The sequence below is a fragment of the Allobosea sp. 2RAB26 genome, assembly GCF_052115465.1.
Lineage (GTDB): Bacteria > Pseudomonadota > Alphaproteobacteria > Rhizobiales > Beijerinckiaceae > Allobosea.
The window spans coordinates 1-91,518 of the sequence record NZ_JBFRGS010000020.1 but is presented as its reverse complement, the minus strand read 5'-3'; the positions used below and the strand labels follow the sequence as shown (position 1 = coordinate 91,518).

Sequence of the window (91,518 nt, the reverse complement as noted above, 5' to 3'; positions counted from 1 at the left end):
CACTATCTCAAGCGCGTGAAGATCCCCGAGCAGGCGCTGAAATACCCGGGCCAGCTCTCGGGCGGCCAGCAGCAGCGCGTCGCGATCGCGCGCTCGCTCTGCATGAGCCCGAAGATCATGCTGTTCGACGAGCCGACCTCGGCGCTCGATCCCGAGATGGTCAAGGAGGTGCTCGACACCATGGTGAGCCTGGCCGAGGAGGGCATGACCATGCTCTGCGTCACCCACGAAATGGGCTTTGCCCGCCAGGTCGCCGACCGCGTCATCTTCATGGATGCCGGCCAGGTCGTCGAGATGAACGAGCCCAACGCGTTCTTCAAGAACCCGCAGCACGAACGCACCAAGCTCTTCCTGTCGCAGATTCTCCATTGAGGGCGCGCAGCCTTGCATCCACCGGAGGCCCGGCGCGTTCGAACGCGCCTCGCCATGGGGCGCGGCCGGTGTAATCTGCCGGCCCCCTGCCGAGGTGCCATGACTTGAATCACCGCCAGCTTGAGACGTTTGCCGCCGTGATGAAGTCCGGCACCGTCTCGCGCGCAGCCGAGTTGCTCGGCATCACGCAGCCGGCGGTCAGCCGCACCATCGCCGAACTGGAGCGCTCGGTCGGCTTCCTGCTGTTCGACCGGGTGCGCAACCGCATCATCCCGACGCCCGAGGCCAAGCTGTTCTATGCGCAGGTCGAGGCCTCGTTTCGCGGCATGGACACGCTGAGGGCCACGGCAGCCCGCATCCGCGACCATGGCTCGGGACAATTGCGGATCGGCTCGCTCTCGGCGCTCGGCTCGTCGCTGGTGCCCCGCGCCGTCCGGCGCTTCCGCGAGGGCCATCCCGATATCGGCGTCACCCTGATGGTGCTGCCCTCGCGCGACGTGCGCGACGGCGTCGTCTCCGGCCAGTTCGATATCGGGCTCGCCGCCGACGAGATCGATGTCAGCGGCGTGCTGCACCAGCCCTTCGTCTCGCCGCGCGTGCTCTGCGCGATCCCGCGCGAGCATCCGCTGGCCGAGCGCGACCTGATCACGCCGCATGACCTGCACCGCCAGCCCTTCGTCGCCTATGTGCCGGAGGACCGGACCCGCCAGCGGCTCGACCTGGTCTTTCACCAGGCCGAAGTCAGCCCGCATGTCGTGGTCGAGACGATCTATGCCGCGACCGTCTGTGCGCTCGTCGCCGAAGGGGTCGGCATCGGCCTGGTCAGCCCCTATGCGGTCGCCGGCGCCGATATGAGCCGGATCGTGCTGAAGCCGTTCGAGCCGGCAGTGCACAGCAAGAGCCTGCTGATCCTGCCGCTCGACCGGCCGAAATCGCAGCTGGTGCGCGATTTCATCGACTGCCTGCTCGCCTCGCGCTAGTTCGCCGTGCGTCCGTTCGGACGCAAGATGGGCGATCTAGCCCATTGTTTAAGCGTCGGATTTTCCGAAAACCGGATTCCACTTTTCGGTCCGATGCTCTGGGTCGCATCGAGCATGCTCTGAACGACGTGACCTGAGCCTGGGAGACATGAGGCCGGGATTGCGGCATCAAGCCGGTCAATCGCCTGCCTGAACCCGATAGGGATGAGAGATCACCGGATGCCTGCGATACCATTGCCCTTCGTGGTGGCGCTGTTGCTGACGATCCTGCTCATCCGGGTCTTCCTTCAGGACAGGACCCTCCTCAAACCGGTCACTCTCTTCATCGGCACCTGCATTCTGCTGGTGGTCACGGTCGGCTTGCGCTGGACGATCGATGCCCCCTGGGTCCGGTTCCTGCAGCCCGTCATGGCGGCATTGCTGCCGCCCATCGCCTGGCTCTGCTTTGCAAGGCTGCGGCAGCCTCCCGCACTGCGATCCTGGCCGCATGTTCTGGCTCCGGTCGCGATCCTCATTCTGTCCTGCCTGTGGCAGCGCTGGCAGGCGCCGATCGACCTCATTCTCGCCCTGCTCTTTTTCGGCTATGGCGCGGCCCTGGTTCGCCACGGCCATGCCGGGCCCGATCAGTTCGAGAGCGTGCGTCTCTCCGATGCCCAGGGCGCGCGCAGGGCGGTTTCCGTCATAGGCCTGCTCCTGATCTGCTCAGGGATCATCGATCTTCTGATCGCCGCGGATTTCGGGTCCCATCAGGGCAGCCACGCGGCCGTGATCGTGGCAGTCGGCAACCTCCTCCTCCTTCCCGTCATCGCCTATGCGATCGCGGTGATCGGCCGCAGCGTCCCGGACGACGAGCCCCTCGATCGATCCGGCCGGGCCCGCACCGTGGAGCCCGAGCATCAGCCGAACGAGGCGGCGTCGGCCTCCCCGACGGAGGAGGACGTCGGGATCATGGCGATGGTCGAGACCGCGATGCGCCAGAAGACGATCTATCGCGATCCGGACCTGACCCTGAACCGCCTCGCGCGCCGCCTCGGGCTGCCTTCAAGGTCCGTGTCGAACGCGATCAACCGCACGCTTGGCCGCAATGTGCCGCAACTCGTCAATGAATATCGGGTTCGCGAAGCCATGCGCTTGCTCGGAGAAACCGACCTGCCAGTCACGGGGGTGATGTTCGAGTGCGGTTTCCAGACGAAATCGAATTTCAATCGGGAATTCGCGCGCGTGACCGGCACGACCCCGAGCGAGTATCGCCGCGCGGGCGGTGCGCCTGCCGGCGAGACCAGCGGTTCTACGGCCTGACCGGAATGGACCTGGCGAGAAAGCCGATCACGAGAAAGGCGATCTCGCGGTGGATCTCGTCGCGGCCGCGCGGTCCGTCATCCCTGCAGATCATGCCGCTGCCGGGCTCGACCTTTTCGATGAGGGCGACGGCATCCGGCTTGCAGAGCCCGACAAAAGCGAAATGCGTCGCGTCCGGAATGGTGACCGAGGTCGCGGACGGCTTCGGCAGATGCTCCGCGAGATAGCCGGATTCAAACTTCGCGGGTAACCCGTCGATATCGATCCCTGCGCCGATCACAAGCGCCGGCATGTCGAGGCTCGCCAGGCTTTCGGGCGTAAAGCCTCTTGCAAGGCCGAGGTCGAGGGACACGAACGCCTTGAGGCGCGGGTCGGCCAGGTTGCCTTCGAGTTCGCGCTTGTCCAGGCCGAGCTCACCCCTGAGGACACAGACACGCGGGCTGGTATTGGCCTTGCAATCGGTCTCGAACCGTTTCGTGTCGAAGCGTGCCCCGGCCAGCTCCGCAACCGTCCAGCCTCCCAGGGAGTGGCCGATCGCGGCGACCCGGCTGATATCGACCTTGCCCGCGAGCGTTGAATCGCGCTCCACGGCGTCGATGACCCGGCTCAGATCACGCGGGCGCTCCCACAGCATCGCCGCCTGCGCGGGCGGCATGTCGAATGTCGTCGTGCCCGGATGGTCCGGAGCCGCGACGATGCTGCCGCGTGCGGCCAGCTCCGCAGCAAGCCAGGCGAGATTGCGCCAGCTCCCGCCATAGCCATGCGACAGGACGACAAGCGGCAGATGACCCGAGAGCGGCGCGGCACCGCGAATGACGGGAACCCCATGGAAGGCGGGATTGTCTCCGACGATCTCGGTCCTGGCCTCCTGTTTCGTCGGATACCAGAGGCTGACCTGAAGCGGCCGCTTTCCCGCCATGTCGAGCGTCGTCTGCCGGAACCCAATGGCGTCGGCGGAATGGGCAAGGACCGTGGTCAGCAGCCATGCCCCGGCCATCAGGAGTGAGCGTTGAAGGAGTGAGCGTTGAGACATGGCAGCCCTCGTTGGAATGAGTGGCCTTCATGATTCACAATCGGCTCCCCGGAGACCTCGAACGCGATCGAGAACGCCGCTTTCCGCCAGGTTCCGGCTTCGCCCCGCCTCTCGCCTGCGCGCGGAGCAACGAGGACAGCGGGCGCGCTCGCGGATACGGCCCGGCTGGAATGGACCAGCAGGTATAAGATTTAGGCATCAAGCTATTTCCCCAGCCTGATTGTCGCGAACCGACCCGCCGCTATCGTGCCTCGCAGCAGGCTTGGCCTGCAGGGATGACCGGGGCCGCGCTGCAAACGGCCGCAGAGCGTGGCGCAGCCTCAGCCAATGACAGGGGATTTACCGATGAGCTTTCTTTCCCGGCGCCTGGCGCTCGGTGTCGCCGCCCTCGGACTGGCTGCGTTGAGCGGCTGGACCGCTCAGGCCCAGCAGCCGGATCTCAAGACCCTCTCGGGCAAGACCATCACCATCGGCATCCATAACCGCTCACCCTGGGGCTATCGTGACAAGGACGGCAATGTCGTCGGCTATCACCCCGACCTCGTGCGCGCCGCGCTTGCCCCGCTCGGCGTCAAGGCGATCGAGTTCACCGTTGCCGATTTCGGCGCGCTGATCCCCGGCCTGCTCGCCAGCCGCTTCGACATCATCGCGTCGGGCGTCGCGATCACCCCGGCGCGCTGCCAGCAGGTGCTGTTCAGCGAGCCCGACCTCTCGGCCGGCGACGGCCTGCTCGTGCTCAAGGGCAACCCGCTCAAGCTGCACAGCTACGAGGACATCGTGAAGAACCCGAACGTCAAGCTCGGCGGCGGGCGCGGCACGGAGAATGCGAAGAACGCGTTGGCCGCCGGCGTCCCCGAAGACCGGCTGCTGCTCTTTCCGAACAACGAGGCCGTGGTCAGCGCCATGCTGGCCGGGCGCGTCGATGCCGCCACCCTGTCGGCGCCGAGCGTCGCCGGGCTGATGGAGGCCGGTGGCATGAACGCCATCGAGCGCGCCCTGCCCTTCAAGGGCTACGTCAAGCCGGGCGGGCAGGAATACACGATGGCGACCGCCGTCGTCTTCGCGCCGAAGGACAAGGACCTGCAGGCCCTCTACAACGCCCGGCTCGCCACGCTGAAGACCGACGGGACGCTGAAGGCGATCATGGCGAAATACGGCTTCACCGATGCCGAGATGCCGCCGGAGGCCTCGACCGCCGATCTCTGCGCGGCAAAGCCGTGAGCGCCGGCACGAAAGCGTTGGCCCGATCATGAGCTTCGCCGACGTCCTTGCCGGGATCTACCAGGGCTTTGGCGTCACCGCCTCGGTGACGCTGCTCGGCATGGCCTATGCCGTGCCCTTCGCCTTCATCGCCGGCGTGCTGCAGTTCAGCACGCGCGGCTGGCCCCATGCCGCCGTCACCGCGGTGATCGAGTTCTGGCGCTCGTCGCCGGTGATCATTCTGCTCTACGCGTTCTACTACACGCTGCCGGGCTTCGGCATCCGGCTTTCCGGCCTCGCGGTCGGGGGGCTGGTGCTCGGCCTCAATATCGGCGGCTATGGCAGTCAGGCGGTGCGCGCCGCCCTGCAGTCGCTCGACCGCGGCCAGGCCGAGGCCGGACGCTCGCTCGGCTTCCGGCGCTGGCAGATCCTGCTCTTGATCGAGCTGCCGCAGGCGCTGCTGGCGATGATGCCGACCTTCGTCAACCAGTTCATCCAGCTGGTGAAGAGCACGGCGCTGGTCTCGCTGATCACGCTCAGCGACATGACCTTCCGGGCCAAGGAAATCTCGCAGCTCCATTACGACCCGGTGAAGGTCTATACCGGCCTTCTCGTCGCCTATTTCGTGCTCTGCTATCCCGCGACGATCGTCGGGCGCTGGCTCGAGCGCAAGGTCGGCGCCGGGCGGAAATTCGCCCATGACGTTTGATCCCGCCTTCGCCCTCTCGATCGTGCCGCCGATCGCGCGTGCGCTGATCACGACGCTCGCGGTCACGGTGCTGAGCTGCGTGTTTGCCGCCCTGCTCGGCTTCGGGCTGGAAATCACCCGCCGCTCCAGCAAACCGATGCGCTACGCGATGCGCTTCGTCATCGACTTCATCCGCTCCACGCCGGTGCTGGTGCAGCTCTACTTCCTCTACTATGTGCTGCCGGTCTACGGCATCAAGCTGCCGGCGCTGGTCGTCGGCGTCGCCGCGCTCAGCCTGTATTACTGCGGCTATCTCGCCGAGGTGTTCAAGGCCGGGATCGACGGGATTCCCAAGGGGCAGTTCGAGGCCGCCAAGGCGCTCGGGCTCAACCGGCTGAAGACCGTGCTGCTGGTGATCGCGCCCCAGATGCTGCGCAACATCGCCGCGCCGATGGGCAATTACTTCATCTCGATCTTTAAATCGACGCCCTATCTCGCGGTCATCGCCGTGCCGGAATCCTTCGGTTCGGCCCTCGACATCGCGTCCGACACCTTCCGCTACGGCGAACCGATGGCTGTCGTCGGCGCGCTCTTCCTCGCTATCGCCGTCACGCTCTCCTTCCTCATCCGCAAATTCGAGGCGCGTCTCGCGCTCTCGGCCCAGCGCTGAGTTCCGTCCAGGCCAAGAATCCTGCCCGAGCATTGAATCCTGGCCGGGCGCTGAATCCTGCCCGGGCATCGCCGCAACCCGCATCATCCGAGACCGATCATGGACCAGGCCTTTCTCGACCAGCTCACGCAATGGCGCCGCCAGCTGCATGCGCAGCCCGAACTGTCCGAGCACGAGCATGCCACGTCCCGCTTCGTGCTGGAGAAACTCACCGAACTGGGCATTCCCTTCGTCGCGGGCGTCGGCGGCACCGGTGTCGTCGCGACATTGTCCCGGCCGGGCTCGAACCGGACCGTCGGCTTACGCGCCGATATGGATGCGCTGCCGATCCAGGAGCTGAGCACGGCGCCCTACGCCTCGCAGGTTCCGGGCGCGATGCATGCCTGCGGCCATGACGGCCATACGGTCGCCCTGCTCGGCACGGCCGCTATGCTTGCCGCCGACGAAAGCTGGAAGGGCCAGGTCCAGTTCATCTTCCAGCCGGCCGAGGAAAACGGCGTCGGCGCCAAGGCGATGATCCAGGACGGGCTGTTCGAACGCTTTCCGATGGAGCGCGTCTTCTCCTTCCATAACTGGCCGGGGCTCGAGGCCGGCACCATTGCGGTGCATGACGGGCCGGTCATGGCGGCAGGCGGGCGCTGGAGCGTCACCCTGCACGGGCTTGCCGGCCATGCCGCGATCCCGCACCAGACCCGCGACCCGATCGTCGCCGCCGGGCACCTGATCGTCGCGCTCCAGACCATCGTCGCGCGCAATGTCGATCCGGTCGACGCGGTCGTGCTCTCGATCGGCCAGATCAGCGGCGGCGTCGTCAGCAACCAGATCCCGGAAAGCGTGACGCTGCTCGGCACCTTGCGGACCTACCGGCCCGAGGTGCGCGAGGCGGTGATCAAGCGGATGGAGAGCATCATCGCCGGCATCTGCGAGGCCTATGGCATGCAGGCCGATGTCGAGATCCTGTCGACCGGCAGGCCGATCATCAACACTCCGGCGGAAGCCGCGCTCTCGGTGCAGGCGGGACAGGCGATCGGGGCGCCGGTCCGGCGCGACGTGCGGCCGAGCACCACCGGCGACGATTTCTCCTTCCTGATCAAGGAGCGGCCGGGCGCCTATGTCTGGATCGGCAACGGCCCGGCCGGTCCGGAGGGCGAGCTCCACAATGCCCGCTACGATTTCAACGACGCGATCCTGCCGGTCTGCGTCGGCTGGATGAGCGAGGTCGCCAGGCGCGCGCTCGCGGATGCCGCGTGAGCCAGAAGGGTTACCGAGCGCCTTGTCCCTCACCGGCGGCACCGAGGCCGTGTCGCCGGGGGATTTGCGCGCCGTGGGCACAGCGTCGACCGCGCGCAAGAGCCTTCGTCAGAAGCTGACCCTGAGCTGAGCGGAGCCTCCCAGCCGACGGCTGTTTCCCGAGAGTTCGCCATCGAGATTGAGGCCGAGCGAGACGCGCTCGCTGATCCTGGCGGTGATGCCGGCCGCGACGAGGGCGCTGTTGCGCTCGGCCTGCGCGCCTGTGGCGGCGAAGCTCGCGCCCGGCAAGCCCAGCAGGCTCGCGGTCAGATCGGCATCGCGCTGAAAATAATGCGCCCAGGCCGCGCGGATATAGCCCGTCACCGGAACCCCGCCAAGGACCGTGTCGGCATCGAGCTGCACGCCAGCTTCGCTGCGGCTCGTGACATCGTTGCGCTTGCCTAGTGCCAGCGCGCCGGCATTGGCGCCGGCCCAGTTCCCCTCGATGACGGCCGGGCTGTGTGCCCGTGTCGCCTGGAGGGCCGCCAGCGGCGACAGTGAGAATCCGTTCCAGCTCAGCACGCTGGCACTCGCCTGCAGGCGCCCGCTCCAGGCGGTGGTCGCGTAGGAGGAGGACAGGGCACTGCCGAGCGCGGGGATGCTGCGGCTGACGTCATTGTCGAGCCGGGCATAGCTTGCGGCAGCGCCGAGCTTGACCAGGCCGAGCTGAGTCACGCCGTAGAGACCGGCCTGGAAGACATCCGCATCGATATTACCGAGCAGGCCCGGTAGCGAGGCGCGCGACCTGCCGCCGGAGACCGCAAGACCGGCGACGGTGCCCGGCATCGGCCGGATATCGATACCTGTCGCCAGATGGGCGTCGTCGACCTGCCGGCGCGCCGAGCCGGCGGCGGCGCTGCCGTCCGTGCGGCCATAGGAGCCGAAGCCTGCGCCCCAGACGGAATAGAGCGGCATGTCCAGCCGCGACGGGGCCGCCGAAACGTCGGCGCCCTTGCGGTTGAGCCCGGAGAACATGGCGGTACCGGGCCCGGCTGCGCCTGCGTTGGCGAGCCGCCCGGCAGCCGTGGGGTCGAGCATGGCACGCAGGAACTGGTCGGAGGCGACATTCGCCATGGCCGAAGGCGCCGTATGGATTTCGCCGGACAGGCTGTTGACCGCGGCGGGGATGGCGGCGGCGGTCTGGTTGTATACCCCGAACAGCGAGGACGGGTTGGCGCCATTGGCGACCGCGCCATCGATGGCGGACGCGATCGCGAAGGCGTTAGTCGGGGCCGCGATGCCGAGCCGCGAGGGCCCTGCCGGAGGCGCGACGATCGGAGCCAGCGGATTGGGGGTCAGGGTGAACCGGACGTCGTTGGCGGTGTAGCTCACGGCCGTGGTGACGCCGTCGCCGAAGCTGCCGGTGGTATCGACCGGGCTGAAGCTGCCGGTCCGGCCGCCCGCCGCCGAGAGCAGCGTGTAGGGGCTGTCGAAGCTATAGGCGCCGCCGAGCGGCACGATCCTGAGCGTGCCGGCGAGCGCAGCCGTGCCGGTGACGCTGATGCGGTCGGCGACCGCACCCTGCACCTCGGCGATATAGGTCGAGCCGGGATTGAACGTCAGATCGCCGTTGACCGTCAGCGTCCCCGGCGAGTTGCCGGGAGACAGCGTGCCGCTGACCTGCGTCGTCGGCAGCTGGCCCGAGCCGCCGAGCAACGCGCCGGCTGCAATGGTCACGCTGGAGGATGCCGCGATCGAGCCGTTCACGATGAGCGAGCCGCCGGTCACGGTCGTCGCGCCGGTATAGCCGTTGCTGCCGGTGACAGTCGTTCTGCCCGACAGCACGGTCACTGAGGCGGTGCCCCCGAGAGCGCTGATGGAGCCGCCCGAAGATGAGACCGCCCCGGTCAGGGCGCCATTGGTCAAGGTGCCGCCGGCGAGCGTGACGCTGTTGATCATCTGGGCGAAGCCGCCGAGATCGAGCGTGCCGCCGGCGTTGATCGTCGTGGCGCTCGTGGCGCTGAAGGCGCCCGCCCTGCCAGCCAGCAAGGTGCCGCCGTTCACGGTTGTCGTACCGCCGATGCTGATCGTGCCGACCACGTTCAGCACGCCGCCGCCATCCTTGGTGAGCCCGTTGACGCCCGTGACGAGGCCGAACAAGGTGAGCGTCGTGCCGGCTTCCGGCGAGAGGGTGCCTCCGCCGGTTCCGAGGAAGATGAGCCGCGCCGTCGAGACATCGGCGGTGGTCGCCAGCGTCCCCCCTGCGAGGCTCAGCGGGCTTGCAGGAGTCCCCAAAGCCCCGTCGGACGCAATCGAGAGGGTTCCACCGGAGACAGTCCAGGGTGTCGCCTCGGTCGTCGTGCCCGTCAGCGTCCAGGTGCCGGGGCCCGTCTTGGAGAAGGATTCGAAGCTCCGGAACTGAGCGCTCGCTCCGACCGTCGACATGTCGAATGTCGTGGCGGTGCTGGTGCCCCCCAGGATCAGAGTGTCGTTTCCGCTGCCGCCCTGGACAGTACCGCTGATCGCGGAGGCGGGCCCCTGAAGCTCCAGGCTGTTGGTGCCACCGGACAAGGTGATGGCGTTGGCCTGTACGCCGCTGCCGCCCGTGCCGCCGGTGACCGAGCCAGCAGACGTAATAATGAGCCGCGCGTTGGAGCCTGTGATGCCGATCCCGCCGGCACCACCGGTTGCGGCGGGGGTACCAGTGCCCAATGTCCCACCGTTCCCGCCGATCACCGAACCGCTAACGGTCAATTCATTGCCCGAACCGAGGACGACGCCAATTCCGCCGTCCCCCGCGACGCCGCCGGCACCGCTCGCCAGGCTGCCGCCCTTCCCTCCTCTGGCCGTTCCACTGAGCGTGACCTGGCTCGCGGCGCCAGTGAACTGGATTCCGATGCCTCCGCTGCCACCGCTTCCTTTGCCAGAACTGCCGGTGCCGCCGTCGCCGCCATTGCCACCTGCACTGTTGCCAAGGACGCCTGTCAGTCCGTTGCCTGTGACGACGGCACCGAAGCCACCTGCTCCACCGCCACCGCCGCCGCCGGTCGAGTCACCGCCTCTTCCCCCTTTGCCGCCAGTCGTGTCGGCCGCAGGAAGCACGCCGCCGACATAGCCATGAGCACCGCCCCCGCCACCGCCTGCGCCAAACGTCCCCCCATTTGAGCCATTTCCGCCATCCGCTCCCGGCGCCGCTCCTCCAGCGCCGCCAGCTCCGGTGAGATTCGAGGCGCCCTTGCCTCCTGCCCCACCTGTCGTGCCGGCACCGCCGCCTGCGCCGCCACCACCGCTCACGGTTCCCGTGCCGGCGACGCTGCTGCCGCCACCTGCAGTTCCGGCCCCCGTCGGATTATCCGTGCCGCCCGCGCCGCCGGTTCCGGCGGTCCCGTTGCCGCCCGCGCCGCCCCCCGCCAGAGCCGGGCTGGCCGCCAGCAGGGTCAAAAGCGCCGCTCCGGAGAGGAGGACGGAGACCCGCTGTGGCCAATTATGGTAGGCGCACTCCTTCCGCTTGCCTGCGGCGGAAAGGTGCGGGGTCGGCATAGGCATCGGCATATCCTCAGTCTCCGCGTCCCGTACGGGCGCCCAAACGGCAGCGTCGATCAGAAATCGCGGGAACCGCCTGTCCCGGCGGTAGCAATGATGAAGTGGACACGCGCGCCCCGGCCATCTTTGCCACGCACGCGAATCTCCATCCCTCGACGGGTAGGAAACTTACCCAACGTCATCAAGCCGGGATGGTCGCATCGCTGAACGCCCGGCTCGGCTGTGGCATCGGCGCAACCTGCCACCGGCCGAACGCGGAGACGACAACGCGAATGCGGGAAGAGGGCGGGGACTTGGGCAGAGGCGGCGCTGACCCAGACTGGACGAACCATAAGCGGCCGGCATGATCTCATGCCTCCAGGCTGATTGTCGCGCCTTGCCGAGCGCCTACAGCTTGTCCCTCGAAAGGGATCAAGCCATGCACGACCTCACCCGCTGCGTTCACCACCCGGCCGTCAACGAGGAGGGCTATGCCAGCCTCGCCGTGCCGACGCATCGCGCCTCGACCATCGTCTACAAGGATGCCGCGAGCTTCGCCGCCCGCAAATATCGCGGCTTCGACGGCTATACCTACGGGCTGCACGGCACGCCGACGACGCGCACGCTGGAAGCGCAGCTCACCGCGCTGCATGGCGGGGTGCGCACCGTGCTGGTGCCTTCGGGTCAGGCTGCGGTCACCATCGTCATGCTCTCGGTGCTCATGCCCGGCGACAAGGTGCTGATCCCCGACCATGTCTACCCGCCGGTGCGCAGCTTCTGCGAGGAATACCTGAAGCCGCGCGGCATCGACTACGGCGTCTACGACCCGCTGATCGGCGCCGGCATCGCCGCCCTGATCGACGACGCCACCAGGCTGGTCTGGGTCGAGTCGCCCGGCTCCGGCACGATGGAGGTCCAGGACGTTCCCGCCATCGTCAAGGCGGCCAAGGCCAAGGGCGTGCTCGTCGGCTGCGACAACACCTGGGCGACGCCGCTGCTCTTCAAGCCGCTGGCCCATGGCGCCGATTTCGCCTGCGAGGCGCTGACCAAATATGTCGGCGGCCATTCCGACCTGCTGCTCGGCTCCGTCACCGTCTCCGACATGGCGCTGCGCGAGAAGATGAAGGAGACGCTGCGCGCCTTCGGCGTCGGCGTCTCGCCGGATGAATGCCAGCTCGCGCTGCGCGGCATCGAGACCATGGGCCTGCGGCTCGCCCATATCGGCAAGATCTCGGAGGATTTCGCCCGGCGGCTGACGCATTCGCCGGCGGTCGAGACGGTGCTGCACCCGGCCCTGCCCTCCTGCCCCGGCCATGCCTTCTGGAAGCGCGACATGGGCCGTTCATCGGGCGTCTTCAGCGTCGTCCTCAAACCCGTTGCCGAGGCGGATCTCGAAGCGGCGCTGACCGCGCTCAAGATTTTCGCGATCGGCGCCTCCTGGGGCGGCACGCGCAGCCTGATCGCGCCGATGGCGGTCAAGGGTGACCGTACCGTCAGCCCCTGGACGGCGGAGGGCACCGTGCTGCGCATCAGCATCGGCATCGAGGATCCCGACGACCTCTGGAACGACCTCGACGCGCTGCTCGTCGCGCTCGAACGCGGGCCGGCCGCCAGGGTCGCCTGAGACAAAAGTTCCGGACCGAAGACCGACGCGGCGGGAGCAGGCTTCCGCCGCCAGGGAGAACTTTGCCCAGAACCAGCCAGCACAAAGAACAGCAAGAAGAACAGCAAGAACAAACAAACAGAGAGGGAAGCTTCAATGACACGCCCATTCATCCGGCTTGCGGCCGCCGCCCTGGTCGCGACCTGTGCTGCGGCCTCCGCCCAGGCGGCGGACACGCTCAAGACCATTCGCGATCGCGGCAGGATCATCTGCGGCACGAGCAACGGCGTTCCCGGCTTCTCGACGCAGGATGCAGCCGGGCGCTGGCAGGGTTTCGATATCGACATCTGTCGCGCGCTCGCCGTGGCGGTCTTCGACGATTCCGAGAAGGCCGGCTTCGTGCCGTTGAGTTCGAAGGACCGCCTGATCGCGCTCCAGGCCGGCGAGATCGACGTCCTGCCGCGCACCACGACCTGGACGCTCGCGCGCAATTCCGGCCAGGGCGTCACCTTCACGGCTGTGAATTATTATGACGGCCAGGGCTTCCTGGTCCACAAGAGCCTGGGCGTGACCAGCGCGACCAAGCTCGACGGCGCCTCGATCTGCGTGGCGCAGGGCACGACCAGCGAGCTCAACCTCGCCGACTTCTTCCGGCGCACCGGGATGAAATACGAGGTCGCCGCCTTCGGCACCCCCGAAGAGGCGCTGAAGGCCTATGAATCCGGACGCTGCGACGCCTACACCACCGATGTCTCGGCGCTCTCGGCCAATCTCCTCAAGTTCCGCAATCCCGACGAGCATGCCGTGCTGCCGGAAATCATCTCGAAGGAGCCGCTCGGTCCCTGGGTGCGCAGCGGCGACGATGCCTGGTTCAACCTGGTGCGCTGGACGCTGTTTGCCCTGATCAACGCCGAAGAGCTCGGCGTCACCAAGGCCAATGCCAGGGAGCTCGCCGCGAACGCGACCAATCCCGAGATCCGGCGCTTCCTCGGCCGCGACGGCAAATATGGCGAGGCGCTCGGCGTCAGCAACGACTGGGTGGTGCGCGTCGTCTCGGCCGTCGGCAATTACGGCGAGAGTTTCGAGCGCCATCTCGGCCTGAACTCGCCGATGAAGCTGCAGCGCGGGCCCAATGCGCTCTGGACCAAGGGCGGCCTGCAATACAGCCCGCCCTTCCGCTGAGCGCAGGCGTCACGCCGCCCGCAGCGGCGTGATGATAAGCCAATCACACGGCGCAAAGAGCGAGCCGCCTCGGACCTGCGCCGGCAGACGAGGCGGTCCTGCCGCTTGCGCGCCTGACCCTCTGCGACAGCGCGCGGAATGGGGTTCAGCGCGGCAACTGCTCGGCCAGCTCTTCGAGATTTGTGACCCTGCGGCCAAACCAATGCCGAATGGTCTCCCTGCTGGTCGACAGTTCGATCCCGTCCGGATCGAGGCCGCTGACGCGCCACTGGCCGGGGCCGTTTCCCGCAAGCGCAACGAGAGCGGCGAGGTCGGCGGCCGAGCCGTTCAGGCGATCGATCTCGTCTGCGGCGCGCGACATCAATGCTTCCGCCCCGGAAAGCTCCGTCTTCAAGGCGGCTGCCGTCACTTCATTGGCGTTCTGGGCCGGGCCGCCATTGATCTGCAGGGCCTCGACCTCGACGCGGTAGAGGCAGGCATCGGGCAAATCGAGATAGAGCTTCGATTTGGGGTAGCTGGCGCATAGGCCTGGACGAACGCCCCGATCGCGCCGCATGTGACGACCGGCCGACCGGGAGAGATCGACATTCAGCTGGCGGGCCATGAAGCTGCCATGCTGGCCGCCGGTGCCGGCAACCGGTATTCCCGGCGCTTCGGATATCCGCCGCCGCACAAGCCAAGGGAAACAGGCAATGGTCAGCATTCTCGGGGTTTCAGGGAGCCTGCGACGCGGCTCGTACAACAGCGCCTTGCTGCGGGCGGCCCGGGCGTCGATGCCTGACGGGGCGGAGCTGGTCGAGGGCACCATTGCCGGTATCCCGCTCTACAACGCCGATGACGAGGCCGAGACCGGCATTCCGCCCGCCGTTCAGGTCCTGAAGCGGCAACTCGCCCAGGCTGACGGGCTGATCCTGTTCACGCCGGAATACAACAACTCGATCCCCGGCGTGCTGAAGAACGCGATCGACTGGCTATCGCGCCCGGCGAGCGATATCGGCCCGCTCTTTGGTGGCCGCCCCGTCGCGTTTCTGGGAGCCTCGATGGGTGGTTTCGGCACCGTGCTCGCGCAGGAGGCCTGGCTGCCGGTGCTGCGGACGCTCGGCACCCGTCCCTGGTTCGAGGGGCGCATGCTGGTCTCGCGCGCGCAGAATCTGTTCGATGAAGCGGGTGAACTGAGCGACCCCGCCACCCGGGATCGCTTGCGCGGATTTCTGGCCGGCTTTTCTACCTTCGTGGCGTCACAGGCTGGCTGAACGCCCCCGGCGGCGGCCCCCGCGCGGGACCGTCACGCATCCCGAGCCTACAGGCAATCCAGCCGGGTGATAATCACCCCTGTCCTGGCGATCTCGAAACTGCGCCCGTCGACATAGTTCACCAGGGCGCCGGTATCGAGCGTATAGGAGGTGCTGCTCAGGCCCGGGTAAAGACGCCAGACAATCACCGTGTAGCGGTTGCCGTCACCGTCCTCGCAGGGCTCGCGATAGAGTTCGGTCGGCATGGCCGCGATCGAGCGCGGGCGTGCCGGCAGGATCGCCTTGCGACCGAAAGACCAGCTGGGCCGCCATCTCGGATGATACGCTTTCGGCAGAACACCCATCTTCGACACCGCAACGCAACGATCTGGATCAACGGAACAACCTGGATTCAACGATTGGGCGGCGCGCATGTTCCCTGCCCTTTCGGCCCTCTCGCTGCCACGGCACCGGCCTTCCCGGGAGCCAATCCAGGTGGTTGCCTGGGAAGCCCCCTTGCAGCATCCCCAGCGAAGCCGGAATGGCGCCCCGCGCTCTCGGACGAGCCGCGCCCCGTGCTGTTCCGGCAGGCAATTTCGAAGGGTTGCCAGGAAGGGATCGATGGCTGCACACTGCCCTCGTTTTGGGGATGCAGCCACGCCGGAGGCCTCGCCTATGCCCGAGATTCCTGTCTTGCTCGCCATCCGGACCGATCGCGAGTTCCGCTTGATCTGCGAGCGGATCGGACAGCTTGAAAGCAAGCCACCAAGCCCGATCAGAACGATAGAATTGCGCAGGCTCAAGGCAGCCGTGCTGCGCTATGGGCCGCCTGCCTCGCAGCAGCACTGACGGGCTGGCGCGTCCGGGGAACGCGCTGGTGCGATCCAGTTTCGCAGTGGCGCTTCAGACCCGCCTGGCTGCGGCCTTGGGCTTGATGAAGACCGAGGTCACGGCGGGTTCGGTCGCCCGGATTTGTCTTTCGATCCGTTCGACGCTCGCCTCGATCCCGCTCGTGGTCAGATCATCCTCGAACTCGAGGCTCAGCGCGACAACGATCTCGTTGGGACCGAGATGGACCGTCGTCATGCCATTGACCGTCCTGACCTCTTCGTCGGCACGGACGATCTCCAGGATGGCGCGCTGAACCTCCGGAATGGCGGCCTCGCCGAGCAGCAGCGCCTTGCTTTCACGGGCGAGAAAGATGGCGGTGGTTCCCAGAACGGCGGCGATGCCGAGCGAGGCGACGCCATCCAGGATCGGCTGATCGAACCATGCGGCCGCCGTGATGCCGACGAATGCGATGGCAAGGCCGATCAAGGCCGCGGAATCCTCGAAGAGAACGGAGAAGACGGTCGGATCCTTGCTCTGACGGACAGCGTCGAGGTAGCCGAGCCTGCCTTTGGTCTTGCGGAATTCCTTGAGTGCGACGCGCCAGGTATAGCCCTCGAAGACGAGCGACAGCCCGAGCACGACGTAGTTCACCAGGAGATTTGTCGCGTGGTGGGGCTCGAGGATGTGAAGAACACCCTCGTAGAAGGACACGCCGGCCCCGACGGCAAAGACCATCAGGGCGACGATGAAGCTCCAGAAATAAAGTTCGCGACCGTGGCCGAGCTGATGCAAGGCGTCAGGCGGGCGCGCCGCGCGCCTCAGGCCATAGAGCAGGAGCAGGCCATTGCCGGTGTCGACCAGGGAATGAATGCCCTCGGACAGCATCGCCGAGCTGCCGGTATAGGCGGCCGCCCCGAACTTCGTCACGGCGATCAGCAGATTTCCAGCGAGGGCGGCGTAGATCACCCTGTGCGAGCCGGTATGCGCTGCCATGCCGGTGATTCCCGCCTGGTTCGGTCAGCGCCGCGAAGGGCTCGCCCGGCGCCGCCCTAATGGGTCAATGTACTCACTTCTTCCTGGGTCAGCGGCTGGCCATCGGCGGTGATCTGTTCCACCCGTCCTTCGAACAGGTCCTCTGCGACGGCCTCCAGGGCGTGTTCGATCGATGGATAATCCATCCAGTAGACAGTCTCGGCTTCGCCGGCATGTTTGTCACGCGCACGGAGCAGCACGCCGATCTCGACGCCGGCGTATTTTGCGATCACGTCGACGGGTCTCATGGGGCTCACTCCTCCGTTGCGTGTCGAAACGGAACTGCCGGGGTGAGGCGCTGGTTCCGTATCGCCCGGGAGCGGGGCGCAAGCGCGCAGCGTCGAAGGCCAGCCAGGGGACGGGAGCGGACGCCAGGCCGGTCCATGAGCGACGCCGCACTGGGACCTGCTCGCAGGGGCGGAGTCCCGGTGCCGCCGCCCACCCTTCCCCTTCCATACTCCCGCCATGTTTTGGGGGCGCAGTCCGTCCTGCGATGACGCCCGATCGGCGAATATCATGCTCCGTCCCGTGCCTCTGATCAGCCAACGATTTGCCAACGCGCTGGGGAGACCGCCATGCGTGCCGATGGCTCCAGCGGTGGTTCCGGCCGCGGACTTCCGAGCCCCCGAAATTGGCATTCCCGGCGGTGTGGTGCCGGATAGACAGCTTCATCAGCACGACCAGGGCAGGCCGAGGAGGATGCGCGATGCATGATCTCACCATAAACGGCCACTCCCTCGCGGTTGATGCCCCCGACGACATGCCGCTGCTCTGGGTGATCCGGGATATTCTCGGCATGACCGGAACCAAATTCGGGTGCGGCATCGCCCAATGTGGCGCCTGTACCGTTCATATCGACGGCGAGCCGACCCGCTCCTGCATCACGGCGATCAGCGATGCCGCGGGAAAGTCCGTTACGACGATCGAAGCGATCGGTGAGACGCCAGCCGGCAAGGCGATCCAGGCAGCCTGGTTGAACCTGGAAGTCGTGCAATGCGGCTACTGCCAATCCGGGCAGATCATGTCGGCGAGCGCGCTGCTTGCCGGCAATCCAAAGCCCACGGACGCCGATATCGACGCCGCCATGTCCGGCAATATCTGTCGCTGCGGCACCTATTTGCGCATTCGCGAAGCCATCAAACAGGCCGCGGCCATCGCCGGCGCGCGGTGAGGGCCAGAGCCATGGCACATGCAGAAAATCTCGGGGATCACGTCGTTTCGCGTCGGGCATTTCTCCATGCCAGCGCTGCCGTCGGCGGCGGATTGATGATCGGTTGGCCCTTGCAGCTGGGGGCCCAGCCAGCCGATCCCGCGCAAGCGAAACCCTTTGCGCCCGGGGCCTTCATCCGCATCGACCGCATGGGAAAGGTGACCGTCATCTCCCCGATGATCGAGATGGGTCAGGGCACCTACACCTCGCTGCCGATGCTGGTCGCCGAGGAGCTCGACGTCGACATGAGCAATGTCGCGGTCGAGCCCGCCCCAGCGAATGCAAAGCTCTACGGCAATCCCCTGATCTCCGGCGTGCAGATGACGGGCGGCTCGACCTCGATCCGCGCATTCTATCTGCCGCTGCGCCAGGCTGGTGCCGCCGCCCGTTCCATGCTGATTGCCGCAGCCGCCGCGAGGCTGAAGGCGGAAGCGAGCAGTCTGACGACGCAGCCGGGCTATGTCGTCCACGCCGCGAGCAGCCGCCGGATCGGCTATGGCGAGCTCGTGGACGCCGCGGCCAAGCTTACTGTCCCGAGCGATGTCACGCTCAAAGATCCCGGCAGCTTCCGGATCATCGGTACGCCGGCCAAGCGGCTCGATGCTTCGGCCAAGGTCAACGGCACGGCGATCTACGGCATCGATGTCAGGCTGCCGGACATGAAAATCGCCACGGTCGCCGCGTCACCCGTGTTCGGCGGCACGGTCGCATCCTTCGATGAGGCGGCGGCGCTGAAGGTTCCGGGCGTCCATCAGGTCGCGAAACTCGACAACGCCATCGCCGTCATCGCCGATCACTATTGGGCGGCGAAGCAGGGCCTGGAGGCCTGCGCCGTCAGGTTCGACGATGGACCCCATGCGGCCACCTCGATGGCCGACATCGTGGCCGCCCTGGCAACGGCTTCGGAAAGACCCGGCGCCGTTGCCACGAGCGAAGGAGACGCGAGCGGCGCCCTCGCCAAGGCTGGGACCAGGGTCGCGGCGATCTACGAAGCACCGTTCCTGGCCCACGCCACGATGGAGCCGATCAACTGTACCGCCCAGGTCACGAGCGACGGCTGCGATATCTGGGTCGGTTCGCAGGTTCCCGATATCGCCCAGCTCGTCGTTTCGAAACATCTCGGACTGAAGCCGGAGCAGGTGCGGATTCACAACCACCTGCTCGGCGGCGGCTTCGGGCGCCGGCTCGAAGTCGATTTCATCGCCCAGGCGGCGCTCATCGCCAAGCAATCCAAGGGCCCGGTCAAGGTTGTCTGGAGCCGGGAAGAGGACATCCAGCACGACATGTACCGGCCCTATTACTACGACCGGATCAGTGCCGGGCTCGATGGTCAGGGCATGCCGGTCGCCTGGAGCCACCGCATCGCCGGCTCGTCGATCATGGCCCGCTACTTCCCGTCGGCCGTCAAGGACGGCGTCGATCCCGACGCGGTGGAAGGGGCAGCCGAAATCCCCTACGCCATTGCAAACATGCATGTCGATTATGTCCGGGTCGAACCGCCGGGAATTCCGACCGCATTCTGGCGCGGCGTCGGTCCGACCCATAATGTCTATGTGGTCGAGAGCTTCATCGACGAACTCGCCGCGGCCGCGAAGAAGGACCCGCTCGACTATCGACGCGCCCTTCTGGCTGGGAATCCGCGTGCGCTCCATGTGCTGGAACGTGCCGCGCAGAAGGCAGGATGGGCCACACAGCTGGGGCCACGCCAGGGGCGCGGCATCGCCTTGTCGCAATCCTTCGGCAGCTATCTCGCCGAGGTCGCCGAGGTGACGGTCTCGAAGAGCGGCGATGTCCATGTCGACCGTGTCGTCGCGGTCGTCGATTGCGGGGTCGCAGTCAATCCCAACACCATCGCGGCGCAGATCGAGAGCGGCGTCGTATTCGGCATCACCGCGGCCCTGTACGGCGAGATCACCCTCAAGGACGGCAGGGTGGAGCAGACCAATTTCGACACCTACCAGATGCTCCGCATCGATGCGGCCCCGACGATCGAGGTCGAGATCGTGGCGAGCAGCGAGGCGCCCGGCGGGCTTGGCGAGCCCGGCACGTCGGCGCTCGCGCCCGCCGTGCTGAATGCGGTCCATGCGGCAACCGGCATCCGGCTCCGCAAGCTGCCGATCAAGCCCGAGATGCTGACGGCTGGGTGATCACCAGCAGGTCCCGGCCCGACGCGCCACTGGTCGGCCGGGCCGTCGCCACGACAGCAGGGGCTGGCTGCCAACAGTCTCTCGAAAGCCACATCCCGCACGGCCTGAAGGTGCGGCGCACAAGATTAACGGTCGTGTAACGCCGGATTAACGCCCGTAAATACGCCGCCTCGATTAGAGTTTCTCCCAAAGCGCCTCGTTCCCAGCGATGGGCCAATGGGGAACCGCGGGGGGACATATGAATATCTCAAATCGACCCAGCGCAGCGCAGATCGTCCCGTCCCCATTCTCACAGGCTTCGGCACATGGCGGCGTGATCGGCCGCCCTGTCGCGGGACGCCCCTGGCCGGCGCCGCTGCCCAGGCCCGAGACCCATTCGCAGACATGCGCCTCGCGCAGCATTGCCTGGCCGTTCCCCCCGGGCATGGAGTGTTTCGCCGCCTGGAAGACGGCGCTGTCGCGCCTGGTCGACTGTGCCATACCGGCTGATGCAGACCCGGCCCAGTTCGATTTTCACGGCCGCTCCTGGCAGCTCCCCGAGGCCTTCGTGCAGATCAATGGCGGATCGGCGATGTCCATGTCCCGGAGCCAGCGCGTCATCGACGACCGGCCGATTTCCCAGATGTCGCTCTATGTGCTGACACGCGGAAGCGCAGTCGCCGATTATGACGGTCGCAAGCGCAGCCATGGTCCAGGCGATGTCGTCGCCGTCGACTATTCGCTGCCCTATGAATCCCGTACGCCCGGCTATGAGGGGATCACGCTCACCTTCGACAGGGCCAGCGCGCCGGCCGGACTTCAAGGCGATGTGCATGGCATGGTGCTGTCGGCCCATAGCAGTGCAGGCAAGCTTCTCGGCACCCTGATCCGGGCGCTGGTGGAGCATATCGACGGGCTCAGCGTCGACCAGGCGCAGTCGGCCGTCGACGGCATCCTGCGCTTTGCCGCAGCCGCCCTTCCCTCCGGCGGGCCGAGAAAGGAACGCGAGGATGTCCCCCTCTTCGATCGCGCCCATCGGCTGGCCCGAGGCAGGCTGTCCGACCCGGATTTCGGCCCCGACGACCTGATGGCCGCGCTGGGCGTCTCGCGCTCGAAACTGTTCCGGTCGTTCGAGGCCCATGGCGGCGTGCGGCGCTGGCTGGTGGGGATCCGGCTGAGTGCCAGCCTGCAGGTCATGATCAGATCTGCGGGAAGGCTGAAAATCTCGGCCGTCGCGCATCAGCACGGATTTCGCAGCGAGGCCCATTTCAGCCGCGCGTTCCGGAAGCGCTATGGCATGAGCCCAAGCGCGGCTCAGGCCTCGACCCTGCACGCCCATGGCAATCTGGCATATCTGACCTGGGCGGAGCAGGATATCGCAACCGGGGGGTCGACGGCCGAGGCCTGGCTCGCCTCCGCTCGCACCGGAGAGTGGGCAGGAGCAGGACGAGAGCTTCGCTTGCGCGCCTGATCCGGTTTCCGCCCGCAAGCGCTTCACCGTCACTGACGGGCGCTGCTTGCCATCGGTCGGCCCCGGCCCGAATTACCGCAATCCCTGCATGCTCAGGATTTCGGCCCGCAGCCTGCCGACGACGGAATCGATGAAAGCCGAAACGGCCAATGGCAGGTGGGCCCGGTTGGGGTAGACGACGCTCATCCCGAGATTGCGGCGCATATATTGGGGCAACACCGGCACCAGTCGGCCAGCCGCGAAATCGGCCGTTCCCAGGATCGGCGTCAACGCGATGCCGAGGCCTGCCATCGCCGCCCTTCGGATCGCTTGCGCGGTATTCGCCATCACGCGGCCAGTGACGGTCACCTCCTCCTCGACGCCATCGGGACCTTGAAGACGCCAGGTCGCATAGTCCCGGGCCTGCGGCACGAACAGGCAGTCATGACGGGTCAGGCCCTGCAAAGAGGCCGGCGTCCCGCGTGCAGCGAGGTAGGAGGGGCTGGCGACGAGTCCGATCGAGCGAGTCTGGATCTTGCGTACGACATAGTTCGGACCACGCGTTGCATCCCCTCGGAAGGCGACATCGATGCCCTCCTCGATCAGATCGACCGTAGCATCGCTTAACGCGAACTCGATGCGCACCTCCGGATACGCGGCCAGGAATTCGGCCACCCATTCCATCTTGTAGAAGTCGAAGAAATCGGCGGGCATCGCCACACGTATCAGCCCCCTGGGCACCCGCGCGCCGGCCATCAGGTCCTCTCCGGCCTGTTGCAGTCCGTCCACGGCCGCGGCGCTATTGCCGTAGAGTTCATGTCCGGCATCGGTGAGCTTCAGTTTCCGGGTCGATCGATGCATGAGCCGAGCGCCGAGTTGCTCCTCCAGTTCCTGGATACGCCGGCTGACCGTATTGGCGGGAATCCCCAGACGACGTCCGGCCTCCGCGAAACTGCCGAAGCGAACAACCTGCACGAACAGGCCGATGTCGTTCAGGTCGAGCATCGCCGGCATTCCTTCGAAAGACGGGGGAGTCAAACCCGATATCCCCAACTAGTCAACTAAACATGCGGCGCTCATTTTCGAAGGCGAGCGGGACCTGCACGCGGTCCCGATTGTTCGGATCAACCTGAAAGAGAGCAGCCCCCAATGACCAGGAACCCGCATATCGGCATCGTCATCGGCTCGACGCGAGAGGGCCGCTTCAGCGAGCGGGCGGCCGCGTGGTTTTACGCGATTGCGGCACGGCGCACCGATCTCAGCGTCGAAATCATCGACCTGCGCGACTATCCCCTGCCATTCTTCGATGAGCCGGCATCGCCAGCCTGGGTGCCGCCAAAGAACCCCGTTGCAGAGCGCTGGACTACGAAGCTGGCCGAGCTTGACGGGATCGTCTTCGTCACCCCCGAATATAATCACGGGTACAGCGCCGTGCTGAAGAACGCGCTGGACTATGCCTTCCAGCCCTTCAACCGCAAGCCGGCCGCCTTTGTCGGCTATGGCGGCGTTGGCGCCGCACGCGCGATTGAGCAACTGCGCATGGTTGCCGTCGAACTTCAGATGGCGCCGGTCCCCAAATCCGTGAATGTCGGTATGGCCGAGTTCCTTGGCATCTGGCAGCAGGGCAAGGATTTCGTGGATTTTCCGCATCTCGAACAGGCGGCGGTCGCTCTGCTGGATGATCTGTCCTGGTGGAGCCTCACATTGAAAACCGGGCGTCAGGCCGCGTCGGCACAGGCGTCAGCCGCCTGAACGCGTCAAGTCAGCGCTCGGTTCACCCCGGCAGGCGAGGAGCATCTGCCGGGACGGTCCAGAGCAAGGAGATTGGTCATGGATCAGAAGCTTGTCGTCGTCGTCACGGGAGCCACCGGCCAACAAGGTGGCGCGGTGGTGAAGACCCTGCTCGAACGCGGTCACGCGGTTCGCGCCGTCACGCGTAATACCGATTCCGCCAAGGCTAAAGCGCTCGCCGGCGCAGGCGTCACGCTCGTCCGGGCGTCACTCGAAGACACAGCTGCGCTGACGAAGGCGCTCGAAGGAGCGACCTCCCTTTTCGCGATGACGACGCCCTTCGAAGGAGGCCCGCAAGCCGAGACGCGACAAGGCATCTCCGCCGCCGACGCGGCCAGAGCGGCAGGCGTACATCTCGTTTTCACCTCGGTCGGCTCCGCCAATCGACAGACGGGCGTCCCGCATTTCGACAGCAAATACGAGGTCGAAAAGCACATCGCCGGGATCGGCGTGCGCGCCACGGTGCTGGCGCCCGTCTATTTCATGGAGAACCTCGCTTTCGGCAAGGAGCAGCTCGCGAAGGGCATCTACGCGACGCCGCTCCCGCCGACGAGAAAGCTCGCGCAAGTCGCCGTCGCGGATATCGGGGCCGTCGCCGTTCGCCTGCTCGAGAATCCAGGCCGGTTTGCAGGTCAGCGCTTCGATCTCGGGGGCGACGAACTGACGGGCAACGAGGTTCTCGCCATCCTCTCGCGTGTCACCGGTCGTCCGTTCACCTATGTCCAGATCCCGCTGGACGTCATCCGCGAGCGCATGGGTGAAGACTGGGCCAAGATGTACGCGTGGTTCGACCATGTCGGCTACGCCCTCGATCGCGCGGCGCTCCGCCGTGAGTTCCCCGACGTCGCCTTTCACGACTTCGCGTCGTGGGCAAAGGCACAGGATTGGAACACGCTTCTCCAGGGCAGCCAGGGCGACCGCGCCTAGAACGACCGCGCCCGGGACGACCGCGCGTCCGACGCCTTCAGCACCCCATGAACGAGGTGATACCGATGAGCCGGATCCCAACCCACATGGTCGAGGACGCCCCCGCCGCATCGCGGCTGCTCCTGCACAAGATCGTCCAGGCCAGCCCGATGGGACGCCCTGCGAACCTGCATGCCCAGATGGCGCATTCCCCGGCGGTCCTGACGGCGTACACGTCGCTACGGGCCGTGCTTGCCGAGCAGACCAGCTTCGACCCGAAGGTGGGTGCGGCCCTGACCCTCGCGGCCGCGTCCGGGGTCGGCAACGGCTATATGACCCGCATCGCCAGTCGGCTTGCCCAGATGAATGGCTGGAGCGAAGAGCAGGTCACCGCCTTGACGATGGGCACCTCGACAAACGACGCCAAAATCGATGTGCTGGCCGGCCTGGTCAGGGAAGCCGCGGCCAATGCGGGAGAGGTGACCGACGCCACCTGGACAGCAGCTCGGAAGAGCGGCTGGAGCGATCTGCAGCTCACCGACGCGTTTGCGTTCGTGGGGGCGACGGTCTTCACGGGATACTTCCTGAATTACGCGCAAACCGACCTGGACGTCTGACGTCCAGTGTCCTCCACGGAGGGCCGCTTCATCCCGCGGTAAGGGCGGCCTTGCCCGCCGATCTCATCTTGATGACTGGACGTCCCAATGCACGGCTCCTCCCGGTTCGGGGCCGTGACAGCGCGATCGATATCGCGGATCGAGCGTTGCGGATGAGATCTGAAACCTTCCGGCTGGCCCTGGAAATCGCGACGATCTGCCCGAAGACAATCAAAGCCGGCCTTCGGCAAGAAGGCCCAAGCAACAAGCACCGGGTGGGGCGCGACGATTTCATGCAAAGACCGCAAGACGGCGGAGCGCCGGGGGCGCATTCCGCGCCGACGCAGCCTTCCGCTCTGGGCCGGGTCCTACGCAAGGCCTGGGCGCTCGTGACGCTGGCGAAACGCCGCGCGCAGGAGGACGAAGCGTGGGATGGGCTGGAGGTCTTCGACATGCTCGGCGGCTGGCAGGGCACAGGCGCGAGGCGCCGCAATAGCGAGCGACGTGCGAACAGGAAACAGCCGCAGCGCCAGACGTCATGAGCCCAGGTCGGGCTCGGGATTCTAGGTTTCCATCGCGGTGGCGAACCGAATGCGGATGCGGCCGCTGAACCGGCAGTTGGACAGAAACATGTGAGGATGCCGCGACGATCGGCTCGTCACGGCGCTACGGGAATGACTAAGGCTTACTCTGTCACTTCAGGAGATTCGCCTTGTCTGCCCCTGCCCCTTCCTTCGCCTGGTCCCATCTCGCCGGGCGCGAAGTCTCGACCTCATCGGAAGAGTGGCGGCACGAATGCGAGATCGCCTATCTGCTGGCGATGCCGACCGCGAAGCGCAACACCTTCCTCGATGGCGTTCCCGGCTCGACCGATCGCGAAGAGCGCGGCATCAAGGGCGTCCGCGGCGAGGCGGCGGTGGCCAAGCTTCGCGCCGAAATCATCCGCCTGCACGGTCTCAAGAACAAGACCTGAAGCATCGGCCCGAAACGTGGATTGCGGTTTTCGGAAAAGCCGATGCAATCACAGATCGTTAGATCACGCCGCATTTGGACGAAACCGTCAAAATGCAGAAAACATGATCGACGCCAATGGTTCGGAGCATGCTCGATGCGAAAGACCGTTGCCGCTTTTTCGCAGCGTGCTCGAGCGGCGCTGCCCGTCGCCGCTCGTCTCAGCCGTCATTCGACGAGTTGAGATCCTCGGGCTTCAGTACGTCATCCCCAACGAGGCCCGCCGCCTGGCGCAGCGCGTCGTTGACGCGGTCCTGCCAGCCTGGTCCGCCGCTCTGGAAATGATCGAGGACATCGCGGTCGATCCGCAGCGTCACCATCTCCTTGGCGCCGGGAAGCGCGGGCCGCTTCTCGATCACCGGCGGCGCCTTCGGTGCAGCCGGCTTGAACAGGGCTTCCGCCTGGTCGCGGGCGCTGGTCGGCCGGCGCGGTCTGTCGTGGTTCATGATGCGTCCCTGCTCTTGCTGCGGGCTTTCCTGACGACGTCAGGCTCGTTGGTCAATCGCTCGCGGCGTTCCGTCTTCTCTGCCGTGCTTGCGTCCATCTCGCTCATGGCGTGGTCCACCGCGCGTGCGGCGCGGGCCCGCACCGTGCTGGCGCTGACCTTGAGCGAGGCATGTGACGCTGTCGGGACAGTTGTGGGCACAAAGCCCTTCCGCAGCCGCACGCCGGCCCCCTCGCCATTCTCGGCGATGAAGATGACGCCGGCTTCGGACAAGGCGGCCTGCATCTTCTCGACGCTGCTCATCCTTGCATCCTGGCCCGCCTCGAAACGGTTGACGGTATTGACGCCGACACCGGCCTTCTGCGCCAGCTCGGGCATGCTCCAGTTCAGGGCCGCACGGGCCATTCGGCATTGATATGATTTCATATGGTGATATTATCACCATATACGATTATTATCAAGTTTGTTTGAGGAGTACACTCACAACCGGTCTCTGGTTGGAAGGGACACCGTCGAAAACCAGGGAGCGCCCCGCAGGGCGCTCCCTTCTGTGTCAGTCGGGCTGTGTCCGAACCTGCCAGGCCATCGGACTTGCCGTGCCGGCATCGGCTGTCCCGAAAACCCGAAACCACTTTTCGGGCCGATGAACCTTTGCTGCCGGCATCGGCTGTCCCGAAAACCGCGAACCACTTTTCGGGCCGATGAACCTTTGTTGCCGGCATCGGCTGTCCCGAAAACCGCGAACCACTTTTCGGGCCGATGAACCTTTGCTGCCGGCATCGGCTGTCCCGAAAACCGGAAACCACTTTTCGGGCCGATGCCTTAGATAAACAGCGGATCGGTCGAGAACGGCGCGGGCGCCGGGCCGAACAGAAAATCATCCTGGTCGAGAAAAACCTCCTGCCCAAAGCTCTCGAAGAGCGTGATCTGCCCGCGCTCCGAGGTGATCGTCGTCTGGAAATCCTCGTTGACGATCGAGAGGTCGGCGAATTGCAGGCCGCTGCCGCGCAGGTCGAACAGGTCCGAGCCGTCCTGGAAGCCGGAGACCGTGTCGCCGAAGAAACTGCCCCCCGTGCTCCAGCGCCCGGTTCCGCTGTAGACGAAGAGGTCCTGCGCATTGTCGAGATCGAAGCCGAACTCGTCGCGGCCGGCCTCCATCTGGTCGTCGGCCGCACCGCTAACCAGCCGGTCGGAGCCACCTCCCCCGTTCATGCCCGAGCCGACGGCGCCGGCATGCAGTTCGTCATTGCCGGCATCGCCCTGCAGGCTGTTGTCGAAATTGCTGAAGGAGCTGTCGCTGCCGAAGAGGACGTCGTCGCCCTCGCCGCCCGAGGCGACGCCGCCGCCGTCACTGGTCGCGAGCGTCAACCGGTCGTTGCCCGCCTCGCCGAACAGATTGTCGAAGCCACCCGGGCCGCCATCGAGGATATCGTCGCCGGCGCCACCATGGATCTCGTCGCTGCCGCCAAGCCCGGTGACCTGGTCATTGCCGCCCGCGGCGAAGATCCGGTCATCGTCCGGCGTGCCAGTGATGACATCGTCGCCATTCGTGCCGGCGATGACGAAATCGGTGTTGGTGAAATCGCCGGTCGTGAAGCTCTGCAGGCCGGCAAACTCGACCGTGAAATCATCGGCATCGAGCAGGCCGTCATCATTGGTGTCGGCCACCAGGAACGTATTGCCGGCGCGCTGGATATAGCCCAGCTGCGTCAGTTCATCTCCGCCACCCGGCAGGGCCGCTCCGATCCGTGGATTGGCGTCGATCTGGCCGACCCAGGCGAATTCGCTGCCGGAGAGCTGGAGCACATCACCGTCGGCCACGCCGGCACGCTGGAAATCGGCCACGAAATCGCGCACCGAGAAGCTCGAATCCGGCTGGAAGGCACCGGCGTTGAAATTGAACTGGTCGTTGCCGCCGCCGCCCTCGATCCGGTCGGCGCCTTCTTCGCCTTCCAGCTCGTCGGCGCCCGCTCCGCCGCTCAACTGATCATTGCCCCGGCCGCCGAACAGCTCGTCGGCGCCTGCGTCGCCGAACATCGCATCGGCGCCGTCGCCGCCGAACATGTCGTCGTCGCCGATGCCGCCCGAAAGCGTGTCGGCCCCATCATCGCCGTCGACATTGTCATCGCCGGCACCGCCAGACACCGTATCGTTGCCGTCGCCACCGGCCAGCCCGCCGTCATCGCCGCCGCCGCCGTCGATCGTGTCATTGCCGGCATCGCCTGTCAGGAAGTCGCGGCCTTCGCCGCCATTGATCGTGTCGGCGCCATTTCCGCCCTGGATGAAATCATTGCCGTCCCCGCCAGTCAGCGTGTCAGCGCCGTTGCCGCCTTCGATGTTATCATCGCCGGCGCGGCCATTGATCGTGTCGTTGCCGCCGAGCCCCAGGATGGTGTCGTTCCCCTGAGTGCCGTTCAGCGTGTCCGCCCCGTTCGTGCCGGCAATGACGAAACGCGTGCTGCCGAAATCCGACTGGACGAGATTGAGCTGGCCGTTGAGGCGGATCGTGAGATCGCCCGCATCATAGCTGCCATTGTCGTTGCTGTCGGCCAGCACGAAGGTGTTGCCGCCGTTGAACGCATAGGAGACCGCCGCGAGCCCATCGCCGCTGGTCCCGATCGCGCTGCCGAGCGTGGGCATGGCGTTGAGCTGCCCGCCGAAACTGAAGCGCGCCGCGGGACTGAAGGCGTCGAATTCCAGCGTGTCGCCGACGGCGTTTCCGGCACCCTGGAAATCGGTGACGATATCGGTCAGCGCCGCGGTCGAGGTTCCGCCGAACGGATCCCATTCGAACCTGTCATTGCCGCCGCCGCCGGTCAGCATGTCGGCGCCTGCGATCTCGAAATTGGAGTCACCCGTCAGCGTGTCATTGCCGGCGCCGCCCTTCAGCACGTCGGCGCCGCCTCCGCCGGCCAGTTGATCGTCACCGCCGCCGCCGTCGAGCGTATCATTGCCGCCGAAGCCGAGAATGAAATCGGCGCCCGCCAAACCGCGAATGAGGTCGGCGTCTTCCGTTCCGAAGAGCGTGTCGTCTCCCGTTGTGCCGTCGATATTGGCCATGATCCTGCTCCGAATTGGTGGAAATGCCCCAGGAGCCCACGGACTTTTCTTGGCGGGCGGACGCTAATGCTCGGATCTCGCCGAGTCCGTCCTCCCCCGTCTCGTCTCGATCAAGCGGGCGAGGTTCGGCCCCGCTTGGGAGTGGCGCTGTCTATCAGCAGCCCTCGCGCGCGAAGCTGACAGGTCCTGTCAGCGAAATGTCAGTTTGGCGGATGTAGGATGGACCATTGACCGCGAAGAACGGCGGGTATGGCCGAATTGCGACCAGGGTACAGGTGACGCGATGATTGCGGGTGACGAAACGGCCATAAGGCCCTGGCGACATCAGGTCCTGGTCGTTACCGAGGGCGACGATTTCCTCTGCAGACTTGAGGAGATGGACGCCTGGCTCGAGCGCTGGAAGATCATGTACCGCGCCGTCTCGGTGAAGCGAGACAAGGGCGCCATACGGATCTGTTTTCGCGAGGCGAGCCTCGCCCACGCCTTCCACGAGACGCTTGGCGGCGAGCTCGTGCCGCCTGACGCGCTCGCCGTCGCCCTGGCGGCCGATCCCTTCGCCGAGACGCGAAAGCCACTGGCGCTGAGAGCACCCGAAGCCTGATCGAGCCCGCCTCCTTCACGCAGCATCTGCGCGGCGCGGAAGGCCGGCGTAGCCCGCGCAAGCCTGGCGCCTCATGCCGCGTCGCGCCGCTCAATAGCCCAGCGCGCGGAGCAGGACGATCCGGAACGGATGCGTGAACGCGTAAATCGCGAGAATGATCGCGATCATGGCCCCGATCCAGATATGCCTGCCGGATCGGGGCATCTTATCCAGCACCGCGCCGGCGCTTTCCCGTCACCGGGTCAGCGGCGCCAACACGGCTGCTGCGAGGATCACGACGATCGCTGTCCGGAACAGAACCCAGTGACAACGGGTCATCGTCAGGTCAGATCTTGATTGCGCATTCATGGGCAAACTCCCTCACGCACTCAACGACGGGGCGGAGGCTCGCGCCGTTGCCGGCAAAGGACAAGCAGAAACGCATGAATTCGGCCTGTTGAGGCGCAAGTATTCGGCAGCAGTTGCTTAAGCGCCACACCCGAAACGCGGCACCGAAATGCAATCGTAGGTCGATTTCTTGACGCTCCCTACCCCGAATGCCAGCGCGCGCCGCGAATACTGGAATGACAGCCAGACGGCTGGCGGCGGGCTTCAGGGAAGCCGGGTCAGAACCGGTGTCACGACCCAACGGTCCCTGGGCAGCCTCGGGGCGACCTCCCCTGGGCCCTTCCAACGCAAACTGGCCCCGCCCGCCAAGGGCCACCAGTAGCCGCAACGATCAGGAGACGACCTTATCCGCCAGATGCGATCCCACCCCCGCGCTCACACCCATAAAGGTCGAAAACTGTAAAGTATCACCCCAAGATTCGACATCGAACATAATGAGATACGGCAAGGCCAAAGCCATCATAAATGCGGAACCAAACAGCACCCTGAAACTCTTCTCATGAGCTATGGCAAGTTCTCTAAACCTGCTCCCATAAGCCAGGACAAGCGCTCGTAACTTAGCAAAATTCACGATGCCCCCATTTCCTGTCCGCAGAACGCTCCGCTCCATTGGTGATATCGAGGGGTTGCATCTGATCTGTCGCATCGCGCGACTTGGCGGGCCCGGCTGATCAGCCGGACGATTTCGCCGGGCATTACGGAGATGGCCTTGGCGGCATCCGCGGATCGGCTCACCCCGCATGACCCGGCGCAGTCTTCTGCGCTCCGGCCGCTTGCCCCGCCATGACCCGAGCCTCCTGCCCGCACGATGCTTCGGCCTGGACGCTGAATCGCAAGCTGCAGCTCATTCCTGCAGAATGCGCCCATGGGCTGCAATATCGACCAAAGGCGAGCCGGGGGCTTTTCCGACGAGGGGGCGTTGATGCGGCGGGGTTTGCGGCCACCTGTGCTAGGATCGGCATCGTCATGGGCCGTGGTTTCCCTGGGGGCGATACCGACGTGCACGAGGGCCATCATGTCCGGGCTTGATCCGTCGCATATCATGCAGGTCGGGATGGGGTTCTTTGCGTCGAAGACGCTGCTTTCGGCCGTCGAGCTGGGGCTTTTCACGACGCTCGCCAAACAGCCGATGACCGGCCGAGAGATCGCCGTGGCCTTGCAGCTCAGTCCCCGCGCCATCCCGGATTTTCCCGATGCGCTGGTCGCACTCCGATTTCTCGACCGTGACGGCGACGGCCCCGGGGCGCGCTATGCGAATACGCCCGACAGCGCCTTCTTCCTGGACCGGAACAGCCCGGCCTATATCGGCGGCATCCTGGAAATGGCGAATGCGCGCCTCTTCCGCTTCTGGGGCGACCTGACCGAGGCTCTGAAAACCGGCAAGCCGCAGAACGAGACCAGGCATTCCGGAGAATCCGTCTTCGCTACGCTCTATGCCGACCCGGCGCGGCTCGAGCAGTTCATGAACGCGATGTCGGGCATCTCCGCCGGCAATTTCAAACTGTTTGCGCAGGCTTTCGACTTCTCAAGATTCAGCAGCCTCTGCGATGTCGGCGGCGCGACGGGGCAGCTCTCCTGCATGGTCGCGACCGCGCATCCGCATATGCGCTGCACCAGCTTAGATCTGCCAAAGGTCGTGCCGATCGCCCTGCGCCGGATCGAGCAGGCGGGCCTGAGCGACCGGGTCGCGGCGGTCGGCGGCGACTTCTTCGCCGATGCTCTGCCCAGGGCCGATGTCATCACCATGGGGATGATCCTGCATGACTGGAACCTGGAGAAGAAGAAGGCGCTGATCCGCAAAGCCTATGACGCCCTGCCGCCTGGCGGCGCCTTCGTGGTGATCGAGTCGCTCATAGACGATGCCAGGCGCGAGAATGCCTTCGGCCTGATGATGTCCCTCAACATGCTGATCGAGTTCGGCGATGCCTTCGACTATTCCGCTGCCGACTTCGAAGGCTGGTGCCGCGAGGTCGGCTTCCGGAGGTTCGAGACCATGATGCTGGCCGGTCCGTCGAGCGCCGCGATCGCCTATAAATAGTGGGATTGCCGATCACGCTCGTCGCGAGGTGCCGTCTGCAGGGAGGACGCCCCAGCCCCGCCGGATCGGGTGACCCAGCGGGACCGGTCAGGGCGCGGGATCGGCTACGCCGCCTTGCGGTTGATCCCGGATTCGGCGAGCTTGCTGAGCTTCTTGTCGGCCGCGAATTCCTCGTCGAGATTCTGCTGCAGCAGGGTGGCGCAGTCGTTGCGGCCAAGCTGCTTGGCCCAGGCCGTCAAGGTGCCATAGCGCGTGATCTCGTAATGCTCGACGGCCTGGGCGCAGGCGATGATCGCGGCATCGACCACCTGCTTGTCGGCGACCTCACCCAGAACCTCGTCGGCTTCCTCGAGGATGCCGTCGATCGCCGGGCAATCCACGCCCTTCGCCTCCGCGCCATGTTGCTTGAAGACCTGTTCAAGCCGCTTGATATGACCTTCGGTTTCGCCGCGATGCGCGGTCAGCCCCTGCTTCAGCTGCGGGTCCGTGGCCTTGTCGATCATCTTCGGCAGCGACTTGTGGATCTGCTTCTCCGCGTAATAGATATCTTGAAGCGTGTGGACAAAGAGATCGTCCATCGTCTTGATGTCCTTGGAAAAAAGTCCCATTCCGTCCTCCTGGTTCTGATCCCCGCCGACGCCGGTTGATCGGGCGCGCTTGCTGCCTGACCAACGTATCGGCCGCCGGCCTGTTCCACGCCATGGCGGCATCAGCTCCTCCCTTTCCAACCCTCGGCCCGCGACACCAACGCGTTGGAACCTGATCTGCGATGCGACGTTTCCTGCGCAGCCGGGCCCGTCAACACGGAGGCCACCATGCGAGACGGTTACGGACGGAAGATCCCCACGACGGATGCGGCAGCCATCCTCCCCCACGGACGGGGCGAGCAGGGCAAGAACCAGGACACCCGGGGCGAGCGCATGCGCGATCGCGCCCCCTCCGGGCAGAGCCCCGAGAAGGCAGCCGAGCGCCCTCCTCCCGGCATTTGCGAAACCTGAGGTGATGACGATGACAGCCGAGAAGCATACCGACGCGCCGGTGCCCTATCGGACGGCGCAACGGCCGGGACAATCGGGCGCGCCGGAACAGCGTCGCCCGGGCCCGAGCCCCTTGTCGAAGCATCAGACCGGGCCGCATGCCCCGTTCGAGGCCGATGAGCATGACAGCGCCGCCACGATCAGACATGGGGGCCAGCCTGAGCCGAAGAAGCCGGGCTGAGGGCCTGGCCTGGGCCATGGCGGGGCTGGGCCCAGGGCTCAGTCCCGATAGATGCGTGGCGCGTCCTGGACGCTGGGCACGGTTCGGAACATCCTGACCCCGAAGCCGGCCACAAGCGCCAGTACGGTGAGCCAGATCAGGATGTCGAGAAAGCGCGAGCGCATGACAGGTTTCGCCCGGCATCGATGAGGACTGCAACTGCAACCCGGGCCGGCGCCATCCGGTTCCGCGCGATGTTGCAGAAAAGGTGATACGATCGTGTCCTCGACAGGCATACCCGGTGAGGTGTTGCTGAAGCTCGGATTTCCCGAAAACCGACTCCCTGAAGCATCGGCTTTTCGGGCCGATGCTAGTAGCCGCCGATGATCGGGAGGATCTCCCCGGTGATGTAGCTGGAGCAGTGCGGCGAGGCGAGGAAGACATAGGCCGGGGCGATTTCCTCGGGCTGGGCCGGGCACTTCATCGGTGTCTGCGCCCCGAATGTCGCGACATCCTCGGCCGTCTTGTCGGATGGATTGAGCGGCGTCCAGACGGGACCGGGCGCGACCGCATTGACCCTGATCCCGCGCGGCACGAGATGGGCGGCGAGCGAGCGGGTAAAAGCATGGATGCCGCCCTTCGTCATGGAATAGTCGATCAGCGCCTCACTGCCCATCAGCCCGGTGACGGAGCCGGAATTCACGATGGCGCCGCCGGCTTTCATATGGTCGAGGGCCGCCTGCGACATGTGGAAATAGCCGTAGAGATTGGTCTTCAGCGTCGTATCGAAATGCTCTTCGCTCAGATCCTCGAACCGTGGGGAATGGACCTGGAAGGCGGCGTTGTTGACGAGCACATCGAGCTTGCCGAAGGTCTTGACGACCTTGGCCACCGCCTTCCGGCAGAAGCCTGAATCCCGGACATCGCCGGGGATGACGAGGCAGCGCCGCCCCTCGGCCTCGATCGCCTGCCCGGTCACCTTCGCGTCCCCCGCCTCGCCGAGATGCAGGATCGCGACATCGGCACCCTCGCGCGCGAAGAGCACGGCGACCGAGCGTCCGATACCGGAATCGCCGCCCGTAATGATGGCGACCTTGCCCTCCAGCTTACCCGAGCCCTTGTAATAGGGCGCATCATACATCGGGGCCGGATCGAGCACCGCCTCAGAACCTGGCTTGGCCTGATGGTGCTTCCTGAAGGGCGGCTCGGGATAACGTCGCGCCCCTGCCTGCATCGCGCCGGATTTCGCCTTTGCCGGCTTCGCATCCGACCGCGCCACCTGTCTCTGGATCCGGCGCTGCTGCTGGATGGCGGAATCTGTCGCGCTATTCGGCTTCGCTTTCGGCGTGCTCTTGGCTTGCGGCGTGCTCTTCGCGCGCGGCGTGCTCGAGGGTTTTGCCATCATGGCCTCCGTTACAGCGAACGCCATTGTTGAACGGGCGTCGCCGGCCCGGGTTCCACTGCCAGGGCGGGATCGGCCGCTTCCGTTCGGGCCTCGATCCTGATCGGTGACGCGTTCGCCCTGCCCTCCGATCATCGGGCCGCATCAGCCTCTCCGTGAACTGCTGCTCATCCCTGTCAGCGCATGTCTGGCGGAAGCGGCCCCTCTTCGTCCTGCCGTGCAACGAAGCGGCCATTCGCGAGGCCAGGCGCGGAGCGCAGCAATGCCAGCAGATGGAGCGTGGCGGGGCTGAGATAGCCGCCTCGGCGCAGGACCGCATAAATCGGATTGGCGACGTGCAGATCCGCGACCGGAATCGTCGCGAGCGAGCCAAGCCGCCGCTCCTCGTCGATTGCGCTTTCTGGCAGCAACGCGATGCCGAGACCGGCCTCGACCAGCCGCTTCATCGCGTTCAGGCTGTCGACCGATGTCCAGCGGACCTCGCCGATGCCACGCGCCTGAAACTGCGCGAAGATGTTGTCGGCGAAGGTCTCGCGCTGATCATAGGCATTGCGGAACGCAAACCAGGGTTCATGGCATAGCGCCGCGAGCGATCCGAGCCGCTTGCCCGCAAAACGATGCTGGACGGAACAGGCCACGACCATTGTCTCCGAGGCGATATGCTCGCAGACGAGATCCGGCGCGATGTCGAGGAGATAGCGCAGCCCGATCATCGCTTCGCCGCGCCGGACCCGGTCGCTCACCTCTGCGCTGGTCGCGGTGCTGATCGAGAGATCGACCTTTGGATGATCGGCGGCGAAGCGCTTGAGAACCGCAGTGAGGTTCGTGCCGGCGAGCGTGCCTACTGCCACGATCGCGACGCGGCCGGCGACCTCCGTGCGCAGCGCCTTGATCGCGCTTTCCGCGTCGCGCAGCGCCGCAAGCACGCGTTCTGCGTGGGGCAGCAGCGCGCGGCCGGCTTCGCTGAGCACCACGCCCCCGGAGGCGCGCTCGAAGACCGGCACGCCGAGTTCATCCTCGAGCAAGGCGATGCGCCGGCTGATCGCCGGCTGCGAACGGCCGAGCACCTCCGCGGCGCTGGAAAAACCCTTGGCCTGATGGATGGTGACGAACGTCAGAAGCGCTTCGCTGTCCAGGCCCATGAAAGACACGCCCATGCAAAAAACTGATCGACCCCAGAGAAATTATGATTTCGACGGATGCGAGGGCAAGCGCTATCGAAGAGGAAGCAAATACGGCGCCGCGGCGCGAACCGGACGGAGCAGCACCATGACGGCGAGAATTTCGGCGCCCCCGGTCCCTGCTCCCCCGTTCTCTGCGGACCACTCCCCGGCCCATGTTCGCGCTGCGCCATCGCATCCCGATCCCTACCCCTATTACGGCCGGCTCGCCCGCGAACGCCCCTTCTTCCGGGACGAGGCCAATGGCTGGTGGGTGGCGGCAAGCGCTGCCGCGGTCACCGAGGTCCTGACCAGCGCGATCTGCCTGACCCGCCCCTTGAGCGAGCCCATCCCTGCGGCGCTGCAGGGCGGCGCAGCAGCGGAGATCTTTGGCCGGCTCGTGCGCCTGCGGGATGACGAGGCGCGAGGCAGGCTGAAGGAGGCGGTCACGAACGCCGTGCGCGGCCTCGATCTCGGCGAGGTCGCGGCCCTGGCACACAGGCGTGCGGCCGAGCTCGACGACGAACTCGGGCCGAGGCTCGATGAAGCGACCACGACGCAGTTCATGTTCGCACTGCCCATGCAGGTCATCGCGCTGCTGCTCGGCATTCCCCGCGAACGCTTCGGCGACGTCATGGGATGGCTCGCCGCCTATGGGACCGCGGCCGCATCTGCTGGAACCGGAATTCCCGCGATGACGCCCGACTTGCTGAGATCGGGGCATCACGGCGCGCAGGCGCTGCTCGACCTCGCCAGTGCCGTCGGGTCCGCCGACGCGCAGCGGGGCCCGTTATTCCAGGCGCTGCTGCGCGAAGCGACGCGTCTCGGCTGCGACGACGAAAGGGATGTGATCGCCAACGCCCTTGGCTACATGGTCCAGGGTTTCGCCGGAATGGCCTCGCTGATCGGGTTGACACTGCTCGCACTGGCCCGGCGGCCGGAACTCCTCCGGCAGGTCGAGGCCGATCGGACATATCTCCGCCCGCTCATCCAGGAGGTGGCGCGCTGCGACACCGTCACCAGCAGCACCTTCCGTTTCATGGCGCGCGACGGCAGGATTGCCGGACATAATCTGCGTCAGGGCGATCTGATCATCGTGCTCCTGGCAGCCGCGAACCGCGATCCCGCGCTCAATCCCGAGCCGGATCGCTTCGATATCGCGCGCAAGGAACCCAAATCCCTGGAATTCGGCGCCGGTCGCCATGCCTGCCCCGCGGACAAGGTCGCAGCTCTGATCGTCGAGATCGCGGTCGGGCATCTGCTGACGCGCGGCGTGCCACTGGAGCGCCTGGAGGCCGGCCTGTCCTATGCCGCGTCGGGGCATGTCCGCACGCCCTTGTTCAAGCGCTGAGTGGCTGCCTGCGAAACGGAACCCCTGAAAGCCGATAGGCCGTGGAGCGCCCATGCCATGCGTCCAGCGGCGGCAACGCGGCACGCACAACATCTCTCGCCGGATCACGCCCTGACGTAACGGCGCTCTTGCCGGCTCGCATGAAGCTGCTAGCATCCGCGTAAGCTCTTCCTGCGCCTACCTTCCCCCGACATTCCAGTGAATCCGACGTTTCTGCGTTCCCTGAGCGAGATGCGGCCCCATGGACAAGAAGCTTACGCCACCTTCGCTCAAGGAAATCGTATCGCAATTGCGATATGACTGGTTCGGCAAGGATGTGCAGCAGACTCCGACCGTCAGCTATGTTTGGACCGCCGATCAATTCGGTCATTTCGGCCTCGGCTTCCAGATCACCTTCCTGTTCAGCTGGATACTCGCCGCCCTCTTCACCGATCTTCCGGCCTGGAAGACTGCGATCATCGCTGCCCTGCTCAATATGCTGCTCTGGATCGTCAAGGAGGTGCTCGACATCGTCCGCGAGCGCCGGCGCCAGGGCCCGCTCTTTCCGTTCAACCGCCGCGAGCTCTGGTGGAATGTCGCGACCGCGCTGTTCTTCATCGGCGCGGGCGCGATCGTCGCCGGCGCCTCGGGGCTCGGCGGCGTCCAGGCCATCGTCGCGCTGCTGGTCATGCTCGTGCCCGCCACGCTGCTGGTGCTCTGGTGGGTGAAGCGCAAGATGACCTTCCAGCAGGTCGGCCTGCCCTTCCTGTTCCGCCTGACCAATCTCTGCTCGACCATCGAAAGGCCGGATCCCGGCTACCGCGACGCGCTGATCGCCCTGTCGGAGCCGCCGACGAAGGGCGCGAACGCGCCGCGTTTTCCGCATGTGCTGCTCACCGGCACGGTCGGCTCGGGCAAGACCTGCCTCGCCTGCGGCATCGGCACCGAATACGCCTTCCGGCTCGGGATTGCGCGCTACACCACCCTGGTGAAGCTGTTCGAGGCCGCGGTCGAGCGCAAGGAAGACGTCGATTCCGGCCACCCGCCGCTTGAGGAACAGGATGGCCGCATCCTCTGGCCCTGGCGCAATGTCGACCTGCTCATCGTCGACGATGTCGATGCGCTCCTGGTCGAGCCGCCGCTGCCGAAGCCGACCACGGCGACTGCGGCCGAGGCGACCGCCAAGCGCCCGGTCGACCAGAGCGCGCTGCGCAGGATCGTCTTCAACCAGCTCGCGATCGTCGGCATCCAGCGCTTCCGGACGCGGCGCACGGTCTGGGTCGTCAGCGATCCCAGCGAGGCGGAGGAGTGGCGCAACACCATTGCCGAGGCGCTCGGCCTGCCCGTGGGCGACGACACCGCCCTGCCCGTCATCCGCCTGCTCAGGGACGAAAAGGCGCTTGCCGCGATGGCCAAGACGCGGGCTTAGGCAAGACGAGGGCCTGGGCAAGAGGCGGGGCTGGGCAAGACCGGGGTCGGAGGGAGGCCGGAGCGAGTGGATTGAATCGGACGTCTGGCTCCCGCACGGGCGTCCTACTGGCAGGGAAGACCGACGCGGTCCAACCGGTTAGCGGGCTGCCGGAATGCCGCAGGAGGGTGGCTTCCGGACGTCGAGCGCATCGACACGGCCGGGCCGGATCGCGCCAGAGGAGACGTTCGGTCTCCTTTGCATATTCCGAGCTTTCGAGCTTACGTTCAGTGGCTGTGTCAATGCAGGCTGGTTCAATGCACGAGAACGACCAGAATGCCGGTGGGCTCCGCTTTGACGTCGTCGCGGGGCTTACGGCGGCTGCCGTCGTGCTGCCCAAGGCCATGGCATACGCTACTGTGGCGGGCCTGCCGGTGCAGGTTGGCCTCTACACATCCCTTGTGCCAATGGCCGTCTACGGATGGCTCGGCTCCTCCCGTGTGCTCAGCGTCAGTTCCACCACCACGCTCGCGATCCTGACTGGCGCCCAGCTCGGTGCAGTCGTCCCGGACGGCGACCCGGCCAAGCTGCTCACCGCGACGGCGACGCTGACCGCCCTGGTTGGCGCCTTGTTGCTGCTCGCCAGGCTCCTGCGCCTGGGCTTCCTCGCCAATTTCATCTCGGCACCGGTCCTCACCGGCTTCAAGGCCGGCATCGGCCTCGTCATCCTGCTGGACCAGGCCCCCAAGCTCTTCGGAGTGCACATCACCAAGCAGTCCTTCTTTGCCGACATTCTAAGCGTCGTGCGCGCGCTTCCGGAGACGTCGCTGCTCACTGCCGCAGTGGCGGCGGCGACCGCGATCGTTCTGATCGGGATGGAGCGTCTGAAGCCGCATTCACCCGCCCCACTCATCGCAGTGGCCACTGCCATCGCAGCGTCATGGATCTTTCACCTGGGCGCTCAGGGTGTCTCGACCGTAGGGCATATCCCGCAGGGCCTTCCCTCAGTGACGCTCCCCGATCTTGCGTTGGTGCAGCAACTGCTGCCGGGAGCGCTCGGGATTGCCCTGATGAGTTTCACCGAAACCATTGCTGCAGGCCGGGCTTTCGTTCGACCTCGCGATCCTCCGATCAATGCCAATCGCGAGCTGGTGGCGACAGGCGCAGCCAACATTGCCGGCTCCTTGCTCGGCGCGATGCCGGGCGGCGGCGGCACGTCGCAAACGGGCGTTGTTCGCGCGGCGGGCGGGCGAACCCAGGCTGCCTCGCTGGTGACAGCGGCGGCGGCCCTTGCAACCATGCTCCTGTTCGCACCTTTGCTCGGGCTCCTGCCGAATGCCACGCTGGCAGCCATCGTCATCGTCTACTCCATTCCGCTTATCCAGCCGGCGGAGTTCAACGCCATTCGCAAGGTGCGCAGGATGGAGTTCGGCTGGGCGATCGTCGCAACCATTGGCGTCCTGATCTTTGGAACCCTTCAGGGTATCGTCATCGCGGTCATCCTTTCGCTGATCGGCCTGGCCAGCCAGACATTCCATCCCCGGATTACGGTCATCGGCCGCAAGCGCGGAGCCGACGTGCTCCGCCCTCTCGATCCTGAAAACCCTGATGACGAAACCTTCGAGGGGTTGTTGATCCTGCGGCCGGAAGGGCGGCTCTTCTTCATCAATGCCCAGGATGTGGCTGACCAGATCACCGCTCTTGTTGGTCAGCATAAGCCGCGCGTCCTCGCACTCGACTTCAGCCGCGTTCCAGACATCGAGTACTCGGCCCTCCAGATGCTGCAGGAAGGCGAGAAGGGCATGACGGAACGGGGTGTCACCGTCTGGTTCGTGGGCCTCAATCCTGGCGCGCTCGAGGTCATTCGCCGTGCAGGTTTGGCCACGCTGCTCGGCCCGGACCGGTTGCTCTTCAACGCACGCGCCGCCATCGAACGCTACACGGCGTTGAACGCGCTATCGGCAAACGCTGCCGGATTGGTTCCTGACCCAAAAGCGTGAGAGGCCGATGTCCAATCGGCTTTGTCGACATACGATCCCGAGCCTGCATCCGCTCCAGCGATGCGATCCATCGGGCCACGAGCATACTGAGGAAGGCGCATTCAACGGCCGGCAATCGGAGAATTTCGAATGACCAGTTCCAACGATGTGCAGAGGACGATCATCCGCAACAAGCTCCTCGGCAGGTGGGCCGCCGAGAAATTGGCACTCACGGGCCGGGACGCCGATGCCTATTCGGATGACCTCGCCAGAAGCACGGTCGATCCCGCGCGCAGTGACGTGTTCAGCAAGATCCGCAAGGACTTTGATGCCGCGGGCGTTGCCCAATCGGACGAGCAGATTCTACGCGTCATGACCGAATTCCTGCTCAAAGCAGGGAGCCTCATGCCGACAACACGGGGCGGTTCCCGCGATGCTGCAGCGGTGAAGCTCGCACGCAATCTCCTGTCGCGCTGAGGCCGGCCGAAGATTGGCTGGCGGCGGCGGTTCCGGCCTTTGCGCGGCCCGGCGGCTCAAGCCTCCCGGACCAGGAGCACGTCCGCATCGACGCCCCGGAGCACCCCTTCGGCATGGCTGCCGATCGCATCCTGCACCAGCCCCCGGCTGCGATGGGCGCCGACGACGACGAGACTGACGCCGGTCTCCTGCACCTGGCGCTTGATCACATTGACCACGGCCCCATCGTCCAGGACCGGCTCGATGCGATCCCGCACGGCCTGCGGAAGCTCTGCGGCCGCCAGGAACTCTGCCATGTCTTCCGCAGCCTCGGCGTGCAAATGGTCCGCCGCGCCCTCGACCTTGTAGCGGCCGGTCGTCGCCTGCGGGTTGACGTGCAGCAGCACGAGACGCGCCGTCGGAAAGAGCGCGGCGGCGGCCAGCAAGGCCGCGCGCGAGCACTCGGAGAAATCCGTGGCGACGAGGATGCGGTCATAGGGGCGCTCCGCCCGCTTGCGGACGACCAGCACCGGCACGGAGGCATGGCGCACGATATGGTCGACCGCCGTCCCGGTGACATAGTCGCCGAGGCTGTTGAAGCGCGCGACGCCGGTGATGATGACGGCGCTGCCCCGCTCCACCGCCAGATCCGCCAGCACGGTCGGGGCCGAGCCGACCCGGACGACGAACTCAGCCTGCGCCGCGGCCGGCGGCAGCTCGGCGCGCAGCCGCGCCGTCGTTTCCGCCAGGTTCGGAACAGCGTCCTCGAGGACATGGGCGATGGCGAGCCTCGCCCGCCATGCCTCGGCAAGGCGCAAGGCGCGTTCGAGCGGGCGATCGGCCCTGGCCGAAAAATCGCTGGCGATCAGGACTTCAACGGGAGGCGCTTTGCTCGTTTCAGCCATGTGAACACCTCATTCCGGAATCGCGACGATCTCTTCGGCGCCTTGGATAGCATGCCGGTCTGCCGCGATCATCCGGTCGCCCCAGCCGGCGCAGGTTTGTCTCCTTCGATGCGCCGGGCGACGTGACAGCCGAGAGGGACTGCCAGGCGCCCGACCGGAGCCCGCCATCCCCTCGCCGCGGCCTTTCAGTTGCCCCAGTCGACAATAGTGAGATCAAGCGGAAGCGCGCGCCTGATCACTAGCGGAGGCACGAGCGGCGTCAGGCTGACAGGCGAGCCGGTTTCCGCCGCCCGGTCGAAATCCGCAGTGCCCGCCAGATCGACCGCCTTCACCGTGGCGGCCTCGAAGACATAGGGCAGGCCATTGGCGAGAAGTGGCGAGGGCCCGTCCATGACATGCAGGTGCAGATGCGGCTCCGAACTGTTGCCGGTATTGCCGACCGCGCCGATGACATCGCCGCGGCGCACCCTGTCGCCGGTCCTGACGCGGACGCTGCCGGGTTGCATATGGGCGTAGAGCACGAAGGCGCCACCGCCGATATCCAGCACCGCGAAATTGCCGTCGGCCTCGCCGATCGGCAGCCCGCCGGGAAGCGCTCCGGGGACCTGATCGGCAAGATCGGCACGCATATCGACGATGGTGCCGTCGCTCACCGCCAGGATAGGCTGGCCATAGATGTGATAGCTCGCGACCTGCTTCCTATCGCCCGCGAAGAGTCGGCCATCCCCGCCAAGCTTCTCCCAATCGATGGCAAAGCGCTGGGCGAGACGAAAAGCGCCGTTCAGCGGCAAAAGGGCCCGGACATGCCGGGTGGAATCGCAGCAGCCGTCGCCCGCGATATAGTTTTCGCCCCGAAGCGGCGGCCCCAGAACCGGCGGCGCCGCTGTCGTGACTGCGGTCGCGCCCAGCTGGATCGCGGCATCCGCCTTGAACTGATCGAACCAGGCATCGACCTTATGCGTCAGCCGCTGCGGTGCCGCGCGCCCCTGCGGCAGCGCGATGTGGAGAAAGGCGACCCCGTATTGATAGCCGCCCAGCTCCGCCGTCTCATTGCCGCGCCGGCCACCGGGGGAGAAACGCCGCGCGATCTCGGCCTCGTCCAGCGTCGCGAGCGGCTCCTTGTCGTCGTCGCCATAGAGCGTGAACCGCTTCATCACGACGCGCTCGCCGGTCACATTCGAGAGCTGCAACTCGTAGACGATATGCTGGCGACCATCGGAGCCGAGCACGGGCTGCGGCGCGAACAGGACCTTGCCGATGAGCCCCGTCAACGTCACGCCCTGCTGCGGGGTGGCCGCGGATTGCGCCCGGGCCGTGCCCGACAAGGACAGCGGGACCACGACGGCGATTGCCGTAAGACGCATCATTCCGGTCAATGGGTACATCGCAGCGTCCTGTTGCGGATTTCGGGGGATCAGGCGGGCGCCAACCGGTCGAGCGTCAGCTCGATATCGGTGAAATCCCTGGGGGCGGCTTCGCAAAGCGCGGAGGTCGAATGCATGCCGAGCGCGGTGAGGATGCTCGCCGCGAGGTCCCGCCTGGCGGCATCGGCGCGGTAACCCAGGCCGGTCAGCTCCTGCTCGATTCCGTCCGCGTCCGCATCGAGATAGCCCATGCGCGCGGCCAGATCCTCGATGCTGCGGCCATGCGCCCGCACGAACAGGATGCGGCAGGCGACAGCGCGGGCATTGGGATCATGGACTGCCGCGCCGCTGAGAATGCCGCCGATCAGATTGGCGGGCGGAGTGGGCACGTTCAGCGCCAGGAAAAACAGGCGGTGCGTATAGGAACATGTCAGGGCGCTTTGCGCGGTTCGCCCGTCGCTGAGCAGCTGCCCCTCCATCGCGACCGGGCGGTTGAACAGGCTTTCGCAGTAGCTGATCTGCAATTGCTGCATCGCATCGGCGTAGACCCGCATCGCGCCGATGATCAGCCGGCCCGCCTCGACACGCGACCAGGCCGGCGAAATCGCGAGATAGGTTCCGGCCAGCCAATGCTCGCCGGGCTGTCGTGCCCCCGCCCGGGTGGGAGATGGGGTGACCGGGCCCGGCGCCGGCACCGGCCGCAGACCGGCCTCGCCCCGGAGCGTCGCAAGCACGGTTTCCGGCACGCCGAAGCGGGCGCTCATCGCGTGCTGGAACTCCTCGAACGAGGACGAGGCCAGGAAGGGCGCCGTCAGCGCACCGCCGAGCACCCTCGCCCAATCCTCATAGACGCTGGAGGTGCGCGGCATCGCCTTGCCCGAGAGCCATTTGTAGGCGTTCTGGGTGACGAACAAGGTGGCGGGATTGACCGCCGCAAAGCGCGCGCAGAGTTCCTTGTTGGTCGGGCAGCCCAGGGCAAGCGCGGTGAGTTTCAGCTTCAACGCGAGGTTGAACCAGGATTTTTCGAGGGGCTGCTGGCCGATCTCCACGCCAAAATGGTTCACGGCCGCCCCCAGGGATTGCCCCGCCCTCGCGGAGTGATCCCGGCGGATGCTAGTGGACCGCCGGGCGCGACACCAGCACGGCAGGCGGAGTTGGTTTAAATTGCGCTGCGGTCCCCGACCTGTCTCCGGCTTCCCGGATCGTTCAAGGCCGGAACGTCGCTGTTCAGTGCTGTGCAGCGCCTTGGAGAGCCTGCCGGCGCGCCGCGATCATCCACTGCCCCGAGCTTGCCGGGGACGAGCCTGTCATTCCAGCGGCTGCCCCTTCAAGAGACGGCTGCCCGGCTGCGCAGGCGTTCCGTCCGGCTTCATGAAGAGGCCGAACGGAACGCCTGAGGCTGCTTACTCCGCGTAGGATTGCGTCGCCCACGCGGCCTTGAGCTTCGGTGAGACCTGGGCGCCGAAGGGGCCGAACCACTTGTTGAACAGGGTTTCGGCCTCGCCTGATTTGAACATCTTCGCCATGGCGTGATTGACGATCCAGAGAACCGTCGGGTTGAGCTTGGGCACCATGAAGCCCTGCGGCGCATAGCCGTATTCGGTGCCGACGATGGTCAGGGCGTCCGGGTTCTTCGACTGCCGGATCAAGCTGTAGAAGGCGCCGTTGTCACTGAAATAGGCGTCGGCACGCCGCGTCTCGACAGAGATCAGCGCGGCAGCGTGGTCGTCGACATTCTGGATGCGGATGTTGAGGCCCTTCTCGGCGATGAGCTTCTTCAGGTCAGGCTCGCTGCTGCCGCCGGTGGCGACTGCGACGATCTTGCCGTTCAGATCCTCGTATTTGGTGATGCCGGAATTCTTCAGGACGAGCAGCTGGCTCGACGAGACATAGGAGACCGAGGAGAAATCGACCTGCTTGTTGCGGCCGAAGGTGTTGACCGTACCGCCGCATTCGAGATCGACCGTGCCGTTGGCGACGAGCGCCTGGCGGTTCTGGATGCTGACCGGCACGTATTTGACCTTGAGGTCGGGCAGCTTCAGCTCCGCCTTGATGTCCTCGATGATGCGCTGGCAGAACTCGACGGAGTAGCCGGACGGCTTCTTGTCATTGTCGAGGAAGCCATAGGGGTAGAGCGTTTCGCGAATCCCCATGGTGATGGTGTTGGTGTCGCGCAATTTCTTGACGATCGCGTCCACCTCCTGGGCCTGGGCCGTGGCGGCCAGGCCGAAGGCCAAGAGCCCGCCGATCGCAGCGACAAGGTTCCGTCTCATGTTCTTCTCCCTTTGTAGCGATTGCCCGAGCACCGGCCGGTGTGCGGGAGTTCTAGAATCCAGTGCGGGTCCGCTCCCGCAGCTGCTCGCGGCTCATCTGCTCGAAGCCGAGCGCGGGCAGCAGGTCGTTATCCCCGACAAAGTCGCGACCATAGGCGGCAGACAGCATGGTCAGTCCAGCCTCGTGCAGCGTCGCGGGCTGCCCGGCGAGCCGCCCGAGCAGGACCGTCGGCAGCAGGCCGAAAGGCGCATCCTCGAGCACATAGCGGCTGGTCAGGGTCGCCGGGCCGAAGCCGCCATTGCCGCGCTGATGCAGCTCCGCATTCATCTCGGCGATGCTCGCGACCGGCAGCTGGTAGGAAAAGGCGTAATGCTCCTTGATCGTCCGCACCGAGACGTCGAAAGCCTGCGCGATCGCCAGGCGCTCCGCGTCGAGCAGCTCCATGACACGCCCGACCGCCGGAGTGACGTTCTCGGCCTGGCCCCAGCGTTCGCCGCGCTCCATCCGGGTGAGGTTGAACAGCGCGATCGCAAGATGGTTCTGCGGGTTGAGATTGCTGAGCGCGATCGCGAGCAGCCCGTCGCGCTTGACGAAGCGATCGCCGAACAGCGCGGTGCAGAGCGCGTGGCCCTCGTCGAGCCCGGTTTCCGGCACGGTCGCGATGTCGATCTTCGAGCGCAGCGAATTGACCGCGGCCTCGGTCGGCGAGGCCCTGCGCCCAGTCGTCAGCGTCGTGCCCCAGGCGATGATCGGCGCGCGGATGCCGCGCTCGGCCAGGAGCCGCGAGAGATAGAGCGCCCCGAAGGAGGCGTGCGAGCTGATGATGACCGGTTGCCCCTCGCGCAGATGCTCGGCCGTCGCCTCCAGCGCCATCTTGTGCGCGTTGCCCGGCATGGCCAGCATCACCACGTCGGAACCGGTCACGGCCTCCTTCGCGCTATGGGCGATGCGGGGATGGAAACTCGTCTCGATCGCGCCGCTGGCCCGCAAGGGGGCCCCCGCCGCCAGCTCGGTCGTGCCCTGGCCGGAGGGCGACCAGAGCATGGGATCATGCCCACTGACCGAAAGCTGGGCGGCAGCGCCATAGGCGGCGGCGCCTGCTCCAAGGATACTCACGCGCATGGGATTTGGGCCTTTGGATCGGGGGACGATAAGGGGCGGCGGCGAGCCGGCGCGGGAGCCGGGACCTGCGGGGGTCCAGGCCTCACGGCGGCCCGGTTGAATCCACTATAACGGAACACGCTCAAGTAGAACCTCGCTCCTGCCGGACCTTCTGGTAGAGCAGAACCATCAGGCCGCGGGCCGGCTGATCAAGCTCGTTGCAGATCGAGTGGGGCACATCCACGGGATAGCGCGCCGTCTCGCCGGCCTTGACCGGATAGCGCGAGGACCCGCTCGCAATGACGAACTGGCCCGACAGGACCGTGAAATGCTCGACCGCGCCCGGCGCATGCGCAGCGCTGTCGAGCCGGCCATGGCCGGCGATCTCGACATCGTACCATTCGACCGTGCCGGCCAGGCTCGGCGGGCTGAGGATGCGCAGCTGGCAGGAACCGTCGGCACTGCGGATCTCCGGCGTATGCTCCGGCGGGACGATCTCGATCGCGCTGCCGCCGGGCGAGGATTCGCTGCCTTGGAGGAGTGCGGAAATCTCGATCTGCAGCCCACGCGTCAGGCTCCAGAGCACCGCGAAGGTTGGATTGGCCTCGCCCCGCTCGATCTGCGACAGCATCGATTTCGACACGCCGGAGACGGCTGCGAGCTGCTGCAACGTCAACCCCCGCGCCTTGCGCTGGCGCTGGAGGATCGGTCCGATCTGGGGGGCGCTCAGCTCTGTCATGCCGGCGGCCTAGTGTGTCAGGACCTTGGTCAGGAACTGCTTGGCGCGCTCGGTCGCCGGCGCAGTGAAGAACTGCGCCTTGGGCGTGTCCTCGAGGATCTCGCCGCCATCCATGAACAGCACCCGGTCGGCCACGCGCTGCGCGAAGCCCATCTCATGCGTCACGACCATCATGGTCATGCCTTCGAGCGCCAGTTCCTGCATCACCTCCAGCACCTCGTTGATCATTTCGGGATCGAGCGCCGAGGTCGGCTCGTCGAACAGCATGGCGGCCGGGTCCATGGCGAGCGCGCGTGCGATGCCGACGCGCTGCTGCTGGCCTCCGGAGAGCTGGCTCGGTCGGCTCGTCAGCTTGTTGCCGAGCCCGACCCGCATCAGGATCTTCTCCGAGCGCTCATCGGCTTCGGCCCGGGAGCGCTTCAGGACATGGATCTGCGCCAGGCTGACATTCTCCAGCGCGGTCATGTGCGGATAGAGCTCGAAGCTCTGGAAGACCATGCCGATGCGCGAGCGCAGGGCCGGCAGGTCGGTCCTGGGATCGGACACCGAGACGCCGTTGACGGTGATCGTGCCGCGCTCGAACGGCACGAGGCCATTGACGCATTTGATCAGCGTGCTCTTGCCCGAGCCCGACGGGCCGCAGATCACCACGACCTCGCCCTGGCGAACGGTTGCCGAGCAGCCGCGCAGGATCTGCAGCTTGCCATAGGATTTGTGCACGTCCTCGACGGCGATCATGTCGTGCGGCCCTTCCTGTAGAACTCGACCGCCTTCGTCGCCGACAGGCAGATGATGAGATAGACGACGGCGACCAGCGTATACATTTCGGTCGGCCGCCCATCGCGCGAGGCGACGATGCTGGCTGTCGTCAGGAAATCATGCAGCGCCACGACATAGACCAGGGACGTGTCCTGGAAGACGATGACGATCTGGTTTAGGACCAGCGGCATCATCGCCCGCAGCGCCTGCGGCATGACGATATGGCGCATCACCTGGCTGCGACGCAGGCCGGTGGCGAGGCCGGCTTCAGCCTGCCCCTTGCGGACATTGGCGATGCCCGCGCGGATGATCTCGCAGTAGAAGGCGGCCTCGAACATCACGAAGGCGATCAGCGCCGACATCAGCGAGCCGATCGGCCGTCCGATCGCCAGCGGGATCAGGAAATAGAACCAGAACAGCACCAGCACGAGCGGCAGGGAGCGCATGACGGTGACATAGGCCGCAGCCGGCACCGCGATGAAGCGATGGGTCGACAGCCGCATCAGGGCGAGGCCGAAGCCGAGCACCAGCCCGCCCACAGTCGCGACCAGCACGAGCAGCGCGCTCAGCGCCATGCCCTCGGCGAGAAAGCTCCAGGAGCGGGCGATGACGCCCCAGTCGAAATCGTTCATGTCGCGGCCTTCCGCAGGGCCGAGCCGCCGATGCGGTCGTCGATGAGGCGCATCAGCGCCGTCACGCACAAGCCGATGACGAGATAGCCGACAGTGGCGAAGGTGAAGGCCTCGAGCCCCTGGAAGGTATAGTTCTCGACATGGCGGCTCTGCGCCGTCAGTTCGAGGACACCGATCGTCAGGCTCAGCGATGACAGCTTGATCGTGATCAGGAATTCGGAGGTCAGCGGCCCGACGATGGCGCGAAGACCGAGCGGCAGCACGACCAGCCGGAAGGCCTGGACAGGACGAAGCCCCGTTGCCAGCGCGGCCGGCAGCAGCGGATTTCCGACCGCCTCGATCCCGGCCCGGACCTGCTCGGCGACGCGCGATCCGGCGAACAGGCCGATCGCGACGACCGCCGTGACGAACTCAGGGTAAGGCAGATCGCGCTTCAGCCAGAGCCCGATGGTTTCGGGCACGATCTCGGGCAGAACGAAGAACCAGAGGAAGAGCTGGACCAGCGGCGGGATATTGCGGAAGACATCGATATAGATGCCCGCGACCAGGCGAGCGCCACGAGCCGGCAGGCTGCGCGCAATGCCAACGCCAAGACCGATCGTCAGCGCCAGGACCCAGCTGACCAAGCTGATGGCCAGCGTCCATTGCACGCCGCTCCACAGCCACTCCCAATAGGGCTCCTGCAGGAGGATGGACCAGTTCCAGCGGTAATTCATGCCGCGGATGCACGGCTAAGCCGTGATCCAGGGACCGCTGCCATCCACCGAGTCCCCATCGAATCCCTCCCAAGATTCCACTATACCGGAATGATGAGATCGGCCGTCGGGGATTGTCAACAGGCCGTCATGATATTGAGCCATGCGAAGCGCAACTGGCCATGGCAATGCCCGGCCGGCTGCCATGCAAAATCCGTGGGGCGCGGACATAGCGTCCTTCCAGTGGCCGGAGTGCCCTCCTGGACCGGCAGTTCACTGACCTCTCCCCTCATTGCACGGCGGAGGAGCCCTGTGCTGAAACCGACCGGTTCGCGATCATCGGCCTCGGACGCTTCGGGATGCGGCGCATGGCCCAGGCCGTCGGCGATCCCAGCGAGGCGCGGGACTGGCGCGACACCATCCTACCCCGGATCGACCGACTTCACGCCGCGCGGACGGAAACCACAGCCTCCGCGTCCGAACCGGGTCACGCTGAAAACTGGCGCGCGAGGCCGCTGGTGGCAGCCGCGCGCGCCTTCTGGATGGCCCCGGAACGATCGGGGCATGATCAATCGAAATTGGAAATGAATGATCGATATCGGGCGACGAAATACACTCTACTGAACCACGTTGAATATCAACAATATGATAATATAATCACAATAGTTTATGTTTCTATCAATATAGACGGTAAGTAATATGTACTATATGAAGATCTATTCTTTCTGCCCCCGTTTTGCCCCCCCCATTTGAAATTGCCGCCCAGCACCTTTGTCGAACTGTCCGAGCTCGTATGTGATGAAGATCACATACGAGCTCGGGTTTTTCAGGTGACACGGACGGGTGAGACTGAGCGGCTGAGCCTGCCTGGAATCCTGGCTACATCCTCGAGCGGGAGAGATTGCAATGTCAGGCCGGTCGCTCCAAAGGCCTCTGCTCTTGCCCTTGTTCTCGTTTGCATGCGTCGCCTTGGTGGCGGCGACCTCTGCGATCGCGGCGGACGCCCCGCAGCACAGGACATTTCAATCGCGGACCTGCCCGGTCTGGGACAAGGACCTGCATCATCTGCTCGACTGGAGCGAGGCGTTCAGCATCCACACGCCTGAACTGCGCCTGAGCATTCGCGCAGAAGCCCTCAAGCTTCGCGAGAGATGCCTGCGCGATCTCAGCATGGCCTCGCTCAATCGCTACGTCATGCTGATGAAGCTGCTTTACGATGACGAAGCGGACGAGGTGGAATCCTACAATTGAGACGCTAAGGACGCTGGAGGCGAAATACCTCCCTGGGCGCGCGCGGCATGTCCCTGGCGCGAATCGCTCGAGACGTCGCCGCCGGGGCGCCGACCGAAGGCGAGAAGGACCGCGCGGCGGGAGATTGACCTACATCACACTGTCATATGTGGGGAGCGTCGATCCCTGGCCAACAGGGACCACAACCATGCGCCATATAGCATTCGCTCTTCTGACAGCCGCCACGCTGGCTTTCTCTCCCGCCCATGCCGAGGATGCGAAACCCTTCGCGACCGGCAAGACGATCGACCTCACAGCCGTCCTGAAGCCGCCCCCGGCGCCGGACTCCGTCCAGACGAAGGCCGAGATCGGTGAGGTCCTCACCATTCAGGTTACGCGCACGCCCGAGATGGAAGCGCTGGCCCAGGCCGATGCCGTCGAGGATGTCTGGCGCTTCGCCGACGTGATGGGCCCGGCCTTCAAGACTGAGGCGCTGCCCGTCTTTTCGGCCTTCTTCGATCGGATCGTCGCGACCGAGGGCGCGGTGGTCGATCCGGCCAAGGACAGCTGGAAGCGGCCGCGGCCGCATCAGGCGAGCCCGCTGGTCAAGCCTGTGGTGAAGGTCTCGAATTCCGGCGCCTATCCCTCCGGCCACACCACCGTCGGGACCTTGATGGGCATCGTGCTGTCGAACATGGTTCCGGAAAAGCGCACCGAGATCATGGACAGGGCCTGGATCTATGGCTGGAACCGCGTGATCGGCGGAATCCATTATCGCTCCGATATCGACGCCGGCCGCATCGCAGGCTCGGTTATCGCAGCGCGCATTATGGAGCAGCAGGACTTCCAGACCGAGTTCGCCGCCGCCAAGGCGGAGCTGCGCAAGGTGCTCGGCCTCTGAGCGATCAGCGAGAGACGGGTTCGGCGGCGGGTCTCTCCCCTTCCGAACCCGCGCCAGCCGATCGGCCAGCAGACGAAGCCGTCACAGCGCCATCCAAGAAGAGCGCCAGCAGCGCGGCATCAAGCTGCCTTACGATGACGAAGCGGACGATGTGGGATTCAACGATTGAGACGGCGCCGATCTGGCTCCGTCCTGGCGACCGGCATCGCTGCGTGCCGCGTCCCGCTCGGCCGGCACGACGACCCACTCCAGTGGATCATGCTCCATCGCGCGCACGACGATCGACCAGGCAGCGCTGTTCCATCCAGCTCCCCTCCTTGTCGTTCTGGCCAACTCGGCGCCCACGAGCATCGGGTTGACGACCGGCCCTTCAAGCAGTCGCCAGACCTCGTACATCTCGCGCCACAGCGTTTGAGAACTGCTCTCGGGACCTGGTACGCTGCGACGGATCAGCTTGACCACCAGCGACCATAGTTCGTTGATCACGACGAGGGTGTAGATGCCCAACAGCCATATGCCGGTTGTTGTCCAATCAAAGTGGAAGGCCGCCCCTATCCCCAACAGAGGCACAACGATAAAAAAGGCGGCAGACGCCAATTGCAGCTGGAAGTCGGCCTTCCATTCGAGCTTCCGGAGCTTCTCGAGGTTGCCGCGGGCCCTCAAATAGCGACCCCGGCGCCATGGATCCCCCGGTTCTTCTGCTTTCTTCACCGCTTCCCCGAACCTAGACAGTTCGTGCGTCACGATCGCATCGACGAGCATCCAATCGAGGACAGGGTGCCGCATCCACGGTTGCGCCAGATAGTCTGCGACGCAGCTGTTGAACTGGTCCTCGCGGAGCCAGGTCTGATAGCGGCTTTCGTAGCCCTCCACGTATCCGCGGCCCGGATCGCGCCGCTGCCACATCACACGCTCGGCAGCCTTCCGGGCCTGGTCTTCAGCCGGGCTGCCCCACCACTGATGTTTGCCGTCGCTCAGCGCCGCCTGCGCCCTCCTGAGGACTGTGTATGACTGATGGAGACGGTCCGAGTATGCCGAGCCGTCGCCGCCTGTCTTGATCGTTTCGGCAAGCGCCCGGATGGCGAGCTGTGTCATGAGCCAGCGCATCTGATGCGCGTCGAAGTCCTCCCCGGGCGAAAGGCGGATGTCGATCCATCGCGTTGTGTAGGCGATTGCCTCCGGCACCGACAGCGCTTCGCCCCGGCCGGACGGGATCGGCACGGGCCTATATTGCGGCAGGATGTCAGCGCTCAAGTCGTTGCACCAAATCCGGGGCGACGCCGACCGTGGTCGGCGGCAGCATGTTGACGCCGCGCTCGCGGGCGACTGATCTCAACTCGCGCGGCGCCATGCCGAAACGCTCCTTGAAGGTGCGGCTGAACTGCGCCTCGCTGCGGAAGCCGAAGGAAAATGCGATGGCGCCCAGCGTCTCGCCGGCGCGATCGTCGCCGTTGATCGCCTCGTAGCAACGCTGCAGCCGGCGTACCGCTTCCGCACCCGCAAGCATCTCCTCGCTCTGCGCGACGAACGCGGCCGCCTCCTCGACAGTCATCAGCCGCCCTTGCCCGCTTTTTGCGTCGCCGGATCTGCTTCGCCGCACGCAGTATCAAGAGATTGCAGACGCGGCGTCAAGTACACCGAAATGTCCCACATTGGACTTCGTCAGCTTTGCTACGACGGTCCTCGGCGCGGCGAAACTGCCGGGGTTTCATGCGCGACCATCTGCACCGTGCCTTGCGCCGGATGTCGGCCCGGATCGAGCACGCACTCGAACGGCGCCGGGCTTGAGGCCGGGCTCGGCGTGGTGATGGCGATTGCGATTGTCCCGCCCGGGCGCAGCGGGAGGGACGATCGCGGATCTGGGTCAACACCGCCGGGGCGGCTCAAGCCCCCCACGAAGCCCCCCGTCAGGACGGCTGGCCAGCAGGCGTTCCCTGGTGAAAGACCATCTGCCAGCGGCCGTCGATGAACCGCCAGATCGAGCTTCGCAGCGTGTGCCGCTCTTCCCGGCCATGGGCGACACGAAAGCTCAGATAGGTCAGCAGGACCACGTCGTCGGCCAGGGATCGGAGAACGAAATCCCTGGCTGCCGGCACCTCGACCGTCTGGGCATTGCCCTCGGCAAGACTTCGGATCACCTCGGTCTTGTCATGGACGCCGCCGGAGCGGCAGAATTCGACAAAACCATCCGCCAGAAGCCGATCAAGGGCTTCCGGAGAGGTTCGAACCGACGGCTTGAACAGCTCTTCCTCCAGCCCCCTGATCAGGTCGAGATCCTGTTTCACCGTGCCCTCCCCGCGCCGCCCTGCCCGACCGATGTCGCATTCACGAATGCCGAGATCTGTCCGGCGTCGCGGAGATAGACCACCGGGACATTGGCGGCCGTCGCGACCCGCTCGCGCTCGATATGCGGTCGCTTGTCCCTATCGAAGGCCCAGACATATCGGAGGAAGCCGAGGAATTCCGCATCCAGCTTTTCGGTGCAGCCATCGGGGAGATCCGGCCGCGGCCGGTTCAGGATGCTGCGCCAGAGGACGCGGGCCAGGCAGGTCGTCCGCGGGGTGTCGAGCCAGATGACGATATCGGCGCGCGGCAGCCTCAGTTCGAAGGTCTGGCGGGAGTAGTTGCCCTCGCAGATCCAGGCATCGCCGGACACGGCGTCCCGCACGCGATCCCGAAAGAGCCCGGGCTCGGCCTTTGTCCAGCCGGCTTCCCAGAACAGGCGGTCGAGATGCACGACCGGCAGCGCAAGGCGCTTGCCCAGTGCTCGCGCGAGCGTCGACTTGCCGCTGCCGGCATTCCCCAGGATCACGATCCGTCGCATCGGCGCAGGCCATTCCTCTCGTTTCGACCTGCTCATACACCAGCGCGTGGACTCATCAGCGCGCAGGCGCGAAGGCTGCGAATGGTCGTGGCCGTATCCACGGCTCGCATCACCTCCCCCATCACTGCAACGCCCACAGCACCAGCCTCGATGCAGAGTGGCGCGCGGTCGCAGGTGATGCCGCCAAGGGCCACGACCGGCAGCCCGATCGCTGCCCAGCGCCGCAGCACGGTCAGGCCCAGGGCCGGGCCATAGCCGGGCTTGCTCGCCGTCGTGAAGATCGGGCTTACCGTGACATAATCGGCGCCTGCCGCTGCTGCCGCCCGGATATCGGCCTCGTCATGCGCGGAAACGCCGATCAGCGCGGAGACGCCGAGCACGGCGCGGGCCGCGGAGATCGCCCCAGCCGATTGCAGATGGACGCCCCGTGCCCCGACCCGGGCGGCGAGATCAACATCACCGCCGATCGTCAGAACCGCATCCGCCATGCTCACGAGCTCATGCAGCTGCTGCGCCAGGCTGCGGCGTTCCGGCTGATCGAGATCGCGATCGCGCAGCCAGATCCAGCGTGCCCCGCCGGCGAGCGCCGCAGAGACAAGCTGCGGCAAGGGCTTCACGGCCTGATGCCGGTCGGTGACGACGAGCAGCCGGTCGGGCAGCCTGTTCACGACCCCACAAGCCCGAGCTGCGGGCTGGACGGCTGAGCCCGCCCACGCCGCGGAATGCGCCCCGCCAGGCGGGCGTTCCAGCCGGCCTCGACGGCGTGACGCATGGCGAGTGCCATTCGCACCGGATCATCGGCCTTGGCGACGGCGGTGTTGAGCAGAACCCCGCTCGCGCCGCATTCCATGGCGATCACCGCGTCGGAGGCCGTGCCGATGCCGGCATCAACGATCACGGGCACGGGCGAGCGGGCACAGATCAGCTCGAGATTGGCCGGATTGGCGACGCCCATGCCCGAGCCGATCAGCGACCCCATCGGCATCACGGCGGCGGCCCCGAGATCAGCCAGGCGAGCGCAAATCACCGGATCGTCGTTGCAATAGGGCAGGACGACGAAGCCCTTGTCGACGAACTGGCGCGTCGCCTCCAGCAACTCACCGACATCGGGATAGAGCGTCTCGCGATCGCCGATCACCTCGAGCTTGATCCAGTTGGTGCCAAGCGCCTCGCGTGCAAGCTCGGCGGTGAGGATCGCGTCGCGCGCGGTTTCGCAGCCTGCCGTGTTGGGCAGGAAGCGGCGGCCGGCAAGCAGGCGCACCGTGTCGGAGCCATGGCCCTGCAGCGAAATGCGACGCAGGGAGAGCGTGACAAGGTCCGAACCGCTGGCCTCGATGGCATCGACCATGATGCGCTGGCTCGGATAGCCGGCCGTGCCAATGAGGAGCCGCGACGACAATGCCGTGCCCGCGATGGTAAGGGCCTCGATCGGAGAGCTCATGTCAGCCCCCTGCGAAGGCACGGATGATTTCGACGCGGTCGTTGCGCGACAGAGGCGTCTGCGCCCAGTCGACCTGCCGGACCACGGTGCCATTGAGCGCGATCGCGAAGCCCTGCGGACCCGGCAAGTCCATCTCGGCCGTCTCCTCCTGCCAAAGCGCCGCCAGATTCTCCGCTGCGCTATCGCGGTCCTTGCCATTGATGATGAGTTTCATGAGGTTGCCTCCAGACAGGGGGTGAAGCGCGCCTGGCCGAACGACGCGGCCGGTCCCGTGATGCGATCCTCGACGAGGAGTTGCTCGATCGCGGCTGCCGTGACGGGGGCGAGCAGATAGCCGTTGCGGTGATGCCCGGTCGCAACGAGCAGGCCCGCTATCCCCGTCTCACCAAGGATCGGCGCATCGTCGATCGAGGTCGGGCGGAAGCCGGACCAGATCGCCTCGACCGGCATCTCCTCGATCGAGGGCAGTGCGCGCCGGGCGCCGTCGAGCAGGGCATAGACGCCGCCAGCGGTCACGCTGTCGTCGAAGCCGCGTTCTTCCATGGTGGCGCCGACGAGGAGAGTGCCGTCGCTCTTGGGAGCGAGATGCACCTGCTCGGTCCAGACGACACGCGCGAGCGTGCCGGTCTCGGGCCTGCTGCGCAGGGCGAGTGACTGGCCCTTGAGCGGGCGGACGGGGATGTCGAGCCCCTGAAATCTGGTCCAGGCGCCGGCGGCCGCAATCACGATCGGGGCCTTGCAGAGCCCGCGCGGCGTCGAGACGCCGAGAGCGCGACCTCCGGCCAGCTCCGGCTCGGCCTCGCAGGCTTCGACCAGGTGCGCTCCGGCCGCGAGACAGGAGCGTCGCAGCGCCGCCATGACGCGCGGCGGATCGACCTGATGGTCGGCCGGGCAGAGAATGCCGGCAACGACCGAGGGCCTCAGCCCGGGCTCGCGTTCGCGGCATTGCGCCCCGCCGAGCCATGCAGCCTCAACCTCGGCGCGCCGCTGCATGTCATGGCGGAAACGCAGGCGCTCGACCTCCTCACGCCCCAGCGCGACCAGCAGGACACCGTCCCGGCGATAGTCGATGCCGAGCCCGCTATCGGCTTCGAGCTCGCGCGCAAAACCCGGCCAGAGCCTCTGGCTTTCGAGCGCCAGTGGCAGATGCTCCTCGCCGCCCGGCTCCAGCTCGGCGGCCGCGGCCAGCATGCCGGTCGCGGCAAGGCTTGCCCCTTGTCCGATCGTGCCACGCTCGAAAACGGTCACATCAAGGCCGCGCCGCGCCAGTCGCCAGGCGATGGACAGGCCGATCAGGCCACCGCCAATGATGGCGATATCGGTGGAGGCCGGCACCTCGCAGGCGACGAGCCCAGGATCGGCTCCGGATCGACGAAGGGTGGTGTGTGGCGGCCCTCGCATAGGCAAACTCCTCGCCCCGCTCGGGGAAGGAGATCTGGCAGCCTCTCGGCTGCCGGCAAGTGCCGCGACGCTCCATCCCTCCGCCGGTATCAGCCGGATCAGGTTCGAAGGATTTCCGCGCGCCTCTCCGGGGAACACCCGGTCTGCCAGCGGTTTCTCAGCCCCTTGCCGGGGATCTCCCTGGAATGCGCGCAGTCTGGAGCCGGGGCAGCAGTCAGGTCAAGAGCCAACCCGACACAAACGCCAGGGGGACCGTGGCTGGCGGGCCACGGGCCGAGAGTGTTCGCGGGGTTATCGAAGCCTCTCGCCTTGAAACGCGTGAGCCGGCTGGAGTTCGGCTCAGGCGCGGTGGCGATGCGGTATCCGCCTGGGTCGTAGCCATCAGGCTCGTCGACCCGAGCCGGCACCAAAGACACGGATCCGTGCTTGTCCGTCGTGGACGATCTTCTTCAGCACCTGCATGCGGCCCGTGCGGGACTCGGTATCGCCCTTGTGCCCGGTTTTCTGGCGGACGCAGCGATCACAGCCGGAAGCCTTTGTCCGGATCCTGCCCGAGCAGCCCATGGACCAGCTCGACGTGACGGCGTTGCAGGCGCGCTCGGTGACGCCATTGATCACCATCAAGGCGCTGCTGAAGCACCTCGCCTGACGCCAGCTCGCCGGCCGATCGCGCCCAGCGCGGCCACGCCCTGCCCTTGCGATGGCCGTCACCCCTTCAGCCAGGCGAGCGGCACCAACACGAGCGAGGGGAACAGGATCAGCAGGACTAGGACCACGACCTGCGAAACCAGGAAGGGCCAGACGCCGCGCATCACCGCCCCCATCGAGACGCCCGAGACGCCGCTGACGACGTTCAGCACGATGCCAACCGGCGGCGTGATCAGCCCGATGGCGTTGTTCATGATGAACAGCACGCCGAAATAGATCGGGTCGATGCCGGCCTGCTTCACGATCGGCATCATCACCGGGGTCAGGATCAGCACGGTGGGTGTGAAGTCCAGCGCCGTGCCGACGACGAGCACGAGCAGCATGAGCAGGATCATGATGATCGTAGGGTTGCCCATGAAGGGTTCGAGCACCCGCGACAGCTCGGCGGGGATATTGGCCTGGGTGATCAGCCAGGCCGAGACCAGCGCCGCCGCGATCAGGAACATGACGGCAGATGCGGTCTTGGCTGCATTCAGCAGGAGCCCGAACAGCATCGCGACCTTGAGCTCGCGATAGACGAACATGCCGATGATGAAGGCGTAGGCGCAGGCCAGAACGGCTGCCTCGGTCGGCGTGACGATGCCCCATTTGATGCCGCCGATGATCAGGACTGGCATGAACAGCGCGAAGAAGCCCTCGACAAGGGCACGCCCGCGTTCGCGATAGCCCTGGCGCGGGAAGGTCCGGACATCGTCCTTGCGCGCGGTGAGCCACCAGGTCACCACCAGCGCCGCGCCCATCATGAGGCCAGGCACGACGCCGGCGAGGAAGAGCTGCGAGATCGAGACATTCGCCGCGACGCCGAAGACAATGAAGCCGATCGACGGCGGAATCACCGGCGCGATGATGCCGCCGGTCGCGATCAGCCCCGCCGAGCGCGCGAGGTCGTAGCCGGCGCTGCGCATAATCGGGATCAGGATGGCGGCGAGCGCTGCCGTGTCCGCGGCGGCTGAGCCGGAGATTGCCGCAAGGATCAGCGCCGCGAGGATGGCGACATAGCCGAGCCCGCCGCGGAGATGCCCGAGGCAGGCCAGCGCGAAGTTGATGATCCGCTTCGACAGCCCGCCGGCATTCATCAGCTCGCCGGCGAGGATGAAGAAGGGAACGGCCAGAAGCTGGAAATTGTCGGCGCCGACGATGATCGTCTGGGCGACGATGATGCTGTCGAAATTGCCCATCCAGAGCATCAGCGCCAGCGCGCAGAAGATCAGCGCGAAGGCGATGGGCGCCCCGACCGCCATGGCGGCGCTGAGGGCGGTGAGGAAGACGGCGACCGTCACGGCATCTGCTCCTTGAGCTTGGCGGCTTCGGCGGTGAGCTCGCCGGCAAAGGCGGCGATCTCATCATCCGAAAGCCGGCCCGTCGCTGCGCGCCACAGCCGGGCGCAGGCGATCAGTCCGATGCCGGCGCTGCTGAAGAAACCGATGCCGTAGACCCAGAGCATCGAAATGCCGGTCACAGGCGCATAGAAGGTCGCGTTGATCTCGGCCTGTTGCCAGGTGCCCCAGAAGAACACCACACAGCAGAGCACCGTGATGAGGTCCGACAGCACGAGGCAGGCGACGCGCCCGCGGCGCCCCAGCATCGCCACCAGCGTCTCGACGCCGAGATGCATGTTCTCGCGCGCCACCACGACCGCACCGGTAAAGGTCAGCCAGACGAACAGGAAGCGCGACAATTCCTCGGAGACCACCAGGCCGGAATCGAAGACATAGCGCAGGACAACATTGCCCAGGACCATCAGCGTCATGGCCGCGAGCAGCGCGACCATGACGATTTCAAGGACCCGGAAGGTCCAGTGCTCGAGACGTTGCATGCTTCCTCCGGCCCTCATTGGGGTGCCGTTTCCTGACGGCGCCGTTCTCCGGCGCCGTTCTGACGGCGCCGGCTCGGTGCTTGTCGTCCGGCCCTCAGGCCCTGACGCTGTATTTGAGCAGTTCCGCCTCATTGACCTCGACGCCGAGCCCCGGGCCCATCGGGACGGCAATGGCGCCGTCCTGGAGCACGAAGCGCTCGACCAGCAGGTCGTCGCGCAGCGGGTTGTGGGTGCGGTCGAACTCGATCATCGGCTCGTTCTGGAGCGGCACGCCGGCAGCCGTGAACGGCACCTGCGGCGCGACCGCGATGGCCTGCAGGGCCGCGGCGACGGCGATGCCCGAGCCCCAGACATGGGGCACGGTGAGCACGCCGAAGCTGCTGGTCAGCGCCAGGATCTTCGTCCATTCGGAGAAGCCGCCGGCACAGCACAGGTCCGGCTGGGCGATGTCGATGCACTGGCCGAGCATCAGGTCCCGGAAGCCGAAGCGCGTGTATTCGCACTCGCCCCCGGCGATGGGCACGTCGATCGCATCGCGAACGCGGCGATAGCCTTCGCGGTCCTCGGGCACCACCGGCTCTTCGAACCAGAGCACATTGTGCTTTTCGAGGCTGCGCCCGATTCGGATGGCGGAGGCCGACGTATAGGCGTGGTTGGCATCGACCATGAGCCCGATCTCGGGGCCGATGGCCTCGCGCACGACCGCCAGGCGTTGGGCATCGAGATCGATCGGAAGCAGGCCGATCTTCATCTTGATCGCGGTCATCCCGGCGTCGCGGTAGCCGCGGGCCTCCTCCGCCAGTTCCCGCAGCATCCGCTGCGTATCCCTGTAGTGGTCGGGGTAGTAGCAGCCGGTGCCATAGGCCGGAACGCGCGTGCGGAAGGCACCGCCCATCAGCGCGTGGACCGGCTTGCCGAGCGACTTGCCCCACAGGTCCCAGAGCGCAATGTCGATGGCGCTGAGAGCCTCGACATAGCTGCCCTTCTGGCCGAAATCGCGGCTGAACGAATACAGCTCCTCGAAGATGCGCACGGGCTGGTCCGCCTCGCGGCCGATGAGCTTGGGCGCCAGCACCTTCTCGACGCAGGCCATCGGCGGCTCCGGAGGCCCGTACTGGCCGCCCTCGCCCCAGCCGACGAGGCCGTTCTCGGTGGTGATCTTGACCAGGAAGCTGTTGCGCTCGGGAAAGGCCGCCTGGGACGAGAAAAAGCGCTTCGCCCCCAGGGGCGTGCGCAGGATATAGGTGTCGATCGAACGGATCTTCATGTCGGCAGTTCTCTGTTTCGGCTTCAGTCGCGGGCTGCGAGGGCAGCCTCGGTACGGGCGCGTGTCGCGGCGAGATGGTCGGCCATGGCCTGTGCCGCGCGGGCGGCGTCACGCGTCAGCAGCGCCTCGCAGATCGCGATATGCTCGGCGAGCGATGGGTCGAAAGCATCGGGCACGCTGTGCTGGACCGTGTTGCGGCACCAGATGATCGAGTCGCGAAGCCCGGTCACCAGCCGCGCCAGGCGCAGATTGGGGCAATGGTTCAGGACGAGATCGTGGACGAGGTCGTCGATCTTGCGCAGCCGCTCGAGGCGCCGCGCGGGATAGACGATGCGCTCTATCGCGCGGTGCTCCTTCAAGGCCGCCTCGATCTCCTGCTCGGGGATATGCGGCGTCGCCTTTTCGGTGATGAGCGGCTCGAGCGCCTGGCGGATTTCAAAAATCTCGAACAGCGCGTTGCGGTCGATCCGGGCGACGAAGACGCCCCGCCGCGGTGAGATGGTCACCAGCCCATCGGCCTCGAGCTTCTTGGCAGCATCGCGCAGCGGCGTGATGCTGATGTCCCAGCTCGTCTTGTAGTCCTCGAGATTGAGGCGCGCGCCGGGGGCAAGCCGGCCCGACAGGATTTCGTCGCGCAGCATCCCGGCAACCCGCTCGCCCAGGGACAGCTTGTAGGCGGGGTCCATCGTCAACGGCTCGGACAACTGCGCGGCTCCATGATGCGAGGCGTTCGCCTGGTGTGAGGCAGCCCCTTGGGGTGCGAGGCCGATCTCTTGATAATGCCTGATGCATCACGTATCAAGCATCAAGAACAGCCGCCAGGAGGCGGCGCGATCGATCCTGGAGGAAACGATGAAGAAACTTGCCCTGACAGTCCTGGCCTCGACGGCCTTTGCCACCCTCGCCGGCGGACAGGCCGCAGCGCAGTTCAAGGAGCGGACGATCAAGCTTTCGGCCGCCGTGCCGCAAGACCACCCGTTCGGCGCCGGCGCTGCCGCGCTCGCCGCCTGCGTCACCGAGAAATCGGGCGGGAAGCTCAAGATCCAGAGCTTCTGGAACGCGCAGCTCGGCAGCGACCAGCAGGCGGTCCAGGCCGTGCGCTCCGGCACGCTCGACATCGTCGTGGCCTCGACCTCGCCGCTGGTCGGGCTGGTGCCGCAGCTCGGCGCCTTCGACCTGCCCTTCCTCTTCGCCAATGAGAAGGAGGCCGACGCGGTGCTCGACGGGCCGGTCGGCCAGAAGATCTCGGAGCGGTTGCTCGGCGTCGGCCTCGTGAATCTCAGCTACTGGGAGAACGGCTTCCGCAACATGACGAATTCGCGCCACCCGATCCAGAAATGGGAGGATCTGCAGGGGCTCAAGGTGCGCGTCATGCAGAACAACGTCTTCCTCGATACCTTCAGCAATATGGGCGCCAATGCAGTGCCGCTGGCCTATGGCGAGCTCTATACCGCGCTCGAGACCAAGGCGATCGACGGGCAGGAAAACCCCTACGCCAACATCTACTCCGCCAAGTTCTACGAGGCGCAGAAGTTTCTCTCGATCACGCAGCACGCCTATACGCCGGCCGTCGTGATGTATTCCAAGCGCCTCTGGGACCAACTGTCGAAAGATGAGCAGGCGACCCTCACCTCCTGCGCGACGGTTTCGCAGGGGAAGGAGCGCCAGGCCAACCGCGAGCAGGCCAATGAGGCGCTCGCCAAGCTCAAGGAACTCGGCATGACCATCAACGAGGTCGCGCCCGGCGAGCTGAAGCGCATGCGCGAGAAGGCGAATGCCGTCTATCAGAAGCATGCCGCGTCGATCGGCGGCGAAACGCTCGATGCCGTGCAGGCCCAGCTGAAGCAGTTGCGCGCCGCGAACTGAGAATCAGCGCACGACGCGGAAGGGATCAACGCGGACCGAAAGGACCTCCATCCTTCGCAAGCGGTATCCCCTCTCCCGCGCGGCGCTTGGTTGCGATCGAGCGGCCGCCGGACCCAAGATCGGTCCGGCGGCCGTTTCCATGACGAGGCCAGCCTGCCGAAAGCGTAGGTCCGTCGATCGCGGCCGCGACGCTGCTGAAGCATCTCGCCTGCCCCATTCGCCGCTATCCGCTTCCGCACTGCCCCAGCCAGCCCCACTGCAATGGTCCGCGACCGTCGCCCCGACCAAGGCATGGTGGAGCAGTCACCGCGCCTCCTCCCGCTCGTTCAGGAAAGCGAGCAAGGCCTCCGCCAGCTCTTCCGGCGCCTCTTCGGCCATGTGGTGCCCGCTCGCGATGGCGTGGCCGCGCAGGTCGGGTGCCCAGGGACGCCAGACCTCCAGGACATCTCCGTAAAGCCGCTCCAGATCATCCCGGCTGGACCACAGGCAGAGCAGCGGACAGCGCAACTGGCGGCCGTGCTTGCGATCGTCTTCGTCATGGACGCGATCGATGCCGATCCCGGCGCGGTAATCCTACAGCATCGTGTGAACCGTCTCCGGATCATGGATGGCGCGCTGGAAATCGGCGAAATTCTCGGGGCCCATGGCTTCGGCCGTGCCGCCATACCATGCGTCGGGATCAGCCAGGAGCGCCCGTTCCGGCTTGTCCGGCTGGGCGAAGAAGAACCAGTGCCACCAGGCCCGTGCGAAAGGCTCCCGGTAGCGCTCCAGGGCCTCGAGGATCGGCACGCAGTCGCGCGCCTTGGCGCGCTTCGACGAGCCGGCGTGATCGGCCCTGTCGGCAGGTTTCGACGAGCGGCCGAAGCCGCGCAGATCGGGACAGACCACCGTATGCGTCCGGGCCAGGATCGGGGCGACGCGATACCAGGTCGTATGGGTTCGGGGATGCCCGTGCAGGAGGAGCACAGGCGGCCCCACCCCGCCATGTCTCACGCGCAGCCGCGCGCCATCGACATCGATGTCGTCCAGCTTGAAATCCGCGAACATGCTTCGCTCCCGCTTGCCGGGCCCGCATCCTCGCGCTGCATTCCGCGCTGCATGGCTGCAAAGGCTCGGGCGAACCGGTCCCTGGGGAAACGCAGCACGAGGGCTGCATCATGCGGCACCGACGGAACGACCTGATAGGGGATGTTCCACTCGCCCAGCCAGCGCTCCATCGCCTCAAGCCGGGACAGGAAGTGTCGCCCCGCCATCGGGATAAGGACCTCGCTCGACCAGATCTCGGCAGCTTCACTGGGGGAAGGAACCATCGCGCGCCCCACGCTCGCAAAGAGGGGCTCCGCCGGATGGCAATCTCGGCGGAGCCCTAGGCCGCACGGCCCGCCGGAGAGCGAGAGGCAGTACGTCGACGAAACGTCTTGACCCCTCACCGGTTCCATCACACGTCGCGCTGCTTCTGCCATTGACGGGACGGGCCCGTTCAGAGCGGACCACACCCGGCCAGGCGCGATGCGGCGCAGCGCAAAGCGCTTTCCGTGACAGAACAAATATGACTGGAACCAATGGCTTAGAACGCGGTTTTCTCGCCGGCGGGGCGTGAGGGGTAGCGACCATGACGACCGAGTTCTCCCGCCGTGCGCTCGTCCCCCTTCTCACTGCTGCGGCACTTCCGGGCTGCGCCGCGCTCCGCCCCGGCGCTCTGACGGAAGGCGCGCGCGATATCCCCTATGGTCGCCATCCCAGACAGCGGATGGATATCTATGTCCCCCCGGGCGGCGGCACGGCCAGACCCTTGGTCTTCTTCATCCACGGCGGCTCCTGGGCCAATGGCGATAGAGAGACCTACGCCTTCGTCGGGGAGGCGTTTTCGTCGCGCGGTTTCGTCACCGTGATCGCGGATTATCGCCTCGTTCCCGAGGTCCGCTTCCCCGCCTTCATCGAAGACGGGGCGCTGGCGCTGCGCGTCGTCCACGACACCATCACCCGCTACGGCGGTGCGGCGCAGCGGATCCAACTCGTCGGGCATTCGGCGGGCGCCTATAACGCCATGATGCTGGCACTCGACAGGAGATATCTCGCTGCCGTGGGGCTTCGCGCGGGCACGATCCGCTCCGCCGTCGGACTCTCCGGGCCCTATGATTTCCTGCCCCTCGACATCGATGTCACCAAGGCCGCATTTGGGCATGCCCGGGATCCGGCCCAGACCCAGCCGATCAGCTTTGCCCGTCGCGATGCGCCACCGATCTTCCTGGCGACGGGCTCCGATGACACCACAGTTCTGCCGCGCAACAGCAAACGGCTCGCCGGGGCGCTGACAAAGGCAGGCGCGAAATCCGTCTCACTCAAGATCTATCCCGGCCTCGGCCATGCCGAAACCGTTCTCGCGATCGCCGCCCCGCTGCGCTGGCGCGCACCGGTCCTGGATGACATCGTCGCGTTTATCAGCGCGCGGGGTTGATCCGATGGCGCCTATCGCCGGCCGAACGCAGCGGCAGGTGGCGCAGCGGCGCTCAGTGCTTGGTCTTGTGCTCGGGTTTTCCCTTGCGCTTGGTCGAGGCCATCTTCTCGAGCTCGGTCTCGCTCATCGATGTCTCCATCGATTTCGCGGCCCCCTTGAGTTCGCTCTTCTTCATGTCTCCGCGCTTGGCCGCGAGCGCGGCACCAGCGGCTTTCTGTTGGGCGGCAGATTTGGCAGGCATGGCATCCTCCTTTCACCGGGATGAACGGGTGACGGCCTCGATCTTGTTGCCGTCGGGGTCGAAGACGAAGGCGCCGCAGTAATGGGCGTCGTATTCAGGACGCAGGCCGGGCGGCCCGGCATCGATGCCGCCATGAGCCAGGGCTGCGCGATGGAACGCGTCGACGATGGCACGCTTTCCGGCGGAAAAGGCGATATGGCTTCCGTTGCCGCTGCTCGCGGGCTGGCCGTCATGCGGTGTCTTGATGCTGAACAGGATCGAACTCACGCCATAATCGGCGGCGCGCTCGCTGCTGCTCAGCAGCCGCAGTCCAAGCTCGGCCAGCACGGCGTCATAGGAGAGGCGCGCCAAGGCGACGTCATTGGTTCCCACCGAGATGTGATCGATCATCGCGCAGCCTCCGTACGGCCGGCGAGCACGTCCTGGTATTCCGGATGGAGGCTTGCGCAGTTCGCCAGGAAGGAGCAGGCCGGCACGATCTTTTCGCCCCGGCCGCGGGCAAACTCGAACACTCCGCGTGCGAGTTGCGAGCCGAGGCCGCGACCGCGCAGAGCTGGCGGAACCTCGGTATGCGAGACCACGAGGTAGCCGTCGATGCGCCGGTAGGTCGCGAAAGCTTGGCCGCCGGGAACATCCATGACCAGGCGATTATGCCCGGGCTCATCACGGATCGATGGCGGGGTCTGGTTCATCGGTTCGCTCAGCATGGTGTCTCCAACGGCATGAACGATGCTCGCGATGAACCCTGCTCGCCGCATGGAGTTCCCTGCCCGTCTCGCAGATTGTGTCGAGACGAAAGCCGAGCAGCTGGGTTGATGCGGTCCCGCTTGAACCTGACGCCGTCGGCTCATGTCTTGCCTTCGACCCAGCGTCCGATCATCTGGTACTGGACTTTCGCCTGCTGGTACTCGCGGTAGAAGTTGAGCAGGTCGCGCAAGGGACTGGAAAGGCGCTCCAGGCCCGAGATGAAGGCGACGACGGTGCCGATCGTCGTCTGCCCCTGGATCACCATCCAGCCCCCGACGATGAGAACCATCAGCGGACCGATGGCATTCGCGACGTTCAGCAAGGTCTTCAGCCCGTATTTGAGGAAATAGAACCGGATCCGGTTGCGGAAGATCGCATGGATCGTGGCGGACTCCGTCGGAGTCGGCTTGGATTCTGGACCGCTCCGGGCCCCGCTCCCGCTCTGGGCGACGGTTTCATCGCCGAGCTTGCGCACCAGCCCGACCTGCCGCTCGACGAGCGTGTTGAGGTCGGCCTGCATGTAAAGTGCGAGGAAGACCTGCGGCAACAGGAAGACCATGCTGATCAGCGCGATCAGCGGCTGGATGTACAGCATGTAGCCGAGGATCACGCAAAGGAAGGTCAGGTTGACGACGAATTCCGAGATGCCGACCCCGACGAAGCCGCCGACACCGTCGATTTCCCGGCCGATGACATTGACCGTCTGTCCGCTCGTGTTCGCGTCGGGCGCTCCCCTCTCGGACGCAACGACCGTCAATTGGTCGCGCGACTTCTTCACGACGCTTTCGCTGACCCAACCCTGATAGACCAGAAGCGCATATTTCAGCGCCGCCTGGAGCAGGACGATGGCGAGATAGAGAGCCCCCAGGAAAAGCAAGGTCCGGACGTCCCGGTTGGCGATCGCCACATCCACGATCCGCCGTTGGAGATCGATCGGCGCGAAGTTGAGCAGCGCCACCGCCATCGCGATCAGGCCGACATAGAACTGATGGGCGCCGCTGGCGCGCCAGACAAAACTGCTCAGCGTCTGGTCGGACGCGATCGCCGGAGCCGACGTCTCGCTTGGCCTGATCCGCCTGAGAAGCGGGAGGAAGATGCTGCTCACGGAAGGGACCTTGTCGACGCCTGGACGGGAGGCAACGAACGGCCCGGCAGACAAGTTCCCCGCTTCAGGGATTTGTCAGATCATGCGCTTGCCTGAACGAGGACTCTCCAGGCTAGGCAGACCAGTTCCATCCACCGCAAGCTTCCGTTTGGAAACTGACATGGCGATCGAGAGCGACTTCACCTCTTACAATCGTCGTTGGGCGCTGGCTGAAGACGGCGAGCCGATCCTGACACGGACCAGCCGCCTCCTCCCGGTTCGTCGGAACGGCGAGCCGGCCATGCTGAAGATCGCGACCGTGCCGGAGGAAAAGCGAGGTGCGGTCCTCCTGATCTGGTGGAATGGGATCGGGGCTGCTCGCGTCATTGAACACCACGATGATGCGATCCTGCTCGAACGCGCGACCGGCAACCGCTCGCTCGCTGCGAAGGCGGAGCATGGAAGGGATGATGAAGCGAGCGTCGTGCTCTGCAGGGCCGTTGCCGAGCTTCACAAGCCGTGTGCAGCTCCTCCATCGAATCTTGTCCCGCTCTCCGACTGGTTTCGGGCGCTCCATGCTGCACCTCAGGGCGGGATCTTCGTCCGATGCGCCGAGGCCGCACGCATGCTTCTGGCCGAACCGCGCGATGTCGTCGCTCTGCATGGAGACATTCATCACGCGAATATCCTTGATTTCGCAGAACGAGGCTGGCTCGCAATCGATCCCAAGGGCCTGAAAGGCGAACGCGGCTTCGATTACGCCAATCTCTTCTGCAATCCGGATCATCCGGTCGCCACAGCGCCTGGTCGCCTCGCCCGACAGGTGGACGTCGTCGCTCATGCCGCACAGCTGGAACGCGGCCGCTTGCTTCGCTGGATTCTCGCCTGGGCGGGACTTTCGGCAACCTGGCTCATCGAGGATGGGGAAACCGACCATATCGCGCCCACCCTTCGCGTCGCGGAGATCGCCGCAGCGGAAATCGACAAGGGTTGATTTTCCAGCTCGGTGCCGCTCAGGCGGGTCGGCAAGCGGGTTGGCGGAAACCACCTTTCGTGCGGCCGTCGGCACGGGCCACTGGCCGCTGATGATCAGTGCCATTCAGCGATCAAACTGACACGCGAGCCAATCGGCAACGTTCGGGCAATCCAAGTGTTCTGATCAATGGGACTGGCCCGTCGCAGGGGCGATGGACGGACCAGTCCTCTTCGCGCGACGAGCCGGGTCGCGCGATACCCTATTCCCGCCCTCGCCCCCCTCGGCGGCACAGGGTTGTTTTTCCGTACGACCGTTCGTATATAAATTCCGCAATGCGGGCGACCCGGTTTTTCACCTTCGCCAGGGAACGATATGGGCAGACACAGAAAGCACGATCCGGAAGAGGTCCTGAACGCGGCGGAGCGGGTCGTGCTCAGCCGCGGCGCGGCTGGCCTCTCGATCGATGCCGTCGCCAAGGAGGCTGGGATCGCAAAATCCAGCGTCCTCTATGATTACAAGTCAAAGGGCGCCGTGCTGGAGGCCCTTATCGGGCGGATCATCAAGGCCGACGACAAGAAGGTGGCCGCCGCCGTGGCGGCAGCCGTCGCCACCCCGAATCCCGAACTGTTCGGCAGGATCGAGGCCACCGCCGCCGGCCAGCCCTCCGAGGACGAACGCGCCATTGCGATGGCGGTCAGCGCGGCGGCGTCCCACGAGGACGCTTTTCAGCGCAGCATGCGCGATTGGCTCTCCCGCGACCTCGCCGCGATCCAGGCCGGGACCGACAAGCCCTTCGCGTCCCTGATGGCCTATCTCGCCCTCTATGGGCTCTCGACCATCGAATATCAGGGGTTTCGCGAATTCGAGCCGTCCGAACGCGCCGCCATCCTGAACGGCATCAAAAGCATTTTTGAACGCATCTCCGAGAATCCGGCTTCCCCATGAATTCCCAATCTGCTTCTGCCCCTTCCCGCCCGTCGAAGGTCGGGGAGCAATCCCTATTGCGCCGGTTTGGCGCCGTCGCGGTCATCCTGTCCATGACGGTGGCGGCAGCGAACGCCCAGGCCCCGTCCCAGATGCCGCCGCCTGCCGTCGCCGTCCTCCAGGTCGAGCCGCGCGCCGTTCCGGTGGTCCGCGACCTGCCCGGCCGCATCGCCGCGACGCGTGTCGCGGAGGTCCGCGCCCGGGTCTCGGGCATTCTGCTGGAGCGCGTCTTCCAGCAGGGCACCCTCGTCAGGCAGGGGGACGTGCTCTACCGGATCGATCCCAAGCTCTTCGAGGTCAGGGTCGCGAGCGCGCAGGCCGCCCTCCAGAAGGCCAAGGCCGGCAAAGCCAATTCCGAACAGCAGCTCGCGCGGCAGAAGACGCTGCGCGAGCGCGAGGTGGCGAGCGGGATCAATTTCGAGAACGCGGAACTGGCCCTGGCTCAGGCCGATGCGGATGTCGGGCTGGCCGAAGCCGCGCTGGCGGAGGCCAAGATCAACCTGGATTACACCCAGGTCCGGGCCCCCATCACCGGCATCATCGGGGCCGCCCTGGTCACGGAGGGCGCGCTCGTCACCGCCGACGCCACCCAGAACCTGGCCTTGATCCAGCAGATCGACCCGGTCTACGCGGATTTCACGCAGTCGGCCCAGGAACTTCTGGCATTGAAGCGATCGGTCGACGCGGGCAAGCTCGCCAGCCCGGAGCCGGGCAAAGCCCGCGTCGAGCTGGTGTTCGACGATGGCGCGACCTATGCGCAGGCCGGTTCCCTGCTGTTCGCCAGTGCCAGCGTCGACGCGACGACCGGCCAGGTGACGCTGCGTGCCGAGTTCCCGAACGCGAAGGGCGATCTGCTGCCCGGCATGTATGTCCGCGTCCGTCTCGAGCAGGCGGTCCGGGAGGGCGCGATCACCGTGCCGCAGCGCGCCGTCGTCCGCACGCAGGAGGGGCGAGCCCAGGTCTACGTGATCTCCCCCGAGAATACCGCCGAGGCGCGCGACGTCGAGCTCGGTGAGGCGATCGACTCCAACTGGCTCGTCCTGTCCGGCCTCAAGGCCGGCGAAAAGGTCGCCGTCGACGGCGTCCAGAAACTCCAGTCCGGCGCGAAACTGGCGCCCGAGCCCTGGTCGCCCGCGACCGATAGTGCCGGCTCCAAGAGCCGATAGGTCCTGACATGGCACAGTTCTTCATTCGGCGGCCGATCCTCGCCTGGGTCTTCGCGCTGTTCATCTGCATCGCCGGCGCGCTGGCCCTGCCCTTCCTGCCGATCGCGCAGTACCCCAAGGTCGCGCCGCCGCAGCTGACGATCTCGACCGCCTATCCCGGCGCCTCGCCCCAGGAGATCTACCAGGGCGTGACCCGCCTGATCGAGGAGGAGCTGAACGGCGTCGCCGGTCTGATCTATTTCGAGTCGACCTCGGATACCTCCGGTTCGGTCTCGATCAACGCGACCTTCCAGCCCGGCACCGATATCGATCAGGCTTCGGTCAAGGTCCAGAACGCGATCAAGCGGGTCGAGTCCCGGCTTCCGCGGGCGGTCACCACGCAGGGCGTTTCCGTCGAGGAGGCATCCGCGGGCTTCCTGATGATCGTCTCGCTGACCTCGCTGGACGGACAGATGGACGAGGTCGCGCTCGGCGACTACCTCAACCGCAATGTGCTCGGCGAGCTTCGGCGCATCGAGGGTGTCGGCCGGGCCCAGCTCTTCGCGGCCCAGCGCGCCATGCGCGTCTGGATCGACCCGGTCAAGATGGTCGGCCTGAAGCTGACGGCCGACGACATCACGGCCGCGATCAGCGCGCAGAACGCCCAGGTGGCGGCCGGCCAGATCGGCGCCGCGCCGAACCCGATCAGCCAGGACCTGACCGCGACGGTGCTCGTCAAGGGTCAGCTCGCGAACACGGCCGAGTTCGGCGAAATCGTGCTGCGCGCCAATGCCGACGGCAGCACCGTTCGGCTGCGCGACGTCGCGCGCATCGAGCTCGGCGCGGAGAACTACAATTTCAGCAGCCGTCTCAACGGCAAGCCGAGCGCGGCGGTGGGCATCCAGCTCTCGTCCACCGGCAACGCGGTCGCGACCTCGCAGGCGATCCGCGACAAGCTCGCCGAGCTTTCGCGGTTCTTCCCCAAGGGCGTCGAGCAGTCGATTCCCTACGATACCAGTCCCTTCGTCTCGGCCTCGATCAAGAAGGTGCTCTTCACGCTGCTGGAAGCAGTCGGGCTCGTCTTCATCGTGATGCTGATCTTCCTTCAGAACATCCGCTACACCGTGATCCCGACACTGGTCGTGCCGGTCGCGCTGCTGGGCACCTGCGCGGTCATGTTCGCGACCGGGTTCTCGATCAACGTGCTGACGATGTTTGCGATGGTGCTCGCCATCGGCATCCTCGTCGACGACGCCATCGTCGTCGTCGAGAATGTCGAGCGCATCATGGCCGAGGAAGGCCTGTCCCCGCGCGCGGCGACGCAGAAGGCCATGGGCCAGATCACCGGCGCGATCCTCGGCATCACGCTCGTGCTCGCCAGCGTCTTCATCCCGATGGCCTTCTTCCCCGGATCGACCGGCATCATCTACCGCCAGTTCAGCCTGACCATGGTCGTCTCGATCCTGTTCTCGGCCTTCCTCGCCTTGTCGCTGACGCCGGCTTTGTGCGCGACGTTCCTGAAGCCGATCGCCAAGGGACATCACGAGAAGAAGGGGCTCGGCGGCTGGTTCAATCGCGGCTTCGACCGGGTGACCGCCGGCTACTCCCGCAGTGTCGTCGGCCTCGCGAAGCGGGCCGGTCGGGTCATGGTGGTCTATCTCGCGCTGGTCGTCGGGCTCGGCTACCTGTTCGTCAAGCTGCCCAGCGCCTTCGTGCCGAACGAGGACCAGGGCTATGTCATCGTCGATATCCAGGGCCCGCCGGAAGCCAGCGCCAACCGCACGCTCGCCTCGATCAAGCAGATCGAAGGCATCTTCCAGGCCGACCCCGCCGTCGCCAATGTCGTGGCGATCCAGGGCTTCAGCTTCTCCGGCAACGGCGCGAACGCCGCGCTCGCCTTCGTGACGCTGAAAGACTGGAGCGAGCGTGGCGCCGACAGCACGGCCCAGGCCGTGGCGGACCGCGCCAATGCCCAGCTGTTCAGCCTGAAGGACGCGACGACCTTTGCCCTGTCGCCGCCGCCGATCGAGGGATTCGGCACGACGAACGGCTTTGCCTTCCGCCTCCAGGACCGCGCCGGCGCCGGCCAGCGGGCGCTCGCCACAGCGGCCGCGGACCTGCTGGCCCGCGCCGCCAAGAGCAACGTGGTCACGGGCCTGCGCATCGAGGGCATGCCGGACGCCGCGCAGCTTCTGCTCGTCATCGACCGCGAGAAGGCCAACACGTTCGGCGTCACCTTCACCGACATCAACACCACGATCACCGCCAATCTCGGCTCGTCCTATGTCAATGACCATCCCAACGCCGGACGCATGCAGCGGGTGATCGTCCAGGGGCGCGACCGCGACCGTCTCCAGGCTGAGGACCTGCTCAAGCTCAACGTTCGCAACGCGCAAGGCGGGATGGTTCCGCTGTCGTCCTTCGCGATCGCGCAGTGGCAGAAGGGCGCTCCGCAGATCGTGGGCTATAATGGCTATCCCACCGTCCGGATCACCGGCGAGCCGGCTCCCGGCCAGTCCTCGGGCGCGGCCATCGCCGAGATGGAGCGGCTCGTTGCCGAAGTGCCGGGCGGGTTCGGGTTCGAATGGACCGGGCAATCGCTGGAGGAGATCAAGTCCGGCTCGCAAGCGCCCATGCTGTTTGCGCTCAGCATCCTCTTCGTGTTCCTGCTGCTCGCCGGTCTCTACGAAAGCTGGTCGATCCCGCTCTCGGTGATGCTGGTCGTGCCGCTCGGCATTATCGGTTGCGTGCTCGCCGTCATGCTGAGGGGGATGCCCAACGACATCTACTTCAAGGTCGGGCTGATCGCGATCATCGGCCTCTCCGCCAAGAACGCGATCCTGATCGTCGAGTTCGCCAAGGATTATTATGCCGAGGGCCGGTCGCTGCTGGATTCGGCGGCGGATGCGGCAAGGGTCCGTTTCCGGCCGATCATCATGACCTCGCTTGCCTTCGCGCTCGGCGTCGTGCCGCTGGCGATTGCGACCGGTCCGAGTGCCGCCAGCCAGAACGCGCTCGGCACCGGCGTGCTGGGCGGCATGATCTCGGCGACCGTGCTCGCGATCTTCTTCGTGCCGGTCTTCTTCGTGTTCGTGCTCAGGCTGTTCAGGGCCAGGCGGCCGGGCGACCAGCAGGAGGACGGCGCCGCAGAGGCTCCCGCAACAGAGACGCCGGCCCGGTCCCAGGAGCCAGCCGGCGGGGCCGCGATCACACCGGCACGTTCCTCTGCCTGATCTCCGAGCGAGGTCGCGCCCGGCTTCGGAGAGCCACGCCTGGCGCCCGGGGACTGCAATGAGGACGAGGCGGTTTCGTTCGCCGCCTCGTCCTCGATCGTCAACCTCGGATGAAGGCGAGGATGTCCTTGTTGACAATATTGGCGTGGGTGGTCGCCATGCCGTGCGGCAACTTGTTGTAGATATTCAACGTCGCCCGCTTCAGCAGCTTGGCCGAAAGCGGTGCGCTGGCGCCGATCGGGACGACCTGATCGTCATCGCCATGCATGACCAGAGCCGGCGCCTCGATCACCTTGAGGTCCTCGGTGAAATCGGTTTCGGAAAAGGCCTTGATGCCGTCATGCTGCGCCTTGGCAGCGCCCATCATGCCCTGGCGCCACCAGTTCTGGACGAGGCTGGGATCCGCCTCGACCCCGGCCCGATTGAAGCCATAGAACGGACCCGCCGCGAGATCGGTGTAGAACGTGCTGCGATTGGCGCCGAGGCTCCGCCGAAAGCCGTCGAAGACCTCGATCGGCAGGCCGCCGGGATTGCGGTCCGACTTGACCATGATCGGCGGGACCGCACCGATGAGGACGAGCTTTGCGGTGCGGCTCCGGCCATGGCGCGCGACATAGCGCGTCGCCTCACCCCCACCCGTGGAGTGGCCGATATGAACGGCGTTGCGCAGGTCGAGATGCTCGATGACGGCCGCGGCGTCGGCGGCGTAATGGTCCATGTCATGGCCCTCGCTGACCTGGCTGGAGCGGCCATGTCCACGCCGGTCGTGAGCGACGACCCGGAAGCCCTGCGCCAGGAAGAAGAGCATCTGGGCGTCCCAGTCGTCCGAACTGAGCGGCCAGCCATGGTGAAAGACAAGCGGCTGGGCCGATTTCGGGCCCCAGTCCTTGAAGAAGATCTCGACGCCATCCTTGGTCGTCACGTAGTTCATGCGTTGGCTCCTTCTGCTGTTGTGAGGGGGCGCGATGGCGGGTTGTGCGAAAGCAGGGAACGGAAGCGCTCCGGCCGCCGCCATGCCGGCCGTGCCGCGCAGGAGATCCCGCCGAGTGAGGTCGGGCGGGCAGGAAAAGGCTTTGTTCGGCATCGACGCCTCCAAGGCTAAAATATTCAGCGACGGCCTGAAGACTTCAGGAAGACGAATTCATCGCAGATGCCCCGAACCGTCGACCTCGAAACCGCGGAAACACTCACGCAACAAGCGGTTTTCGAGGCAATTCGATCCTGAAATTATTGTCGTTTTCGATCAATACGCCCCAGGTCGATCCACTCTATACAGAGGTATAGGATATAATACCTTTCGAATGATTTGATTTCAGCGCAGACCGGCCCAGCTTCGGATCATCCAAATGGAGGTCCACATGGGAAAACTGTCGAGCAAGATCGCCGTGATCACCGGCGGCAATAGCGGCATCGGCTTCGCGACGGCGCGCCTCTTCGCAGCCGAAGGCGCGAAGGTCGTGATCGTCGGACGGCGCGAAATCGCAGTCAACGAAGCGGTCACGGCACTGGGGCGTCAGGTCATCGGCCTTGCCGGTGACGTTGCCGATGTCGTCACGCATGAGCGTGTCGCCGCGCTGGTCGCGGAGCGGTTCGGAAAGGCCGATATCTATGTGGCGAATGCGGGCGGCATCCGCATTCAGCCCAGCTCCGCCGTGACGATGGCTGACTATGACGCGCAATTCCTCACCAACGCGCGCGGCACCTTCTTCGGTGTGCAGACGATGGCCCCCCTGCTGCGTGATGGCGGCGCGATCCTGCTGACGAGCTCGGTCGCGAGCCGCAAGGTGCTGGAGGGCCACGCGGTTTACGCCGGCAGCAAGGCCGCGATCGAGGCGTTCGCCCGCAACTGGGCGCTGGAGTTCAAGGATCGGCGCATCCGCGTGAATGTGCTCAGCCCCGGCCCGACCGACACACCGATCCTCGCAAAGCTCGGCGTCGCTCCCCAAGCGCAGCCGCAGGTCGAAGCGCAGGCCGCACGGATGATCCCATTCGGCCGGATGGGCAAGGCCGAAGAACTCGCGCAGGCAGCCCTCTTTCTCTGCTCCGCCGAGGGCGCATTCGTCACGGGCGTCAACCTCGCCGTCGATGGCGGCATCTCGCTGACCTGATCGCCGCAGAGGCCCTACGCCCTCCCCCGCGCCGAAAATCCCGATGATCGCGGCGCGGCGGCGGGATTGCCGCGCCCTCGCCTTCGTCAAGGCTGGAGCATCCCCGCCTTTCCCCCGGGAGCGGCGCTCCAACTCCGCGTCACCTAGGTGTCGTTTCCAAGAAGGTTGTTCAGTCTTGTCCATGGCGGCTTTCCGCCGAGGGCTGAGTGAGGGCGGGAGAGGTTGTAGTTGTCGGCCCATGGTCCGATGGCGGCGTGGCGCTCTGCCGAGCTCTGATAGGGTCTTGCATAGGCCCATTCGCGCAAGCTGGTCTGGATAAAGCGCTCGGCCTTGCCGTTGGTTCGCGGGGTGTAGGGCCGGGTGCGGACATGGCGGGCGCCGGCCTTTGCGAGCGCGGCTGCGAAGAGCTTCGAGCGATAGGCCGAGCCGTTATCGGTCATCACCCGTTCGACGGTGACGCCGAGACGACCGAACCAGGCGAGCGCGCGTTCGAGGAAGGCCGTCGCGTCGTCCCGGCCGAGGCTTGGCAGAACTTCGACGAAGGCCAGCCGCGAGGCATCGTCGATCGCGACATGGAGATGGTCCCAGCCGATGCCGCGATTGCGGCCTGGGCCGGTGCGGTTGCCGGTGATGCGGTGGCCGACGCCGTCGATCCGGCCCAGGCTCTTGATGTCGAGGTGGATCAACTCGCCCGGCGCGGCGCGCTCGTAACGCAGGATCTCGGGTTTCGGCTCCAGCGCCGACAATCGGTTCAATCCCAGACGGCGCAGGATCGCTCCCACGGTTGAGCGCGGCATGCCGAGCGCAGCCGCAATCTGCGGGCCGCTCAGCCGGCGACGCCTCAGCGCCTCGATCTCGGCAACACGCTGCACAGGCGTTGCATGCGGACAGTGATGCGGGGCTGAACTGCGGTCGTGAAACCTGCGCGCGCCGCCCTGCCGGTGCCGGCGAAGCCAGGCATGGGCCGTGCGGCCCGAGACGCCCGCCGCCAGTGCCGCCGCCTTGACCGACCAGCCCCCTTCGACCCGCTCTGCCAGCAGGGCTCGACCGCAAGGCGTCAAACGGGCATTCTGATGAACGTTCATCCGGGCACCTCCGGCGCAGGCGTTGGAGCTTCGCAACCCCAGCCTCTCAGCACCGGCCCGGATGAACAACCTTCATAGCTTCGACAGCTAGGCCGCCTGCGCCTCGCGCAGGCCGACGGGCAAGGCCTCCCAGGCCCGGATCAGTTCGCCGATGGAGGCGACCTCCATCTTCCGCATCAGGTTGCCCCTGTGCAGCTTGACCGTTACCTCGCTGATGCCGAGGTCGAAGGCGATCTGCTTGTTGAGACGGCCGCGCGCGACCTCCTGAATGATCTCGCGCTCCCGCGGCGTCAGGGTCCGCAGGCGCTCGGCATGGCCCTTGACCCTCGCCGCTTCCGCCCGTCGCGCCGCATCCAGCGCAATCGCGGCGCTGACGGCGTCCAGTAGCGTCTGGTCGCGGACCGGCTTCGTCAGGAAGTCGACCGCGCCGGCCTTCATGGCCTGAACGGTCATGGGGATGTCGCCATGCGCGGTCAGGAAGATGATCGGCTTGGGATGTCCATTCGCTGTCAGCTGGCGCTGGAGGTCGAGCCCGCTGGAGCCGGGCATGCGCACGTCGAGGATCAGGCACCCCGGCTTGTCGAGTGCGCCGGTCTCCAGCAAGGCCTGTGTCGATCCGAACGACACCGCCTGGAAGCCGGCCGACAGCATCAGCTCGGACAACGCTTCTCGCACCGAAGCGTCGTCATCGACGATGATGACGAGGGGCTGCTCCGCCTCGGCCGGGCGCTGGGCCGAGCGCGGCGCGGAATTTCGGGCAAGCGAGCGGTCAACGATCATGTCCACCTTCCACCTCTCTATTGACGCAAGGCTCTGGCGATCGCCGTGAGCAGGGCCTGGCCGTCGAAGGGCTTGCAGAAGAAGCTCTCCACGGCGCGCGCCCTGATCTGCCCGGCAATCTCGTGGCGCCCGGTGATGAGAAAGACCGGCAGGTTCGGGCGTTCCCGGTTTACGAGGTCACGCAGCTCGAAGCCGTCCATCCCCGGCATGCCGATATCGGTGATGAGGAGATCCAACCCGGAGAGGCCCGCCCCGATCAGCCCTGCCGCGGAGGGGAAGCTGCGAACCGCATAGCCGGCCGACTCGAGCAGGTCCTCGAGCGACTCGAGCAATCTCGGATCGTCATCGACCACGGCCACGACATGTCTCTGCTTGCTCACGCTCAGGCTCCTCCCATCCGGCGCGAATGCTGGATCGGGATTTCCAACCGCTCCGCAATTCGCACCAGGTCGGCGAGCGATGACGCCGACATTTTCTGCATGACGTTCCTTCTGTGGATCTGAAGGGTGACTTCGCTGATGCCGAGCGCGGCCGCCGCCTGCTTGTTGAGGAGCCCGCTCACCACGAGAGGCAGGACTTCGCGCTCCCGAGGGGAGAGCTCGCGATAGCGCTGCCTCAGCAGTGCGAGTTCGCCGCGCTTCGCCCTGGTTTCCAGATCCTGCGCGATCGCCGCGCGGATCGCGCTCATGAGCGCCACATCGCTGAAGGGCTTGGTCAGGAAATCGACGGCGCCATGCTTGATGGCGGCGACCGAGGACGGAATGTCGCCATGCCCCGTGATGAACACGATCGGCGGATGATTTCCCTGTGCGATCTGCCTTTGCAGCGCGAGCCCGTTGATATCGGGAAGCTCGACGTCGAGGATCAGGCAGGCCGGGAGATCAGGCTTGTCCGCGCCGATATAGTCGCCAGCCGTCTCGAACGGGATGGACCGGACGCCGTTTGCCGCCAACAGCTCGCCCAGCGCCTCCCGGAGAGCGGCGTCGTCGTCGACGATGAACACGATCATATCGTCAGCGGTCATGATCCGCCTTCGTTTCAACGGGCAGCGTGAAGATGAACGTCGCCCCGCCGGGCTGATTGTTCTCGGCCCAGAGACGTCCGCCATGGGTTTCGATGATTGTTCTAGAGATGGCCAAGCCCATGCCCATTCCATTGGGTTTCGTTGAGAAGAACGGCTCGAACACCTTTTCAGGCGCACCGATGCCCTCGCCCGTGTCCCGGACTTCGGTGCGGATGAGATCGTCGGCGCGCAGGCAGCGGATGCGAAGCACCCCGCGCTGCGCTGGCTCCATCGCCTCCAGGCCGTTGCGGATCAGGTTGACGAGAACCTGCTGGATCTGGACCCGGTCCAGGTCCAGCGGCGGAAGCCCGGCCTCGACGTCGATCTCGATGCGGATGCGGCGCCGGGCCGCCTCTTCCGTCATCAAACCCCGGGCCTCTTCGAGAATGGTGCCGAGCTGGCAGGGGTTTCGCGCCTCGCCCGTCTGCCTGAACAGGGCGCGGACCCGACCGACGACGTCGGACGCGGAATTCGCATCGCGGATGATGCGCTCGACGGTCTTCTGCGCCCGCTCCAGATTGGGCGGGTCCGAGGTGAGCCAGCGCTGGCAGGCATGGGAATTGGCGACCACGGCGGCGAGCGGCTGGTTGACCTCATGGGCAATCGAGGCGGAGAGCTCCGCAAGGCTTGCGGCCTGGGCTGCGCGCGCCAGGCGTTCCTGCGTGAATGTCAGCGCTTCCTGTGCGCGCACCTGATCTTCGATCTCGAAGCAGATGCCGTTCCACTGGACGATCTCCCCCTCGACATTTCGCATCGCCGCGGTTCGCGTCTCGACCCAGCGATACGCGCCATCCGCCCGGCGGAGGCGGTGTTTCATCGCATAGGAGGAGCCCGTCGCCAGCGAGAACCCATATTTCTCTTTGACGTCGGGGAGGTCGTCGGGATGGATGATCGTCTCCAGGGTACCGGCCAGTCGTGTCCTGCCCTCCTCATCCTTGTCCCCGAGCCCGAAGCCGAGAAATTCGCGCAGCTTCTCGCTTCGATAGATCGGCTCGCCGTTCGGTGCGGCGCAGTAGATGAGGGCCGGCAGCGTCTCGACCAGCTGACGCAGCGAACGTTCGCTCTCCCTGAGCGCCTCCTCCACCCGAAGCTGATCGTCGATGTCGTGGGACAGGCCGTGCCACTGGATGATGCTGCCGCCTTCATCGCGCAGCGGCTCCGCGCGCCCGTCCATCCAGCGATAGACACCATCATGGCGGCGCAGGCGGTAGCGCATCGAGAAAGGTTGGCCGCAGAGCAGGCATTGCTTCAATTCGGCCCATAGACGCTCGGCGTCGTCGGGATGGATGGCTGCCTTCAGGGCTGCCGCGTAAGGCTCCGTCTGGGGCTGTTCAAGACCGCCTTCGTCAAGACCCAGGAAATCGAGGAAGCGGCGGTTGAAGAAATTCGGCTCCCCGGCGGGCGTCAACCGCCAGAGGAAGCTCGGCACCAGATCGACCAGCCGCGTCAGTTCCTGCTTCCGGAAGTGCAGCTCGGTCTGCGTGGTGATCAGGTCATGGATATCGACGGATACGCCGTACCAGCGGACGATCTTGCCTGCGTCGTCACGCAGGGCTTCCGCACGCGTTTCAGTCCATCGATAGCTGCCGTCGGCTCGATGCTGAAGGTATTTGATATTGTAGGGCGTCCCCGTCGTGACGGATTTGATGAAGGTCTGTTCTGCCAGTTCCAGAAAATTGGGGTGGATCATCTTCCTCAACGAGAGAGCCCCATCCGGCGCCGTGACCGTCTCGAGCGTGGCGCCAGTCACCTCCATCATCCGCTTGTTGAGATAGGCGGGCCGGCCTTCCGCCGTCATGCTCCAGATCATGGCCGGGACCGTGTCGATCAACTGCGCGAGATGCTGCTCCCTCTCGCGCAGGGCGGCCTCGGTCTTCTTGTAGACGTCGATGTCGATCGAGGTGCCGAACCAGCCCGTGATGCGCCCCTCGCCATCCCGCGTCGGCCGCGCCGAGATGCGGTGCCAGACATAATGTCCGGTCGCGCGCAGCATCCGGTACTCGATGTTCCACGACTCTCCCGTCTTCAGACAATGGCGCAGGGTCGAGGCGGCCCTGTCGACATCCTCGGGATGGACACCGCGCATCCAGCCGGCCTCGCCGCCATCGATGAATTCGCGCTCGCCGAGGCGGCGGTTGAGATCCTCCAGGGCCATGTCGATGGCGATCTGGGCGGCGGGGGTCACATAGGTGAACTTGCCCATCGCGTCGAAAGCCCAGGCCTTGCCGTGCAGGCTCTCGATCACCTTGGCTGCGCTGACCGCGTCCACGGTCTCGCCGAGGGATTGCGCGATGGTCCAGCGGTCGCCCGGCCTGGAGACCATGGCGTCGACATTCACGCTGACGCCATAGCCCGGCTCTGCACGGAGTTCAGTCCAGCGATAGCTGCCGTCCAGTTGGCGCAGCCGATAGCTCGTCACCTGGGGCACGCCGGTCCAGAATGCGTAGGCCGCCGCCTGTGCGATCGCAGCCCTGTCCTCCGGGTGGACGGCGCTCTCGATCGCCTCGCCCGGAGCGGCTCCGATCCCGTCCGGACGGCCAGGCACCTGCCGCGATGCTGTCCCGATCCGAGCGCTGCGGCTGGTGGGCTCGGGGAAGACGAGGGCGGCGATGCAAGCGGCAACCAGGAGGAATGCCCCGAGCGACAGCGCGGCCTCCCGTATGGCGCCCGGGTATAGCAGGGCGGCGACGGTCGCACCGGCAATGGCGGTGAGCAGCGCGGCCCAGAGCGACACAAGCAGATAGCCGCGCGCATGGAGAAAGACTGCACCGAGCGGAGCCAGGAGGCCGAAAGGAGTTCCGGCCAGCCAGCATGCTGACAGACCCAGAGCCAGCGTCCCGATGATCAGGGCCGACGGCGTTCGATGAAGCGCTGCGATCATGGTCGGCTGCTCCCTCCGGAGACGGAATGCCTGGAAACCGTCACAGCTTCACTAGCACCAGTCCTCGAAGACACGGCTGGCAAACTCAGCGAAACCTAACGCTGGGACGGCTGCGCCGCACTTATGGAAATCCATGACTTGCACGTCGCCGTGCAAGCGGCCGGTCGCAGCGGGTAGCCGCCTCTCCTCCCGTTGCAACGCCACCGGGGCGTGCCGGTCCAGGCAGGGGTCCGGGACCGGGCGGGGATGAGCGCGCGCCAGCACCCGGCGCAGGATACCCGCCGCCGCTTTCCGCCTGGGCCCGTTGTGGCCTAGGCGGGCATGGCCAGCGAAAGACCGCTTGCACCGCATTGGTCATGGATCAGGTCGATGATCTCGTTCCTGGCGGATATCCCCATGGCGAGGCTCGCGACACGGAACTGCAACTCCACCTCGATTGCAGCCGCATCGATGGCCTTCAGGACAACGGCCGGCGCCGGGTCCTTGACGATCCGGGTGCTGGTTTCGAGCACGGAGCGCATGACGTCCTCGACGACGCGTGGCCTTTGCCCCGCGGCAAAGCGCAGGCTCAAGGTGATGAGATGCGACTCGTCAGGGCGGCTCAAGCTGGTCAGGCTCTGTTTGGCGAGCACGCTGTTCGGCAGCACGACGACATTGTTCACCCCGGTCAGCAGGTTGGTGGAGCGCCAGTTGGTTTCGGTGACACGTCCCGCAGTGCCGTCGCTCAACTGGACCCAGTCGCCGATCGCATAGGCCTTGCCGAGCGTCAGGGCGATGCCGGAAAAGACATCCCCGAGCGTGTTCTGCAACGCCAGGCCCAGGATGACGGCGACGACACCCGAGGTTGTCGCCAGGGTGGCTATCGGCATGCCGAAGACGAAACCCATGACCGACAGCGCCACGCCGAGATAGATGACGGCAATGGCCATGTCCAAGATGAGGTGGGCTTCCCGCGGCTTGCGATTGAGCCTGACATAGATGTGGATGAAGCCGATGATCGTCCAAGCGAGATGGGTCCACCAGAGGATCAGCGCCGATTTGGCGAGCAACGCGGCAAAACCCTCGGTGTAGATGCGATCGGGCTGATGTGGAGCGATGCCTCCAATGCCGAGCATCAGGCTCATGCCGGTGAAGAACAGGATCTGGACGATCAGGCGACCGGTCGGTCGGTTGCAGCCCTGAACGTGCCACACGACGATGCCGGCAGCACCGAGCACGTTGATCAGGACAAGCGAGAGGAAGTGGTCATCACCGAACATGGGGGATTCACCGATAGCGGTTGGTCATGTCGAAGGACGGCCAGGCACCGGATCGGGCGCCCGGATCGTGCAACCGGATCGGGAAACCGGATCGTCCACCTGGCCTGTCCCTCTATTTCTTGAGCGGGAATGTCAGCTCCTGCTGGGCGGTATCGACCACGAAGACCGCGAGGAGCTTTGCGGGTTGCGTCTTGTTGGCATTCTCGCTGACGCCGTGGCGGTCTCCCGGCAGCTCCGAAAAGCTTTCGCCGGCCCGATAGTCTTTGACGGGGCCATCATTGACCTGACTGCGGATCACCCCTTCGAGGACGGTCGCGTAGATGAAGGCGGAGGTCGGATGGGTGTGGCCCTCCGAAAAGCCGCCCGGAGCGTATTCCACGAGAACGCCCCTCATGCTCTTGCCGGGCACGTTCGGCAGGACGTGGTCATAGACCAACGTGACCTTTGCGCCCTTTCCGCCACCGGGCGTGTCATGCGCAAGGGCCGGCCCCGACAGGAGGGCCGTCAACACGACCGCAGACCCTAACAGCTTGATCATATCCAGAGTCCTTTCATGGTTCAGGCACCGGGCCGTCTCAGATGAGGCCCATGCGCAGGTGGTTACTTTCGCGGCGCTGTCGCGAACCAGCGATCGAACTCGATGCGGCCGAGGCGGGGCTTATCGTCGGAGACGAGTGAGCCGTCCTCCAATCTGGTCCCGAAATACTGGGCTTCCGGATCTGCAACGACGGCGCGGCTGTCTCCGATCGCCTTGAGGTAGCGCGCGACGAAATCGCAAAGCCGCGCGCGCTCCGGGCCGGCGATTTCGATGATGCCATTGGCTGGGGCGGCCAGAGCGGCCTCCGCCACGAAATCGGCGACATCGTCGGACGCGATCGGCTGCAGATTGCCCGTCGACAGACGGGTCGTGTCGCCGACCGTGCCGGCCTGGGCGATGCCGCCGAGGAATTCCAGGAACTGCGTGGACCGCAGGATCGTGTAGGGAATGCCGGATTCCCTGACGATCTTTTCCTGCGCGACCTTGGCGCGGAGATAGCCGCTATCGGGCAGCCGGTCGGCGCCGACGATGGAAAGCGCGACATGGTGCTTCACGCCGGCTTGCCTTGCCGCAGCCATCAGGTTCCTGCCCGAAACCTGGAAGAATTCGAGCACGGCCTTGTCCTCGAAGGACGGTGAGTTCGCGAGGTCGATCACGACCTCGGCCGCCTTGAGGGCCTCTGCCAGACCTTCCCCGGTGATCGTATTGACGCCGGTATTGGGGGCAGCCGCAATGACCTCATGCCCCTGCTTGCGCAGTCGCTCCGCGTTCTTCGATCCGATCAGTCCGGTGCCACCGATAATGATGATTTTCATGAGATGTCTCCTTTCGCGGCCGTCCATGCGGCACGCCGTTCGATAGACCCTGAGTGCGAACGGCCTCATCGAGGTCAGGCTCGTCGGCCAAACCGGGCATGGGCTTGAAGGCTGCACACCCTGGTTCGGCCCCACCCCAAAAGGTGGTCAGTAGTCCCAGAAGACCGGGACGAAGCGGAAGGCATCGCCCTCGACCGCCACGCGGCCGACAGAGGGGAACGGCAGGTGAGTGGCCACCAGCTGCTCGCCGGTCGCGGCGAGCTCCGTCAAAAGGCGGACACGAACGCGGGCCGCCTCCTCGGGGTCGTGTTCGAAACCGTTATGCCAGTCGGGGTGGTCGAACCCGACCGCGAAAACGGCATCTCCGGCGAATGTCAGGCGGTCTGCGCCGGATGCCAGGCGGACGACGCTGTGCCCGGGCGTGTGGCCGCCGGTGCGTTGGACGACTACGCCTGGCGCCACCTCGTGCTTCTCATCGAACGGCCGCAACTGCTCACGGTAATCTTCCGCGAACCGCTTGGCGGCCGACCGAAGCGCATCCGGGAAACCCGCCGGCATGTTGACGTGCGTGAAGTCGGGCGCCTCCCAAAACTTCACCTCGGCGGCCGCCACATGGATCCGCAGGTCCGGGCGCAGTCGGTCCTTCACCCCGTCGACGAGGAGCCCGCCGATATGGTCCATGTGCATATGGGTCAGCACCACGTCGGTGACCGACGCGAGATCGATGCCGGCCGCCTCCAGTCGCCTGACCAGCTGCCCGGCCCGCGGCAGGTTCAGGTTCGGGTCCAGGCCCAGCCCGGCGTCGATGAGGATGGTCTGGCTGCCACTGCGGACCACGACCACGTTCAGCGACCAGTCGAAAGCGTCGGGCGGCAGGAACATGTCGTTCAGCCAGGCTGCCCGCGCGGCCGGCTCGGCGTTGTGCCCCAGCATCTTGGTGGGAAGCGGCAGCACCCCGTCGCTGACCACCAGCACGTCAATCTCGCCGATCCGTACCGCGTAGCGCGACGGCACCAACTCTTCGGGCCCCGGCTTGGCGGGGCGTGAGGCGATGTCCAGGCTCATGTCTGTCTCCTACTGACCACCGTTCTATTCACGGTATCGACGACGCTAGGTTGAGCTGTCCAAGCGGTCGATTGGGTCTGAGGATAGGGTGAACCATACCATGTTATAGGTCCGCATCATCAGCTGACGGGTGTCGAATACTGGGCGAATTCTGCGACACGGCGGCGGACCATCGGTCGCGAATGGCGATCGCCGGAACGCAAGCCGGAGCGTCAGACGCGGCGTCGCCCCTTGGCTTCCGGGAGCGCGCCGCCAACCTTGGCTCGGCCCGGGTGATGGAGAAGGCAGGGCTCAAGCGCGAAGCCCTTCTCCGACTTTGGACCGTTCATCCGAACATCAGCGACGAGCCACGGGACTGTTTCAGTTACGCCAGGATCAGATGAGCAGCGTCCTCAGGCAAAGCTTCGCGGCAGAATTCCGATCTGAAACCGTCGCTCACCCCTGCATCATGCGCTGCCGCCTCAGATCGGCAACACGGCGTCGGGCTTCACATCGGCCACCAACGCGTCAGTATGGATCTCCCTGACGCCCGGCAAAAGGCAGGATCACCCACTCCAGACAACCCTGAAATAGCGCTAGGCTTCAGCCTCATGGACCTGCCCGATCTTCCGCCTGACTACGCCTTTCCGCGCCTGCCCCGGACCCAGGAGGCCAGCGACTTCGCCTTCGAGGCCAAGCGCGAAGCGATGGGGCCTCATATCCGTCGCCGCTGGCCCTGGGACGAGGCATTCCAACGGGGCCTTCACCAGCGCCGCGTCGAGGACAAGCCGTTCTTCCTGATCAGGCGCGCCGGCCAGTCGATCGGGACGCTATCCCTGATGGTGATGCCGGATCATGTCCGGTTCGGCGAATTCTATCTCCTGCCGGCCTTTCACGGACAGGGCTCGGGCACGGCCATTCTGCGTCATTGCCTTGCGCTCGCGGACGCGCTTGCCCTGCCCGTGCGGCTGGAACACCTCCACTGGAACCCGGTTCGCTCGCTCTATCTCAGGCATGGCTTTGCGGAGACCGGGCGTTCCGAGACCCATTGCTTCCTGGAGCGATCGGCTCCGCGCAGCCCTGCCTGAACCCGGGTTCGGCCGCACCAGTGGTGGGTACTTTTGCGGCAGGCCGGACCGCGTCAGGCCACCGGATGATCAGCTCGAATGATCAGAAACGATGGGCGCCGGACATGGTCAGCCAGCTTCGGCCATTGCTGCAATGAAGCAGGATCGGGCCCAGGTTCGAGGAGCCGATGGATGATCAAGCCAGCGTCGATTAGGGCATTTACGTAGCTGGCGACGGTACGATGTTCCCTTGGCGTGTCGGCACCGAGCCAGCGTACAAGCCGCGGTCCCTCATCAAGATAGCGATCCACCGGCCAATGCTGCCGGGTGCCGTCAGCCGCCTCGGCCCATTGCCGGGAGGCGCACGTCATAATCGGGTGCTCAACAGAGAGAATGAAGCTTCCTCCTTCTCTCAACCACCCTCTGACACGTCTCGACAGTGTCACGAAGTCATGGATGTAGTGCAGAGCAAGTCCGCTAACGACGACATCAGCGCTGCGATCGGGAAGCTCGACATCCTCGATCCGGCTTATCTCATAATACGCACGAGCGTCGCCACCGAGCTTGATCGCCTCTCGGATCATCTGCTCCGAAGCGTCGAAGGCCTTCACCGAACGCACGTCTTGTTCGAGAGCCAATCGTGCCAAGCCGCCGGTACCGCAACCCAGGTCAACGACATCCTTTCCTTGAAGCGGAGGCATCAACGATAGGAACGCGGGCTGCTCGATAACCTCATTAGGGCGCCCTGGCCGGGATCGCAGTTTGCTATAAGCAGCGCTGACCAGAGGATCATCGTAGAGCGCTCGATCGACCATGTTCAGTGCTGCTCCCGTTGTCGGAGCCCATGATGAAGGCGACGAGCCAGGCCCGCAACGGGCGATCCTGCTCTTCGATTCCGGTTCGCAAGCTGACGTCTCATCGGGCGCCAACCTGCGATAGCCCGCCCCTGGCAGATCGAGGATCAGGTTGAACCGCTTCGCAGACTTCCGACCCAATCGTCGCTTACCCTGCGCCATGCGCTGCCGCCTCGGATCGGCCGCTGGGAATCGGGCTTCACATCGGCCACCGATGCGTAGGTATGGGTTTCCGCGACGCCCCAACCCGGTCAGCCTCGGTAAAGCCGGCAGGACCTGCCGTCCTTCACAGGCGGTATCGGCTGGACGCCGGGATGCTCGCCGCAGCAACCAGCTTCTGCGCGGCGATGAGCGCCTCCAGGCGGTTATGGGCGTTCAGCTTGGCCATCAGCGTGGTCATGTGGCTCTTTACGGTCTTGTTGCTGAGCGAAAGCTCGCGCGCGATTTCGCTGTTCATCATCCCGCAAAGCAGGAGCCTGACGATCTGCTCCTCGCGGACGCTGAGCCTGTTGCAGGCCGGCTTCTGTCGTTCGAGCGCCTTGTCCTTCAAGGCGCAGATCAGCTTGGTCGCGAACGAGGGACTGACATAGACATCGTTCCGCTGCGCGCATTGAAGGGCCTGAATGAGGTCGTCTCCCGGGCCGCCTTTCAGGACATAGCCCTTCGCCCCGGCATCAAGGGCCCCGATCGCATCATCCGTGCTGGCCGAGGCCGTGAACACGATGATCTTCGTCTTGGGGGAGATCCTGGATGCCTCCGCAATCGCCTTGAAAACATCCCCTGCCATGCCCAGATCGACGATCATGTCATCGGGCTGATGGGTGCAGGTGATAGAGACGATATCGTCCGCAGCGTTCCCGGTCGCGGCGAGCGCGAAACCGCCCCGTCGTTTCAGAAACGCAGCGATCCCCTCCATCAACATCGGGTGATCATCGACTATAGCGATCGATCGGTCCGCCATGACCCTGCCCCCATAGATTTATTACCCCGAAGCAATATTGTCTATTACTGCTGTGCAATTTCATTTGAATATCGTAATATAGAGAATTATACTTATAGATTCACATCATAAGACTACCATATATCCCAAAACACCAATTGATACCTCCTCAAGCGTGAAAGTGCTTTTGGTCAGAGTGTGGCTGAAGTTCCGATTGCCGGCGAACGCCGCAAGAATACGAACTGCGGCTTGATCAGAACGACTTCACGACTCACGCGACACAGGCACCTGGCTATGAGGAGCAGGCTAGCGAACGCGAAATGACGCATCGATGACGCCCAGTTAACAGAATTGTCATTTTCGCGGGAACCGAAGAGGAGGTTTTATTCTGTCCCAGAACTGCGCTTTGAAGCCGCGCATTGCAGCCCTGAGGCAAGCGCATGGTTTTCGCAGGCGAACGACGAGACTAACCACTCCCAAAGTTCGTAAAGCGCGCGGTTCATTTTGTGCTACAGTGGCGGAGCATTTCGCAATGGGCCGCGGCAGCGTCTTCGCCAGCCTTCAGGAGTGCACAGGAGGGCTGCGCACAGTTGAAACTCCTGATCGTCGAAGATGACGTCCGCACCGCGGCGATCCTGCGCAAGGCCTTCATCGAGGAAGGCTTTGTCGCCGACATGGTGCATGATGGCCTGGACGCCGTCACGGAAGCCCCGGGTGGACGCTACGATATCGTCATCCTCGACGTGAACCTGCCCGGCATGGATGGCTGGCAGGTGCTGCAGGTGTTGAAGCAGGCCGACCAGCGCATGCCGATCCTGATGCTGACGGCGCAGGATGCGATCGAAAAGCGCGTCAAGGGCCTGACTCTGGGCGCTGACGATTACCTGACAAAGCCATTCGCCTTCGCGGAACTCCTTGCACGCGTCCGGACAGTCTTGCGCCGGGCCAGTTCCGTTCCTGCCGAGATCCTGCAATTCGATGATCTGAAGGTCGATCCCCAGCGCCACAAGGTCACTCGCGGCGGCACGCCGATCCCGGTTTCGCCCAAGGAAATCCTGCTGCTCGAACTGCTCCTGCGCCATCGCGGCGATGTGCTGTCTCGAACCTTCATTGCCGACAAGGTCTGGGACATGATGTTCGACTGCGACAGCAATGTCGTGGACGTCAACATCCGCCGCCTGCGACAGAAGATCGACGACCCCTTTCCCCGCAAGCTGATCCACACCATCCGCGGGCGCGGCTATGTCATCCAGTAGCCTGCTGAGCCGCTGCGTGCCAGCATCGATCGCAGGCCGCCTGACGGTCTGGTTCTGCGCCTCGGCCTTCACTTTGGTCCTGGTGGCCGCCTTCGTCCTGTACGATGCCGTCCGCGCGACGGTGCAGTGGACGGAGGATCAGGTTCTCGAGCAGCACCTCATCGAAATACGGTCTCTCCTGCAGACGTCCAAGCCCGACACCGCCATGATCGCGCATGAGCTGAGCGAGGCCGCCGATGGGCCCCGCCAGGTCCTGATCCGTGTGTTGACGAATCTTCCGGACCTGGTGCTGGCGACACCGGACATGGACAAGCGGCTACCGGCCACGCGCTTCCAGACGCCAGCCCCCGGTGCAACGCCCCATTATGAAACCATTACTGAAAACGGCTTCAGGTTTCGGGCGCACAGCGCGCTTGTGCCGCTGCAGGCGGAAGGCTGGCCAAAGGACACCGTCGTCCAGGTCGCCATGGATACGACACTCGATGACATGGCGATCGACCGCTTCAGGGACGTGCTCGTCACGGTGATCTTGCTGTCCGGCGCATTATGCGCCCTGGTGGGCTGGTTCATCATTCGGCGCCAGCTCTCGCCGCTGCGGCGCGTGATCCACGCAACCGCGAGCATCGAGCGCGCGACGGCGAATGAGCGCCTCGTCACGGCCGGCCTGCCGACGGAGCTGGCCCATCTCGGCCTGGAATTCAACCATATGCTCGACCGGCTCGAGGGCGCCTATTCGCGTCTCCGGCAATATGCCGACAACGTCGCCCATGAACTGCGCAGCCCCATCAATCGCATGCTGCTGAATGTCGAGGTGGCGCTCTCGAAATCGCGCGACGAGGCCTCCTATCGCGACGTTCTGGAGAACACGCGAGACGACATGCAGACTATGGCGCAGATCGTCGACAATCTTCTCTTTCTGGCCAGGGCGGACAGCGACGAGGTCCAGCTTCAGATGGAGCCCGTGCGCCTCGCCGAAGAAATCGCAAACGTGCACGAGTTCTATTCGGCGCTGGCCCAGGAGAAGGGCATCGAGCTCCAGATCAGAACCGATCCCGAGCTCGTGATCGTGGGCCACGCCATGCTGCTCAGGCGAGCCTTGAGCAATCTCTTGAGCAACGCCCTGTCGCATACGCCACCTGGCCAGTTCATCGACATCACAGCCCATCGCGACGGCGACAGCGTGGTCGTCGCTGTCGCCGATGGCGGCGACGGCATCGAGGCTGAGGACCTGCCCTATGTCTTCGATCGCTTCTTCCGCGGCGACCGCTCCCGATCGAGCTCCGAGCGACGGCTCGGCCTTGGACTGTCGATCACGAAAAGCATCGTGGCCATGCATCACGGCCTGATTGCGGTCGTCAGTACCAAAGGCGTCGGCACGCGTTTCAGCATGACGTTTCCGGCCTCGATGCGCGCGCATGGCTCGTGATCGCGGCGCTTGAGCAGAGACGTGTCCCGGTCGCCTCACCTCTCCTTGAAGATCCTGTTGGCGTGGTCGGCGAAGGGTTTCGTCAGGAACGAGAGCGCGGTGCGTTCCTCGGTGGTGATGAAGACCTCGACCGGCATTCCGGGCTGGAGCTTGCGGTCGCCGAGGGCGGCGACGAGATCGCCGT

94 protein-coding genes, 1 pseudogene and 1 riboswitch are annotated in these 91,518 nt (G+C 65.6%); of the genes and pseudogenes, 40 read left to right on the top strand and 55 right to left on the bottom strand.

Annotated elements, in window-relative coordinates:
- The 3 genes from AB4118_RS28730 to AB4118_RS28720 all read left to right on the top strand — a co-directional run.
- Positions 1-372 (top strand): amino acid ABC transporter ATP-binding protein (locus tag AB4118_RS28730; protein ID WP_441492962.1); only part of this gene is annotated, 372 nt, incomplete at its 5' end.
- A gap of 104 nt (positions 373-476) precedes the next feature.
- Positions 477-1,352 (top strand): LysR substrate-binding domain-containing protein, encoded by an 876-nt coding sequence (locus AB4118_RS28725; RefSeq protein WP_441492961.1) that lies wholly within the window; start codon positions 477-479, stop codon positions 1,350-1,352.
- Positions 1,353-1,571: 219 nt separating this feature from the next.
- On the top strand, positions 1,572-2,651 hold the full coding sequence (locus AB4118_RS28720) for a helix-turn-helix domain-containing protein (protein ID WP_441492960.1): 1,080 nt from the start codon (positions 1,572-1,574) through the stop codon (positions 2,649-2,651).
- Here the strand turns inward: AB4118_RS28720 and AB4118_RS28715 are convergent.
- The gene (locus tag AB4118_RS28715) at positions 2,641-3,684 is read right to left on the bottom strand and encodes an alpha/beta hydrolase family protein (protein ID WP_441492959.1); all 1,044 of its coding nucleotides are present in this window, start codon (positions 3,682-3,684) and stop codon (positions 2,641-2,643) included. The two genes, AB4118_RS28720 and AB4118_RS28715, sit on opposite strands and share 11 nt — an antisense overlap.
- A 345-nt stretch (positions 3,685-4,029) precedes the next feature.
- On the opposite strand from AB4118_RS28715, the gene ehuB reads away from it, so the two are divergent.
- From ehuB to AB4118_RS28695, 4 genes are all read left to right on the top strand, one after another.
- Positions 4,030-4,905, top strand: coding sequence for an ectoine/hydroxyectoine ABC transporter substrate-binding protein EhuB (gene ehuB, locus AB4118_RS28710; RefSeq protein WP_441492958.1), 876 nt, complete (start codon positions 4,030-4,032; stop codon positions 4,903-4,905).
- A 28-nt stretch (positions 4,906-4,933) separates the two neighbouring features.
- Positions 4,934-5,593, top strand: coding sequence for an amino acid ABC transporter permease (locus tag AB4118_RS28705; RefSeq protein ID WP_441492957.1), 660 nt, complete (start codon positions 4,934-4,936; stop codon positions 5,591-5,593).
- The gene (gene ehuD / locus AB4118_RS28700) at positions 5,583-6,242 is read left to right on the top strand and encodes an ectoine/hydroxyectoine ABC transporter permease subunit EhuD (RefSeq protein WP_441492956.1); all 660 of its coding nucleotides are present in this window, start codon (positions 5,583-5,585) and stop codon (positions 6,240-6,242) included. Before AB4118_RS28705 ends, ehuD begins: the two co-directional genes overlap by 11 nt.
- A gap of 99 nt (positions 6,243-6,341) precedes the next feature.
- Positions 6,342-7,493, top strand: a complete 1,152-nt coding sequence (locus AB4118_RS28695) for an amidohydrolase (RefSeq protein WP_441492955.1) — start codon at positions 6,342-6,344, stop codon at positions 7,491-7,493.
- A gap of 108 nt (positions 7,494-7,601) precedes the next feature.
- Here the strand turns inward: AB4118_RS28695 and AB4118_RS28690 are convergent, their stop codons facing one another.
- Entirely contained in the window at positions 7,602-11,018 is a 3,417-nt protein-coding gene (locus AB4118_RS28690; RefSeq protein ID WP_441492954.1) for an autotransporter outer membrane beta-barrel domain-containing protein, read from the bottom strand.
- 415 nt (positions 11,019-11,433) lie between these two features.
- Here AB4118_RS28690 and metC point away from each other — a divergent pair, with 415 nt between their 5' ends.
- Both metC and AB4118_RS28680 read left to right on the top strand, forming a co-directional pair.
- A complete protein-coding gene (gene metC / locus AB4118_RS28685; RefSeq protein WP_441492953.1) occupies positions 11,434-12,618 on the top strand; it encodes a cystathionine beta-lyase in 1,185 nt (394 codons plus the stop codon).
- A gap of 135 nt (positions 12,619-12,753) precedes the next feature.
- Positions 12,754-13,779, top strand: coding sequence for an amino acid ABC transporter substrate-binding protein (locus AB4118_RS28680; RefSeq protein ID WP_441492952.1), 1,026 nt, complete (start codon positions 12,754-12,756; stop codon positions 13,777-13,779).
- Between the two features lie 145 nt (positions 13,780-13,924).
- Here the strand turns inward: AB4118_RS28680 and AB4118_RS28675 are convergent, their stop codons facing one another.
- Positions 13,925-14,383, bottom strand: a complete 459-nt coding sequence (locus tag AB4118_RS28675; protein ID WP_441492951.1) for a hypothetical protein — start codon at positions 14,381-14,383, stop codon at positions 13,925-13,927.
- Between the two features lie 88 nt (positions 14,384-14,471).
- On the opposite strand from AB4118_RS28675, the gene AB4118_RS28670 reads away from it, so the two are divergent.
- Positions 14,472-15,032, top strand: a complete 561-nt coding sequence (locus tag AB4118_RS28670; RefSeq protein ID WP_441492950.1) for an NADPH-dependent FMN reductase — start codon at positions 14,472-14,474, stop codon at positions 15,030-15,032.
- Positions 15,033-15,079: 47 nt separating this feature from the next.
- Here the strand turns inward: AB4118_RS28670 and AB4118_RS28665 are convergent, their stop codons facing one another.
- Positions 15,080-15,277, bottom strand: a complete 198-nt coding sequence (locus AB4118_RS28665) for a hypothetical protein (RefSeq protein ID WP_441492949.1) — start codon at positions 15,275-15,277, stop codon at positions 15,080-15,082.
- Between the two features lie 409 nt (positions 15,278-15,686).
- On the opposite strand from AB4118_RS28665, the gene AB4118_RS28660 reads away from it, so the two are divergent.
- The gene (locus tag AB4118_RS28660) at positions 15,687-15,860 is read left to right on the top strand and encodes a hypothetical protein (RefSeq protein ID WP_441492948.1); all 174 of its coding nucleotides are present in this window, start codon (positions 15,687-15,689) and stop codon (positions 15,858-15,860) included.
- Between the two features lie 54 nt (positions 15,861-15,914).
- Here AB4118_RS28660 and AB4118_RS28655 read toward each other — a convergent pair whose 3' ends face one another.
- Both AB4118_RS28655 and AB4118_RS28650 read right to left on the bottom strand, forming a co-directional pair.
- Positions 15,915-16,835, bottom strand: a complete 921-nt coding sequence (locus tag AB4118_RS28655; RefSeq protein ID WP_441492947.1) for a cation diffusion facilitator family transporter — start codon at positions 16,833-16,835, stop codon at positions 15,915-15,917.
- 56 nt (positions 16,836-16,891) lie between these two features.
- Positions 16,892-17,122: a hypothetical protein gene (locus AB4118_RS28650; protein ID WP_441492946.1), complete on the bottom strand. Its 231-nt coding sequence runs from the start codon at positions 17,120-17,122 to the stop codon at positions 16,892-16,894.
- 458 nt (positions 17,123-17,580) lie between these two features.
- On the opposite strand from AB4118_RS28650, the gene AB4118_RS28645 reads away from it, so the two are divergent.
- The 3 genes from AB4118_RS28645 to AB4118_RS28635 all read left to right on the top strand — a co-directional run bounded on the left by AB4118_RS28645 (position 17,581) and on the right by AB4118_RS28635 (position 21,681).
- A complete protein-coding gene (locus tag AB4118_RS28645) occupies positions 17,581-18,045 on the top strand; it encodes a (2Fe-2S)-binding protein (protein WP_441492945.1) in 465 nt (154 codons plus the stop codon).
- Between the two features lie 11 nt (positions 18,046-18,056).
- A complete protein-coding gene (locus AB4118_RS28640; RefSeq protein WP_441492944.1) occupies positions 18,057-20,231 on the top strand; it encodes a xanthine dehydrogenase family protein molybdopterin-binding subunit in 2,175 nt (724 codons plus the stop codon).
- 238 nt (positions 20,232-20,469) lie between these two features.
- On the top strand, positions 20,470-21,681 hold the full coding sequence (locus tag AB4118_RS28635) for a helix-turn-helix domain-containing protein (protein WP_441492943.1): 1,212 nt from the start codon (positions 20,470-20,472) through the stop codon (positions 21,679-21,681).
- A 72-nt stretch (positions 21,682-21,753) separates the two neighbouring features.
- Here AB4118_RS28635 and AB4118_RS28630 read toward each other — a convergent pair whose 3' ends face one another.
- Positions 21,754-22,665 (bottom strand): LysR family transcriptional regulator, encoded by a 912-nt coding sequence (locus AB4118_RS28630; protein WP_441492942.1) that lies wholly within the window; start codon positions 22,663-22,665, stop codon positions 21,754-21,756.
- 144 nt (positions 22,666-22,809) lie between these two features.
- Between AB4118_RS28630 and AB4118_RS28625 the strand changes: the two genes are divergently transcribed.
- The 5 genes from AB4118_RS28625 (at position 22,810) to AB4118_RS28605 (ending at position 25,926) form a co-directional block, all read left to right on the top strand.
- Entirely contained in the window at positions 22,810-23,412 is a 603-nt protein-coding gene (locus AB4118_RS28625; RefSeq protein WP_441492941.1) for an NADPH-dependent FMN reductase, read from the top strand.
- A gap of 78 nt (positions 23,413-23,490) precedes the next feature.
- A complete protein-coding gene (locus AB4118_RS28620) occupies positions 23,491-24,378 on the top strand; it encodes an NmrA/HSCARG family protein (RefSeq protein WP_441492940.1) in 888 nt (295 codons plus the stop codon).
- Positions 24,379-24,464: 86 nt separating this feature from the next.
- On the top strand, positions 24,465-24,974 hold the full coding sequence (locus AB4118_RS28615; protein ID WP_441492939.1) for a carboxymuconolactone decarboxylase family protein: 510 nt from the start codon (positions 24,465-24,467) through the stop codon (positions 24,972-24,974).
- 50 nt (positions 24,975-25,024) lie between these two features.
- Positions 25,025-25,495 carry a hypothetical protein gene (locus AB4118_RS28610; RefSeq protein WP_441492938.1) on the top strand — a complete coding sequence of 157 codons (471 nt, stop codon included), beginning with the start codon at positions 25,025-25,027 and terminating at the stop codon, positions 25,493-25,495.
- A 170-nt stretch (positions 25,496-25,665) separates the two neighbouring features.
- A complete protein-coding gene (locus AB4118_RS28605) occupies positions 25,666-25,926 on the top strand; it encodes a DUF7696 family protein (protein ID WP_113518572.1) in 261 nt (86 codons plus the stop codon).
- 199 nt (positions 25,927-26,125) lie between these two features.
- On the opposite strand, the gene AB4118_RS28600 is transcribed toward AB4118_RS28605, so the two are convergent.
- The 3 genes from AB4118_RS28600 to AB4118_RS28590 all read right to left on the bottom strand — a co-directional run bounded on the left by AB4118_RS28600 (position 26,126) and on the right by AB4118_RS28590 (position 29,469).
- Positions 26,126-26,410, bottom strand: coding sequence for a BrnA antitoxin family protein (locus AB4118_RS28600; RefSeq protein ID WP_441492937.1), 285 nt, complete (start codon positions 26,408-26,410; stop codon positions 26,126-26,128).
- Positions 26,407-26,814: a helix-turn-helix domain-containing protein gene (locus AB4118_RS28595; protein ID WP_441492936.1), complete on the bottom strand. Its 408-nt coding sequence runs from the start codon at positions 26,812-26,814 to the stop codon at positions 26,407-26,409. The genes AB4118_RS28600 and AB4118_RS28595 overlap by 4 nt, the downstream gene beginning before the upstream one ends.
- 417 nt (positions 26,815-27,231) lie before the next feature.
- A complete protein-coding gene (locus AB4118_RS28590) occupies positions 27,232-29,469 on the bottom strand; it encodes a calcium-binding protein (RefSeq protein ID WP_441492935.1) in 2,238 nt (745 codons plus the stop codon).
- A gap of 283 nt (positions 29,470-29,752) precedes the next feature.
- Between AB4118_RS28590 and AB4118_RS28585 the strand changes: the two genes are divergently transcribed.
- Positions 29,753-30,070 (top strand): hypothetical protein, encoded by a 318-nt coding sequence (locus AB4118_RS28585; RefSeq protein ID WP_441492934.1) that lies wholly within the window; start codon positions 29,753-29,755, stop codon positions 30,068-30,070.
- 718 nt (positions 30,071-30,788) lie between these two features.
- Here the strand turns inward: AB4118_RS28585 and AB4118_RS28580 are convergent.
- A complete protein-coding gene (locus AB4118_RS28580) occupies positions 30,789-31,028 on the bottom strand; it encodes a hypothetical protein (protein ID WP_441492933.1) in 240 nt (79 codons plus the stop codon).
- Positions 31,029-31,472: 444 nt separating this feature from the next.
- Here AB4118_RS28580 and AB4118_RS28575 point away from each other — a divergent pair, with 444 nt between their 5' ends.
- The gene (locus AB4118_RS28575; protein WP_441492932.1) at positions 31,473-32,495 is read left to right on the top strand and encodes a methyltransferase; all 1,023 of its coding nucleotides are present in this window, start codon (positions 31,473-31,475) and stop codon (positions 32,493-32,495) included.
- A gap of 104 nt (positions 32,496-32,599) precedes the next feature.
- Here AB4118_RS28575 and AB4118_RS28570 read toward each other — a convergent pair whose 3' ends face one another.
- Positions 32,600-33,103, bottom strand: coding sequence for a YciE/YciF ferroxidase family protein (locus AB4118_RS28570; protein ID WP_441492931.1), 504 nt, complete (start codon positions 33,101-33,103; stop codon positions 32,600-32,602).
- A gap of 207 nt (positions 33,104-33,310) precedes the next feature.
- Between AB4118_RS28570 and AB4118_RS28565 the strand changes: the two genes are divergently transcribed.
- The gene (locus AB4118_RS28565) at positions 33,311-33,493 is read left to right on the top strand and encodes a hypothetical protein (RefSeq protein WP_441492930.1); all 183 of its coding nucleotides are present in this window, start codon (positions 33,311-33,313) and stop codon (positions 33,491-33,493) included.
- Positions 33,494-33,503: 10 nt separating this feature from the next.
- A complete protein-coding gene (locus tag AB4118_RS28560) occupies positions 33,504-33,713 on the top strand; it encodes a hypothetical protein (protein ID WP_441492929.1) in 210 nt (69 codons plus the stop codon).
- 38 nt (positions 33,714-33,751) lie between these two features.
- Here the strand turns inward: AB4118_RS28560 and AB4118_RS28555 are convergent, their stop codons facing one another.
- The 3 genes from AB4118_RS28555 to AB4118_RS28545 all read right to left on the bottom strand — a co-directional run bounded on the left by AB4118_RS28555 (position 33,752) and on the right by AB4118_RS28545 (position 36,236).
- Positions 33,752-33,877: a hypothetical protein gene (locus AB4118_RS28555; RefSeq protein ID WP_441492928.1), complete on the bottom strand. Its 126-nt coding sequence runs from the start codon at positions 33,875-33,877 to the stop codon at positions 33,752-33,754.
- Between the two features lie 185 nt (positions 33,878-34,062).
- Positions 34,063-35,094: an SDR family oxidoreductase gene (locus tag AB4118_RS28550; protein WP_441492927.1), complete on the bottom strand. Its 1,032-nt coding sequence runs from the start codon at positions 35,092-35,094 to the stop codon at positions 34,063-34,065.
- A 176-nt stretch (positions 35,095-35,270) separates the two neighbouring features.
- Positions 35,271-36,236, bottom strand: a complete 966-nt coding sequence (locus tag AB4118_RS28545) for a LysR family transcriptional regulator (RefSeq protein ID WP_441492926.1) — start codon at positions 36,234-36,236, stop codon at positions 35,271-35,273.
- A 127-nt stretch (positions 36,237-36,363) separates the two neighbouring features.
- Here AB4118_RS28545 and AB4118_RS28540 point away from each other — a divergent pair, with 127 nt between their 5' ends.
- The 4 genes from AB4118_RS28540 (at position 36,364) to AB4118_RS28525 (ending at position 41,448) form a co-directional block, all read left to right on the top strand.
- The gene (locus AB4118_RS28540; RefSeq protein ID WP_441492925.1) at positions 36,364-37,605 is read left to right on the top strand and encodes a cytochrome P450; all 1,242 of its coding nucleotides are present in this window, start codon (positions 36,364-36,366) and stop codon (positions 37,603-37,605) included.
- A 241-nt stretch (positions 37,606-37,846) separates the two neighbouring features.
- Positions 37,847-39,013, top strand: coding sequence for a hypothetical protein (locus tag AB4118_RS28535; protein ID WP_441492924.1), 1,167 nt, complete (start codon positions 37,847-37,849; stop codon positions 39,011-39,013).
- A gap of 296 nt (positions 39,014-39,309) precedes the next feature.
- Complete coding sequence (locus AB4118_RS28530) at positions 39,310-40,992, top strand: SulP family inorganic anion transporter (protein ID WP_441492923.1); 1,683 nt, start codon at positions 39,310-39,312, stop codon at positions 40,990-40,992.
- Between the two features lie 129 nt (positions 40,993-41,121).
- Positions 41,122-41,448, top strand: coding sequence for an ATPase inhibitor subunit zeta (locus AB4118_RS28525; protein ID WP_441492922.1), 327 nt, complete (start codon positions 41,122-41,124; stop codon positions 41,446-41,448).
- Positions 41,449-41,504: 56 nt separating this feature from the next.
- Here the strand turns inward: AB4118_RS28525 and AB4118_RS28520 are convergent, their stop codons facing one another.
- From AB4118_RS28520 to AB4118_RS28480, 9 genes are all read right to left on the bottom strand, one after another.
- Complete coding sequence (locus AB4118_RS28520) at positions 41,505-42,332, bottom strand: universal stress protein (RefSeq protein ID WP_441492921.1); 828 nt, start codon at positions 42,330-42,332, stop codon at positions 41,505-41,507.
- A gap of 185 nt (positions 42,333-42,517) precedes the next feature.
- Positions 42,518-43,717 (bottom strand): M23 family metallopeptidase, encoded by a 1,200-nt coding sequence (locus AB4118_RS28515; protein WP_441492920.1) that lies wholly within the window; start codon positions 43,715-43,717, stop codon positions 42,518-42,520.
- Between the two features lie 29 nt (positions 43,718-43,746).
- On the bottom strand, positions 43,747-44,760 hold the full coding sequence (locus AB4118_RS28510) for a hypothetical protein (RefSeq protein WP_441492919.1): 1,014 nt from the start codon (positions 44,758-44,760) through the stop codon (positions 43,747-43,749).
- A gap of 339 nt (positions 44,761-45,099) precedes the next feature.
- Positions 45,100-45,969 carry an amino acid ABC transporter substrate-binding protein gene (locus AB4118_RS28505; protein WP_441492918.1) on the bottom strand — a complete coding sequence of 290 codons (870 nt, stop codon included), beginning with the start codon at positions 45,967-45,969 and terminating at the stop codon, positions 45,100-45,102.
- Positions 45,970-46,021: 52 nt separating this feature from the next.
- Complete coding sequence (locus AB4118_RS28500) at positions 46,022-47,092, bottom strand: NAD/NADP octopine/nopaline dehydrogenase family protein (RefSeq protein WP_441492917.1); 1,071 nt, start codon at positions 47,090-47,092, stop codon at positions 46,022-46,024.
- 121 nt (positions 47,093-47,213) lie between these two features.
- Positions 47,214-47,810, bottom strand: a complete 597-nt coding sequence (locus AB4118_RS28495) for a helix-turn-helix domain-containing protein (protein WP_441492916.1) — start codon at positions 47,808-47,810, stop codon at positions 47,214-47,216.
- Between the two features lie 9 nt (positions 47,811-47,819).
- Positions 47,820-48,548, bottom strand: coding sequence for an amino acid ABC transporter ATP-binding protein (locus tag AB4118_RS28490; RefSeq protein ID WP_441492915.1), 729 nt, complete (start codon positions 48,546-48,548; stop codon positions 47,820-47,822).
- Complete coding sequence (locus AB4118_RS28485) at positions 48,545-49,201, bottom strand: amino acid ABC transporter permease (protein WP_441492914.1); 657 nt, start codon at positions 49,199-49,201, stop codon at positions 48,545-48,547. The genes AB4118_RS28490 and AB4118_RS28485 overlap by 4 nt, the downstream gene beginning before the upstream one ends.
- Positions 49,198-49,917, bottom strand: a complete 720-nt coding sequence (locus AB4118_RS28480) for an amino acid ABC transporter permease (protein WP_441492913.1) — start codon at positions 49,915-49,917, stop codon at positions 49,198-49,200. The genes AB4118_RS28485 and AB4118_RS28480 overlap by 4 nt, the downstream gene beginning before the upstream one ends.
- A 347-nt stretch (positions 49,918-50,264) precedes the next feature.
- Between AB4118_RS28480 and AB4118_RS28475 the strand changes: the two genes are divergently transcribed.
- The 3 genes from AB4118_RS28475 (at position 50,265) to AB4118_RS28465 (ending at position 52,027) form a co-directional block, all read left to right on the top strand.
- Positions 50,265-50,594: a hypothetical protein gene (locus AB4118_RS28475; protein ID WP_441492912.1), complete on the top strand. Its 330-nt coding sequence runs from the start codon at positions 50,265-50,267 to the stop codon at positions 50,592-50,594.
- A gap of 274 nt (positions 50,595-50,868) precedes the next feature.
- On the top strand, positions 50,869-51,147 hold the full coding sequence (locus AB4118_RS28470; RefSeq protein ID WP_441492911.1) for a hypothetical protein: 279 nt from the start codon (positions 50,869-50,871) through the stop codon (positions 51,145-51,147).
- Positions 51,148-51,334: 187 nt separating this feature from the next.
- Positions 51,335-52,027 carry an acid phosphatase gene (locus tag AB4118_RS28465; RefSeq protein ID WP_441492910.1) on the top strand — a complete coding sequence of 231 codons (693 nt, stop codon included), beginning with the start codon at positions 51,335-51,337 and terminating at the stop codon, positions 52,025-52,027.
- Positions 52,028-52,156: 129 nt separating this feature from the next.
- Here AB4118_RS28465 and AB4118_RS28460 read toward each other — a convergent pair whose 3' ends face one another.
- The 13 genes from AB4118_RS28460 to AB4118_RS28400 form a co-directional block, all read right to left on the bottom strand.
- Positions 52,157-53,281, bottom strand: coding sequence for a hypothetical protein (locus AB4118_RS28460; protein ID WP_441492909.1), 1,125 nt, complete (start codon positions 53,279-53,281; stop codon positions 52,157-52,159).
- Positions 53,271-53,579, bottom strand: a complete 309-nt coding sequence (locus tag AB4118_RS28455; RefSeq protein ID WP_441492908.1) for a helix-turn-helix domain-containing protein — start codon at positions 53,577-53,579, stop codon at positions 53,271-53,273. The genes AB4118_RS28460 and AB4118_RS28455 overlap by 11 nt, the downstream gene beginning before the upstream one ends.
- Before the next feature lie 355 nt (positions 53,580-53,934).
- Entirely contained in the window at positions 53,935-54,312 is a 378-nt protein-coding gene (locus AB4118_RS28450; protein ID WP_441492907.1) for a nuclear transport factor 2 family protein, read from the bottom strand.
- A complete protein-coding gene (locus AB4118_RS28445) occupies positions 54,309-54,851 on the bottom strand; it encodes a P-loop NTPase family protein (protein WP_441492906.1) in 543 nt (180 codons plus the stop codon). The genes AB4118_RS28450 and AB4118_RS28445 overlap by 4 nt, the downstream gene beginning before the upstream one ends.
- Before the next feature lie 32 nt (positions 54,852-54,883).
- Positions 54,884-55,519 carry a thiamine phosphate synthase gene (locus AB4118_RS28440; RefSeq protein ID WP_441492905.1) on the bottom strand — a complete coding sequence of 212 codons (636 nt, stop codon included), beginning with the start codon at positions 55,517-55,519 and terminating at the stop codon, positions 54,884-54,886.
- The gene (thiG, locus tag AB4118_RS28435; RefSeq protein ID WP_441492904.1) at positions 55,516-56,292 is read right to left on the bottom strand and encodes a thiazole synthase; all 777 of its coding nucleotides are present in this window, start codon (positions 56,290-56,292) and stop codon (positions 55,516-55,518) included. Before thiG ends, AB4118_RS28440 begins: the two co-directional genes overlap by 4 nt.
- A 1-nt stretch (position 56,293) precedes the next feature.
- On the bottom strand, positions 56,294-56,506 hold the full coding sequence (thiS, locus tag AB4118_RS28430) for a sulfur carrier protein ThiS (RefSeq protein WP_441492903.1): 213 nt from the start codon (positions 56,504-56,506) through the stop codon (positions 56,294-56,296).
- Positions 56,503-57,693, bottom strand: coding sequence for a glycine oxidase ThiO (gene thiO, locus AB4118_RS28425; protein ID WP_441492902.1), 1,191 nt, complete (start codon positions 57,691-57,693; stop codon positions 56,503-56,505). The genes thiS and thiO overlap by 4 nt, the downstream gene beginning before the upstream one ends.
- Positions 57,694-57,751: 58 nt before the next feature.
- Positions 57,752-57,884: riboswitch (TPP riboswitch) on the bottom strand.
- Between the two features lie 190 nt (positions 57,885-58,074).
- Complete coding sequence (locus AB4118_RS28420; RefSeq protein ID WP_441492901.1) at positions 58,075-58,314, bottom strand: hypothetical protein; 240 nt, start codon at positions 58,312-58,314, stop codon at positions 58,075-58,077.
- 86 nt (positions 58,315-58,400) lie between these two features.
- The gene (locus AB4118_RS28415; RefSeq protein ID WP_441492900.1) at positions 58,401-59,681 is read right to left on the bottom strand and encodes a TRAP transporter large permease subunit; all 1,281 of its coding nucleotides are present in this window, start codon (positions 59,679-59,681) and stop codon (positions 58,401-58,403) included.
- Entirely contained in the window at positions 59,678-60,217 is a 540-nt protein-coding gene (locus AB4118_RS28410) for a TRAP transporter small permease (RefSeq protein ID WP_441492899.1), read from the bottom strand. Before AB4118_RS28410 ends, AB4118_RS28415 begins: the two co-directional genes overlap by 4 nt.
- A 94-nt stretch (positions 60,218-60,311) precedes the next feature.
- Positions 60,312-61,484: a mandelate racemase/muconate lactonizing enzyme family protein gene (locus AB4118_RS28405; protein ID WP_441492898.1), complete on the bottom strand. Its 1,173-nt coding sequence runs from the start codon at positions 61,482-61,484 to the stop codon at positions 60,312-60,314.
- Between the two features lie 23 nt (positions 61,485-61,507).
- A complete protein-coding gene (locus tag AB4118_RS28400) occupies positions 61,508-62,188 on the bottom strand; it encodes a GntR family transcriptional regulator (protein WP_441492897.1) in 681 nt (226 codons plus the stop codon).
- Positions 62,189-62,336: 148 nt separating this feature from the next.
- Here AB4118_RS28400 and AB4118_RS28395 point away from each other — a divergent pair, with 148 nt between their 5' ends.
- A complete protein-coding gene (locus tag AB4118_RS28395) occupies positions 62,337-63,350 on the top strand; it encodes a TRAP transporter substrate-binding protein (RefSeq protein ID WP_441492896.1) in 1,014 nt (337 codons plus the stop codon).
- Between the two features lie 303 nt (positions 63,351-63,653).
- On the opposite strand, the pseudogene AB4118_RS28390 reads toward AB4118_RS28395, so the two are convergent.
- Positions 63,654-64,397 (bottom strand): annotated as a pseudogene (locus AB4118_RS28390) (alpha/beta fold hydrolase).
- On the bottom strand, positions 64,340-64,660 hold the full coding sequence (locus tag AB4118_RS28385) for a hypothetical protein (RefSeq protein ID WP_441492895.1): 321 nt from the start codon (positions 64,658-64,660) through the stop codon (positions 64,340-64,342). The pseudogene AB4118_RS28390 and the gene AB4118_RS28385 overlap by 58 nt, the downstream one beginning before the upstream one ends.
- Positions 64,661-64,962: 302 nt before the next feature.
- Here AB4118_RS28385 and AB4118_RS28380 point away from each other — a divergent pair, with 302 nt between their 5' ends.
- Positions 64,963-65,808, top strand: a complete 846-nt coding sequence (locus AB4118_RS28380; protein ID WP_441492894.1) for an alpha/beta hydrolase — start codon at positions 64,963-64,965, stop codon at positions 65,806-65,808.
- A 52-nt stretch (positions 65,809-65,860) separates the two neighbouring features.
- Here AB4118_RS28380 and AB4118_RS28375 read toward each other — a convergent pair whose 3' ends face one another.
- The 4 genes from AB4118_RS28375 to AB4118_RS28360 all read right to left on the bottom strand — a co-directional run bounded on the left by AB4118_RS28375 (position 65,861) and on the right by AB4118_RS28360 (position 67,901).
- Positions 65,861-66,049 (bottom strand): DUF3008 family protein, encoded by a 189-nt coding sequence (locus AB4118_RS28375; RefSeq protein ID WP_441492893.1) that lies wholly within the window; start codon positions 66,047-66,049, stop codon positions 65,861-65,863.
- Positions 66,050-66,061: 12 nt separating this feature from the next.
- Complete coding sequence (locus tag AB4118_RS28370; protein ID WP_441492892.1) at positions 66,062-66,439, bottom strand: VOC family protein; 378 nt, start codon at positions 66,437-66,439, stop codon at positions 66,062-66,064.
- Entirely contained in the window at positions 66,436-66,756 is a 321-nt protein-coding gene (locus AB4118_RS28365; RefSeq protein WP_441492891.1) for a GNAT family N-acetyltransferase, read from the bottom strand. The genes AB4118_RS28370 and AB4118_RS28365 overlap by 4 nt, the downstream gene beginning before the upstream one ends.
- Positions 66,757-66,896: 140 nt before the next feature.
- Positions 66,897-67,901, bottom strand: coding sequence for an ABC transporter transmembrane domain-containing protein (locus AB4118_RS28360; protein ID WP_441492890.1), 1,005 nt, complete (start codon positions 67,899-67,901; stop codon positions 66,897-66,899).
- Between the two features lie 160 nt (positions 67,902-68,061).
- On the opposite strand from AB4118_RS28360, the gene AB4118_RS28355 reads away from it, so the two are divergent.
- The 4 genes from AB4118_RS28355 to AB4118_RS28340 all read left to right on the top strand — a co-directional run bounded on the left by AB4118_RS28355 (position 68,062) and on the right by AB4118_RS28340 (position 74,218).
- Positions 68,062-68,874: an aminoglycoside phosphotransferase family protein gene (locus AB4118_RS28355; protein WP_441492889.1), complete on the top strand. Its 813-nt coding sequence runs from the start codon at positions 68,062-68,064 to the stop codon at positions 68,872-68,874.
- A gap of 354 nt (positions 68,875-69,228) precedes the next feature.
- Complete coding sequence (locus AB4118_RS28350; protein WP_441492888.1) at positions 69,229-69,801, top strand: TetR/AcrR family transcriptional regulator; 573 nt, start codon at positions 69,229-69,231, stop codon at positions 69,799-69,801.
- Between the two features lie 92 nt (positions 69,802-69,893).
- Positions 69,894-71,006 (top strand): efflux RND transporter periplasmic adaptor subunit, encoded by a 1,113-nt coding sequence (locus AB4118_RS28345; RefSeq protein ID WP_441492964.1) that lies wholly within the window; start codon positions 69,894-69,896, stop codon positions 71,004-71,006.
- Between the two features lie 8 nt (positions 71,007-71,014).
- Positions 71,015-74,218 carry a multidrug efflux RND transporter permease subunit gene (locus AB4118_RS28340; protein WP_441492887.1) on the top strand — a complete coding sequence of 1,068 codons (3,204 nt, stop codon included), beginning with the start codon at positions 71,015-71,017 and terminating at the stop codon, positions 74,216-74,218.
- Between the two features lie 100 nt (positions 74,219-74,318).
- On the opposite strand, the gene AB4118_RS28335 is transcribed toward AB4118_RS28340, so the two are convergent.
- Complete coding sequence (locus AB4118_RS28335) at positions 74,319-75,149, bottom strand: alpha/beta fold hydrolase (RefSeq protein ID WP_441492886.1); 831 nt, start codon at positions 75,147-75,149, stop codon at positions 74,319-74,321.
- 427 nt (positions 75,150-75,576) lie between these two features.
- Between AB4118_RS28335 and AB4118_RS28330 the strand changes: the two genes are divergently transcribed.
- Entirely contained in the window at positions 75,577-76,326 is a 750-nt protein-coding gene (locus AB4118_RS28330) for an SDR family NAD(P)-dependent oxidoreductase (protein ID WP_441492885.1), read from the top strand.
- 143 nt (positions 76,327-76,469) lie between these two features.
- On the opposite strand, the gene AB4118_RS28325 is transcribed toward AB4118_RS28330, so the two are convergent.
- From AB4118_RS28325 to AB4118_RS28285, 9 genes are all read right to left on the bottom strand, one after another.
- Positions 76,470-77,411 (bottom strand): IS481 family transposase, encoded by a 942-nt coding sequence (locus AB4118_RS28325; RefSeq protein WP_441492884.1) that lies wholly within the window; start codon positions 77,409-77,411, stop codon positions 76,470-76,472.
- Positions 77,412-77,498: 87 nt separating this feature from the next.
- Positions 77,499-78,191, bottom strand: coding sequence for a response regulator transcription factor (locus AB4118_RS28320; protein ID WP_441492963.1), 693 nt, complete (start codon positions 78,189-78,191; stop codon positions 77,499-77,501).
- Between the two features lie 17 nt (positions 78,192-78,208).
- On the bottom strand, positions 78,209-78,571 hold the full coding sequence (locus AB4118_RS28315) for a response regulator (protein ID WP_069881415.1): 363 nt from the start codon (positions 78,569-78,571) through the stop codon (positions 78,209-78,211).
- A 2-nt stretch (positions 78,572-78,573) separates the two neighbouring features.
- On the bottom strand, positions 78,574-79,215 hold the full coding sequence (locus AB4118_RS28310) for a response regulator transcription factor (protein WP_441492883.1): 642 nt from the start codon (positions 79,213-79,215) through the stop codon (positions 78,574-78,576).
- Positions 79,205-82,135, bottom strand: a complete 2,931-nt coding sequence (locus AB4118_RS28305) for a PAS domain-containing protein (RefSeq protein ID WP_441492882.1) — start codon at positions 82,133-82,135, stop codon at positions 79,205-79,207. The genes AB4118_RS28310 and AB4118_RS28305 overlap by 11 nt, the downstream gene beginning before the upstream one ends.
- Before the next feature lie 311 nt (positions 82,136-82,446).
- Entirely contained in the window at positions 82,447-83,394 is a 948-nt protein-coding gene (locus tag AB4118_RS28300) for a mechanosensitive ion channel family protein (protein ID WP_441492881.1), read from the bottom strand.
- A gap of 112 nt (positions 83,395-83,506) precedes the next feature.
- The gene (locus tag AB4118_RS28295) at positions 83,507-83,932 is read right to left on the bottom strand and encodes a cupin domain-containing protein (RefSeq protein WP_441492880.1); all 426 of its coding nucleotides are present in this window, start codon (positions 83,930-83,932) and stop codon (positions 83,507-83,509) included.
- 62 nt (positions 83,933-83,994) lie between these two features.
- A complete protein-coding gene (locus AB4118_RS28290) occupies positions 83,995-84,747 on the bottom strand; it encodes an SDR family oxidoreductase (RefSeq protein WP_441492879.1) in 753 nt (250 codons plus the stop codon).
- Positions 84,748-84,894: 147 nt separating this feature from the next.
- Positions 84,895-85,812 carry an MBL fold metallo-hydrolase gene (locus AB4118_RS28285; RefSeq protein WP_441492878.1) on the bottom strand — a complete coding sequence of 306 codons (918 nt, stop codon included), beginning with the start codon at positions 85,810-85,812 and terminating at the stop codon, positions 84,895-84,897.
- 590 nt (positions 85,813-86,402) lie between these two features.
- On the opposite strand from AB4118_RS28285, the gene AB4118_RS28280 reads away from it, so the two are divergent.
- Positions 86,403-86,879 carry a GNAT family N-acetyltransferase gene (locus AB4118_RS28280; protein ID WP_441492877.1) on the top strand — a complete coding sequence of 159 codons (477 nt, stop codon included), beginning with the start codon at positions 86,403-86,405 and terminating at the stop codon, positions 86,877-86,879.
- 53 nt (positions 86,880-86,932) lie between these two features.
- On the opposite strand, the gene AB4118_RS28275 is transcribed toward AB4118_RS28280, so the two are convergent.
- Positions 86,933-87,673 (bottom strand): class I SAM-dependent methyltransferase, encoded by a 741-nt coding sequence (locus AB4118_RS28275; RefSeq protein ID WP_441492876.1) that lies wholly within the window; start codon positions 87,671-87,673, stop codon positions 86,933-86,935.
- 325 nt (positions 87,674-87,998) lie between these two features.
- Positions 87,999-88,673, bottom strand: a complete 675-nt coding sequence (locus tag AB4118_RS28270; protein ID WP_441492875.1) for a LuxR C-terminal-related transcriptional regulator — start codon at positions 88,671-88,673, stop codon at positions 87,999-88,001.
- Between the two features lie 569 nt (positions 88,674-89,242).
- Between AB4118_RS28270 and AB4118_RS28265 the strand changes: the two genes are divergently transcribed.
- A complete protein-coding gene (locus AB4118_RS28265) occupies positions 89,243-89,908 on the top strand; it encodes a heavy metal response regulator transcription factor (protein WP_441492874.1) in 666 nt (221 codons plus the stop codon).
- Positions 89,909-89,924: 16 nt separating this feature from the next.
- Positions 89,925-91,334: a heavy metal sensor histidine kinase gene (locus AB4118_RS28260; RefSeq protein ID WP_441492873.1), complete on the top strand. Its 1,410-nt coding sequence runs from the start codon at positions 89,925-89,927 to the stop codon at positions 91,332-91,334.
- Positions 91,335-91,518 lie beyond the last annotated feature (184 nt).

Excerpts from the sequence above, each read along its gene's own strand:
- AB4118_RS28720 (WP_441492960.1), top strand. The coding sequence starts at position 1,572 with ATGCCTGCGATACCATTGCCCTTCGTGGTGGCGCTGTTGCTGACGATC.
- AB4118_RS28715 (WP_441492959.1), bottom strand. The coding sequence starts at position 3,684 with ATGTCTCAACGCTCACTCCTTCAACGCTCACTCCTGATGGCCGGGGCA.
- ehuB (WP_441492958.1), top strand. The coding sequence starts at position 4,030 with ATGAGCTTTCTTTCCCGGCGCCTGGCGCTCGGTGTCGCCGCCCTCGGA.
- AB4118_RS28705 (WP_441492957.1), top strand. The coding sequence starts at position 4,934 with ATGAGCTTCGCCGACGTCCTTGCCGGGATCTACCAGGGCTTTGGCGTC.
- ehuD (WP_441492956.1), top strand. The coding sequence starts at position 5,583 with ATGACGTTTGATCCCGCCTTCGCCCTCTCGATCGTGCCGCCGATCGCG.
- AB4118_RS28695 (WP_441492955.1), top strand. The coding sequence starts at position 6,342 with ATGGACCAGGCCTTTCTCGACCAGCTCACGCAATGGCGCCGCCAGCTG.
- AB4118_RS28690 (WP_441492954.1), bottom strand. The coding sequence starts at position 11,018 with ATGCCTATGCCGACCCCGCACCTTTCCGCCGCAGGCAAGCGGAAGGAG.
- metC (WP_441492953.1), top strand. The coding sequence starts at position 11,434 with ATGCACGACCTCACCCGCTGCGTTCACCACCCGGCCGTCAACGAGGAG.
- AB4118_RS28680 (WP_441492952.1), top strand. The coding sequence starts at position 12,754 with ATGACACGCCCATTCATCCGGCTTGCGGCCGCCGCCCTGGTCGCGACC.
- AB4118_RS28675 (WP_441492951.1), bottom strand. The coding sequence starts at position 14,383 with ATGGCCCGCCAGCTGAATGTCGATCTCTCCCGGTCGGCCGGTCGTCAC.
- AB4118_RS28670 (WP_441492950.1), top strand. The coding sequence starts at position 14,472 with ATGGTCAGCATTCTCGGGGTTTCAGGGAGCCTGCGACGCGGCTCGTAC.
- AB4118_RS28665 (WP_441492949.1), bottom strand. The coding sequence starts at position 15,277 with ATGCCGACCGAACTCTATCGCGAGCCCTGCGAGGACGGTGACGGCAAC.
- AB4118_RS28660 (WP_441492948.1), top strand. The coding sequence starts at position 15,687 with ATGCCCGAGATTCCTGTCTTGCTCGCCATCCGGACCGATCGCGAGTTC.
- AB4118_RS28655 (WP_441492947.1), bottom strand. The coding sequence starts at position 16,835 with ATGGCAGCGCATACCGGCTCGCACAGGGTGATCTACGCCGCCCTCGCT.
- AB4118_RS28650 (WP_441492946.1), bottom strand. The coding sequence starts at position 17,122 with ATGAGACCCGTCGACGTGATCGCAAAATACGCCGGCGTCGAGATCGGC.
- AB4118_RS28645 (WP_441492945.1), top strand. The coding sequence starts at position 17,581 with ATGCATGATCTCACCATAAACGGCCACTCCCTCGCGGTTGATGCCCCC.
- AB4118_RS28640 (WP_441492944.1), top strand. The coding sequence starts at position 18,057 with ATGGCACATGCAGAAAATCTCGGGGATCACGTCGTTTCGCGTCGGGCA.
- AB4118_RS28635 (WP_441492943.1), top strand. The coding sequence starts at position 20,470 with ATGAATATCTCAAATCGACCCAGCGCAGCGCAGATCGTCCCGTCCCCA.
- AB4118_RS28630 (WP_441492942.1), bottom strand. The coding sequence starts at position 22,665 with ATGCTCGACCTGAACGACATCGGCCTGTTCGTGCAGGTTGTTCGCTTC.
- AB4118_RS28625 (WP_441492941.1), top strand. The coding sequence starts at position 22,810 with ATGACCAGGAACCCGCATATCGGCATCGTCATCGGCTCGACGCGAGAG.
- AB4118_RS28620 (WP_441492940.1), top strand. The coding sequence starts at position 23,491 with ATGGATCAGAAGCTTGTCGTCGTCGTCACGGGAGCCACCGGCCAACAA.
- AB4118_RS28615 (WP_441492939.1), top strand. The coding sequence starts at position 24,465 with ATGGTCGAGGACGCCCCCGCCGCATCGCGGCTGCTCCTGCACAAGATC.
- AB4118_RS28600 (WP_441492937.1), bottom strand. The coding sequence starts at position 26,410 with ATGAACCACGACAGACCGCGCCGGCCGACCAGCGCCCGCGACCAGGCG.
- AB4118_RS28595 (WP_441492936.1), bottom strand. The coding sequence starts at position 26,814 with ATGGCCCGTGCGGCCCTGAACTGGAGCATGCCCGAGCTGGCGCAGAAG.
- AB4118_RS28590 (WP_441492935.1), bottom strand. The coding sequence starts at position 29,469 with ATGGCCAATATCGACGGCACAACGGGAGACGACACGCTCTTCGGAACG.
- AB4118_RS28585 (WP_441492934.1), top strand. The coding sequence starts at position 29,753 with ATGATTGCGGGTGACGAAACGGCCATAAGGCCCTGGCGACATCAGGTC.
- AB4118_RS28575 (WP_441492932.1), top strand. The coding sequence starts at position 31,473 with ATGTCCGGGCTTGATCCGTCGCATATCATGCAGGTCGGGATGGGGTTC.
- AB4118_RS28570 (WP_441492931.1), bottom strand. The coding sequence starts at position 33,103 with ATGGGACTTTTTTCCAAGGACATCAAGACGATGGACGATCTCTTTGTC.
- AB4118_RS28565 (WP_441492930.1), top strand. The coding sequence starts at position 33,311 with ATGCGAGACGGTTACGGACGGAAGATCCCCACGACGGATGCGGCAGCC.
- AB4118_RS28560 (WP_441492929.1), top strand. The coding sequence starts at position 33,504 with ATGACAGCCGAGAAGCATACCGACGCGCCGGTGCCCTATCGGACGGCG.
- AB4118_RS28555 (WP_441492928.1), bottom strand. The coding sequence starts at position 33,877 with ATGCGCTCGCGCTTTCTCGACATCCTGATCTGGCTCACCGTACTGGCG.
- AB4118_RS28550 (WP_441492927.1), bottom strand. The coding sequence starts at position 35,094 with ATGGCAAAACCCTCGAGCACGCCGCGCGCGAAGAGCACGCCGCAAGCC.
- AB4118_RS28545 (WP_441492926.1), bottom strand. The coding sequence starts at position 36,236 with ATGGGCCTGGACAGCGAAGCGCTTCTGACGTTCGTCACCATCCATCAG.
- AB4118_RS28540 (WP_441492925.1), top strand. The coding sequence starts at position 36,364 with ATGACGGCGAGAATTTCGGCGCCCCCGGTCCCTGCTCCCCCGTTCTCT.
- AB4118_RS28535 (WP_441492924.1), top strand. The coding sequence starts at position 37,847 with ATGGACAAGAAGCTTACGCCACCTTCGCTCAAGGAAATCGTATCGCAA.
- AB4118_RS28530 (WP_441492923.1), top strand. The coding sequence starts at position 39,310 with ATGCACGAGAACGACCAGAATGCCGGTGGGCTCCGCTTTGACGTCGTC.
- AB4118_RS28525 (WP_441492922.1), top strand. The coding sequence starts at position 41,122 with ATGACCAGTTCCAACGATGTGCAGAGGACGATCATCCGCAACAAGCTC.
- AB4118_RS28520 (WP_441492921.1), bottom strand. The coding sequence starts at position 42,332 with ATGGCTGAAACGAGCAAAGCGCCTCCCGTTGAAGTCCTGATCGCCAGC.
- AB4118_RS28515 (WP_441492920.1), bottom strand. The coding sequence starts at position 43,717 with ATGTACCCATTGACCGGAATGATGCGTCTTACGGCAATCGCCGTCGTG.
- AB4118_RS28505 (WP_441492918.1), bottom strand. The coding sequence starts at position 45,969 with ATGAGACGGAACCTTGTCGCTGCGATCGGCGGGCTCTTGGCCTTCGGC.
- AB4118_RS28500 (WP_441492917.1), bottom strand. The coding sequence starts at position 47,092 with ATGCGCGTGAGTATCCTTGGAGCAGGCGCCGCCGCCTATGGCGCTGCC.
- AB4118_RS28495 (WP_441492916.1), bottom strand. The coding sequence starts at position 47,810 with ATGACAGAGCTGAGCGCCCCCCAGATCGGACCGATCCTCCAGCGCCAG.
- AB4118_RS28490 (WP_441492915.1), bottom strand. The coding sequence starts at position 48,548 with ATGATCGCCGTCGAGGACGTGCACAAATCCTATGGCAAGCTGCAGATC.
- AB4118_RS28485 (WP_441492914.1), bottom strand. The coding sequence starts at position 49,201 with ATGAACGATTTCGACTGGGGCGTCATCGCCCGCTCCTGGAGCTTTCTC.
- AB4118_RS28480 (WP_441492913.1), bottom strand. The coding sequence starts at position 49,917 with ATGAATTACCGCTGGAACTGGTCCATCCTCCTGCAGGAGCCCTATTGG.
- AB4118_RS28475 (WP_441492912.1), top strand. The coding sequence starts at position 50,265 with ATGGCCCAGGCCGTCGGCGATCCCAGCGAGGCGCGGGACTGGCGCGAC.
- AB4118_RS28465 (WP_441492910.1), top strand. The coding sequence starts at position 51,335 with ATGCGCCATATAGCATTCGCTCTTCTGACAGCCGCCACGCTGGCTTTC.
- AB4118_RS28455 (WP_441492908.1), bottom strand. The coding sequence starts at position 53,579 with ATGACTGTCGAGGAGGCGGCCGCGTTCGTCGCGCAGAGCGAGGAGATG.
- AB4118_RS28445 (WP_441492906.1), bottom strand. The coding sequence starts at position 54,851 with ATGCGACGGATCGTGATCCTGGGGAATGCCGGCAGCGGCAAGTCGACG.
- thiG (WP_441492904.1), bottom strand. The coding sequence starts at position 56,292 with ATGAGCTCTCCGATCGAGGCCCTTACCATCGCGGGCACGGCATTGTCG.
- thiS (WP_441492903.1), bottom strand. The coding sequence starts at position 56,506 with ATGAAACTCATCATCAATGGCAAGGACCGCGATAGCGCAGCGGAGAAT.
- thiO (WP_441492902.1), bottom strand. The coding sequence starts at position 57,693 with ATGCGAGGGCCGCCACACACCACCCTTCGTCGATCCGGAGCCGATCCT.
- AB4118_RS28420 (WP_441492901.1), bottom strand. The coding sequence starts at position 58,314 with ATGGTGATCAATGGCGTCACCGAGCGCGCCTGCAACGCCGTCACGTCG.
- AB4118_RS28410 (WP_441492899.1), bottom strand. The coding sequence starts at position 60,217 with ATGCAACGTCTCGAGCACTGGACCTTCCGGGTCCTTGAAATCGTCATG.
- AB4118_RS28405 (WP_441492898.1), bottom strand. The coding sequence starts at position 61,484 with ATGAAGATCCGTTCGATCGACACCTATATCCTGCGCACGCCCCTGGGG.
- AB4118_RS28395 (WP_441492896.1), top strand. The coding sequence starts at position 62,337 with ATGAAGAAACTTGCCCTGACAGTCCTGGCCTCGACGGCCTTTGCCACC.
- AB4118_RS28385 (WP_441492895.1), bottom strand. The coding sequence starts at position 64,660 with ATGGTTCCTTCCCCCAGTGAAGCTGCCGAGATCTGGTCGAGCGAGGTC.
- AB4118_RS28380 (WP_441492894.1), top strand. The coding sequence starts at position 64,963 with ATGACGACCGAGTTCTCCCGCCGTGCGCTCGTCCCCCTTCTCACTGCT.
- AB4118_RS28375 (WP_441492893.1), bottom strand. The coding sequence starts at position 66,049 with ATGCCTGCCAAATCTGCCGCCCAACAGAAAGCCGCTGGTGCCGCGCTC.
- AB4118_RS28370 (WP_441492892.1), bottom strand. The coding sequence starts at position 66,439 with ATGATCGATCACATCTCGGTGGGAACCAATGACGTCGCCTTGGCGCGC.
- AB4118_RS28365 (WP_441492891.1), bottom strand. The coding sequence starts at position 66,756 with ATGCTGAGCGAACCGATGAACCAGACCCCGCCATCGATCCGTGATGAG.
- AB4118_RS28355 (WP_441492889.1), top strand. The coding sequence starts at position 68,062 with ATGGCGATCGAGAGCGACTTCACCTCTTACAATCGTCGTTGGGCGCTG.
- AB4118_RS28350 (WP_441492888.1), top strand. The coding sequence starts at position 69,229 with ATGGGCAGACACAGAAAGCACGATCCGGAAGAGGTCCTGAACGCGGCG.
- AB4118_RS28345 (WP_441492964.1), top strand. The coding sequence starts at position 69,894 with ATGACGGTGGCGGCAGCGAACGCCCAGGCCCCGTCCCAGATGCCGCCG.
- AB4118_RS28340 (WP_441492887.1), top strand. The coding sequence starts at position 71,015 with ATGGCACAGTTCTTCATTCGGCGGCCGATCCTCGCCTGGGTCTTCGCG.
- AB4118_RS28335 (WP_441492886.1), bottom strand. The coding sequence starts at position 75,149 with ATGAACTACGTGACGACCAAGGATGGCGTCGAGATCTTCTTCAAGGAC.
- AB4118_RS28330 (WP_441492885.1), top strand. The coding sequence starts at position 75,577 with ATGGGAAAACTGTCGAGCAAGATCGCCGTGATCACCGGCGGCAATAGC.
- AB4118_RS28325 (WP_441492884.1), bottom strand. The coding sequence starts at position 77,411 with ATGAACGTTCATCAGAATGCCCGTTTGACGCCTTGCGGTCGAGCCCTG.
- AB4118_RS28320 (WP_441492963.1), bottom strand. The coding sequence starts at position 78,191 with ATGATCGTTGACCGCTCGCTTGCCCGAAATTCCGCGCCGCGCTCGGCC.
- AB4118_RS28310 (WP_441492883.1), bottom strand. The coding sequence starts at position 79,215 with ATGACCGCTGACGATATGATCGTGTTCATCGTCGACGACGACGCCGCT.
- AB4118_RS28305 (WP_441492882.1), bottom strand. The coding sequence starts at position 82,135 with ATGATCGCAGCGCTTCATCGAACGCCGTCGGCCCTGATCATCGGGACG.
- AB4118_RS28300 (WP_441492881.1), bottom strand. The coding sequence starts at position 83,394 with ATGTTCGGTGATGACCACTTCCTCTCGCTTGTCCTGATCAACGTGCTC.
- AB4118_RS28295 (WP_441492880.1), bottom strand. The coding sequence starts at position 83,932 with ATGATCAAGCTGTTAGGGTCTGCGGTCGTGTTGACGGCCCTCCTGTCG.
- AB4118_RS28290 (WP_441492879.1), bottom strand. The coding sequence starts at position 84,747 with ATGAAAATCATCATTATCGGTGGCACCGGACTGATCGGATCGAAGAAC.
- AB4118_RS28285 (WP_441492878.1), bottom strand. The coding sequence starts at position 85,812 with ATGAGCCTGGACATCGCCTCACGCCCCGCCAAGCCGGGGCCCGAAGAG.
- AB4118_RS28280 (WP_441492877.1), top strand. The coding sequence starts at position 86,403 with ATGGACCTGCCCGATCTTCCGCCTGACTACGCCTTTCCGCGCCTGCCC.
- AB4118_RS28275 (WP_441492876.1), bottom strand. The coding sequence starts at position 87,673 with ATGGTCGATCGAGCGCTCTACGATGATCCTCTGGTCAGCGCTGCTTAT.
- AB4118_RS28270 (WP_441492875.1), bottom strand. The coding sequence starts at position 88,673 with ATGGCGGACCGATCGATCGCTATAGTCGATGATCACCCGATGTTGATG.